Source organism: Janthinobacterium sp. NKUCC08_JDC (assembly GCF_019345575.1).
Taxonomy (GTDB): Bacteria; Pseudomonadota; Gammaproteobacteria; order Burkholderiales; family Burkholderiaceae_D; genus Janthinobacterium; species Janthinobacterium aestuarii.
In genome coordinates, this window is sequence record NZ_JAHKQW010000005.1 from 115,344 (window position 1) to 230,686 (window position 115,343).

97 protein-coding genes and 1 pseudogene (1 of these 98 only partly in view) are annotated in these 115,343 nt (G+C 57.6%); 47 read left to right on the forward strand and 51 right to left on the reverse strand.

What is annotated here, in order from left to right:
• A protein-coding gene (locus tag KO538_RS14900) for an amino acid permease (protein ID WP_219328758.1) crosses the window boundary here: on the forward strand, positions 1–1,289 show its 3' portion. It extends 76 nt beyond the left edge of the window; 1,289 of the gene's 1,365 nt are visible here — the last part of the coding sequence; the start codon falls outside the window, past its left edge; the stop codon is at positions 1,287–1,289.
• 78 nt (positions 1,290–1,367) lie between these two features.
• Here the strand turns inward: KO538_RS14900 and KO538_RS14905 are convergent, their stop codons facing one another.
• The gene (locus KO538_RS14905) at positions 1,368–2,990 is read right to left on the reverse strand and encodes a hypothetical protein (protein ID WP_219328759.1); all 1,623 of its coding nucleotides are present in this window, start codon (positions 2,988–2,990) and stop codon (positions 1,368–1,370) included.
• A gap of 256 nt (positions 2,991–3,246) precedes the next feature.
• On the opposite strand from KO538_RS14905, the gene KO538_RS14910 reads away from it, so the two are divergent.
• The 3 genes from KO538_RS14910 (at position 3,247) to KO538_RS14920 (ending at position 5,536) form a co-directional block, all read left to right on the forward strand.
• The gene (locus tag KO538_RS14910) at positions 3,247–4,590 is read left to right on the forward strand and encodes a bifunctional diguanylate cyclase/phosphodiesterase (protein WP_219328760.1); all 1,344 of its coding nucleotides are present in this window, start codon (positions 3,247–3,249) and stop codon (positions 4,588–4,590) included.
• A gap of 47 nt (positions 4,591–4,637) precedes the next feature.
• Positions 4,638–5,024: a hypothetical protein gene (locus KO538_RS14915; RefSeq protein ID WP_219328761.1), complete on the forward strand. Its 387-nt coding sequence runs from the start codon at positions 4,638–4,640 to the stop codon at positions 5,022–5,024.
• A 68-nt stretch (positions 5,025–5,092) separates the two neighbouring features.
• Entirely contained in the window at positions 5,093–5,536 is a 444-nt protein-coding gene (locus tag KO538_RS14920) for a DUF411 domain-containing protein (RefSeq protein ID WP_034755628.1), read from the forward strand.
• Positions 5,537–5,629: 93 nt separating this feature from the next.
• Here the strand turns inward: KO538_RS14920 and KO538_RS14925 are convergent, their stop codons facing one another.
• On the reverse strand, positions 5,630–7,861 hold the full coding sequence (locus KO538_RS14925) for an NADP-dependent isocitrate dehydrogenase (protein ID WP_034756379.1): 2,232 nt from the start codon (positions 7,859–7,861) through the stop codon (positions 5,630–5,632).
• Between the two features lie 315 nt (positions 7,862–8,176).
• Positions 8,177–8,407 (reverse strand): hypothetical protein, encoded by a 231-nt coding sequence (locus KO538_RS14930; RefSeq protein ID WP_046682912.1) that lies wholly within the window; start codon positions 8,405–8,407, stop codon positions 8,177–8,179.
• A 331-nt stretch (positions 8,408–8,738) separates the two neighbouring features.
• Between KO538_RS14930 and KO538_RS14935 the strand changes: the two genes are divergently transcribed.
• The 9 genes from KO538_RS14935 (at position 8,739) to KO538_RS14975 (ending at position 20,327) form a co-directional block, all read left to right on the forward strand.
• Positions 8,739–10,046: an FAD-dependent oxidoreductase gene (locus KO538_RS14935; protein ID WP_219328762.1), complete on the forward strand. Its 1,308-nt coding sequence runs from the start codon at positions 8,739–8,741 to the stop codon at positions 10,044–10,046.
• Complete coding sequence (gene vioB, locus KO538_RS14940; protein WP_219328763.1) at positions 10,043–13,060, forward strand: iminophenyl-pyruvate dimer synthase VioB; 3,018 nt, start codon at positions 10,043–10,045, stop codon at positions 13,058–13,060. Before KO538_RS14935 ends, vioB begins: the two co-directional genes overlap by 4 nt.
• Position 13,061: 1 nt before the next feature.
• Positions 13,062–14,351, forward strand: coding sequence for an NAD(P)/FAD-dependent oxidoreductase (locus KO538_RS14945; protein ID WP_219328764.1), 1,290 nt, complete (start codon positions 13,062–13,064; stop codon positions 14,349–14,351).
• Complete coding sequence (locus KO538_RS14950) at positions 14,351–15,469, forward strand: tryptophan hydroxylase (RefSeq protein ID WP_257620378.1); 1,119 nt, start codon at positions 14,351–14,353, stop codon at positions 15,467–15,469. The genes KO538_RS14945 and KO538_RS14950 overlap by 1 nt, the downstream gene beginning before the upstream one ends.
• Before the next feature lie 9 nt (positions 15,470–15,478).
• A complete protein-coding gene (gene vioE / locus KO538_RS14955; protein WP_219328765.1) occupies positions 15,479–16,060 on the forward strand; it encodes a violacein biosynthesis enzyme VioE in 582 nt (193 codons plus the stop codon).
• Between the two features lie 92 nt (positions 16,061–16,152).
• A complete protein-coding gene (locus tag KO538_RS14960; RefSeq protein WP_219328766.1) occupies positions 16,153–17,316 on the forward strand; it encodes an MFS transporter in 1,164 nt (387 codons plus the stop codon).
• 129 nt (positions 17,317–17,445) lie between these two features.
• A complete protein-coding gene (locus KO538_RS14965) occupies positions 17,446–18,495 on the forward strand; it encodes a helix-turn-helix domain-containing protein (RefSeq protein WP_219328767.1) in 1,050 nt (349 codons plus the stop codon).
• Positions 18,496–18,615: 120 nt separating this feature from the next.
• Positions 18,616–19,974 (forward strand): Vps62-related protein, encoded by a 1,359-nt coding sequence (locus KO538_RS14970; protein WP_219328768.1) that lies wholly within the window; start codon positions 18,616–18,618, stop codon positions 19,972–19,974.
• A 65-nt stretch (positions 19,975–20,039) separates the two neighbouring features.
• Complete coding sequence (locus tag KO538_RS14975; protein WP_034755607.1) at positions 20,040–20,327, forward strand: hypothetical protein; 288 nt, start codon at positions 20,040–20,042, stop codon at positions 20,325–20,327.
• Between the two features lie 93 nt (positions 20,328–20,420).
• On the opposite strand, the gene yddG is transcribed toward KO538_RS14975, so the two are convergent.
• Positions 20,421–21,326: an aromatic amino acid DMT transporter YddG gene (gene yddG, locus KO538_RS14980; protein ID WP_219328769.1), complete on the reverse strand. Its 906-nt coding sequence runs from the start codon at positions 21,324–21,326 to the stop codon at positions 20,421–20,423.
• 176 nt (positions 21,327–21,502) lie between these two features.
• On the opposite strand from yddG, the gene KO538_RS14985 reads away from it, so the two are divergent.
• Positions 21,503–22,981 (forward strand): hypothetical protein, encoded by a 1,479-nt coding sequence (locus KO538_RS14985; protein WP_219328770.1) that lies wholly within the window; start codon positions 21,503–21,505, stop codon positions 22,979–22,981.
• Here KO538_RS14985 and KO538_RS14990 read toward each other — a convergent pair.
• The 13 genes from KO538_RS14990 to KO538_RS15050 all read right to left on the reverse strand — a co-directional run bounded on the left by KO538_RS14990 (position 22,978) and on the right by KO538_RS15050 (position 37,647).
• Positions 22,978–23,406 carry a hypothetical protein gene (locus tag KO538_RS14990; protein WP_219328771.1) on the reverse strand — a complete coding sequence of 143 codons (429 nt, stop codon included), beginning with the start codon at positions 23,404–23,406 and terminating at the stop codon, positions 22,978–22,980. The two genes, KO538_RS14985 and KO538_RS14990, sit on opposite strands and share 4 nt — an antisense overlap.
• Before the next feature lie 66 nt (positions 23,407–23,472).
• On the reverse strand, positions 23,473–25,071 hold the full coding sequence (locus KO538_RS14995) for a long-chain-fatty-acid--CoA ligase (protein ID WP_257620379.1): 1,599 nt from the start codon (positions 25,069–25,071) through the stop codon (positions 23,473–23,475).
• A 2-nt stretch (positions 25,072–25,073) separates the two neighbouring features.
• Positions 25,074–26,513, reverse strand: a complete 1,440-nt coding sequence (locus tag KO538_RS15000; protein ID WP_219328772.1) for an aldehyde dehydrogenase — start codon at positions 26,511–26,513, stop codon at positions 25,074–25,076.
• Positions 26,514–26,594: 81 nt separating this feature from the next.
• Positions 26,595–27,815 (reverse strand): acyl-CoA dehydrogenase family protein, encoded by a 1,221-nt coding sequence (locus KO538_RS15005; protein ID WP_034755603.1) that lies wholly within the window; start codon positions 27,813–27,815, stop codon positions 26,595–26,597.
• Between the two features lie 48 nt (positions 27,816–27,863).
• Positions 27,864–28,577 (reverse strand): OmpW family protein, encoded by a 714-nt coding sequence (locus KO538_RS15010; protein WP_219328773.1) that lies wholly within the window; start codon positions 28,575–28,577, stop codon positions 27,864–27,866.
• Between the two features lie 180 nt (positions 28,578–28,757).
• Entirely contained in the window at positions 28,758–29,111 is a 354-nt protein-coding gene (locus KO538_RS15015; protein WP_219328774.1) for a hypothetical protein, read from the reverse strand.
• 34 nt (positions 29,112–29,145) lie between these two features.
• Complete coding sequence (locus tag KO538_RS15020) at positions 29,146–30,273, reverse strand: acyl-CoA dehydrogenase family protein (RefSeq protein WP_219328775.1); 1,128 nt, start codon at positions 30,271–30,273, stop codon at positions 29,146–29,148.
• 3 nt (positions 30,274–30,276) lie between these two features.
• Positions 30,277–31,086: an SDR family NAD(P)-dependent oxidoreductase gene (locus KO538_RS15025; protein ID WP_219328776.1), complete on the reverse strand. Its 810-nt coding sequence runs from the start codon at positions 31,084–31,086 to the stop codon at positions 30,277–30,279.
• 45 nt (positions 31,087–31,131) lie between these two features.
• Positions 31,132–31,920, reverse strand: a complete 789-nt coding sequence (locus KO538_RS15030; protein WP_257620380.1) for an enoyl-CoA hydratase/isomerase family protein — start codon at positions 31,918–31,920, stop codon at positions 31,132–31,134.
• Between the two features lie 5 nt (positions 31,921–31,925).
• Positions 31,926–34,067 carry a 3-hydroxyacyl-CoA dehydrogenase NAD-binding domain-containing protein gene (locus tag KO538_RS15035; protein ID WP_219328777.1) on the reverse strand — a complete coding sequence of 714 codons (2,142 nt, stop codon included), beginning with the start codon at positions 34,065–34,067 and terminating at the stop codon, positions 31,926–31,928.
• Between the two features lie 47 nt (positions 34,068–34,114).
• Complete coding sequence (locus tag KO538_RS15040) at positions 34,115–35,323, reverse strand: acetyl-CoA C-acetyltransferase (protein WP_219328778.1); 1,209 nt, start codon at positions 35,321–35,323, stop codon at positions 34,115–34,117.
• Between the two features lie 100 nt (positions 35,324–35,423).
• Positions 35,424–36,491, reverse strand: coding sequence for a 2Fe-2S iron-sulfur cluster binding domain-containing protein (locus tag KO538_RS15045; RefSeq protein WP_051991679.1), 1,068 nt, complete (start codon positions 36,489–36,491; stop codon positions 35,424–35,426).
• Between the two features lie 34 nt (positions 36,492–36,525).
• Positions 36,526–37,647, reverse strand: a complete 1,122-nt coding sequence (locus tag KO538_RS15050; protein ID WP_219328779.1) for a fatty acid desaturase — start codon at positions 37,645–37,647, stop codon at positions 36,526–36,528.
• A 159-nt stretch (positions 37,648–37,806) separates the two neighbouring features.
• Between KO538_RS15050 and KO538_RS15055 the strand changes: the two genes are divergently transcribed.
• Complete coding sequence (locus KO538_RS15055) at positions 37,807–38,778, forward strand: nitronate monooxygenase family protein (RefSeq protein WP_219328780.1); 972 nt, start codon at positions 37,807–37,809, stop codon at positions 38,776–38,778.
• A gap of 29 nt (positions 38,779–38,807) precedes the next feature.
• On the opposite strand, the gene KO538_RS15060 is transcribed toward KO538_RS15055, so the two are convergent.
• Positions 38,808–41,708: a LuxR C-terminal-related transcriptional regulator gene (locus KO538_RS15060; RefSeq protein WP_219328781.1), complete on the reverse strand. Its 2,901-nt coding sequence runs from the start codon at positions 41,706–41,708 to the stop codon at positions 38,808–38,810.
• A 376-nt stretch (positions 41,709–42,084) separates the two neighbouring features.
• A complete protein-coding gene (locus tag KO538_RS15065; RefSeq protein WP_072453404.1) occupies positions 42,085–43,302 on the reverse strand; it encodes an MFS transporter in 1,218 nt (405 codons plus the stop codon).
• A 59-nt stretch (positions 43,303–43,361) separates the two neighbouring features.
• On the opposite strand from KO538_RS15065, the gene KO538_RS15070 reads away from it, so the two are divergent.
• Complete coding sequence (locus KO538_RS15070) at positions 43,362–44,357, forward strand: AraC family transcriptional regulator (protein WP_219328782.1); 996 nt, start codon at positions 43,362–43,364, stop codon at positions 44,355–44,357.
• A 205-nt stretch (positions 44,358–44,562) separates the two neighbouring features.
• Here the strand turns inward: KO538_RS15070 and KO538_RS15075 are convergent, their stop codons facing one another.
• Together KO538_RS15075 and KO538_RS15080 are read right to left on the reverse strand one after the other, a co-directional pair.
• The gene (locus KO538_RS15075; RefSeq protein WP_219328783.1) at positions 44,563–44,817 is read right to left on the reverse strand and encodes a hypothetical protein; all 255 of its coding nucleotides are present in this window, start codon (positions 44,815–44,817) and stop codon (positions 44,563–44,565) included.
• Between the two features lie 388 nt (positions 44,818–45,205).
• A complete protein-coding gene (locus KO538_RS15080; RefSeq protein WP_219328784.1) occupies positions 45,206–45,742 on the reverse strand; it encodes a hypothetical protein in 537 nt (178 codons plus the stop codon).
• 963 nt (positions 45,743–46,705) lie between these two features.
• Here KO538_RS15080 and KO538_RS15085 point away from each other — a divergent pair.
• A complete protein-coding gene (locus KO538_RS15085; protein ID WP_219328785.1) occupies positions 46,706–47,023 on the forward strand; it encodes a hypothetical protein in 318 nt (105 codons plus the stop codon).
• Positions 47,024–47,437: 414 nt separating this feature from the next.
• On the opposite strand, the gene KO538_RS15090 is transcribed toward KO538_RS15085, so the two are convergent.
• On the reverse strand, positions 47,438–47,839 hold the full coding sequence (locus KO538_RS15090) for a hypothetical protein (RefSeq protein WP_219328786.1): 402 nt from the start codon (positions 47,837–47,839) through the stop codon (positions 47,438–47,440).
• Between the two features lie 61 nt (positions 47,840–47,900).
• Between KO538_RS15090 and KO538_RS29400 the strand changes: the two genes are divergently transcribed.
• On the forward strand, positions 47,901–48,647 hold the full coding sequence (locus KO538_RS29400) for a transposase (RefSeq protein ID WP_257620397.1): 747 nt from the start codon (positions 47,901–47,903) through the stop codon (positions 48,645–48,647).
• Positions 48,648–48,909: 262 nt separating this feature from the next.
• On the opposite strand, the gene KO538_RS15100 is transcribed toward KO538_RS29400, so the two are convergent.
• Positions 48,910–49,251 carry a hypothetical protein gene (locus KO538_RS15100; RefSeq protein ID WP_157792511.1) on the reverse strand — a complete coding sequence of 114 codons (342 nt, stop codon included), beginning with the start codon at positions 49,249–49,251 and terminating at the stop codon, positions 48,910–48,912.
• Between the two features lie 99 nt (positions 49,252–49,350).
• On the reverse strand, positions 49,351–49,671 hold the full coding sequence (locus KO538_RS15105) for an H-NS family nucleoid-associated regulatory protein (protein WP_219328787.1): 321 nt from the start codon (positions 49,669–49,671) through the stop codon (positions 49,351–49,353).
• A 221-nt stretch (positions 49,672–49,892) separates the two neighbouring features.
• Here KO538_RS15105 and KO538_RS15110 point away from each other — a divergent pair, with 221 nt between their 5' ends.
• The 4 genes from KO538_RS15110 (at position 49,893) to KO538_RS15125 (ending at position 56,104) form a co-directional block, all read left to right on the forward strand.
• Positions 49,893–50,795 (forward strand): hypothetical protein, encoded by a 903-nt coding sequence (locus KO538_RS15110; protein WP_219328788.1) that lies wholly within the window; start codon positions 49,893–49,895, stop codon positions 50,793–50,795.
• Between the two features lie 141 nt (positions 50,796–50,936).
• The gene (locus KO538_RS15115) at positions 50,937–52,340 is read left to right on the forward strand and encodes a hypothetical protein (protein ID WP_219328789.1); all 1,404 of its coding nucleotides are present in this window, start codon (positions 50,937–50,939) and stop codon (positions 52,338–52,340) included.
• Positions 52,341–52,342: 2 nt separating this feature from the next.
• Complete coding sequence (locus tag KO538_RS15120; protein ID WP_219328790.1) at positions 52,343–53,626, forward strand: metallophosphatase family protein; 1,284 nt, start codon at positions 52,343–52,345, stop codon at positions 53,624–53,626.
• Between the two features lie 60 nt (positions 53,627–53,686).
• Positions 53,687–56,104 carry an AAA family ATPase gene (locus tag KO538_RS15125; protein WP_219328791.1) on the forward strand — a complete coding sequence of 806 codons (2,418 nt, stop codon included), beginning with the start codon at positions 53,687–53,689 and terminating at the stop codon, positions 56,102–56,104.
• Between the two features lie 525 nt (positions 56,105–56,629).
• Here KO538_RS15125 and KO538_RS15130 read toward each other — a convergent pair.
• Complete coding sequence (locus KO538_RS15130; protein WP_219328792.1) at positions 56,630–56,965, reverse strand: hypothetical protein; 336 nt, start codon at positions 56,963–56,965, stop codon at positions 56,630–56,632.
• Positions 56,966–57,281: 316 nt separating this feature from the next.
• On the opposite strand from KO538_RS15130, the gene KO538_RS29405 reads away from it, so the two are divergent.
• Positions 57,282–57,668, forward strand: coding sequence for a hypothetical protein (locus KO538_RS29405; RefSeq protein WP_257620381.1), 387 nt, complete (start codon positions 57,282–57,284; stop codon positions 57,666–57,668).
• A gap of 116 nt (positions 57,669–57,784) precedes the next feature.
• Here KO538_RS29405 and KO538_RS15140 read toward each other — a convergent pair whose 3' ends face one another.
• The 4 genes from KO538_RS15140 to KO538_RS15155 form a co-directional block, all read right to left on the reverse strand.
• Positions 57,785–58,324 carry a hypothetical protein gene (locus KO538_RS15140; RefSeq protein ID WP_219328793.1) on the reverse strand — a complete coding sequence of 180 codons (540 nt, stop codon included), beginning with the start codon at positions 58,322–58,324 and terminating at the stop codon, positions 57,785–57,787.
• A 1,315-nt stretch (positions 58,325–59,639) separates the two neighbouring features.
• On the reverse strand, positions 59,640–59,978 hold the full coding sequence (locus KO538_RS15145; RefSeq protein ID WP_219328794.1) for a hypothetical protein: 339 nt from the start codon (positions 59,976–59,978) through the stop codon (positions 59,640–59,642).
• A complete protein-coding gene (locus KO538_RS15150; RefSeq protein ID WP_219328795.1) occupies positions 59,969–60,676 on the reverse strand; it encodes a restriction endonuclease in 708 nt (235 codons plus the stop codon). Before KO538_RS15150 ends, KO538_RS15145 begins: the two co-directional genes overlap by 10 nt.
• A complete protein-coding gene (locus KO538_RS15155) occupies positions 60,673–61,752 on the reverse strand; it encodes an integrase domain-containing protein (protein WP_219328796.1) in 1,080 nt (359 codons plus the stop codon). Before KO538_RS15155 ends, KO538_RS15150 begins: the two co-directional genes overlap by 4 nt.
• A 975-nt stretch (positions 61,753–62,727) precedes the next feature.
• Here KO538_RS15155 and KO538_RS15160 point away from each other — a divergent pair.
• From KO538_RS15160 to KO538_RS15180, 5 genes are all read left to right on the forward strand, one after another.
• Complete coding sequence (locus KO538_RS15160) at positions 62,728–63,999, forward strand: PRTRC system protein D (protein ID WP_257620382.1); 1,272 nt, start codon at positions 62,728–62,730, stop codon at positions 63,997–63,999.
• A 3-nt stretch (positions 64,000–64,002) separates the two neighbouring features.
• The gene (locus tag KO538_RS15165) at positions 64,003–64,284 is read left to right on the forward strand and encodes a hypothetical protein (protein ID WP_099411672.1); all 282 of its coding nucleotides are present in this window, start codon (positions 64,003–64,005) and stop codon (positions 64,282–64,284) included.
• A gap of 8 nt (positions 64,285–64,292) precedes the next feature.
• Positions 64,293–64,745 (forward strand): hypothetical protein, encoded by a 453-nt coding sequence (locus tag KO538_RS15170; RefSeq protein ID WP_219328797.1) that lies wholly within the window; start codon positions 64,293–64,295, stop codon positions 64,743–64,745.
• Positions 64,742–65,299, forward strand: a complete 558-nt coding sequence (locus KO538_RS15175; protein WP_219328798.1) for a PD-(D/E)XK nuclease family protein — start codon at positions 64,742–64,744, stop codon at positions 65,297–65,299. Before KO538_RS15170 ends, KO538_RS15175 begins: the two co-directional genes overlap by 4 nt.
• Positions 65,300–65,520: 221 nt before the next feature.
• Positions 65,521–65,952, forward strand: coding sequence for a tol-pal system YbgF family protein (locus KO538_RS15180; RefSeq protein WP_219328799.1), 432 nt, complete (start codon positions 65,521–65,523; stop codon positions 65,950–65,952).
• Positions 65,953–66,374: 422 nt separating this feature from the next.
• Here the strand turns inward: KO538_RS15180 and KO538_RS15185 are convergent, their stop codons facing one another.
• From KO538_RS15185 to KO538_RS15200, 4 genes are all read right to left on the reverse strand, one after another.
• Positions 66,375–66,956, reverse strand: a complete 582-nt coding sequence (locus KO538_RS15185; protein WP_219328800.1) for a hypothetical protein — start codon at positions 66,954–66,956, stop codon at positions 66,375–66,377.
• A gap of 100 nt (positions 66,957–67,056) precedes the next feature.
• Positions 67,057–67,299 carry a hypothetical protein gene (locus tag KO538_RS15190; RefSeq protein ID WP_219328801.1) on the reverse strand — a complete coding sequence of 81 codons (243 nt, stop codon included), beginning with the start codon at positions 67,297–67,299 and terminating at the stop codon, positions 67,057–67,059.
• A 10-nt stretch (positions 67,300–67,309) separates the two neighbouring features.
• A complete protein-coding gene (locus KO538_RS15195) occupies positions 67,310–68,353 on the reverse strand; it encodes a hypothetical protein (protein ID WP_219328802.1) in 1,044 nt (347 codons plus the stop codon).
• Complete coding sequence (locus KO538_RS15200; protein WP_219328803.1) at positions 68,346–69,056, reverse strand: PspA/IM30 family protein; 711 nt, start codon at positions 69,054–69,056, stop codon at positions 68,346–68,348. The genes KO538_RS15195 and KO538_RS15200 overlap by 8 nt, the downstream gene beginning before the upstream one ends.
• Positions 69,057–69,955: 899 nt before the next feature.
• Between KO538_RS15200 and KO538_RS15205 the strand changes: the two genes are divergently transcribed.
• Positions 69,956–70,513 carry a hypothetical protein gene (locus KO538_RS15205; protein ID WP_219328804.1) on the forward strand — a complete coding sequence of 186 codons (558 nt, stop codon included), beginning with the start codon at positions 69,956–69,958 and terminating at the stop codon, positions 70,511–70,513.
• Between the two features lie 495 nt (positions 70,514–71,008).
• Positions 71,009–71,641 carry a hypothetical protein gene (locus tag KO538_RS15210; RefSeq protein ID WP_219328805.1) on the forward strand — a complete coding sequence of 211 codons (633 nt, stop codon included), beginning with the start codon at positions 71,009–71,011 and terminating at the stop codon, positions 71,639–71,641.
• Positions 71,642–72,338: 697 nt separating this feature from the next.
• On the opposite strand, the gene KO538_RS15215 is transcribed toward KO538_RS15210, so the two are convergent.
• Positions 72,339–73,766, reverse strand: coding sequence for a hypothetical protein (locus tag KO538_RS15215; RefSeq protein WP_219328806.1), 1,428 nt, complete (start codon positions 73,764–73,766; stop codon positions 72,339–72,341).
• 32 nt (positions 73,767–73,798) lie between these two features.
• On the reverse strand, positions 73,799–75,367 hold the full coding sequence (locus KO538_RS15220) for a serine protease (protein ID WP_219328807.1): 1,569 nt from the start codon (positions 75,365–75,367) through the stop codon (positions 73,799–73,801).
• 420 nt (positions 75,368–75,787) lie between these two features.
• Here KO538_RS15220 and imuA point away from each other — a divergent pair, with 420 nt between their 5' ends.
• From imuA to KO538_RS15235, 3 genes are read left to right on the forward strand one after another with little or no spacing between them, the layout of a single operon-like run.
• Positions 75,788–76,558: a translesion DNA synthesis-associated protein ImuA gene (gene imuA, locus KO538_RS15225; protein WP_257620383.1), complete on the forward strand. Its 771-nt coding sequence runs from the start codon at positions 75,788–75,790 to the stop codon at positions 76,556–76,558.
• Positions 76,559–76,574: 16 nt separating this feature from the next.
• Positions 76,575–77,960: a DNA polymerase Y family protein gene (locus KO538_RS15230; RefSeq protein ID WP_374106854.1), complete on the forward strand. Its 1,386-nt coding sequence runs from the start codon at positions 76,575–76,577 to the stop codon at positions 77,958–77,960.
• Between the two features lie 2 nt (positions 77,961–77,962).
• Positions 77,963–81,112, forward strand: a complete 3,150-nt coding sequence (locus KO538_RS15235) for an error-prone DNA polymerase (RefSeq protein WP_219328809.1) — start codon at positions 77,963–77,965, stop codon at positions 81,110–81,112.
• Between the two features lie 39 nt (positions 81,113–81,151).
• On the opposite strand, the gene KO538_RS15240 is transcribed toward KO538_RS15235, so the two are convergent.
• Positions 81,152–81,481, reverse strand: coding sequence for a YegP family protein (locus tag KO538_RS15240; RefSeq protein ID WP_219328810.1), 330 nt, complete (start codon positions 81,479–81,481; stop codon positions 81,152–81,154).
• Between the two features lie 142 nt (positions 81,482–81,623).
• A complete protein-coding gene (locus tag KO538_RS15245; RefSeq protein ID WP_083411847.1) occupies positions 81,624–81,833 on the reverse strand; it encodes a DUF3892 domain-containing protein in 210 nt (69 codons plus the stop codon).
• 605 nt (positions 81,834–82,438) lie between these two features.
• Between KO538_RS15245 and KO538_RS15250 the strand changes: the two genes are divergently transcribed.
• The 7 genes from KO538_RS15250 to KO538_RS15280 all read left to right on the forward strand — a co-directional run bounded on the left by KO538_RS15250 (position 82,439) and on the right by KO538_RS15280 (position 86,866).
• Positions 82,439–82,789: a DUF2185 domain-containing protein gene (locus KO538_RS15250; RefSeq protein WP_219328811.1), complete on the forward strand. Its 351-nt coding sequence runs from the start codon at positions 82,439–82,441 to the stop codon at positions 82,787–82,789.
• A gap of 113 nt (positions 82,790–82,902) precedes the next feature.
• A complete protein-coding gene (locus KO538_RS15255; protein WP_219328812.1) occupies positions 82,903–83,355 on the forward strand; it encodes an HAD domain-containing protein in 453 nt (150 codons plus the stop codon).
• A 531-nt stretch (positions 83,356–83,886) separates the two neighbouring features.
• Positions 83,887–84,321 carry a hypothetical protein gene (locus tag KO538_RS15260; protein WP_099411951.1) on the forward strand — a complete coding sequence of 145 codons (435 nt, stop codon included), beginning with the start codon at positions 83,887–83,889 and terminating at the stop codon, positions 84,319–84,321.
• 234 nt (positions 84,322–84,555) lie between these two features.
• Complete coding sequence (locus tag KO538_RS15265) at positions 84,556–85,092, forward strand: hypothetical protein (protein ID WP_219328813.1); 537 nt, start codon at positions 84,556–84,558, stop codon at positions 85,090–85,092.
• A gap of 131 nt (positions 85,093–85,223) precedes the next feature.
• Entirely contained in the window at positions 85,224–85,481 is a 258-nt protein-coding gene (locus KO538_RS15270) for a hypothetical protein (RefSeq protein ID WP_219328814.1), read from the forward strand.
• Positions 85,482–85,618: 137 nt separating this feature from the next.
• Entirely contained in the window at positions 85,619–86,008 is a 390-nt protein-coding gene (locus KO538_RS15275) for a hypothetical protein (RefSeq protein ID WP_219328815.1), read from the forward strand.
• 498 nt (positions 86,009–86,506) lie between these two features.
• Positions 86,507–86,866, forward strand: a complete 360-nt coding sequence (locus tag KO538_RS15280; protein WP_219328816.1) for a hypothetical protein — start codon at positions 86,507–86,509, stop codon at positions 86,864–86,866.
• Positions 86,867–87,689: 823 nt separating this feature from the next.
• Here KO538_RS15280 and KO538_RS15285 read toward each other — a convergent pair.
• From KO538_RS15285 to KO538_RS15305, 5 genes are read right to left on the reverse strand one after another with little or no spacing between them, the layout of a single operon-like run.
• Positions 87,690–88,403 carry an immunity 52 family protein gene (locus KO538_RS15285; RefSeq protein ID WP_219328817.1) on the reverse strand — a complete coding sequence of 238 codons (714 nt, stop codon included), beginning with the start codon at positions 88,401–88,403 and terminating at the stop codon, positions 87,690–87,692.
• Complete coding sequence (locus KO538_RS15290) at positions 88,400–88,993, reverse strand: restriction endonuclease fold toxin 5 domain-containing protein (protein ID WP_099419707.1); 594 nt, start codon at positions 88,991–88,993, stop codon at positions 88,400–88,402. The genes KO538_RS15285 and KO538_RS15290 overlap by 4 nt, the downstream gene beginning before the upstream one ends.
• Positions 88,993–89,340, reverse strand: a complete 348-nt coding sequence (locus KO538_RS15295) for a hypothetical protein (protein ID WP_219328818.1) — start codon at positions 89,338–89,340, stop codon at positions 88,993–88,995. The genes KO538_RS15290 and KO538_RS15295 overlap by 1 nt, the downstream gene beginning before the upstream one ends.
• On the reverse strand, positions 89,324–89,791 hold the full coding sequence (locus KO538_RS15300) for a DUF4123 domain-containing protein (protein ID WP_257620384.1): 468 nt from the start codon (positions 89,789–89,791) through the stop codon (positions 89,324–89,326). Before KO538_RS15300 ends, KO538_RS15295 begins: the two co-directional genes overlap by 17 nt.
• A gap of 41 nt (positions 89,792–89,832) precedes the next feature.
• Positions 89,833–90,249, reverse strand: coding sequence for a PAAR domain-containing protein (locus KO538_RS15305; protein ID WP_099419705.1), 417 nt, complete (start codon positions 90,247–90,249; stop codon positions 89,833–89,835).
• A gap of 396 nt (positions 90,250–90,645) precedes the next feature.
• Here KO538_RS15305 and KO538_RS15310 point away from each other — a divergent pair, with 396 nt between their 5' ends.
• On the forward strand, positions 90,646–92,304 hold the full coding sequence (locus KO538_RS15310; RefSeq protein WP_307788896.1) for an alpha-glucosidase: 1,659 nt from the start codon (positions 90,646–90,648) through the stop codon (positions 92,302–92,304).
• A gap of 232 nt (positions 92,305–92,536) precedes the next feature.
• On the opposite strand, the gene KO538_RS15315 is transcribed toward KO538_RS15310, so the two are convergent.
• The 6 genes from KO538_RS15315 to KO538_RS15340 all read right to left on the reverse strand — a co-directional run bounded on the left by KO538_RS15315 (position 92,537) and on the right by KO538_RS15340 (position 100,773).
• Positions 92,537–94,351 carry a hypothetical protein gene (locus KO538_RS15315; RefSeq protein WP_219328819.1) on the reverse strand — a complete coding sequence of 605 codons (1,815 nt, stop codon included), beginning with the start codon at positions 94,349–94,351 and terminating at the stop codon, positions 92,537–92,539.
• A gap of 355 nt (positions 94,352–94,706) precedes the next feature.
• Positions 94,707–94,949, reverse strand: a complete 243-nt coding sequence (gene trbK / locus KO538_RS29760; RefSeq protein WP_219328820.1) for an entry exclusion lipoprotein TrbK — start codon at positions 94,947–94,949, stop codon at positions 94,707–94,709.
• Between the two features lie 203 nt (positions 94,950–95,152).
• Positions 95,153–95,995: an HNH endonuclease signature motif containing protein gene (locus KO538_RS15325; protein WP_219328821.1), complete on the reverse strand. Its 843-nt coding sequence runs from the start codon at positions 95,993–95,995 to the stop codon at positions 95,153–95,155.
• Positions 95,996–95,999: 4 nt separating this feature from the next.
• Positions 96,000–97,622 (reverse strand): AAA family ATPase, encoded by a 1,623-nt coding sequence (locus tag KO538_RS15330; protein ID WP_219328822.1) that lies wholly within the window; start codon positions 97,620–97,622, stop codon positions 96,000–96,002.
• Positions 97,623–97,699: 77 nt separating this feature from the next.
• Entirely contained in the window at positions 97,700–98,959 is a 1,260-nt protein-coding gene (locus KO538_RS15335; RefSeq protein WP_219328823.1) for a YDG/SRA domain-containing protein, read from the reverse strand.
• Between the two features lie 1,232 nt (positions 98,960–100,191).
• On the reverse strand, positions 100,192–100,773 hold the full coding sequence (locus tag KO538_RS15340; protein WP_219328824.1) for a hypothetical protein: 582 nt from the start codon (positions 100,771–100,773) through the stop codon (positions 100,192–100,194).
• Positions 100,774–100,869: 96 nt separating this feature from the next.
• Between KO538_RS15340 and KO538_RS15345 the strand changes: the two genes are divergently transcribed.
• A protein-coding gene (locus KO538_RS15345) for an IS3 family transposase (protein WP_139842406.1) occupies positions 100,870–102,032 on the forward strand; the annotation gives its coding sequence in 2 pieces (ribosomal slippage) (positions 100,870–101,125 and positions 101,125–102,032; 1,164 coding nt in all).
• Between the two features lie 54 nt (positions 102,033–102,086).
• Positions 102,087–103,514, forward strand: a complete 1,428-nt coding sequence (locus KO538_RS15350) for an LA2681 family HEPN domain-containing protein (protein WP_219328825.1) — start codon at positions 102,087–102,089, stop codon at positions 103,512–103,514.
• 408 nt (positions 103,515–103,922) lie between these two features.
• On the opposite strand, the pseudogene KO538_RS15355 reads toward KO538_RS15350, so the two are convergent.
• Positions 103,923–104,069, reverse strand: a pseudogene (locus KO538_RS15355) (IS6 family transposase); the annotation flags it as partial.
• 166 nt (positions 104,070–104,235) lie between these two features.
• A complete protein-coding gene (locus KO538_RS15360) occupies positions 104,236–106,089 on the reverse strand; it encodes an ATP-binding protein (RefSeq protein ID WP_219328826.1) in 1,854 nt (617 codons plus the stop codon).
• Positions 106,090–106,918: 829 nt separating this feature from the next.
• Between KO538_RS15360 and KO538_RS15365 the strand changes: the two genes are divergently transcribed.
• The 4 genes from KO538_RS15365 to KO538_RS15380 all read left to right on the forward strand — a co-directional run bounded on the left by KO538_RS15365 (position 106,919) and on the right by KO538_RS15380 (position 113,224).
• Complete coding sequence (locus KO538_RS15365; protein WP_219328827.1) at positions 106,919–107,296, forward strand: hypothetical protein; 378 nt, start codon at positions 106,919–106,921, stop codon at positions 107,294–107,296.
• Positions 107,297–108,024: 728 nt separating this feature from the next.
• Positions 108,025–110,970, forward strand: a complete 2,946-nt coding sequence (locus tag KO538_RS15370; protein ID WP_374106855.1) for a TrlF family AAA-like ATPase — start codon at positions 108,025–108,027, stop codon at positions 110,968–110,970.
• Positions 110,971–111,130: 160 nt separating this feature from the next.
• Positions 111,131–111,565, forward strand: a complete 435-nt coding sequence (locus tag KO538_RS15375; protein WP_219328829.1) for a lecithin retinol acyltransferase family protein — start codon at positions 111,131–111,133, stop codon at positions 111,563–111,565.
• Between the two features lie 573 nt (positions 111,566–112,138).
• Positions 112,139–113,224 (forward strand): hypothetical protein, encoded by a 1,086-nt coding sequence (locus tag KO538_RS15380; RefSeq protein WP_219328830.1) that lies wholly within the window; start codon positions 112,139–112,141, stop codon positions 113,222–113,224.
• Positions 113,225–113,580: 356 nt separating this feature from the next.
• Here KO538_RS15380 and KO538_RS15385 read toward each other — a convergent pair whose 3' ends face one another.
• Positions 113,581–115,251: a hypothetical protein gene (locus tag KO538_RS15385; protein WP_219328831.1), complete on the reverse strand. Its 1,671-nt coding sequence runs from the start codon at positions 115,249–115,251 to the stop codon at positions 113,581–113,583.
• Positions 115,252–115,343 lie beyond the last annotated feature (92 nt).

Here is a 115,343-nt window from a genome sequence, read left to right on the forward strand (position 1 = left end):
TGGGCGGCGCCATCGGCACCGGCCTGTTTCTGGGCATCGCGCAAACCATCAAGATGGCCGGCCCTTCCGTGCTGCTCGGCTATGGCATCGCCGGCGTCATCGCCTTTTTGATCATGCGCCAGCTGGGCGAGATGGTGGTCGACGAACCCGTCGCCGGCTCCTTCAGCTATTTCGCCGACAAATACTGCGGCCACCTGCCCGGCTTTTTGTCTGGCTGGAATTACTGGGTGCTGTATGTGCTCGTCAGCATGGCCGAACTGACGGCCGTCGGCATCTACGTGCAGTACTGGTGGCCCGGCGTGCCGACCTGGGTTTCGGCCCTCATCTTCTTTTGCGCCATCAACGCCATCAGCCTGCTCAATGTGAAGGCCTTCGGCGAGATGGAATTCTGGTTCGCCATCATCAAGGTGGTCGCCATCATCGGCATGATCGTCTTCGGCGCTTACCTGCTCGCTTCCGGCGACGCGGGCCCGCAGGCGTCGGTAGCCAACTTGTGGCAGCACGGCGGCTTCTTCCCGAATGGCTGGCAGGGACTGGTGATGGCCATGGCCGTCATCATGTTCTCGTTCGGCGGCCTGGAACTGGTCGGCATCACGGCGGCCGAGGCGGATGACCCGAGCACGACGATTCCACGCGCCACCAACCAGGCCATCTACCGCATCCTGATTTTCTATATCGGCGCGCTGGGCATTTTGCTGTCGCTGTACCCATGGCAAAACGTCGTCACCGGCGGCAGCCCCTTCGTGCTGATCTTCCATGCGCTCGACAGCAACCTGGTGGCCACGACCCTGAACGTGGTGGTGCTGACGGCCGCCCTGTCCGTGTACAACAGCGGCGTGTACTGCAACACGCGCATGCTGTTCGGCCTGGCCAAGCAAGGCAATGCGCCGCGCGCGCTGCTGCGCCTGAACCGCCGCGGCGTGCCGCTGGCGGCGCTGGGCGTGTCCGCGCTGGCGACGGGCGCCTGCGTGGTGGTCAATTACTTCATGCCGGGCGAAGCGTTCGAGGTGCTGATGGGCCTCGTGGTCTCCGCGCTGATCATCAACTGGGCCATGATCAGCTGGATCCATTTGCGTTTCCGCGCGCAGAAGAAGGCCGAGGGCAAGACGACCCTGTTCCAGAGCCTGGGCTACCCGTTCACCAACTACCTGTGCCTGGTCTTCCTGGCCGGTATCCTCGTGATCATGTATTTGACGCCGGGCCTGCGCATCTCCGTCTACCTGATCCCCGTGTGGCTCGCCGCGCTGGGTATCGGCTACTGGATCAAGCAAAACAAGGCCAAGGCATAGGCTTGCGCAGTATTTTGCAATCGGCAAACAAAAAGCCCGTCTTCGCAGACGGGCTTTTTGCATCAGGCGCTGCCGTTTTTAAGCGGTGGCGGCCACATTCTCTTCCGGCTGCACATCGGCTCGCCAGAGGCCGATGCTCTGGCCCACATACGATTGCAGCAGCACGTCGTCGCTCAAGGTCAGCATCGCCTGCTGGCGCTGCTCCGCCTTTTTCTCGGGAGTCATGCCCAGTTCGCCCGTCTTGTACGGCCCCAGCACAGGCAGTAAATCGCGCAGCACGGAATAGTTACCTGGCGTTGTCTTGTCCGATTCCAGCTTGCCCAGGAAATACTTCATGACATGCTCGGACTGGTTGCCCTCCTGCCGCAAGCTCGCCTTGACCATCTTGCCATCCTTGTAGGCCACCTGCGCGTCGCTGCTGGCCGTATCTTCGATCTGGTGGTAGGTATAGTTCTGCGATTCCGTATTATCCAGCAAGCGCAGCGGCACGCCGGGGACGAGCGTCTCATGGAAACTGGCGCTCAGCTTCGATTGCTGCTGCTGCCTGACCGAACGCTCATCCTGGCTGGCGCCGGCCTGCAGCGTCTTTTGCGACACGTCATAATTGAAGCCATCCTTTTCCGAACTGCGCATGGGATTGCTGAATTTCACGGCCTGCGACACGGAGGCGCTGAAATCGGCCAGCCCCGTCAGGATGGACCTGTCTTCGGCCGCCAGACGCCACTTGCCCGTCTCGGGACTCTCGGTGGCCACCTGCGGCGCGGCGGTATTGCTGTGCAAGGCCGTAAAGCTATCCTTGAGCATGGCCACCAGGCCCGCGTCGCCATGGCCGCGCGACGCCGCCTGGTCGAACTGCTTCGTGTAGCTGCCCAGCGCCTTCGCCTGCTTTTCCTTGCTGCCCAGGGTATTGAGCTGACTGGCATCGACCTTCAGGTCCAGGCTGCCGGCCTCGCCGCTGAAGCTGACCTTGCGCTGCGCGCCATCGGCCTGGAAGTCCAGGGTTTGAATACTTTCCGGCTCGCCGCGCACCTTGACTTCCGCATGCAGTTTCACCGAGGCCAGCTGCTGCTGGTCAAACTGCATCAAGCCTTCCAGCTTGATTTTCGGCGTACTTTGTCCCATGCCGTCGATGGCTTCCTGGAAGCCCTTCGCCAGCTCGCCCAGGGCGCTCGCCTCAGCGTCGCTGAGGTCGCCACTGGTCGTCATGCTCACGGCCAGGCCGTCGCCCTGGCTGTCGAGCGACAGCTTGACTTCCACGCCGCTCTTGGTCGTGATGCTGAGGGAAACCCGGTCTTCGCCATTGCCATGCAGGCTGCCCGGCGCGATACCGGACGCCGCATAGACATTCGGCGTGGCGCTCGGCGGCGGCTGACGCATCGCCTGCGAGAAATTGTAGTTGCCCAATTTGGCCTGTCCCAGCATGGCAGCGCCCAGGCCGCTGAAGCGGCCGCCAAACGCATACGACGAAAAACTTTTCGTCATCGCCTCGCTGACCTTGTCGCGCGTCGCGCTTTCCCACACCATCGGCGGCTTCACGAGCGCGGCCGGTTTGCTGTCGTTCACGCTCTCCGGACTGAGGGCAACGATGGAAGACGGCGTGGATGGGGACGACGGCGATGCCGCCTGCGTGCGGTTCGGCGTGGCGGAGGAAGCCCCTGACGGGGCGCTATTCCAGTTTGACAGTGGAGAAATGGAGGTCATGGCGCTGTAACCTTGCAAGTGGCGAGTAGGGGCATCATAAAAGTTCGATATGGTTAGTTTTTTTGCAATCACCTGGCGCCAGGCAAGCCTTGTGTCACGTTATCTGACGTGGTGGCAAGTACTGCGTGGCAATACTGCTATAACGGCAAGAAACGGCAAAGCATGAGTGTCGGGGAAATGAAACATTTTCATACGGATGACCCAGCCGCCCCGCAACAAGTTGATTCACCGCCGGGAATGTCTCAAAATGTATCGTATGGAACACAAGATTCTGCGCGCGCCGCTGGCCAGCTTTACCGATTTGTTGCTCGACGCCGTGTGCATGGTCGACGTGGACGGGCGCTTCGTCTTCGTCAGCGCCGCCTGCGAACGCATCTTCGGCTACACGCAGCAGGAAATGGTCGGCAAGCAGATGCTCGACCTGGTCGCTCCCGCCGACCGCGCCCGCACCCTGGCCGCCGCGCGCGCCATCATGGATGGCCATGCGCAGACGCATTTCGAAAACCGCTACCTGCGCAAGGATGGCAGCCTGGCGCACATCATGTGGACGGCCCGCTGGTCTGCCGCCGACCAGCTGCGCGTGGCGGTGGCGCGCGACATCACCTTGCTGAAACAGGCGCAGGCGAAGCAAGCCGCGCTGTACGCTATTTCCGAAGCCATGCAGGCAACGCAAGACTTGCCTGCCTTGCTGCACCGTATCCAGCACATCATCGGCGAACACTTGCCCACGCGTAGCCTGACCTTGCTGCTGCATGACGAACACGGCGCCCAGCCTTTGATGACCTGCCATGCCGGCGACAGCGCACCGCAGCCAACGTCTTCGCTGGCCAGCCTGCTGTGCGATGAAGTGCTGCGCAGCGGCCGCCCCCTGCTGCTGCAGGCGGGACAACTGGCCGGCCTGCCGGCTGCGCTGCAAACGGCGGCCGGCGCCCTGTCCTCGTACTGGCTTGCCGTGCCGCTGTATTGCTCCATCGGCAGCATCGGCGCGCTGGCCTTGCAAGGCGGGCAGGACGCCACCATCGGCACGGAGCAAGACCAGGATTTGCTGCAGTTTGTTGCCAAGCAACTTGCCACCGCCATCGAGCGCCGGCAATTGCAGACGCAAATGCAATTCATGGCCATGCACGATGAACTGACCCGCCTGCCGAACCGCCGCCTGTTCCACGACCGCCTGCACACGGCATTCGCGCGCGCGCACCGCAAGGAAGGCCGGCTGTCGCTGCTATTCCTGGACTTGAACAACTTCAAGCGCGTCAACGACGACCACGGCCATGCCTGTGGCGACCTGCTGCTGCAAACGGTGGCGAACCGCCTGCGCGATTGCATGCGCGAAACCGACACCCTGGCCAGGATGGGCGGCGATGAATTCGTCGTGCTTCTGGAAAGCAATGTCACGCCGGCCGATGTCAGCCTGATCGAGCAAAAGATCCACGCGGCCCTGGCCGCGCCGCTACACCTGGGCAACGGACAGCAATTGCAGATCGCCGTCAGCATCGGCGTGGCCCACTATCCGGAAGACGGCGATACCATGCAGCTGCTGCTGCGCCATGCGGACCGGGCCATGTACGCGTCGAAGGTGCTGGCCGCCGCCTCGCGCTAGCGGATGCCGCTCCTGGCGACAGTGCCCCCATGCTATACTTTCCCGCGATGCTGAGACACTTCAAAACATGGCTGATCCTGCTGTTGATCACGGCGGTGCCGCTGCAAGCGGCCGCTGCGGGCGCCACGCGGCTGTGCGCGCCGCTCGCTGCCTCGCCTGCCGCCGCCATGACGGCGGCCTGCCAGCATCACGATGCGCAATCATCCACCGTCCCGGACAGCGCCAGCGCGCCAGAAGACAGCAAGTTCCCTGCCAAGCACCCCGCGTGCGGCGCCTGTTCCGCCTTTTGCCTGGGCGCGCTGATGCCGCCAGGCGTCACCCTGCCTGCCGCCATGCTCAACAGCGCGGAACACGCCGCCGTAGCCAATGCCACCCTGCTGACGGGATTCATTCCCGACGGCTTGCGCCGGCCTCCTAGACCGCTTTCCGCTTAAATTCCAAGCTCGTCCCAAGCAGGCCACTCAGGTGGCCACGATAGACCTACTTCGTCTGAAAGCAACACATGATCAAACATTTATTAGTGCGCGGCGCTTTCGCCGCCATGCTGGGCCTGCCCACGTTCGCCATGGCGGCCCTGCCCGTCATTGAAGTCTACAAGAGCGCCTCGTGCGGCTGCTGTTCCGCATGGATCAAGCACCTGGAAACGAACGGCTTTACGGTGCGCGCGAAAAATGTCGAGATGCCGGCGCAATACCGCAAGCTGGCCGGCATTCCCGACGCGCTCGGTTCCTGCCACACGGGCCTCGTCAACGGCTACGCCATCGAAGGCCATGTACCGGCCAGCGAGATCAAGCAGTTGCTGCGCGAAAAACCCAAGGCGAAAGGCCTGGCCGTGCCGGCAATGCCGATGGGTTCGCCTGGCATGGAAGGTCCGCGCAAGGATGCGTATGACGTCTTGCTGGTCAAGAGCAATGGCAGCACCGAGGTCTACAAGCACTACAAATAGGCACTGAGGAGAAATGAAAAACGCCGCCGGAATCGCTTCCGGCGGCGTTTTTTATGTCAGGCAGCAAAGAACCTGCCGCCTGTCAGGACTGCATCAGATGCTGTCCAATACCGCATTCAGGCTGGCGCTAGGACGCATGACCGCTTCCGTCTTCGCCGGATCTGGCAGGTAGTAGCCGCCGATATCCGTTTCCTTGCCTTGGACTGCTTTCAGCTCGGCAACGATCTTTTCTTCGTTGTCGGCCAGGGCTTTGGCCACTGGCGCAAAATGCGCTGCCAGTTCCGCGTCGTCCTTCTGCGCTGCTAGAGCTTGCGCCCAGTACATGGCCAGGTAGAAATGGCTGCCGCGGTTGTCCAGCTCGCCAGTACGTGGCGATGGCGACTTGTTGTTGTCCAGCAGCTTGCCCGTGGCTTCATCGAGGGTTTTCGCGAGGATTTTGGCCTTCGCATTACCCGTCTTGATGCCCATGTCTTCCAGCGACACGGCCAGGGCCAGGAACTCGCCCAGCGAATCCCAGCGCAGATGGTTTTCTTCCACCAGCTGCTTGACGTGCTTAGGAGCCGAACCGCCGGCGCCCGTTTCGTACATGCCGCCACCGGCCATCAAAGGCACGATCGACAGCATCTTGGCGGACGTGCCCAGTTCCAGGATCGGGAACAGATCGGTCAGGTAGTCGCGCAGGATGTTGCCGGTCACCGAGATGGTGTCCAGGCCGCGGAAGGCGCGTTCCAGGGTGTAGCGCATGGCGCGCGTTTGCGACATGATCTGGATGTCCAGGCCCTTGGTGTCGTGATCCTTCAGGTAAACCTGTACCTTCTTGATGACTTCGTTCTCGTGCGGACGGTAGGAGTCGAGCCAGAACACGGCAGGCATGCCCGAGTTGCGCGCGCGCGTGACGGCCAGCTTGACCCAGTCGCGGATCGGCGCGTCCTTGACCTGGCACATGCGCCAGATATCGCCCTCTTCCACCGTTTGCGTCAGCAGCACTTCGCCCGTTTCCAGGTCGGTGATGTTGGCGATGCCGCCTTCCGGCACTTCAAACGTCTTGTCGTGCGAACCGTACTCTTCCGCTTGCTGCGCCATCAGGCCCACGTTCGGCACGGTGCCCATGGTCTTCGGATCGAAGTTGCCATGCCATTTGCAGAAGCCAATCATTTCCTGGTAGATGCGCGCAAAAGTCGATTCCGGCATGACTGCCTTGACGTCTTTCGGACGGCCATCGGCGCCCCACATCTTGCCGCCGATACGGATCATGGCTGGCATCGACGCGTCGACGATGATGTCGTTCGGCGAATGGAAGTTGGTGATGCCCTTGGCCGAATCGACCATGGCCAGTTCCGGACGGTGCGCGTGGCAGGCGTGCAGGTCCTTGAGGATTTCATCCTTTTGCGACGCTGGCAGCGTGTCGATCTTGTCGTACAGGTTGCTCATGCCATTGTTGACATTCACGCCCAGTTTGTCGAACAGCTCGGCGTGCTTGGCGAACGCGTCCTTGTAGAAGATGCGCACGCAGTGGCCGAAGACGATCGGGTGCGACACCTTCATCATGGTGGCCTTGACGTGCAGCGAGAACATCACGCCCGTCTTGAACGCGTCGTCGATTTCCTTCTCGTAGAACTCCAGCAGCGCTTTCTTGCTCATGAACATGCTGTCGATGATTTCGCCCGCTTGCAGGGAAACCTTCGGTTTCAGCACGATGGTCTTGCCCGAGGCCGTGACCAGTTCCATCTTGACGTCGCGCGCCTTTTCCAGGGTCAGCGATTTTTCGCCATGGTAGAAGTCGCCATGGTGCATGTGCGAGACGTGGGTTTGCGACGATTGGCTCCATTCGCCCATCGAGTGCGGGTGCTTGCGCGCATACTCTTTGACGGCCTTCGGTGCGCGGCGGTCGGAATTGCCTTCACGCAGGACCGGGTTGACGGAGCTGCCGATGCACTTGCCGTAACGGGCCTTCAAGGCTTTTTCTTCTTCCGTCTTCGCATCTTCCGGGTAGTCCGGCAGCTTGTAGCCACGGCCTTGCAATTCGCGCACGCAAGCGATCAGCTGGCCTTGCGAGGCGCTGATGTTCGGCAGCTTGATGATGTTGGTGTCCGGATTCTGGGTCAATTTGCCCAGTTCAGCCAGGGTGTTCGGGACTTTTTGCGCGTCCGTCAGGAATTCGGGAAATTCGGCCAGTACACGTGCCGCCACCGAAATATCGCTGGACACCACGTCCACGCCGGCCGGCGCGGTGAATTTTTTGATGATTGGCAGCAGGGAATACGTCGCGAGCAGCGGCGCCTCGTCAGTCAGCGTGTAGATGATTTTGGATTTTTGTGTTGCCATGTTCATTCCCTTGTATGCGGTGATGCCTGGTGGTTAACTTTCTTCATTCCAAACACAGGACGGTTAGCCTTGCTTTGGACGGCTAGTGTGCCGGCGGTGACGCCGTGCTTGCCCACCACGTATTTTAGACTGTCCTGCCGCTGTTTGTGTATCCGATGGCGTCGAATCTTATATAAGACAGCAAATATCTGAGACAGACGGGAGAATATGGCGGTTTTCCGCAAGGAAATAGATGCAAGCAGGCCCACAGGCCATGTATGCACCAATGGAAACAAATATGTAAACGGAAATATATTCGAGCAAATCCTGTCCCGCTCACTCGTTTTTGACGATGCCGCGCACGTTCGTCAACGCCAGGCAGACATTCAGGACGATCAGGGCCCAGGCCCCGTCATGCCAGCCCCAGCAGACCCACAGCACATTGCTGAACAGGAAAACCCAGAAGCCGGCAAAGCGCCGCGCTGCCGCGCGCGACCCCACGAGCCATGCCGCCAGCAGCGAAGCGGCCATGGCAGGCCATTGCAACAGTTCGATGAAGTCGGACATGGCGCCTCCCGTTTGCGAGCAGCGTAGCAACATTTCCGCGATATCAGCGCACGCTTGGCAGACGGCAACTACATTGATATTTATCAAATTGACAGCCCGATGCCTGGGCTAATGTCGGTGCCATCTTTGATTTGAAACAGAAACTCTGCTGCCAAGACTCAACCATTCCAGACACAACGCCAGTTTTCGCCAGGCTCTTCATTCCCCAGCTGATAACGCTCGCCAAGTGCCGTAACACGCAGCGTCCCATCCCTTGCGTACACGTGCAGGGGCAACTTTTGCTGGCGATTTTGCAGCCTTTTGATTAATGAACGTTAAAAAGGAATTTCGTATGAGCACGTATTCTGACATTTGCATCGTTGGCGCCGGCATAGGCGGCTTGACTTGCGCCAACCGCCTGATCGGCGCCGCCGCCGACAGGAAGCTGCGCATCCGGGTATTCGACCTGAATGCCACCGTGGGCGGCCGCATCCAGTCGCGGAAGATAGATGGCGAGGAAATCGCCGAACTGGGCGCCGCCCGCTATTCGCCGCAGCTGCATCCGCATTTTCAGCAACTGATGCAGGGCAGCGGTCTGCCGCATGCGGTCTACCCGTTCACCGAGGTCATCTCCCACGATAGCGTGCTCGACGAGCTGAAGGCGACGCTGGATGAGCTGAGTCCGAGGCTGACAGAGCATCCTAACCTCTCCTTCTTCGATTTCGTCAGCCATTACCTGGGCGCCGCCAAGGCCAGCCACATCATCAAGGCGACCGGCTATGACGCCTTGCTGCTGCCGATGGTGTCGGCGGCCATGGCCTACGACATCATCAAGAAACACCCGGAAACGCAGCACTTCACGGAAAACGCCACCAACCAGTGGCACTACGCCACCGACGGCTACCACGCGCTGCTGTGCCAGTTGCAGCACCAGGCCCAGGTCGCCGGCGTGGAATTCCAGCTCGAACATCGCTTGCTGTCCGTTGAAAAATCGGGCGCCGACCATGTGCTCGCCTTCGGCCACCATGGCGACACGCAGATGCACCGCACACGTCATCTGGTGATGGCCATCCCGCCGTCCGCCATGCCGCGCCTGAACCTGGATTTCCCGGCCGCATGGAGCCCGTTCCAGTACGACTCGCTGCCCCTGTTCAAGGGTTTCTTCACGTTCGACACGGCCTGGTGGGACGCGCTGGGGCTGACCGACAAGGTGCTCATGGCGGCAAATCCCCTGCGCAAGATCTACTTCAAGAGCGACAAATATGTGCTGTTCTACACCGACAGCAAAAGCGCCACCTACTGGCGCGACAGCCTGGAACTCGGTGAAGACGTGTACCTGGAGCGTGTCCGCAGCCACCTGGAAGAAGTCCTGCCGCTCGATGGCCAGCCGCTGCCGCGGATCAAGGCGCACTTCCACAAGTTCTGGCCGCATGGCGTCGAGTTTTGCGTGGAACCGGAAGCCGAACATCCGGCCGTGCTGCTGCACCGGGACGGCATCATTTCCTGCTCGGATGCCTATACCGCGCATTGCGGCTGGATGGAAGGCAGCCTGATCAGCGCCCAGCACGCCAGCGGCCTTTTGCTGCAACGGTTAGCTCAACTGGACGAGGTCGCGGCCGCCAACGATACCTTCATCACTTCCTCGACCGAGCGCGCATGAGCCTACTTGACTTCCCCCGCCTGCACTTTCGGGGTTTTGCCCGCGCCAATGTGCCGACGGGGAATCGCAATACGCACGGCAACATCGATATCGCCACGAATGCGGTATCGATGGCGGGCGAGGCCGTCGACCTGAGCCGGCCACCGTCCGAATTCCATGCACACCTGAAACAGCTTGCCCCCCGCTTCAATGCAGAGGGCAAGCCCGATCCGGACGGCATCTTCAGCCAGGCGGCAGGCTACAATTTTTGCGGCAACAACCATTTCTCGTGGGAAAACGCGCGGATCACGGGCGTCCAACTTGGCACTGGCGAGGTCGATACGCAGGACGCGCTGGTGGGCGCCAAGCTGGCCCTGTGGGGGCACTACAACGAGTATCTGCGCACGACGTTCAACCGCGCCAGGTGGATCGACAACAATCCATCGCAGCCGGACACCACGCTGATCTACGCCGGCCAGTTTACCTTGAGCGACAAGCTGGCCACGCCGAACACGCCCACCTTGTTCACAGCCGATATCGCGCAGGCGCACTCCGTACGCTGGCTCGGCAGCGGCCATGTCACGGAACGCAGCGGGCATTTCCTGGACGAGGAATTCGGCCGCGCCAGGCTGTTCCAGTTTTCGGTGGCCAAGCACGATCCGCATTTCCTGTTCAATGGGGATCTGCCGCTGCCGGCCAGCATGCAGGCCTTGCGGCAAGCCCTGGTCGACGACGCGGTGCTGGGTCTGACGGTGCAATATGCGCTGTTCAATATGTCGACGCCGCTCAAACCCGATTCGCCCGTGTTCTACGACCTGGCCGGCAGCATCGGCCTGTGGCGGCGCGACGAGCTGGCAAGCTATCCGGCCGGCCGCCTGCTGCAGCCGCGCCAGGCCAGCCTGGGACCGGTGCTGGTGAAAATGCATGCGGACCGCGTCGCGTTCAACATGCCGACCGCCATTCCCTTCACCACGCGCGACCCGCGCGCCGTCTCGGAACAGCATCCCACGCATGCCCTGGGCGACAAGCAGGCGCTCGGCGACCTGCTGCTGCAGGACGGCGCCGGCACCTTGCTGGCGCGGATACCCGAGCAGTTGTACCGCGACTACTGGCGCCATCACGGCATCTTCGACGTGCCGCTGCAGCACGCTGGCGCGGCCACGGGTTCGCTCAGCCTGGGCAGCGCACAGGCGCAGTGGGACGAAACCGACTGGGTACTGCAATCGGACAGCAACCAGCTGTACCTGGAAGCGCCGAACCGCAACAAGCACGAACAATTTCCGCAGACGATCACCGTGCAAAGCCGCTTCCGCGGCGAACTGGCGGCGCCTGCGTCCCTGCCGGCGCAGGCCGAGGACGGCGCGCTGCTGGCCGTGGAGCAGCAACCGTCGCCGCTCGGACATGGCTACACGGCGCTGACCCTGACGGGACGCCAGCCGGGCGCGACCAGGATCGTGCTGGGGGCAGGCAAGGATAAGCAATACCTCGGCGTGCGCGTACTGCCCGACGACTGGGACCTCGACGACGTACCGGCCGAACAGGTCGACTACGCCTTCCTCTACCGGCATGTGATGAGCTATTACGAGCTCGTGTATCCATTCATGTCGGACAAGGTCTTCAGCCTGGCGGACCAGTGCAAGTGCGAAACCTATTCGCGCCTGATGTGGCAGATGTGCGATCCGCGGAACCGCGACAAGAGCTATTACATGCCCAGCACCCGCGAACTGTCGCTGCCAAAGTCGCGCCTGTTCCTGAAATACCTGACGCAGGTCGAGGCAAAGGCCAAGGCGGCGGTGCCGGAAGCGGCGGTGCCGCCTGTCATCGGCAGCAAGGCCGAGCTGATCGAGGAGCTGAAAAAGGCCATCGACCTGGAACTGTCGCTGATGCTGCAGTACCTGTATGCCGCGTATTCGATTCCCAACTATGCGCAGGGGGCGGCGCTGGTGCAGGCAGGCCGCTGGCTGCCGGCCGAGCTGGAACTGGCCTGCGGCGCCGAAGACCGGCGCCGCAACAGCGGCACGCGCGGCGCGCTGCTGGAGATCGCCCATGAAGAAATGATTCACTATTTATTGGTCAACAATGTGCTGATGGCGCTAGGCGAACCGTTTTATAGCGGCACCCCGGTGATGGGCCAGTTGGCGCGCAAGCGTTTCGGCCTGGACACGGAATTTGCGTTCGAGCCATTTTCCGAACACGTGCTGGCCCGTTTCGTGCGTTTCGAATGGCCCGACTACATCCCCACGCCAGGCAAATCCATCGCCACCTTCTATATCGCGATCCGCCAGGCCGTTGCCGACTTGCCCGGCCTGTTCGAAAGCGGCGGCGGCAAGCGCGGCGGCGAACACCATTTGTTCCTGAAAGAACTGACCAACCGCGCCTATCCCGGCTACCAGCTGGAAGTATCGGACCGCGACAGCGCGCTGTTTGCCATCGACTTCGTCACCGAACAGGGGGAAGGCGTGGCCGTCGATTCGCCGCATTTCGCCTCGTCGCACTTCCAGCGGCTGCGCGCCGTGGCCGGCAAGTTTTCAGCCTGCGGCAAACCGTTCGAGCCGGCGCTGCCGGCGCTGAAGAATCCCGTGCTGGAAGCGCGTGCGGACTGCACCGTGGTGACCGACCGGAAGGCGCGCGCGCTGATGCAGCTGTATCAAGGCTGCTACGAACTGACCTTTTTGATGATGGCGCACCATTTCGCGCAGCGGCCGCTGGGCAGCCTGCGCCGCTCGCGCCTGATGAATGCGTCCATCGACATCATGACCGGCCTGTTGCGTCCCCTGTCGGCCGCCCTGATGAACATGCCGTCCGGCGTGCCCGGCCGCCATGCTGGACCGCCCGCGCCAGAGCCGGTCAGCAGTCTGATCAGCAGCGACTACAGCCTGGGCTGCAACATGCTGGCGCAGAAATGCCAGGCGCTGGCGCAGTACGCGCGCGGCCTTGAGAGCGATGTCATCGGCATGGCGCCGATAGAGATGTTGGAGTTTTTTAATCAGCAACTTACCGATTTATCTCGGGGAAAGATGTCAAGAGAGGCTTGAAATGCATAAAATCATTATCGTCGGCGGAGGCCTGGCAGGTAGCCTCAGCGCCATTTATCTGGCGCAACGGGGGCACGATGTCCACGTTATCGAAAAACGCGGCGATCCGCTGCTGGAGAATGCTGCAAACGCGGACCCGGTCAACTCGCGCGCCATCGGCGTGAGCATGACCGTACGCGGCATCAAGGCCGTCCTGGGAGCTGGCATCAGCAAGCAGGAGCTCGACCAGTGCGGCGAACCCATCGTCGGCATGGCATTTTGCGTGGGCGGCCGGCACCGCATACGCGAGCTGACCCCGCTCGAAGGCCTGTTTCCCCTGTCGCTGGACCGCACCGCCTTCCAGCGCCTGCTGAACCGGCATGCCGCCCTGCACGAAGTGAAGTATTACTTTGAGCATAAATGCCTGGATGTCGACCTGGAAAGAAAAATCGTGCTGATCCAGGGCCCGGACGGCGCCGTGCAGCAGCTGCACGGCGACCTGGTCATCGGCGCCGACGGCGCCCACTCGGCCGTGCGGCGCGCCATGCAAAGCGGCGTGCGCCGTTTCGAGTTCAAACAGAGTTACTTCCGCCACGGCTACAAGACGCTGGTCTTGCCGAACGCGGCGGATCTGGGTTTCCGGAAGGATTTGCTGTATTTCTTCGGCATGGATTCCAAGGGCCTGTTTGCCGGCCGCGCGGCCACCATTCCGGACGGCAGCATCAGCTTCGCCCTGTGCCTGCCCTACACGGGCACGCCCAGCCTGGGCACGCTCAACCGCGAAGCCATGGCCGACTTCTTCAGCCGCTACTTCGGCAACCTGCCGCCGGACCGCCGCAAGGAGATGATCGACCAGTTCATGGCGCTGCCCAGCAACGACCTCATCAATGTCCGTTCCAGCACCTTCCACTACAAGTCCAATATCCTGCTGATCGGCGATGCAGCGCATGCCACCGCCCCCTTCCTAGGACAAGGCATGAACATGGCGCTGGAAGACGTCCACGTCTTCGTTTCCCTGCTGGAAAAGCACGGCAATGCCCTGGGCCCTGCCCTGTCCGAGTTCACGCAGCAGCGCAAGGTGCAGGCGGACGCCATGCAGGACATGGCCATCGCCAACTATGAAGCGCTGAGCAATCCGAATCTGATTTTCTTCCTGCAGACGCGCTACACGCGCTACATGCACAAGAAATTCCCCCGTGTTTATCCGCCAGACATGGCGGAGAAACTGTACTTCACATCGGTTCCTTACGATGAATTGCAGCAAATCCAGAAGAAACAAAACGTTTGGTACAAACTTGGAAGGGTAAATTAATGAACATTCTCGTTATCGGCGCAGGCCCCGCAGGACTGCTCTTCGCCAGTCAGATGAAACAAGCCCAGCCCGGCTGGAATATCAGCATCACGGAAAAAAACACCCCGGAAGAAGTGCTGGGCTGGGGCGTGGTGCTGCCGGGACGCCCGCCGCGCCATCCCGCCAATCCGCTCTCCTATCTGGAGCAGCCGGAACGGCTCAATCCGCAGTTCCTGGAAGAATTCAAGCTCGTGCACCACGACCAGCCCAACCTGATGAGCACCGGCGTGACCCTGTGCGGCGTGGGGCGCCAGGCCCTGGTGCAGGCGCTGCGCGCCAAGTGCGTGGCGGCCGGCATCGCGATCAGCTATGAAACGCCGCCGGCGCCCCGGGCGCAGCTGGAAGCCGAGTACGATCTGGTGGTGGTAGCGAACGGCGTCAATTACAAATCGCTGGAGTTGCCGCCAGCGCTGGTGCCGCACATCGATTTCGGCCGCAACAAATACATCTGGTACGGCACCACCCAGCTGTTCGACCAGATGAACCTGGTGTTCCGCAGCAATGAGCAAGGCATTTTCATCGGCCATGCCTACAAATACTCGGACACGATGAGCACCTTTATCGTCGAATGCAGCGAAGAAACGTACGCCAGGGCCGGGCTGGAAGCGCTGTCCGAGCGCGACGCCGCCGCGTATGTCGCCAAGACGTTCAAAGCCGAGCTCGGCGAACATGGGCTGCAGAGCCAACCGGGCCAGGGCTGGCGCAACTTCATGACCCTCAGCCGCGACCGGGCCTGCGACGGCAAGTTCGTCCTGCTCGGCGATGCGCTGCAATCGGGGCATTTTTCCATCGGCCATGGCACCACCATGGCGGTGGTGGCGGCCCTGCTGCTGGTCAAAATCCTCAATACCGAAGCTGGCACGGCCGCCGCCCTGGACAGCTTCAATGCCCGCGCCGTGTCTCTGATGCAATTGTTCAAGGACCACGCCAACGCCAGCCGCCTGTGGTTTGAAACCGTAGGCGAGCGTATCGGCCTGAGCAATGCAGAGCTGACCGCCAGCTTCGACGCCCGCCGCAAGGACTTGCCATCGCTGCAGGAAGCGCTGATGGCCAGCCTTGGCTACGCGCTGGGCCGCTAGGGAGATACCATGCCGACACACGTCTCCCCGCCGCTGCTGCCGATACAATGGAGCAGCGCCTATGTTTCCTACTGGACGCCGATGCAGGAGGACGACCAGGTCACGTCCGGCTATTGCTGGTTCGACTATGCGCGCAACATCTGCCGCATCGATGGCCTGTTCAACCCCTGGCCGGAAAAGGAACATGGACACCTGCTGTGGATGTCGGAAATCGGCGACGCCAGGCGTGAACAAAGCCGCAAGCAGAAAGTGGCTTATGCACGGCAGGCGCAGGTAACTGGCGAGCTGCTGCAGGAAACGGCGCTGGCCGACGAGGTGACGCCGTTTCAGGCGCTGTTCCTGCCGCAAGCGGTGCTGCTGGACGGCGGCGCCCGTCACGACGGCCGCCACAGCGTGCTGGGCCGGGAGGCGGATGCCTGGGTAGTCGAGCCAGCGGGCAAGCCGCCATCGGTGTTTTACCTGGAGGCCGATGGCAACCGCCTGCTGCGCATGGTCACCGGCAACGACCCGCAGCACCGTTCGGTACGCGACTTTCCCAACCTGTCTGTCGGCGACATTCCGGACAGCATCTTTACGTCTTGCAACACCTGACCAGGGCATGGCGCGCGCCAGGGCCGCATGCGGCCGGCGCGCGCGCCATCCCTGGCTAGTGTTTTTTGTTATTACTCTCGAAGGATATTGCTATGCCGCTGGTTGTTTACATTCTGGGGTTGACGATCTTTTCGTTAACCACCTCCGAATTCATGGTGGCGGGCATGATGCCGTCACTGGCCCTGGCCATGGACGAACCTGTGACACGGATCGGCTATCTGATCTCCCTCTACGCCATGGGCATGGTCATCGGCGGACCGCTGAGCACCATCGTCCTGCTCAAGCTGCGCGTGCCGAACAAGCAGGGGCTGCTGTGGCTGCTGGGCTTTTATGTCCTGGCCCAATCCGTCGCCGCCTCCGCCACCAGCTATGACGTCCTGGCCGTCGCGCGGGTGGTCACGGGCGTGGCCGCCGCCACCTGCTTTGGCCTGTCTCTGGCGATCTGCGCCGACATCGTTGCTCCCAACGCACGCGGACGCGCCGCCGCCGTCGTGATCGGCGGCCTCATGCTCGCTTCGGTGGTGGGCGTGCCGGTCGCCACCCTCATCGACCAGCACCTGGGATGGCGCGCCAGCTTCTGGCTGGTGGTGCTGCTCGCGCTGATGTGCCTGGCGCTCATCACCGTGCTGGTGCCGCGCACCAAGCCATCCGAAGTCGTCAGCCTCGGCAATGAACTGGCAGAGTTCCGCAACCGCCACCTGTGGGCGGCGTATGCCAGCAGCGGCCTCATCATCGGCGCGATTTTCGCGGCATTCAGCTACTTCGCGGCCATCCTGACGGAAATTACGGGTTTTCCGACGTCCGCTATCCCCTGGCTGCTGGGCGTCTACGGCATCGCCAATGTAGTGGGCAATGGCGTGGTCGGCCGTTATGCGGACCGCTACACCACCGTCATCATGGTCTGGGGCATGGTCATCCTCAGTATCAGCCTGGCGCTGTTCGCCGTCTTTGCGCACGACAAGACCATCAGCGTTGCCCTGCTGGTCGTCACGGGCCTGGTCGGCATGTCGATGAATCCCGCCATCATCGCCCGCGTGATGAAGACCGCCCATCCGGGGCCGCTGGTCAACACCGTCCATACCTCGGTCATCAACATCGGCCTGGGCGCCGGCTCATGGCTCGGCGGCCTCGGCATCGCCGCCGGCTACGGCTTGCGCTCGCCGCTGTGGGTCGGTGTCGCGCTGGCCATACTTGGTCTCATCAGCTTGCTGCCTTACCTCGGACATAAGTCGCGCGATTCGGTGCTGTCGCATTAGCGGCTGGCGACGTGTCTTGACGGCCAGGCCCAATCCCGGCAAGATCATGGTGCTGGCTGACAAGCTGCCGGCAACAGCTACCCTCTAGCGCTGGAGCCACCACCATTGAGCCAGGAATATTCCACGGCGATGCGCGACCTACTTGCCGCGCGTGACATCAGGCATGCCCGCACGCCGCCCGTCAGCGGGCTGACGCGGCAGCACTTCAGCGTCGCCAGCGAGCACAAGGAACTGCAGCTACTGGCCTGGCGCGATTATCTGGGCCGGTTCCTTGACCTCCAGGTAAGGCGCCAGCAGCTGGGCAATGGCTTTCACGCAGAACTCGACACGTACTTGCTGCCGGACATGGCATATCTGGATAGCCGCACGGACGCGGTTACCCAGCTGCGCAGCAATGAGCGCATCTCCACCGACAGCATGCGCGATTTCGTCTTTCACATCGCCGTGCAGGGCATTATCGAGACCAGCACGGCGCGCCCCAGCGCAAAAGCGCTGCAATACACGCCAGGCATACTGGCCCTGGACATGAACCAGCCGATGCGCATGGTGCGGCCGACGCGGGCGCATGTACTGGCCTTCTTCCTGCCCCGTGCCGCGGTCAGCGCGCACCTGCCCGACGCCGAAGCCATTCATGGCCGCATCGTCGGCTATACCACGCCACTGACGCGCATGCTGCCGGCTTACCTGAATATCCTATGCCAGCGCCTGCCAGCGCTGCCGGCAGATCAGCAAGAGCAGACGCTACGCACGTGCGCCCGGCTGATCATTGCCGCATTTGCCAAGCAGCAGCGCCTGGAAGAGCATGGGCGCGCTGTCGCCCGCGCCGCGCTGCAGGGACAGATCGAACACTATATCCAGGCGAACCTGCACGAGGAACACCTGACGCCGGACGGCGTGATGCGGGCGTTTCCCGTCGCGCGCTCGACCATCTACCGCCTGTTTGAATCCCAGGGGGGCCTGGCCGCCTACATCCGCCATTGCCGCCTGCGCGACGCGGCACATGAACTGACCAGTATGCGCCATCTTGCCGTGACGCAGATCGGGCTGGGACTGGGCTTCAACAGCGCCTCCGATTTCTCACGCGCGTTCAGCCGCGCGTATGGCATGTCGCCGCGCGATTTTCGTGAACAATTCGGGAACAGTTCAGGAGCAGTCCGGAATGATCTTTCCTCAAAATAATATTTTAAAAAAGTGAAACAGGGTGTCAAGTCGGCATGAACCGGGGATGGAGAATCAAGTTCCCTACCCGCCCGCGACAGCTGCGGGACCGGTTCCTACTCTCGACGGAGTTCTGCACCCATGCGTAACGACAACAACAATGCCACCTTCGCCCCCGCCCTGGCTCCGTACAATGAAAAGGCGAACGCCGCCATCGTCAAGGCGGTGCGCGCCAGGGACTGGACAAAGACGGCGGTGCGCTACGGTGAAATTTGTTTGACTTTGGCCAAGCCGGATGAGTTCACCGAAGTATGGAGCCAACTGGACCTGAGCACGTTCCCCCCCGACCTGAACAACATGCCGTGGATCGGCCTTTACCATTTCACGGGCAGCGGGCAGCGCGATGCGAATTGCCTGCCCGTCGGCGACATCGCGGTGTCCACCAGACTGGCTCCGCCGTATCAGCCGCCCCGGGCATCTCCCATGTTTTACCTGTCACCGTGCCCGGAAGCGCCGCCGTCCGCCCTGGGTCCCGCATTGGCGCATCCGACGGGGTTCCGTTTTCTGGTCAATGACAGAGGCTCCAAAAACCCCCGGGACATCTGCTACTGGCAGCCCATTGCGCCCGATGGCTATTACGCGCTTGGCATCTGCTTTAACGCCAGGGAACCAGACAGAAGCAAGTACTGGTGCGTGAGAAAAGACCTGTGCATTTCCGTCGACAAGATCCGCGTATGGCAAGAACACGGATGGCAAGGCAGCGGCAGCGTGGAAGCGCCGAAGGCGCGGCCGGACAAATGGAAGGATGTTCAGGACGGATATGTCCTTTTGTCGCCGCTGGCGTATACCTATGGCAGCTTGCCGGCATTTTACTTGCGCCTGCCCATGGCCTGCCTCGACGTGGAGCCATTTGATTTTCCAGGCCCGCCACGGCCGGAGCTGGACCCGGCAATTGTGGTCAACCACAAGCTGAAGGCCGGCTTGAGCCCAGTCGTGATCGTCCCGTTTACCGCCATCCCCGGTGACGCCAGCAACGTACCCGACCAGCCATATACGTCACCCTTCTATTTCATCGCCGCCCAGCCGTATTACTTTTGCTACAACGTGTTATCGCCGACCGGGGGCGGCACCACGACGACAACCTACCGCGTCGGCGTGACCAAAGAAGAATCCACGACCTTCGAACGGTCGACGTCGATCACCACGAATGTCGAGGTCGGTGCCGTGTTCGAAGGTCCCACCGCCTCGGCATCCCTTTCCATGACCAACACATTTTCATTAACGCAGCTAAGCGGCCGCACGGAAGAGACCAGCGTCGAATATTCGGAACAGCTGATCTTCAAGGAAACGGCGCGTGTATGGCAATGGCAATTGCTGACCGACCTGGTGGTGACGCGCTCGGATGGGACGCAGATCAGGCCCATCGCCTACCGGAATCAGGACCGCACCAACATTCCCCCGCCGGACAAGGCGAGCCCGCCAGAAGCTATGGAAAATTGAATCGCCGTTCTTTCCCAGCAGTACAACAGTGTGTTTGACATTTCTCATCCAACCAGGAGGTTTATATGAAACTGCAACGTCTGTTTTGCCTTGTCGCCTTGATCTCGGCGGTTTCCATGGCGGGTGCCGCCAAGCAGGAGAAGGAAACACCCAAGGAAAATGCGGCGGCCAGCCCGGCTACCACCAAGGCAGAGAAGGATGCCGCCGCGGACCAGCAAGGCCACGCCCCTTGCTGGTCCGCGCGGCAATGCAGCGGCAAATCCAGGCCCAATCTCACGCTTGAAGCGTGCAAGCGGGGCAGCTTCGGCAAGTCGTGGGGACTCGCTCCCGGTCCGGGCTGCAGGACTTTCTGATGGCGATACCTTGATCCTGCCCGCATGGCGCGGGCGTCAATAGCCCCGCCCGCACCGCCTGGCCGGTTGCGCGGCGGCGTGTTTCGGCTAGTGCTAGCTGATGACCGGCCTGGCACGTCCCGCCCGCGTCGCCAGCCAGCACAGGATGGCACCGCCGCACACCATGGCCGCGCCTTGCCAGAAGGCCAGTGACAGCGGCGTGCGCAGCAGCAGCGACGACAGCGCGGCGGACAGCACGGGAATGAAATACGAGGCGCCAGCCAGGATAGTGACGTTACCGTGAAGAATACCCACGTTCCACGCGGCGTAGCCAAAGCCCATGGCGCCGGCGGCCAGGACCAGATAGATGATGGCCTCGGCGGTGAATGCCATCTGGCCGCCCCCTTGCAGCAGGTACTTGGTCCACAAGCTGATGGAAACGAGGATGAAGAACAGGGTCACGCCATTCTTGCCCTGCGCAAGGCGCGCCGTCACGGTGCAGTACGCGGCCCAGATCAGTGCGCCCGCGAAGGCCAGGCCATAGCTGAGCGGGCTGCTCCGCACATTGGCCACGGTGCCGGCCAGGTCAAAGCCCTGCTCGCCGCCCAGCACCCAGCAGATGCCGGCGACGGACAGCAGGAAACCTGGCACGATGAGGAAATTGCTCTTTTGCCCGTTGAACACGATGGCCGCAACAATGGTGAAGGTCGGCCACAGGTAATTCACCATGCCCACCTCGATGGCCTGGCGCGCCGTGCCCGCATAGCCTATCGATAGCGCCAGGCACAGCTCATAGGTAACGAACAGCACGCTGCCCCAGACCAGGTAGCGCCGCGGAAATTCGCTCAGCCTCGGATAACCCACGGACAGCAGCAGGAACACTGACGCCACGCTGTACATCATCGCCGCCCCGCCCGTGGGCCCCAGCAGGTCCGTGACACTGCGGATCAGCCCGATAATCGAGCTCCACAGCAGAATGGCGCCCAGTCCGGTCAGGGTGGCCTTGTTGGTATTTTTCATGTGTATGTCATTCAGGTGAGGCAATCAAACGCCCGGCGGCACCAGCCAGGCGCCGGGCTTGCGAGACCATACACGGTGTCGTTCGCCAGGGCAATCAGCGGTGACAATTATTGAGATTTCATCAATTATTTGCGGATACTATGTCTTTCAATAACTCAACTTAAACAGGTGCACTCATGTCCGCTCCCAAGTCAGTGTCCGCCAGCCTCGCCGTCTTGTTCTGCGCCACCGCAGCCGCCGGCACGCCCGGCTACCAGCCCTTCCCCAAAGGCTATGGCTATCTGGAACCGGCAGAAACCCGCGCGCTGCAGATGGCGGTAAAGACAGGCGACAACGCCGTCGTGCGCGCGCACGGCTGGCGTTTGTGGGCCGGCATCATGCAGCCGGCCGCCGGCCTGGACTGGCCAGTCTGGTACACCTGGCCCAACGGCACCGACGCGTTCGCCGACACGGCGGCGTTGAGCGGCGATGCGGCAGCCGCCACGGCGGAGGTGAAGCCAGCCAAGCGCCGCATGGGCCGCCTGGGGGCGAGCACTTTGACTCCCGTCAACGTGCAAAACACACCGTTTTACCGCATCCCGGAACAGGTCATCGCCGCATATCCTGGCGCCATAGTCCGCACGACGGAAGGGGGAAAAGTCAAAATCAGCATCCGCGACGGCATCCACTTCGCCTTCAACGGCGATATCATGATCGCGACGGAATCGCTGAGCAAGGAGGCGCTCGATTTCATCCGCGATCCCAAGCAGCCCGTCTACAAGCAAAGCACGCTCGATGCCTTGTACAGCAAGGACGATCCAGCCAAGCGCGTGCACAATCTGAATGCGCCAGCCAGCTATGTCGTGACCAAGCACATGTATTGGCCCGTCAAAGCCAGGGGATTGACCGCATTGCCCGTGTGGCACGACGACTTCAGCGCCAAATATACCGGTTATGCGGGCTACGAAAAGTGGCGTACGGCCATTGCCATCGACCCGGACGGCAAGCAGGTCGGCCAGATGGCCAAGGTCAGCTATCTGCACGGCCTGTACCAGCACGATACCACCACGCCATGGCCCGTCATCACCAAAGCCGCCAAGGTATACGGTTTGCAGGACTTCTACCACCACAAGGTGAGTGCGGCCGACTGGGCCAGCTTCGACGAAGCCGACAAGGCCATCATCAACGCCGCCAGCTACTGGCTGAACGGCCAGCCCTTCGGCGCCGGCGACTACCTGGTCACGGTCGCCATGCACATCAATACCAAGGAAATCCCAAGCTGGGGCTTGCAAAGCGTGTGGTGGTCGGACCGCCCCGACAGCATGCCGTATGCCGCCAACCGCCCGGCCGACATCCAGGCCACGGGACCATGGAAACACTATCTGCTGACGGAAGCCTACGGCATCCCGGAAAAAGGCAACCCGGACCTGCTCCCCGTCGCCACCAACCCGTACATCGAACTGGTGACGCACCCGGTCGGCACCAGCTGCTACACCTGCCACGCCAACGCAGGCTGGCCCAGCAGCTTTAAAGCCATGACACCGGGCGTGGCCAGCTATCAAAATCCGCAATGCCCGAACCTGCGCGCCTCGCTCAACCCCAAGAGTTCGTGCCTGGCACCCTTCACTCTCACGGATTTCCAGTGGATCATCCCGGATCGGGCCGTGGGTAATTAACATACGCCGGGCAATTGCCGCAGCCCGGCTTGACGCCGGGAGGAGCAACTGGAACACTTCGTGCCGCTTGCAAAACATGCGGCCACAACTTCACCTCCGATCATTACCCGGACGCACATCGACCAGCTGGTGCTGCACACGGCGAGGCATAGCCGCTGCAAACAACGCGATATCGCCCTTTTCCTCATGCTTGTCCATACTGGCGCACGTCCAAATGAGATCGCCAGGATGGCCATTGCTGATGACATCGATGCGTCGGGCCAGCACAGCGTCAAATGTCTTGCAGCCTGCAGTCCCGCCGCCAGTTCGCCATTCGGGCACCAGACCGGCACGATGCCCAGCTCGGCCGCCGCTTCCAGCGCCACCTGCTGGCAATCGCTGTCGAAAAACAGCACCCGGACGCCCGCATTGCGCAAGATATACATGACCTCGCGCGCCGCACAACGGTGTTCAGATGCTATATCGATGGCTTCCTTCTGCTATCGTTCGATTCAATTGACATTGCGTCCTCGTCCCTCCCAGAAAGCCTTGCGCAATTCCGTCTTGAGCAGCTTGCCCGCGCCGGACATCGGCAGCGATGGCACCAGCGCCAGGCTACGCGGACACTTGTAGCTGGCGATCAGCCCACGGCAATGCCCATCGAGATCCGCCAAGGTCAGCGTCTGCTCAGGCCGCAGCACGACGACGGCGTGGACGGACTCGCCCCACTGTTCGCTGGGAATGCCGATGACGGCGCAGGACAACACCGCGGGATGGCTGGCAATGGCGTTCTCCACCTCGTTGCTGTACACGTTCTCTCCGCCCGACAATATCATGTCCTTCAGGCGGTCGACGATGAAGACATAGCCCTCGTCATCCATGTAGCCCAGGTCGCCCGTATGCATCCAGCCGCCGCGCAGGGTCGCGGCAGTCGCGGCTTCCTGGTTCAAGTAGCCCTGCATGATGTTCGGACCGCGCAGAACGATCTCGCCAATGCCGCCGGTGGCCGCCTCCCCGCCTTCCGGGTCGATGATACGCACCTCGGTATGGCAAAAGCTGCGCCCGGCCGAACGCAGCCGGCCCGCCTTGCGGCGCTGCGGGTCGTGCTGCTCCGGGGGCAGGATGGTGACCGTGCCCGCCGTCTCCGTCATGCCATACACCTGGTAAAACGCGGCGCCGGGAAATGCCTTGAGCGCCCGTTCTATCAGCGCCTCCGTGGCGGACGACGCGCCGTACACCACATTGCGCACCGAACTGACATCGGTGGCGGCGAAATGCGGGTGGTCGACCAGGGACTGCAGCATCGCCGGCACCAGCAGCAGGTCGCTGATTGCGTGCTCCTGGATCAGCGGCAGCACCGCCTCGGGCCGGTAATGCGCCAGGAAGACATGCGTGCCGCCGCACAGGGTCTGCGCGGCGGTATTGGTCAGGTCGGCCAGGTGGAACATGGGCGCCGCGTGCAGCGACACGGCATGGCCCCGGTACAGCCCTTCGAGCATGGGTCCCATCGCGGCATTGAGCACATTCGCGTGCGACAGCATCACGCCCTTGGCCTGGCCCGTGGTGCCGCCCGTGTAGAACACGCCAAAGATGTCGTCGCCGCCGCGCCCCGCATCGCCGGCTGGCGCATGCGCGGCGATGAGCGCCTCCATGGCGACGCAGTTGGCGGGGCAGCCTCCCTCGCCGCAGAAAATGGCCAGGCGCAAGGCCGGGCAAGCGTCGCGCAAGGCCGTCACGTGGGCGGCGAAACTGGCATCGACGAAGACGATCTCCGAGGCTGAGTCCTTGAGCGCATGCACGATCTCGGCCAGCGACCAGCGGAAGTTGACGGGATTGACCACGCCGCCCGCCCACGGCACGGCCAGGTAATACTCCAGGTAGCGGTCGGAATTGAGGCCCAGCATGGCGATACGCGTCCCGCGCCGGGCACCGTGCGCCTGCAGGCCGGCGGCCAGCCGGGCCACGCGCGCGGCGAGCTGGCGGTACGATTGCAAACGACCGTTGCACACCGTCGCCGTGCGCCCGGGATAGACTTGCGCAGCCCGGTGCAGCCCTTGCGTAAAACGCAGCGCGAAGCCGCCACGGTCGCTGTTTTCTAGTACGTCAGCCATGTTCATCCGATCCGCGCAATCACGCTCTTGGTTTCCAGGTAGTGGTCAAACACGTCCTCGCCGTTCTCGCGGCCCCAGCCCGACTGTTTGAAGCCGCCGAATGGCATCGCCGGATCCGGCGCCAGCTGCGTATTGATCCAGACCGTGCCGGCCTGCAGCTTGCGCGCCAGCTGGTGGGCTGTGGCGAGGTCGCGCGTATGCACGTGGGCCGCCAGGCCGTAGTCGCTGTCGTTGGCCATGGCCACCACTTGCTCCAGGTCGTCGTATGGCGTGGCCACCAGCACGGGGCCAAAAAACTCTTCGCGAAAACCGGGGTTGGCGCGGTCCTCGGTAACGAGGATGGTGGGTTCGACGTAGTAACCGGCGCGCGGCACCTGTCGCCCGCCGCAAAACAGCGTGGCGCCCGCCTTGACGCTGGCGTCGATCCTGGCCAGCACGGAATCCAGCTGCGCCTGGCTGATCAAGGGCCCCAGCAAGGTGGCGGGATCGAGGGGATCGCCGACACCAAACGTGGCCGCCACGCCGGCGATGCCGTCCAGCACTTGCTGGAACTGCTTGCGCGGCGCAAACAGGCGCGTACCGGCAAAGCAGATTTGCCCCGCATGCACGAACACCGACTGCGCCGCGCCGGGAATCGCGCTGTGCATATCCGCGTCGGGCAAGATGATGGTGGGCGACTTGCCGCCCAGCTCCAAGGTAACGCGCTTGAGATCGCTGGCCACGCTGGCGAGAATCTGCTTGCCCACGCGCGTCGATCCCGTAAACGACAGCTTGGCCACGCCGGGATGCTCGACCAGGGCCTGTCCCGTGCCGCCATCGCCGAGCACGACATTGAAGACGCCGGGCGGAAAACCGGCCTCGCGCGCCAGGTGCGCCAGGCGCAGAGCGGAATACGGGGTATTTTGCGCCGGCTTCAGCACCACCGTGCAGCCGGCCGCCAGCGCCGGCGCCAGTTTCCAGACGGCCAGTATCAGAGGGTAATTCCACGGCACGATCAGCCCGACGACGCCAACGGGTTCGCGCAAGGTGTACGCATGGAAGCTGGGACCATGGATGGCGGGCGCTTGCGCCTTGCCGGCCAGCTTGGTCGGCCAGCCCGCGTAATAGCGCAGCCACGCCACCGCATAGGGCACGTCAATGGTGCTGGTGAACGCGATGGGCTTGCCGCTGTCGAGGCTTTCCAGCCTGGCCATGCCTTGCGCGTCCGCTTCGAGCAGGTCGGCGAAGCGGTGCAGCAGGCGCTCGCGCGCGGCTGGCGCCATGTCACGCCAGGCCGGCTCGTCGAAGGCGGCCCGCGCCGCCTGCACGGCGCTATCGACTTCGCCCTTGCCGCTGCGCGGGATGTCGCCGATCACTTCGCCCGTGGCGGGATTGAGCACGTCGATGCGCGGCGCGTGCGTGGCGGCGATGACGCCGCCGATGTAATTGTGTGCAGGCGGCAATGTTACCCCTGCAACAGTTTGAGCATGCTGATCCACGAATGTTCCTTTTCCAATGTTGATGCGGTAAGCCGTCTTGCGCGCCTAGCCCGTGATATCGCGACCGAAGATGCGCCGCGCGACCACCCAGCGCTGCACTTCGTTGGCGCCTTCGTAGATTTCGCCGATCTTCGCGTCGCGATAGATCGATTCGAGCGGGAAATTGCCTCCGGTGCCACGCAGCGTGCGCACGTAGCCATACGCGCCGCAGGCCTGGATGGCGTCGCGCGCCACATCCACCGCCAGTTCCGAGCCGGCCAGCTTGGCCATGGCGGCCTCGGTTTCCGCCTGTCCATGGCGGTCGTAGAGCAGCGCCGCCTTCTGGTACAGGCTGCGCGCGCTTTCCAGGCCCATGGCGTGGTCGGCAAAGCGGAACTGCCAGTGCTGGAAGGCGCCGATCGGCTGGCCGAACACCTTGCGGTGGCTCATGTAGTCGGTGGCAAAGTCGAATGCCGCCTGCGCCATGGCCACGCCGATGGCGCCGATGCCCATGCGGCCCAGCATCAGCGCGCCCAGGGCCGAGCGCAAGCCATCGTCGACCTTGCCGATGACGTGGTCGTCCGGCACGAAGACGGCGTCGAAGCTGACGTCGGCCGTCAGCTGCGCATGGTTGCCCATCTTCAGGTCAGGTTCGCCCACCGTGACGCCGTCGGCATGCATGTCGGCGAACAGAAAGGTTTGCCGTTCGCCGGTGCGGCACAGCACGGCAATATGGTCCGCCGCCACCGAATTGGTGATCCAGCGCTTGCGGCCATCGATGCGCCAGCCGCCGTCGACGCGCGTGGCCAGCGTCTGCATGTTGGCGGGAGACAAGTCGGTGCTGGCCTCGGGCTCGCTGGTGGCAAAGCTGCCGACGAACTGGCCGCGCACCAGTTGCGGCAGATAGCGCTGGCGCAGCGCACCGCCGGCCCGGTCCAGGGTCTGGCCGACGAGGATGGCTTGCCCGTCATACAGGGCCGATGCCAGGCCCGGCGAGTAGTAACCCAGCTCCTCCAGCACCGTGACGGTGGCCAGCGTGGGGAACTCCAGGCCGCGTCCACCCACGTCGGCGGCGAAGGGGATAGCGTACAGCCCTGCCCGCGCCATCGCGTCGAACAGCGCGCGCGGAAAGCCGTCGCGCGCTTCCGGCGTGGTATTGAGCTGATGCGCCTGCGGCCTGAGCACATCATCGGCGAATTGCCGCACTTCGCGGCGAATGGCCCGGGTTTCGTCGGGCAGCAACACATCATGGAACAGCGTATCGGCACAGCGGGAGGGGTGACTCATGGTGCATCCTATGCAGCCTTGCGGCAAGGTCAGTGGTACAAGAAGGGATCAGAAACGGTATTCGAAGCCCGTATGCACGATCAGCGGGTCGAGACCGATGGACACCGCCGCCGGTGGATTGCCCAGCGCGGGCAGCGTACCGCGCGCCTTGGTGTCGACGAACAGCTTGCGCATATCGAAAAAGAACGACCAGCGTTCGGCCAGGGGAATCGCGAAGCCGGCCTGCAGCGCGCCGCCCCAGGCATGGTCGACGTCGAAATCGCGCACGTCGCCATCCTGCGAACTGAAAACGCGCACATACGTCACGCCGGCGCCGATGTAGGGAACGATGCGGCCACGCACGTTGAATTTGTAGATGACGCTCAGCACGGCGGGGCCGTAGCGCACCTCACCAAGATTGCCCGACAGCGGCGGCACCATGGCATTCAGCGTGCCGGCCGTGCTGAGTTTTGCCTTGGGGGGAATGCCGAAGGCAAAGCGGCCCGTCCAGTGCTCATCCAGGTCGTAGCCCAGGTCCAGGCCCAGAGAATAATTCGTCTCCACGTCAATTTGCGCGCCGGGCACGGTGGTGCCCGCCACCTTGACCTGCGTCGATTCATCCCAGTAGACGCCGACAGGACCGCCACGCAAGGTCCAGCGGCTGTCCTGCGCTGCGGCCTGGCCGGCCAGCGCCAGCAGGATGAACAGGCCAAGACCGTGCCTGGCCGGCCGGCGGCCATGGCGCTTGCTTGTAGTTGAAAGGCAAGACAATTGCTCGTACATAAAAGACCCTCTTTCTTTTCTGTTGGATCGGGTGTGCTGAAAAACGCGCGGCCGCCCTGCCTGAACAGGCCGGCCGCCGTGTCGCCAGTGACATCATCGCAACGCCAGCGGCGCCGGGCCCCATGCCTTAGTCGGGTATCGGCTATTGCGCTGCAGCAGCGCGTAGCGCATCGGCCAGGCTCACCCGCCAAAGGCGGCGCGGTACAGCAGATAAATGCCAGCCAGAGCCAGGCTGCCGTGCAGCACGGCCAGCGGCAGCGGCGCGCGCCCGCGAAACAGGAAGCGGAACAGGATCAAACCGCCAGACAAGGCGGCCAAGAGGACGCCCAGCGCCCACCAGGCCAGCGCCGGGGTGGTAGCGGCACCGCACAGGTTGGCGCAGAACACGGCCGCCAGCGCCGCCAACCCCAGCAAGCCGTGCGCCGTGTCGAACCACGGCGGATGGCGCAGGCGCAGCGCCAGCATGAGGGTGAGGGAAATACCGCCGCCAGCGACAGCGGCAAACAGCACGAATACCCATTGCAACAACGTCATATCGTCTCCTTTTTTAGGCTTGATGGACGTGCCATCAGCGTTGCAGTTCGCGTGCGAGTATCAGCTTCTGGATATCGGAAGTGCCTTCGTAGATCTGGCAGACGCGCGCGTCGCGCCAGATCCGCTCGACGGGAAAGTCCTCCACGTAGCCATAGCCGCCAAAGGTTTGCAGGGCCACCGAGCACACCTGCTCCGCCGTTTCAGATGCCACCAGCTTGGCCATGCAAGCTTGCTGCAGCGCGGGCAAGCCCGCATCCTTGAGCCGCGCAGCGGACAGCACCAGTTGCCGCGCCGCTTCCAGCCGCGCGCGCGCATCGGCCAGGCGGAAAGCCACAGCCTGGTGTTCCAGCAGCGTCTTGCCAAAACTGCTGCGCTCGGCGGCATAGGCGATCGCGGCGGACAGCGCGGCCTGCGCCATGCCGACACTTTGCGCGGCGATGCCGATGCGCCCGGCCTCCAGACTGGACAAGGCGATCCGGTAGCCCTCGCCCTCCCCGCCGATCAGGGCATCCTGGGGCAGGCGCAAGCCGTCGAAGCGCAGGCTGCACGTGTCGCTGGCCTTTTGCCCCGTCTTTTGCTCGACCTTGTTGACGTGGTAGCCCGGCGCCGCCGTCGGCACCAGGAAGGCGCTGATGCCCTGCTTTCCCTGCGCCGCGTCGGTGACGGCAAAGACGATCGCGTAGCGGGCGATCTTGCCGCTCGTGATGAACTGCTTTTCACCATCGATGACGTAGCCATCGCCGCTGCGGCGGGCGCGCGTGCGGATGGCCGCCGCGTCCGAGCCGGCATGGCTTTCCGTGAGCGCGAAGGCGCCGATGAACTCGCCGCGAGCGGCTGGCCGCAGCACGCCGTCCTTTTGCGCGGCCGAGCCGTAGCGCTCGAGGACCGCGCAAAACGGCGCGTTGTGGACGCTCATCATGGTCGACACGGCCCCGTCACCCTCGGCCACCGCCATCAATGCCAGCGCATATGCCACATAGTCGGCACCGGCGCCGTCATACTCGGGCGCGACGGTCATGCCCAGCAGACCCAGCGCGGCCAGGCCCTCGATCACCTCCGGCTCGATCGCCTGCGCGCGCTCGCGGCGGGCGGCGCCGGGCGCCAGCACTTCCCGCGCATAGCGTCGCGCCATGGCGTCGATCATTGCATGCTGTTCATCCATGCTTCAGACCGCCGTATAGCCGCCATCGACGTCGAACTCGGCGCCGGTGATATTGCGCGACAAGCCAGAGAGCAGGAACAGCACGGTACCAGCCACATCGTCCGGCTCTGTCAGGCGGCCGTTCGGGATCAGGCCGCGCACGAACGCCAGCGCGTCTTCCGGCGAGCCGACCAGGCCTTCCTGCTGCAATTGCTGCAAGCCCTGGTACAGCAGCGGCGTATTGCCCGGGCCGGGGTGCACGGAATTGACGCGCACATCCGTGCCGGCGCGGGCAAACTCGGCGGCGACCGACTTGCTCAACACCGTGATCGCCCCCTTGCTTGCCGAATAAGCGGCCTGCGCAACGGCCGCCACCTGGCCGAAGACGGAGGAAATATTCACCACCGAAGCGCCGCCGCCCGCCTGCGCCGCCGCCAGCAGCAACGGATAGGCCGTCTGCGTGCCGATCCACACGCTTTCCACGTTAATCGCGTGCAGCGTGCGCAACTCGGCCACGCTGGTGCGCAGGAAAGGCTTGGTCAGCATGCGCCCCGCGTTGTTGACCAGGCCGTCCAGACGGCCATCGGCCAGCTCGCCCACCTGCGCGATGACGCGCTGCCAGTCCGCCTCCGACGTGACGTCGTGGGCAAAGCCCCAGGCCTGGCCGCCAAACGCCGTGCACAGGCGCGCCGTTTCGGCGGCACCGTCTCCATCAAGATCGGTGGCGACGACGCGCGCGCCGGCCTGTGCCAGCCATTCGCTGGTGCGACGGCCAAAGCCGCCCGCCGCGCCCGTCACGAGCACGGTCTTGCCCTGCAAATTCAAGAAATCCATGATGTCCTTGCCTTTATAAAGTGTGATGCATGAAAATAATGACGATTAGCTGCCGTGGAACACGGGGGTGCGCCGTTCGAGGAAGGCCGTGACGCCCTCACGGAAGTCGGCGCTGGCGGTGGCCTGCTTGAAGGCAGCACGCTCGGCTTCCAGGTGCGCGCGCAAAGGCGTGCGCGCGGCCTGCGCCACCAATTGCTTGTAGGCACCCAGGGCGGCGGTTGGCCGCTGCGCCAGGCGCGCCGCCCAGGCCTGCGTTTGCGCCGCCAACTGCTGCGCCGGCACCACCTGGTTGACCAGGCCCGCCTGCAATGCCTGCTGGGCGTCCCAGGTTTCGCCCAACAGCATCAATTCGGCCGCCCGGTGCTGTCCCACCTTGCGCGGCAAGAACCAGGTACCGCCGCAATCGGGCGCGGCGCCGACCCGGTCATACGCCATCAGGAAGCGGCTGTCGTCGGCAGCGATAGCCAGGTCGCAGGCCGCCAGCAGGCTCAGGCCGGCCCCGGCGACGGCGCCGCGCACGCTGCCGAGCACGGGCGCCGCGTGGCCGGCCAGGGTTTCGATGGCCGGATGCAGGGCGTCGAGCAACTGGTCGACCACCGCTGCGGCGTTATCAAAATCGTCGGCGAAGCGCGCCACATCGCCGCCGGCAACAAAGGCCTTGCCGGCGCCCGTCAGGACGATGCAGCGCACGTCATCGCGCGCTCCCAGCGTCAGCACGGCATCGCGGAATGCCTGCGCCGTAGCAACATCAATCGCGTTGAGCACGGCGGGACGGTTGAAAGTGAGCGTGGCGATGCCCAGCGAGGTATCCAGTGTCAAGTCGACCAAGGCCATGGCGTTCACCCGTGAAAGTGGAAATTGTCGGCGGCGGCCGCCACCAGCCGGCCTGGCGGCGTGAAGCGCGGGCCGTGTGCGGCGGCAAGCTGCTGCAGACGCGCCACGAAGCGCGCCGGACCGATCGCGTCGATGGCCGACGCCGGCCCGCCCAGGTAGCTGGGGAAGGCCCAGCCAAGGATGGCGCCAAGGTCGATCTCCCCTGCATCCTGCGCCACCCCATCGGCCCAGCAGCGCGCCGCCTCCAGCAATTGCGCATACAGCAGGCGTTCGCGGATCGCGTCTGGCGACGGCTGGCCGGCTTCACCGAGGCGGTCGGCCAATGCGGCAAGCGTGGCGAGGTCGAGGTGCTTGGGTTCGCTGGCGGGATAGGCATAGAAGCCGGCGCCCTTCTTGCGCCCGTAGCGCTGCGCCAGGGTTTGCGCATCGATGATGGCGTTGACGCGCTGGTGACGGTCATCGGCCCAGTCGCCGTCTTCGCGGCTGCGGAAGAAATGCGCGATGTGGTGCAGCACGTCCAGGCCCACTTCATCGGCCAGGGCCAGCGGACCCACGGGCATGCCCAACGCCACGCCCGCGTTTTCGATGCGCACGGGATCGACGCCGTCGGCCAGCAGGCGGATGCCTTCACGGATGTAGGCGTCGACGCAACGGGTGGTATAAAAACCGTAGCCGTCGTTGACGACGATCGGCGTCTTGCGGATCTGGCGGATGTAGTCCAGCGCGCGCGCCAGCGTTTCATCGGACGTGTCCTTGCCGACGATGACTTCCACCAGGGCCATCTTCGGCACCGGGGAAAAATAGTGCAAGCCGATGAAGTTGCGCGGCCGCACGCTGAAGCGGGCCAGGTCGTCGATCGGCAAGGCCGAAGTATTGCTGGCGAAGATGGCGTGCTCGCCCATCGCCGCCTCGGCGGCGCGGATCACCTGCTCCTTGACCTGCTCGTCTTCGATCACGGCTTCGATCACTAGGTCGCAATCGGCAAACGCCGCATAGTCGGCCGTCGCAACGATGCGCTGCATGGCCAGCCCCCGGGCGTCGGCCGACAAACGGCCCTTGGCGACGTCGTCCTGCAGGGCGCTGGCAATGCCGTCGCGGCTGGCCTGCGCAATCTCCAGGCTGCGGTCGAGCAGCACCACCTTGATGCCCGACAGCGCCGACACCTGAGCGATGCCAGCCCCCATGAAGCCAGAACCGAGGATGCCCAGTTGCGTGACCTTGCTCGCCGGCACCTGTGCCGAGCGGCGCGCCAGCTTGTCGGCCGATTGCTTGGCGAAAAACATGGTGCGGATCAGGTTTTGCGCCGGCAAACCGCGCACCAGGGTCACGAACAGTTTCTGCTCCAGGCGCAATGCCTTGGCCATGGGCAGCTTGCTGCCTTCATACACGGCGCGCAAGATGGCCAGCGGCGCCGGATAGTTGCCACGGGTACTCGCTTGCACGCCGGCATTGGCGCCGGCAAAAGCTGCCGCATTCGCCGGCGTATAGGCATCGCCGCCCGGCAAGCGGAAGCCCTTCTTGTCCCACGGCGCCACAGGATCGACCTTGCCCGCCGCGAGCGCCGCGCGCGCCGCCGCCAGCAACTGCCCGTCCGCCACGACCTCATGCACGAGGCCCGCCTTGCACGCCGCCTGGCCATCCAGTTCGCGCCCCTGCGTCAGCAAGGGCAGGCTGGCCACCAAGCCGATCAGGCGCGGCAGGCGCTGCGTACCGCCGGCGCCAGGCAGCAGTCCCAGCTTGACTTCCGGCAAGGCAAAGCGCGCCGCCGGCGTGGCCACGCGGTAATGGGTCGCCAGCAGCAGCTCCATGCCGGCGCCGAAGGCCACGCCGGCCACCGCGCTCACCACTGGCTTGCCGGCAGTCTCGATGTGGCGGAACAGGTCGCCATACACGGCGATGCCATCGAGCACGGCCAGTTCATCGACGTCCGGCACGGCGAAGCCGGCCATCTGCGCCAGGTCCGCCCCCGCCATGAAACTGCTCTTGCCGCTGGCAATGATGATGGCGTCCACAGCCTCATCAGCGATGGCGGCATCGAAGGCCAGACGCAGTTGTTGGGCAAAGGCCGCATTGAACACATTCATGGTGCGGCCGGGCATGTCGATGGTCAGGATGGCGATCCGCTCGGAAATAGTTGTGTTGATCATGTCAGGAGTCTGTAAAGGTGGAGGAAAGGTAGCGGCAAGCATGCCGCTTACACGCGTTCGATGATGGTGGCCACGCCCATGCCGGCGCCGATGCACAGGCTCACCAGGGCCGTGCCGCCACCCGTGCGTTCCAGTTCATCGAGGGCCGTGCCGAGGATCATGGCGCCGGTGGCGCCCAGCGGATGGCCCATGGCGATCGCGCCGCCATTGACATTGACTTTCGCCGTATCGATGCCCAGCGCATCGATAAAGCGCAAAGGGACGGCGGCGAAGGCTTCGTTGATTTCATACAGGTCGATGTCGCCAGGCCGCATGCCGGCCCGCTTGAGGGCCTTTTCCGCCGCGAACGACGGGCCCGTCAGCATGATCGTCGGTTCGGAACCGATCACGGAAAACGTGCGGATGCGCGCGCGTGGCGTGAGACCGGCCGCCTTGCCCGCCTCGCGGCTGCCCAGCAGCACGGCGCACGCGCCATCGACGATGGCCGACGAATTGCCCGCGTGGTGGCGGTGCTCGATGCGCTCGACTTCCTGGTAGCGCGCGATGGCCAGCGCGTCGAAGCCGCCCCTGGCGCCAAGCTCGGCGAACGAGGGCTTCAGGCCCGCCAGCGAGGCGATGCTGCTGTCGGGCCGGATGGCTTCATCGCGCGCCAGCAGGAGCTGGCCCAGCACGTCATGCACGGGCACCACGGAACGGTCGAAACGCCCCTCCTCCCAGGCGCGGGCGGCCAGCTGGTGGCTGCGCACGGCGTAGGCGTCGAGCTGCTCGCGGGTATAGCCCCACTTGCTGGCCATCAGGTCGGCGCTGATCCCCTGCGGAATGTAATGCGTGAGCGCGGCGACCAGCGGATCGACGCTCCAGGCGCCGCCATCGGACAGGATGGCCACGCGCGACATGGATTCGCAGCCGCCGGCGATGATGAAGTCGGCCGCGCCGGCGGCGATCTTGCCGCTGGCCAGGTTGACCGCTTCCAGGCCGGAGCCGCAGAAGCGGTTGATCTGCACGCCAGCCGTTTGCTCCGAGTAACCGGCCGCCAGGGCCGCCACCCGTGGCAGGCACTGGCCCTGCTCACCCACCGGGCTGACCACGCCGAACACCACGTCGTCCACCAGGGCCGTGTCGAGTGCATTGCGATCGCGCAAATGCGTCAGCACGCTTTGCGCCAGGTGGATGGCGCTCGCCTCGTGCAAGGCGCCATCGGGCTTGCCGCGGCCGCGCGGCGTGCGCACATGGTCATAGATATAAGCTGTTGTCATCGGTATTCCATCTTTCATTGAGAGGAAGGGAGGTCGCCTGGCGGCGACCCTGCATTACTGAAAAAAGTGCCGTCGTTGCCTGGACAGCCAGCACGGCGGTTCAACTGCCGGAAGCCTCGAACTTGTCTGCGTGTATCAGGCCGGCAGGTACGCCCAGCGCCAGCAGCCGCTTCTCCACCGCCACCACCATCGGCAAAGCGCCGCAGACAAAGGTGCTGAGCTGGTGGTAGTCCGACGCCAGCGATTCGTCGAGCACGTCCGTCACCAGGCCGCGCCGGCCCTGCCACGCGCTGCCGCGCGGTTCGTGCGACAGCACGGGAATGACGCGCAAGCGCCCGGCGCCGGCGAGTTGGCGCAGGCGCTCCAGCTTGTCCAGCGCAAACAGGTCGCTGGCACCGCGCACGCCAAAGACGATGGTCACGCGCTGCTGCGGGTAGCGCTGCAGGCGCTGTTCCGCGATCGACAGGATGGGCGCGATGCCGGTGCCGCCGGCAATGCACAACGCATCGCGCGGCGTGTCGTCCAGGCCCATCTGGCCGAACGGCGCTTCCACCCAGATGCGCACGCCGCGTCGGTCCTGCGCCGCCAGCCACTCGGAAAACCGGCCGCCCGGCAAGCGTTTGATGAGGAAACCCACTTGCGTGCTGCCCTGCGCCCCTGGCGGTGCGTCATAGAACGAGAACGAACGGCGCACGAAGGAACCGGATACGGCCAGCGCCGCGTACTGCCCCGCCTCGAAGACCAGCGGGCGCTCCAGCGTGATGCGCAGGTCGATCACGTCGCCGGGCAATTGCTGCCAATGGCTGACCGTGCCCGGCACCGATTGCGGCAGCACCACCTGGTGGTCGATCAGCTCCACTTCGACGCAAAGGTCGCTGCGCACCTTGGCCTGACACGCGAGGATGTAGCCGTCGCGCAGCTCTTCATTGGTCAGCGGCGACAGGGCGAAGTCCACCAACGGGCTGATCTGTCCGGATACCAGGCGCGTCTTGCAGCGCCCGCACGTTCCCACCCGGCAGCTATGCGGATAATTGATGCCCTGCTCCAGCGCCGCCAGCAGCAGCAAGTCGCCACGCCCGGCGGCGAAACCCTCCTGGCCGCCGCCCAGCGTGATCTGGCAGCGGCGCGCGCCGCCGCCCGTGGCGGGCGCCACAGTGTTGTTTGTCATGCAAAGTCTCCTGAATAGTGGAAGGCGGCGCGTTTCAGGCGGCTGCCGCGTGGCGGCGCTGGGCCGGCTCCGGCTCGTCGTTGAGGTCGGCCCAGCCGGCGCGGATGTTTTCCGCTGCGGCGATCTCGCGCTCCTGCGGGCTGGCATAACGGCGGTCCCAGTCGCGCAGCAGTGGCCGTATCATCATGAACCACAGGGGCGGCACGCAAGCGAGCAGCACGCAAACGAGGAATTGCGGCTGTTTCGGGCCGTCGCGGTCCGGCACCAGCTCATAAAAAGGCTTGTAGCCGTCTTGATGGTGGCCCGCGTGGTTGGTGATTTCCAGCGCCAGGATGCGCACGAACGGCGTCAGGTGGTTCCACGTCTGGTGATTCTCGAAGCGGCCCGGCTTGCCCGTCACCAGCCCGTAATGCTGGCAATAATTAAAGATTTCCAAAAAGGTGCGCGGCCCAAGCAGGCAGACCGCCACGCCGGCAACGGCGCCGGACCAGCCTCCGATCAGATGCAGCAGGACCACGAAGCCCAGCAGCAAGCCTGCCCGCCACACCCACGCATTGCGTGGATGCCACCATGGGCGGCCGCGCTTGGTCCACAGGCGCTTTTCCAGCTGGTACGATTCAATGATCTGCTCGCGGAACGTGTGCAGCAGATGGCGGTACAGGTTCTCGCCACGGCGGGCGTAGTCTGGATCGGTGGGCGTCACCGTGTGCACGTGATGCGTCACCACATGGGTGATCTCGCGCCACGGATCGAAGATCATCACCATGCCCAGCCGGCCGAACCAGCGCAGGAAGGTGTTTTCGCGATGAAACATTTCATGCAGCGCCGGCGTGGCCAGCACGAACTGCGTGATCAGCATGGTGATGAAGGCCCCGGTTTGCTGTGCAACGGTGGTGAAATGGCCGCTGCCGATCAGCCAGGCATACAGCAGTATCAGGCCGAAGGCCAGCGTCAGCTGGATGCAGACAATGCTGTCGTACAGCCAGGGGTAGCGGCTATCGCGCAGCGAGTGGTCGGGCGCAAGAAAAGCGTCGAAGAGCAGGATGCCGAGCAGCACGCCGCCGCCCAGCCAGACATGGTTGCCCCCGCTCCAGAGTCCGTAGGCCGACACGAGCAACAACAGCGGGCTTAAAGTGTATTTCAGATAATCGAGCATGGCAGTCTCCAGTGGATGAACCAGTCGTCGCTGGCTTGGAAACCATCATGTCCGCTTTACGCAGACGGCAGCCCAACCAATAGTCTGGGTCGCGCCATGCTGCACAGCACTACAGTCTGCATGCACGATCAACCTTGCCCATCAGACTGGAGACCGCTTATGCCGCTCGATCTTACCGAATTACGCCTGCCCCTCATCGTTTCCCCCATGTTCCTCGTCTCCGGCCCCGACCTGGTGCTGGCCGCTTCGCGCAGCGGCGTGATCGGGTCCTTCCCCGCCTTGAACGCCCGCAGTTCCGAGGAATACGCCACATGGCTGCAGCGCATCAGCGATGGCTTGCGCGAAGGCCCCTTGCCCGGCTGCGAACGGGCCGCGCCATTCGCCGTCAATCTTATCGTGCATGGCAGCAACCGGCGCCTGGAGGCGGACTTGGCGCTGACGCTGCGCCACCAGGTACCCGTGGTCATTACCTCGCTGGGTGCCGTACGCGACGTGGTGCTGAAGATCCAGGACCAGGGCGGCATCGTGCTGCACGACGTGACCAGCGTGCGCCACGCGGAAAAAGCACTGGAGGCTGGCGTCGACGGCTTGATCGCCGTCGCCGGCGGCGCGGGTGGCCATGCCGGCACGCTCAATCCATTCGCGCTGGTGGCGGAACTGCGCCAGTTGACCGGCAAGCTGATCGTGCTGGCAGGATCCATCGGCAACGGCGGCCAGATCGCGGCCGCCATCGCCGCGGGCGCCGACCTGGCGGGCGCCGGCACGCGCTTCATCGCCACGCAGGAAAGCCTGGCCAGCGCGGCCTACAAGCAGATGCTGCTGGCGGCCAGCGCCAGGGATGTGATCTACACGCCGAAAATCTCGGGTATCCCGGCAAACTTCCTGCAGCCCAGCCTGGAAGCCAACGGCATCGATCTGGCCACGCTGGCAGCGCACGGCGCGATCGACCTGGCCAGCGAACTCGATCACAAGAGCAAGGCATGGAAAGATATCTGGTCGGCCGGGCATGGCGTCGGTACGATCACGGACCTCCCGCCCGTTGCGGAACTGCTGTCGCGCATGGATGCCGAATTCGAGGCCGCCATGGCACGCCTGCGGCAACGCACGCGCCGCGCCGCTGGGCAGGCGTAGGCGGATTTACGCGCTAGCCCGGGCGGCTGTCACCATTGCAGCAGGTTCAGCGAGCGCGCCCGCGCCAGCGCGGAAGCGCGGTTCTTCACGCCCAGCTTGGCGTACAGGTTATACAAATGCCACTTGACGGTGGCAACCGACAAGCTCAGGCGATCCGCGATCTCCTGGTTCGACAGGCCCGCCTCGATCAGGCCCAGCAATTCAAGTTCTCGCGTGGTGGGCGTCTCGCCCAAGGTATGGGCGCCATCGAGTTCCTGGATTTGCTCAAGGATGGGATTGCCTACTTTGAGGCCCGAGCAAATTTCCACAAAAAAACGGCGCTCCTCTTCCGACACGAACGGCCAGTCCTTCAGACGCGTATCGTTGACCAGGCCGGCGATCAGGTCGCCCCGATCGCGGAAGGGCCGCAAATGCCTGCGCCGTGCAGCCAGGGAAATGGCGCGCGTCAGGTAGCGCGCGGCAGGCACGGCGTTGTGCGTCATGCACTGGCTAAGAAAAGCTTCGTCCAGCGCCAGCTCCACCAGCCGCTCGATGCGCCCTGCGCTACGGGCGCGGGCCGCCTCATCGCTCACCTCCTTGCTCGCCGCCTTGAGCTTGCCCGAGGCGATCAGCAGCTCCAGTTGCGTCGCTTGCACCAGGTCGCGCAGGGCCGAGCCATACTCGGCCTGTATCCGCCCTCCCAGGGCGCCATCCAGATCGTCACCGATGCCCAGCGCGGCAGCTTCCCTGCGCGCCTCGTCCAGCTGGCCCAGCTGGATATGCCGGCGCGCGATAAAGCACGACAGCATCAGGCTCAGACGGGGCGGATAGGCGGCGGCGTAGCGGCGCAGCACGGGCAGGGACAGCGCGCCAGCATCGGCGCCGGACCACAGCTTGACGGCCGCATCGAGGCCATGGGCTGCCGTATCGAGGATGCCATGGGTGGTCATCTGGTGCAGTCCGCAATCGAGCAGCTTGCGTGCTTCGTCCGGCACATCCATTTCCACGGCGGCTTTGCTGGCCAGCAGCGCCATGGTGCCAACGATGCCAGCTTGCTGTCCCAGCTCCTGGCGCGCCCGAGCCATGGCGTCGACCAGGCCGTTGTATGCACTGACATAGTCACCTTCGCGCAGCAGCACCAGCGCGTTGACGACGGCAACCCAGCCCTCTCCATAAGCACTGTCCGCTTGATCAATGCTGGCCGAGGCAGCGCGCACCATGCGCCGTGCATCCATCGGGCGACAGTCGCTGGCACTCACGATAGCCGCCGCGCTGGCGACGGTGGCGACATCGAATGGCGCGTCGATGCACGGGCCGCCTTCCAGGTCGCTCATCGCCAACCATCGCCCGGCCTGTTGCCTGGCCTCTTCCAGGCGGTCCGTATACACGGCAAGGGTGATGCGCAGGATCTCGATGCGCCGCGCGACTTGGGCAAGTCGCCGGCCACTCCCCCGTTCCCCCTCCCCGGCTTGTTCCAGGCGCTCGCCCAGGCGCGCCACCTCTTCACGTGCCTGACCGTAGCGGCGCCGGAACACCAGCGCCCAGACGTACCAGTAATCCGCCTCCCAGCCGCCGTATTCACCTGTCGCGCGCAATTGGCCTATCCATGCCAGGTAGCGGCGCAGGTAGCCAAGGTCGCGCACGAAGACCGCCGACGTGCGTTCCAGTATCTGCGCGGCATGCGCATTGGCCCCAGCCGCCAGCGCATAATCGATCGCGTCCGCGCACCGCACTTCTTTCTCGCAGTGCTGTGCTGCCCGTTCCAGCACCGCGAGGCGCTGCGCTTCCGGCATTTCCAGCGCGGCCTTGGCGCGCAAGAATTCACGGAAAAGATTGTGCATGCGATAGCGCTGCTCGCCTTCGACGGGTATCAGGAAGACGTTGTGCGCCCACAGGTAGCGCAAATACCCGTCCGCATGCGCGTCGCCGGTGGCGGCTCTGGCCAGATGGGCATCGAAGTCGCGCAACTGCGACAGCGACAGCAGAAAACCGCGCAGCGGCGGGGCAAACTCATTGAGCACTTCGGTGGTGAGGAGCGTAGCGATGTCCTGGTCCACGCCGGAAAAGGCAGCCAATGATTTTTCCGCATCGGGCGAAGACGACAGCAGGATCTGCATCAGCCGCACCGCTGCCGGCCAGCCTTCCGTCTGCTGCAGGATGGCCCGGGCGGATTCCGGCCGCAGGCGGGTGCACAGGTCCGCGCCCAGCATTTGCTGTACGCCATCGAGATCAAAGCTCAGCTCCGCCGTGCCGTACTGCGCCAGCAAGCCATGCAATTTACAGCGGACCATGTCGAAAGGCAATGCCACGGTACTCGAGCAGACGAGGCGGATCCAAGGTGGCGTATTGAACACGAGTTGCTCCAACAACTCGTTAACGGCGGGATCGTGGCAATAATTGAGATTATCGATCAGTAGCAGGAGCGGCGATTGCCAGCACCGCAGACATGCCATGAGCCGACCGATGCGCTCGCTTTCCGGCTCGCCGCCCTGATGCACGGCCATCGCGGGATCCGGCGCCAGCGTCTCGCCAGGCGGCATACCCAGCCTGGCTTCCAGTGCGCCGAGCAGCCGCTCCACGCTCGGATCGCGGTCATCGAGGCAAAACCACCAGGCGGGCTGTTGCCAGTGCAGGCAATTCTGGTAGATGGTGCTGAGCAGCACAGTCTTGCCGTAACCGATCGGCGCTACCACGGCACTGAGCTTACACAGGGGCGACGCTCCCCCTTGCAGCATGCGCGATGCCGCCGTGGCGACGATGGGAAAGGAAAATAACGGTGGGCAGGACTCCAGGACTTGCCTGTATCCGCCACCGGCCATCGGCATATCGGCGCCCTGCGGCTCGTATCCTGCCCCTATTGCGGCAATATGGCATGCCGAAGCGCCGCCGGGCGTGTCCGCGTGCCACCCCGCCGCCACCGCTGGGCTGGCATGTTGCAATTGCAATTTCATTATGATTGTCTCCTCGTGCAGCGCTGCGCTGTCATCTGTCGAAAGCAAAGTATCACTGTGCCGTGACATCATCCACCCTTCAAGGAGCATTAAACCTCAAACTCCGTTTCCTACCCCATACTTTAGTTAGGTTTCCGCACCATGCTGGCGGGAACTCCTCCGCGGCAGTTCAGAGTGCGCGGCGGAGCCCCTGCTTTGAGCGCTATATCGGCACAGTTGGCTACGACAGCCTAGCCATCATCTGCTTTGAACGCTCGGTGAGACCGAGAATATCGTACGCTGGCGGTGAAATGGTCATCACGAAACTTCCAACCCGCTCAATTGCGAAAAGCAATATTTTGATCGCCTGAAGAGCGTCTAGCGCACTTGTGGCGGTTCACTGCGGCAATTCGACCCGAACTCTTAAAGCGATAACGAGAGCAGCGAGCAGCATCACAACGCCAGCAATAATGAAAACGCCTGTCACTCCACCAAACCCGAACATCATGCCACCCAATGCAGCGCCGGCAGCTATTGAAGATTGCACCGCAGCGACGACCATGCCACCAGCTGTCTCCGCTTGATCAGGGACGGCACGGGCTACCCAGTTGGACCAGGCGACAGGTACGCCGCCGAACGCCAGGCCCCACAAAGCGACCAAAAGCATCAGGCCTGTTCCTTGGACTGGCAGTAAAATCATGGCGAATGCCGCCAAGCCCACCAGCGCAGGCATGAGCACTAAAGTAGCACGCAGGCTACGCTCCATTAGCCAGCCGGCCAGCAGCGTGCCAACGAAGTTGGCGATACCAAAACCCAGGAGCATCAGAGACAAACCGTTTACATCTATTTGGACAACGCTTTCAAGAGCGGGGCGAATATAGGTGAACAATGCATATTGCCCGGTATGGGCAAGTACGCAGCCCAGCATCCCGATCCCAATCCCCGGGCGACGGAGCAATCCCAGTACCGATGTCGTGCGCATCATCGTGCGCGGCGCCATACGGGGCAGCGTGAACAATTGAAACAAAAGTGTTAGCCCTCCGACAGCCGCGGCTGCTATAAATGCACTGCGCCAGCCATATAGCCCCCCCAAGTAGCTGCCCAACGGTACGGAAACGACCGTCCCGATGGCGATGCCGCTAAATATTATGGAGAGCGCTCGCGGCACCAACTTTGCCGGCACCAGCCGCATAGCCACGGCTGCCGCCATGCTCCAAAAGCCACCTAACGCGACGCCCAGAAGAATGCGCATCACCAACAATACTGTCAAGCTTGAGGACAACGCCACCAGCAGGTTGGAGGCGATCATCAGCACCGTGAAAGCCAACAAGACGACACGCCGGTCAAAATGACGCGTGAGACCTGGCACCAACAGCCCGGCGAACATGGCCACGACGGCCGTCACCGTCACTGCCTGACCAGCTAGTGCCTCCGATACGCCAAGGTCGAAGGCCATCGGGGTCAATAGACTGGCTGGCAGGTACTCCGCCGTCAGTAAACCGAAAACCCCCATTGCCAGTGAAAACACTGCCATCCATGCTGCTGCCGCTGGCTCTAAAACAGACGCATCGTTCGCGTTGGGCGTTTGCCCGGTAGCAAAAACATCGTTGTTCATCTCTACAATCCCTAAAACAATCAGAGTCGAAAGTCTAGAGGTAAAATCCAGGATGATCTATGATGGTAAATCCTGATGTTTTGATCGAAACACCTAAAATGAGCAAGCAAAGTCAAATTTCTCCATCATCTAATCTCGTCAGTGAACTATTGACAGGCATGCGCCTGCGTGGAGTCCAGTACCGCCGCATTCAGACCGGTCCAGCTTTCGGCATAGGCTTTGAAGACAAGCCAGGCCACGCCTACTTCCACTTCCTGGCCGTTGGCACTGCCTTCATATGTACGGATGATGGTGAGTTGCATCAGCTGTCCGCCGGTAGCGCGGCGTTCATGCCTCACGGCAGGAGACATCAGCTTCTATCGGATGCGGGTATTGCATTTCAGGACATCGCAAAGTTCGATGCCGCGCCCCTTGGTGAATCCGTTAGCGGAGTAGACACATGTCCCAGTACGCACTCCGTGCCCAGTGCGGTTATTTTTTACGGCTGCATGGAATTCGATCTCGGCGGGATGCAAGGGATCGGCAAGCTGATGCCAACCGTCATGGTGGCTGACACGCAAGCGCAAGGCTATCCGGGGTTACTGCCTGTTCTTGATTCAATGAAGCGTGAAATCTGCGCCGGCCGTATTGGCTTTGCAGGCATTCTGGCTCGCCTGGCGGAGGTCGCGGCAGCAATGATCGTGCGCGGCTGGATTGAATCCGGTTGTGAAAACGCTTCTGGTCTCCTCGCCGCCTTGCGTGATCCGCGCCTTGCTCGTGCCATATTGGCGCTGCACCGCCAGCCTGGTCGTGAGTGGACAGTCGCACAGTTGGCTGCGGAGTGTCATATCTCCCGCTCTGTCTTCGCGCGACGCTTTGAAACCACCATCGGAGTGCCGCCCCTGCGCTATGCCACGGAATTGAGAATGCGTCTTGCCACACAATTGCTCACTCACGAAAGAGTGTCCATCGACGTCGTCGCCCGACGCCTTGGCTATACATCTCAAGCCGCGTTCAGTCGTGCTTTCAAGCGCGTCATCGGCAAGCCGCCGGGTGCCTGTCGGCAAATGTTTTGAGGAGAATCGCTGAGGGAAGCGCGGATCAATCCATTTTTCAGCGACCTCTCGCCAGAAACGCAGCAGGCCGTCGCGACCGCGCGCGCCGCTGGCCAGTTGATCGCCTCGACGTCGGGCGGCCTTGTCTTCATGAACGATAGTGCCGAGCCGAGCAGCGGCGAACTGGGCTGCCCTACCTGCGGAAGCAGCGGGCATGCCAGTGATGTTAAGCCGGCATGCGAACCTGCGGTTGCTCAACGCCGATCACCGACGCTTGACGCGCGCCGTTCAGCGGCGGCCGATCCTGACACGCCTGCAGGAATACCGCAGCAATCATGCCGCAACCTGCCGCCAGTTGCATGATCGGCATACGGAGGCAATGTCCCAGCGTGCTGTAGCCCGGCAAAAGATCGATGGGTTCAACCGGGAAATCGGTGAGACGGTATGTCAGATCCGAACACTGCACCAGCCTCTCACTCACCTCCCTCGTTCCCTGCGCGGGGACCGCGCTCCAGGGAGAGGGGCAATGCCAGCTACTCGAACACGCCCGCTCAGCCCTTTCCATCATTCCCCAGCACAAACAATCGCTGCGCCGCCTGGAACACGCCCAGCGCCAGCAAACCGAGGGACTGTCACAGCTGAACGCGCAAATCACGGCGCTGTTTGACGCCCTGCAACACTTGACCGAAGACGATCCGTACTTCCTGAGCCGGAATCGGGACGATCGCACGGTAGCCGGATTGATTATTTTTCCGCCCAAGGAAAGGATCAAGAGCGCTATCGCATCAGCAGATAACATCCCCGATAGCTGGAAAGCGTACTTGTCCTCAGTTGGAACGGGACACCACTGATGCACATCAACGATATTTTCAAAAAATTAATATTATTACATTTGAATAGTTTTTCTTCAGTAGAAACATATAGGATTTGTATTTCTTACATCCTGGAGCTACTCGCCAGACCTCAATTTGAGATAGCAGACTCAACCATTCAATCAAGTCGAAAGGAACAAGATGAAATCCCAGATACGTCATGCCGCAATGATCGTTTCGCTGTTGTCCGCCTCCTCCTGTGCTTTGGCGCAGGTTCCCAATCGATGCCCATCGCTGGCGTTTTATGGCAATGCCGCCACCAGCGGCCTCTGCAAAAGCCTCAGCCCTGCTACGCAAAACCTGCAAGTGTGTGAATTGACGGCCGCGCAACCCGACGTTCACTTGACCTTTGGCCTCCAGCCAAATGGCGTGAACCCGCCCGTCCCTCTCCACCTGACAGTGCGCACTCAGGCCAACAACTGCGAACAAGCGACCAATATCGTCCAGAACGCTGCCGGAGCGTTTGTCGCGCAAAGCAACGCCCTGCTCTGTGGCGTCGACCCCGTCACCTATGTTCAACGCATGAACGCTCAAACGATTGTCCCGGGGAGCAACGGTCAAAGCGCTTGTCGCACAGCATTCATAAACGCACAGACGGGCGGCAAATTGACGCCCGCAGTGGCGCAAGGCTACCTCAACGCTTGCAACACCGGAGGCCTAGCGAATGCCGCATGTCCATGATGTGAAGCGGCAAGCAACAAAGGCGACAAGAAATGAGCTGCATTCCGAATGCGAGCGAAGGCATTTTGAAAGGCTAGCGGGTGTCTAGCAGACTCGTGGCGATTCACAGTGATCCGCAAAGGAGATAAAAATGAGCAAAGGTAGCGGTAATAACGGGGGCCGTAGTGGTGGTTCCCAGGGCGGTGGCAGTAAAGGTGGCGGAGCATCTGGCGGTGGCCGTGGGCAAGGAAATGGCGGAGGGTGGCCAAGTGCAACGGGCAAGCCATCTGGCGGAGGGCGCAGCAATGCACCCGCTGGCGCTGGCAACAAATAGGTCTGGCGCTAATTTAGCTTAACAATTCCGTCGCAAGGAAGCGCCCGCAAGCTAAGCTTGTGTACTCGCTTGACGTGAAAACGGCCGCAGGAAGCGGCCGTATCGTTTTGGGCTGGACAGCGGGTTAACAACCCATTACCCCAGATTTGCCCCAAGTTCCTATTCAGACAAGATATGAAATCCCAAGTCTTTGAATACAAACTAAAATTTTGGTGGGAAGTGCAAGTTTCGAATTAGAAACAAAGTAACCATAGATCACAATAGCCTACGACAGCGACGGGCAATAATAGGTAACTTCCGGTATCTTTTGCGCTAAAGTGATCTGACGTCATCTTCCATTGCCCCAAGTTTGCCCCAAGTTTTACCGAAAGTATCACAACCATATGCAGGTGAAAGCAATAAAACAACAGAGGTATTTTAACAATTTTTCAGCATTTATATTTCAGACACGGAGTGCTCATGTTTCTCACCAGAATTAGTGCGGCTCAGAAAGCCTCACGGACTTGAACATCGGTGAAAATTTAACAGAGCTTGATCTAAATAATTCCCACTCAATTGTCAACGAGCTGGCTAAGCGCCTGATTTTTCGGTACTTTCCAAACCATTCAGTTACCGATACCCTCAAAAATACCCTCAGCGGTCCTATCTGTCATTGCCGGTTCGTCGCGGAGGGAACGGAAGAGGAAAATCCGCTTGTTCAAACCGGTCACCAGATTTTCCTGGCCGATGACGCTTTCGTTTCGGCACATCAGCAATCGCAGCGCTCCGATAAATTTAAGGATACCCCGATCTTCAGCACCCCGCTGTCATCCTGTCATTGACGCAATATCAGATCCGCTATAGCGACAGAGACGAAACAATGGGACGCGCTTATCTGCCTACCGCTTTTACCCTGTCCCACACTACCGCCGCTTTTCACGTCTCGAGCAGGACAGTCAGTCGAGCCATAGCGGCAGTTAGCAAAGTGCAACTTGCTGTAGATCGAGACAGCAAATGTTGAGACCGTGGACGAAAGGCGGACCTACCCCGCACCGCCCCGTACCACTACCGGCAGCGGCGCAAATTGCTGTGGCCGGAACTACGCCCAAGGCCTGTTTGACGGGATCAGGCAGGTCGACACTGTCGATCATGCATCAATTTTTGGCGTGGCATAGGTGCTGGTACCGACACCTAATGCGCCCCCTGTTCGACAAACGATCACTGGTACACGCCCCCATCCGAAAATAATATATAAATTAAAAAATTTTTAAAGCCTTTAGATCATACTTAAAATCTCTCAATTCAACCTCATCATCAATCATTAAGAATAGATCCTCCAATTTATTCAGGCTTAAAATTTCATTAATATTGCCACGATGAAAATCGAAAAATCGTTCCGAACCTCTACCAGAATCAATAATAAGAGATACAACCTGAATCATTAAATACTCAAGAGGCTGCTCAATACCATAATTAAATTGTTCATAGGCATAAGCATACTCAGATTCATTATCAGCCCAAAAATCCCCTGCCGAATTCATGCGATCAATACGATTTCGACAATACCTATAGGCATACTTAAAAAACCACCATTTTATTATTTTGTAATTCACTCGCATATCATCAGGAAGGTAGTCCTCAAGAAATTCATAGCTCATTTTTTCATCCCATTAGCACAATCCCTAAATAAAGCCATAACAACCGTCTTTTTACCCAATCCTGGTATGCGAGCGGCACCATTTTGTCGTGCATAGCTTTTGCCAAATGGGCAATCATTATCATCTGCTCGTTGAAATGGTCGAGGCAAATCTGTCACAGGGCATGCGTCAACTGAACGGCTTATATACCCAGCATTTCAATCGGCGCCACAAGCTTGTCGGGCACGTATTGCAAGGCCGCTACAAAGCCATCTTGGTGCAGCAAGAAAAGTATCTGTTGGAATCGGCCCCCTACATCGTATTGAATCCAGTCCGGGCGCACATGGTGGCATCCCCCGATGACTGGTACTGGAGCAGCCAATACTACGTTTTGGACGATGCATTACCTCCATGCTGGTTGACACATGACTGGCTCTTGAGCCAGTTTGGCGCTACGCGCGACGAGGCAGTCCCTGCTTATCGCCGGTTTATCGCCGCCGGGATGGGCGAGGCGAGTCCGCTCGCGCGCACCTGCCACCAGATTCTTCTAGGCGATGAAGCCTTCGTTTCAGCACATCAGCAATCGCAGCGTTCCGCAGCATTCAAAGATACGCCAAGGCAGCAACGACGCGCTGTCGCACTATCACTCGCGCAATATCAAGCCCTCTATAACAACAGAGACGAGGCAATGGCACGCGCTTATCTGTCTACCGCTTTTACCATGTCCCATATCGCCGCCGCTTTTCACGTCTCGAGCAGGACAGTCAGTCGAGCCGTATCGGCATTTAATAAGGCGCAACTTGCCCAAAAAAGAGATGGCCAAAGCTGAGATCGTGTACAAATGGCAGACCTGACCCCGATCCTCCGATCCTGTGTGAAAGGCGGATCTGACCCCGCCCCGCTGCTGGCCAAGAGCACGAATGCGCGGGAAACCTTGGGCCGCCTGGCCAGCTTGGGGCAGACGGCCTGAGTACGGCGGCTTGAGGTGCCCCGGTGTTGCGGTACCCAGGATCAGTAACAATTTTACGGACGGAATGAGGCTTCGCCATTTCGACGAAACCTCACCATGTCGATGAAATTTCACCTATCGATTATCGCAACGAACCTTCTTTAAATAAATCCCCCTCATAACCCAGATCCATAGAGAATTTACCGGCATCAACATTTACCGTAAATTCGCAACGTGTCCATGCAGGCTGATTATTACTGACCATGAATTGCTGATGTTCACCAACTAAATCAAGAAGTTTCTGAGTCTCCAAATCACTGATGGAGAAATTGCTTTCGGCGACTCCGTTATTTGAATAAAACTCAAATCGACCAACATCACCTTCAGGAGAAAGGACTGCAATCATCAAAATTATTGATGCATCTTCCGGAGCGATATTATACAAATATTTTCCGACCTCATTAGATATTTCAATATCTTTCATCTTTCGATTCAACTTTCTATCTTTAAGTGAGATACCCGACCTCTCTGATCGGTCGTTATTACCTACTCCGGAGGCTGAATAGTCGCCGTTATCACAACATCAAATACGAATTCCATCGAGGGTTTGGTGGGTCTCGATCCACGCTTTTACCCACAACGGCTGGCGCCCGCGACCACTCCATTTTTGATCGTGATTGTCAGGGTTGCGATACAGAGCAGCCACAACCTTTTTCTCTCCCTTCGCTGCATTTTTTGGTACGCCAGCGATCAACTGTGTCAGCGGCACGCCGACCCGCTGTGCAATCGCCAGCATTTCAGCACGCGCTTTCTCCAGCTCGCCTTTTTGTCGCGTCTTAATCTCTTGAATTGCTTGCGCTTCGAGCTTTTTTAACTCTGCCAGTGATAATGATGAGATATCCATACGAACTCCTTGAAAGTAGTACAAATTTTGGATGACGCCTTGATGTAACTTGAGCACGCATGCCAAGTCAACGCCATTCTAAGACAATTCATACATGCTTTTGCAGTCTTCTTTCTCCTTGTACCATCGAAACACCTTGCTTAAAGGGGCAATTTTGACTGGAGCCATGCAGCTGGCCCGGCAACAATCGTGAAAAACACCGTTGCCACGCAGGCCCAAATATGGAACCACGATCCCCTTCTTTCGCATCGACCTGGCTTCTGGCCATGCTTCAAGGGCAGACCTATGACCAGATCGCAGCGCGGTTTCGTGTCACGAAGTCGACGGTGTCCAAATCCGTCAGCGATTTGGCACGGGATCTACAGTCAGTCGTTGGCGTGGTCGGCATCGACGAGGACAGTGCTCCCAGCGCCCACGTGATACGAGCGCATGGAAAAGATTATCTGGAGGCGCTGGAACACTTCGTGCCGCTGGCGAAACAGGCCGCCACAACCTCACCGCCGATCATTACCCAGGCACACATTGACCAGCTGGTGCTGCACACGGCACGGCATAGCCGCTACAAACAGCGCGATATCGCCCTTCTCCTCGTGCTTATCCATACCGGCGCACGTCCGAATGAGATCGCCAGATTGAGCGTTGCCGATTACGTCGATGCGGCGGGCCAGCACCGCTCTCCGCCATGGCTGCCAGCAGGTGCCGCTTCGAATGGCATAGCACGCCCGCTTCTGCTTCGCGACGCAACAGTCCTGTACTGGCTCGACGCTTATTTGGCGTGGCGCCTGGCCGCTGGATTCGGTGTCGGCGATCAAAGCGAATATCGGGGACTCCAGGGCCAAAGTAGCCTGTTTCTCAGCCGAACCGGTGCGTCGTTTAGTTCGTCATCAACGAAAGCTACCGCTGAAAAGGGCTTGCACGATGTCCTGCAGCGCATCTTCCGCTATGCCAATCTGCCTGGTCTTGGTGTGCTGGGCGCGCGCCGCTCCGTCGCGCATCGCCTGCACGCCGACGGCTGCACACCCGAGGAGATCGCGTTTTATCTTGGGACACGCACCGGTGCCGTGCGACGCCTGCTGGCGACAGGTCCCCGCAAGCCACCGCATCCAGGCGCCTTCCGCGCCTGAATTCGATCCATCCTGCCATCCCTTCACTACCTACGTTCGCTCGCCCCGTAGGAGAGCGTCTGGGCAAGGATCACGGGGTTGACTCGCTACCGGCCAATGAGAGGATGGTTCATCGCTTATTTTTATGTAAAGGAGACCATCATGGATAAGGAAATCGTCAATCGCGCGCTTGCGCAAGGCGCTCCGCCAACGGTCCTTGGCGAACGGCCGGCCCGCATTCCCACTGGCGGCACGATTCGGGCCGGCATCAAAGTGCTGACCAAGGCGGCCGCGAGCAATCCGCAAGCGAAGGCAATCTACGAGCAAGGGCTGGCCTCAAACTGTTCGTTTGAAGAGATCGGACAAAAGATTGCCGAGGCATTCCCGGACATCAAGACACCGCTGGTACCCAAAAATGTGGCCTGGTTCACCGTACGTCCGAATGACTTTCCCAATCCGGCCCTGGCAGCGCAAATTCTGGCGGCGTTTGGCGAGGATCGCGGCGACGGCGTCATCCGGCTGTATCGTTTTCCGGTTATTTTCCCGGCCGACACCTGGCAATTGGTCATGCCACATGAACTGGCCGCCTGGGCACGCAATGACAAGCGCTACTGGAGCGAATATGCGTCAGATGGCCATACGCGCTACTGCAAAATGTATGCACCCGTTCGTTTCGATGAGCGCAGCCAACGCGTGGTGCGTACCTTCGGCGGGCGCCCAGTGCAACTACGACCAGAAAACAATGGCGTCTGCGATCCAGAGAACTGCCCGGAATTTCAGAACCGGCAATGCAACCTGACTGGTAAATTCATTTTCTATATTCCCGGCATTGCCTCGATCGATGCTTTCGTCCTGCACACCAACAGTTTTTATGCCATGAGCCGCGCCATCGAGCGCTTTGAAACCATCTCGTTCATGCGCGGTGGCCGCCTGGCCGGTTTCCTCGATCAGCACCGCACGCCCTTCTATTTCAGTAAAAAGCTGCGCGATGTCTCGCATATCGATCCCAAAACCGGGCAATCCGTGCGCAGCGCACACTGGATCATCGAACTGGAAGCACCAATCGATGTCTCTTCCCTCCTGATCCAGCATGACGATGAAAGCGCTCTGCACCTGGCGGATCAGGCCGCCCATATCCTGCAGGGCAAAAACGAACAACAAGACGCGGCCTTAGCGTGTAGCGGTCCCGATGATGGATATGTCGTAACGCCGGAACAGGCTGCGGAGACCGGAGCATCTATACAGGAGCAGCCGGCCCCTGAATCCATGCAGTCTGCGTTACCTGCGCAGGACGCCCCATCTACCGAAGATGAAGCGATCAGCACCCTGTTTGACCTGGCAGCGGCCTATGGCGTAGACCGGGATCGGTTTGGCCTCTTTGCTGACCGCCAGTGGGGATCAGGCTGGAGGCGCAATGTAAATGGCCGCCAACGCGTGCTGGCGGAACTGGAACGCTATCAGAATGATCCGGAAGGCTTTTGTGACAAGGTCAACGCCCGCCTGCGCGCGTCGGACACGCCGTCATCCCGGCAGCGCGCGCCAACAGCGCCAGCCAAGGGAGAATAGTCATGCGCATCGCTCATTTCTCCGATTTGCACTATGCCGTATCGACCTTGCCCGAGGTCGATACGTGCTTCACCTATGCCGTGGACCAGGCGATCGCAAGACAGGTAGAAGTCGCCGTCATTACCGGCGATACCACCGATCATGCCCTGGATGCCCATTCGCCGGCGTTGATGGCGCTCGCGCGCCAGATCCGGCGCTTGGCCGATCATTGCCCGGTACTGATGCTGCAAGGGACGTTTTCACACGAACCACCCGGTACGCTGGATCTGTTTTCCCTGCTAGGGGGCCGTTATCCCATACACGTGGCCAATCGCCTGCAGCAGGTCATCCTCAACAGCCGGCGTGAATGGATCGCCTCCACACACTCGCGCTTCGATGCCAATGACTGGCGCGACACGGGCTGCGCCCTCCTCTGCTCCTGCGTTCCGACCATGAACAAGGCGAACTTGGCCGCCAGTGTCGGTGCGGAACAAGCCGGACAGGCCATGGGGCACTATCTGGCTGACCTTCTGTCCGGCTACGCGCCAGGTAATCTGCGGGCGCGCCAACGGGGCATTCCCACGATCGCGCTCTCCCACGGTACCGTCATCGGCTGCATGACAGAACATGGGGTACCGATGGCGGGACTCGACCATGAATTTACCGCAGGCGCGCTGTTTCAGGCACAGGCCAATGCGTTCATGCTGGGGCATATTCACCTGCATCAGGCGTGGGACCACAACGGACAGGTGATCGCCTACCCCGGCTCCATTGGACGCTTGCATTACGGCGAACAAGGCAATAAGGGTTTCCTGATGTGGGAAGTCACCGCGGACAGCGCTAGCTGCGAACTCGTCGCAACGCCGGCTCGCCGCACACTGGAGCTGGCGTTTGCCGGGCCACCGGAGATGGATGCACTGCACCAATACGTCTCTAACCACCCCATCGAAGGCGCCTGGGTGCGTATCCGCTGGCAGTGCCTTGAGGAGGAACGCGCCACCATCGACCGAGAAGCGATCACGGCACTGTTTCGTGGCGCGGCAGGCATCAAGCTCGAAGGCCGAGTGCTCCCGATCACGCGTGCCAGAGCGGAGGGAATGGCTCGCTGCCATCAACTTGAAAAGCAAATCGATGCCTGGGCACGCCAGGTCGACACGCCAGCAGCACCTCTAATGGCTTGTTTGGCCCAGTTAGCTACTCACTCACCCGCCGACATTGCGATGGCTGCGCTGTCAAGAGAGGCAGTGGCAGGCGACGTTTGCACAAGCCGAGGCAACGCTGCGCGAAACGGGTCTGTGGAGCCTTGAGGCGCGCGTGCGCCGCTTCATACTAAAGACCGGAAGACACTTTGACCAGGAGAGATCATCATGCGCCCTCTTTCCCTCACCTTGACGGGTTTCATCGGCATTCGCGATGGGATGAACAAAGAAACATTGACGCTCGATTTCGAGCGCCTCACGGCCGGCGCCCAGCTAGTGGCCATCGTCGGCCCTAACGGACGTGGCAAAACCACCGTGCTAGACAATATGACGCCCTATGCAACCATGCCGTCCAAGGCAGGTGCTGACGGCCTTGGCAGCTTTTCCTACTATGACGAGGTATATTTACCGGTCAACCGCAAGGAACTGCTGTGGGAAATGGGCGGGCAGAGATACCGTACACAGATCATCATCCGACTCAACGGAAAACGCCGGAGCGAGGCCTACCTGCATCAGTTCCGCGCTGGCGCATGGCAGCCCGTGCAACTGCCGGACGGCACCGTGTCCGATGGCCGGATGGAATCGTACCAACGCTGTATCGAGGATATCGTCGGACCAGCCGCCACTTTTTTTACCACGGCATTTTCAGCGCAGAACAGGCGCCAACTGGCTCACTACCGCAACGCGGAAATCAAAATACTATTGAGTGACCTGCTTGGCCTAGAGCGCGTGCGGACAAAGGGTCTACAGGCTGCGGAGACGGCGAAACTGCTGCGCAGCGGGCTTTCCGGCCTGCTGCAGGAGCGGCGCCTACTACAGCAACAGATCGATGATATTCACGCGCTTTCACGCCAATTGGCCATGCCCGACGGTACGCTGGATACCCTACAATGCCGTAGGAAGGCAGCACTGGCAGCGCTGGATGAAGCCAAAAACTTCCTGGCAACACTCAAGGCCGAACAAGCCGTCGCTGCGACCTACGTGAACCAGCGCCAGCAGCTTAATCAAACACTTCAGTATCTGAGCGATCGCTTGCTGGCAGCCAATCAGCAGATGGACGAGCGCGAACACGACCTCATCGCGGCATGCCAGTCCATGAACCAGCAAATCTTGCAACGGCGGCAAACCCATGCACAGGAGCATCAGGCGGCAACACGCAGGCATGCGAAGCTGCTGTTGCTCACCGCCGATCTCCGGCGCGTGACCCACGCCGTTCGGCGGCTGCCGATCCTGACCCGCCTCGTGGAATACCGCAGCAATCATGCCGCAACCTGCCGCCAGTTCCATGATCGGTATATGCAGGCAACGTCACAGCGTACGCTGGCCCTGCAAAAGATCGATGCGCTCAACCGGGAAATCGATGAGGCGGTGTGTCAAACCCGAGCATTGCACCAGCGCCTCTCTCTCACCTCGCTCGTTCCCTGCGCGGGAACCGCGCTACAGGGACAATGCCAGCTACTCGAACATGCCCGCTCAGCCCGTCCCATCATTCCCCAGCACGAACAATCGCTGCGCCGCCTGGAACACGCCCAGCGCCATCAAACCGAGGTGCTGTCGCAGCTGGACGCGCAAATCGCAGCAATGCCGGACACGGCAGAGCGCTTGGCGCGCGCACTACACCGCCTGGATCGTACTCGGGAAAGACGCTCAGCCAATCAGCAAGTCGCTGCGCGCGCCAGCGAGATCGAGCAGGCACGAGACAGTATCGACGATGTGATCCGCCGGATTCACCTGCTCGCGCAGGCCGTCGACCATGAAACGGATGTCGAAAAACAGGAAAAAGCACGCGTCGACAAGGATCTGGCAGCCATTGCTACTGAGCGCGCTCAGATCGCACATGGTATTCGCATAGAACGTGAGCATATTGAACAGCAACTCTCCGCTCTGCCTTTGCCGTTCGATCCGATTCGACTCGCGCAGACCGATCAGGAAATCGTTCACTGCGCGGGCAGGCTGGCAGAGTGCGAAACACAACTGCACGAAGCGATCGGGCGCCAGCACCGCCTGACTGAGATTCAACGCCAGTTACTGGCTCACCGGCAAACGCTGGCATTGCTGGATGCCCGCATCGCTCATATTGAAGAACAAACTGCGACCTGGTCTTTGTTCGCCACATGCCTGGGGAACGACGGGGTCATCGCCCTGGCCATCGACGACGCGGGGCCCGCCCTGTCGATGCTCACGAACGATTTATTGATGGCGTGCTATGGGCCACGCTTTACGGTATCCATCCGCACGCTGCTTGAATTGGGCAAAGGGCAATCCAGGGAAGGATTTGACGTCATCGTACACGACGCCAATACCGGCTTCGCCAAGAGCGCTTCCAAGATGAGCGGAGGCGAACGCGTCTGGATCAACGAATGCCTCACGCGCGCCATGGCCTTATATCTGGCCGAGTCTAACTGCCGGCGCAGCGAAACACTCTTCTCGGACGAAGCCGATGGGGCCTTTGACGCCGAGCATAAACGCATGTTCCTTGCGATGAAGCGCCAAGTCATACAACTGGGTGACTATCAACAAGAGTTTTTTATTTCACATACGCCGGAATTATGTGAGTTGGCTGACGTCACCCTCAACCTCGGCTAAAGTAATAAAGATTAGCGTAAATGCCCGCGTCAAGGAGCACCAGCGCTAGGCCATGCTCAACGATTCACATGTCACAATATGACTTGCTAGTGATCGACTCGCAAAAAAAGCGCCTCTGGTAGAGGCGCCAACTATTTCTATGCCAGTATTTAAACACTGTCTTCAGCAAATGCGGCAAAAAGGGCAGCCCTGCTCTGCCTCTCGCTCATGATGAACTGCCGTAGCCCATTTCTCCAACAGACTCCGTCAGGCCTTTGAGCACATGTACATCTCCAGCCACCGTGAGCACGACATAAGCGCATTTCTGCTGCACTCCTGGCAATCTGGTGTCCCTCCAGCCACACCTGTTGCAATGACTCGTTGAACAGGAAAGTCATCGGCATTACTTCACGTCCTGCGAAGTAATCTTCGTAACCCAAGTGCAGTGCGGCCTGAAATGCTTCCAGGTACACCAACTCATCACTGTCCGGACGCCATCTCTCGGATGCCTCCATGTATTGCAGGACGACAGCAAGACCATGAACCTCATTCGCATCGTCCATCATCGCCTCCGTGAGGTTCTACCGCTTCGGCAGGATCCTGCTGACGCTTCCTTTGCAGCTCCCGCAACTGCTCCACACTGTCGCTGATCGCGGCCTGCGCAAAACCCATCAGCCAGGCGTCCCGCAATCCGACCTCATGGTGAAACAAGCGCGGCACCTGCTCATTGCCCCGCTTGTAGTCGTCATATCCCATCTCCTCGGCGCGATACAACATCACGCTCATCAAGTCGTGTCGCCGCCGTTCGTCGTCACGGATGTCAAGCGCACGGCGGTACTCGTGATAAATCAAACCAATGGTTATGTTGATGACTTCGTTCATGACAATACTCCTCAGTGCAAATGCCCTGCTTCACCGCCCGTGGAACCTCCATGTACATAGCAAAGATCCTTTGCTGAACACAGATGCCCTGTCGTCAGGTCGCAAAAGCAAATGCACGTCCTGTTTGTTCGAATAAACTGCGCGCCGTCCCGGGTCACAACCCGCGTACCGGGAGGCAGCGCCTCTAACTGCTCGATGAGCGGGTCGACTTGTCCAGCTGCGCTGGCGCAGGGTGTCCCACTCCTCTTCCAAGGTGAAAATTGATGTTTCATGATGACCTCCATGCTTGAGGGGATTGAAACGCCCTGGGCAATCGATGCCAGCACATGGCACGAGCCTGGACGAGGCCAGCCTTGTACATGCTGGCAACTTGAAATCTGCTCGATGGCTGACTATCCTGAGCAACACATATACGGAAAACGATCTGTGCTGGATGACGGATCTGATGAGGGCTGCAATCGGAGAAAATATGTTGCAACTTGGCGTACATATCCGCCTGACGTCGAGAGACGTCGAGCGTCTGCGCTACATCACCGGCTTCGAACCTGTCGGTATCAGAAGGCTCGCCGATCTCGACGCCTACGTCGAGCAATGCAAACAGCATTTACAGGGACGGGCTGACGAGACGCGGCTACTGCATAAGCTTATCGACGAGACGGTGGCATCGTGCCGCATGTCGGCCTGCTCAATACTTCACCGATAGCTGGCTTGCTGGTAGTGCGCCCAGGCATCAGGCGGCTCCCAGAACTCAAATCATCAGCAACAATACTTATCCCTGAAGGGCGACCTCATCGCCGCTCTTCCAAATGCGATCGTGAATTAACGCTCCCTTCCCCCAGCGCGCTTTGCCGAACGTTGAGATGCGCCGATATTGGCCTGGTGCCCAGCGTCAGCTGCTACGTTGTCACGCAAGGGGTGAGCAATTTCTGACGAAGATACCCCCTGGCCGGAATCCACCGGATTGGCATCCCCAGTGGTCAACCTGCTTAGCTGAGCGCCAGCCCTGTCCTCGCGTTCCGGCAAGCAGGCCAGGAAGATCGTTCCTATCGACCTGAACACGCTTGTAGCAAAGCCAAGGGGAGCACCGATCGCCATATGGATTGCCCAACGGATTCCAGCTCCCATCCTTCGAAGGCGCACCTGGCGCGCTTTTTCCCTTCGCAAGACATGTTTGCAGCGCAGGTACAGGCCACTATGCTGAAATCGCAATTCACTGCTCTTTTCCAGATGCGCCACCAGCTCGGCGGCAATCATCGGGTCGGCCGCGCGCCGATACAGGCTCGCCCAAACCCGTTCTTCTTCAACCTCGACCAAGGAGCGCCGCCGCTTTCCGGTCCTCATCTCTCCATCGTTTTGCATGATGTCCTCCACGAAAAACAAAAGGGAACGCCGGCATCCCGTCGGATGCTGGTGCTCCCTCATCACCCCACGCCTCGCTCCGTCAACAAGCAAGCGAGACAATCTATTTAGCACTCCCCCTCGTCGGGTAACGAATAACCGCATGCGGGGCACTCAATGCTCCAGTGCTGATTGATCGTGCCAGACTCGGCGCTTTCCCAGCTGTGGTACCTGGCACGTTCATGCGAACATGCCGGGCACTCCGCCTCAAAGTGCTCATTGTCGAGTTCCATTCCGCCAGGCTCGACGCCCCTTCCAAATACCCTGGTTCCCATATTGGCCTCCTCAGCAAGCGCCTTGTCTGGAATGTGAATCACTCCGGGCAAGGCGCCGCATCAGTTGGGTTCGCCGCAACCAAAGCTTGGTCGCGATGTGAACAACACAGGTAAACAACGATCCTATGCCTGACCTCAGGTACGGGAACACACTGCCAGGATGACACTGATATGGCATCTGCACGCGTGCCGAAGCGTGCGATATCCGAAGGTCGCCTGAGCTTGACCGGAGCAGTGCACACGCGACATGCACCTCCCCGCTCACCTCACGTAACCCGGTGCCGCCGAGCAAAATGCAAAGCGGGTATGGCTGATCCTGTAGAAATTGTCGTTGGGACATGATTGCTCTCCAAAAAAAGAAGGCACCATGGCCCCGCACGGGGACCGCGATGCCCCGCACACGAGAAGATATGCCTGGCTATCGTTAAAAACCGATAGACAAGCGAAAGAAGGCCCACCATTCCTAAGAACAGGGGCCTAACCTGAGAAGTATCCAGTGAACTGTACTTCCTTAACGCAAACGATCCTCTGCTTGCGCAAATCAGCCTGGCAAGTGACCAGGCAAAGATCGGTTGCCGAAGCAACGTGTCGAAATCCTACTCGACGACTGAATGACGGGTGACGACCGCAACGCTCACCACGTGAGTGGCGAGATCCTGCCAGGAATCCGCGATGGATGGGGCAGGAGCAATGTGAGAGCGATTCTCACAGAAAGCATTCTTATTTTTGCAGTAGTTATTGACGAATTCAAGGTGCCACAGGGCGAAAGTTCACCGAAAAACGATAGTTCAAGGTTGTTCGATGCGTTCCCAGGCTGATCACCGATAGCGATCCGGACACAGTCATCGGCTGCAGTCATCCTTCGGCAACCGGATGCCTGTCAACCCGTTACTGCTGCGAAGAAGTTTGGAACGGTCGACTCACCTGCTGAAATACATCCGGGAGCAAAAAAATTATCTGCTTATAACAACCCGCTGCTTTGACGGGCACGTCGTTCATTCTCAAATCTGGCTTGTTTGCAGCAGTCTAAAGCGCTCATGCACCAATTGATTAAAACAGCGCATAAACTCCCCGCCATCGTCACAAGTCGCAATCACATGCTTTTCTAGGCGACCACATCGCGAGACGCGCCGCGTGTCAGCAATCACGCACGATGTGTGACTAAAATTACATAGAACAAACGGCCGTCCCTCGACCGGCGCATCATAATAAGCTTGCGCCGCGAGGCGGGCATCAGCAACCTCAATACCCTTGCTCCCGCTTTTCTCGATCACCGTGTAGGTGCATCCGGCCGTCCGGCATGCTCGTAACAACTGGCGGCTCTCCGCATTCAGTTCCATGCCACCTCCCCCGCGCGCCTCCCCAATACCAGTTGCACGAGACTCGCGCCGCTGACCAGCACCACGTTACTTCTGGCCAGATGAGGATACACGGCAGCACCGCTGCGCCCGGTATGCAGAAATAGTCCGGCCCCAACACCATGATGGCAAATGGCCTCGCCAAAGGCCGCCACGTGATGATGGTTCACATGGCCGCCATAGCGCTTCGACTGCACCGCACACCAACCATGCCCAGGCAACCACACCTTGCCGTCAATCCCGCCATCCCCGGAATACCTCGGGTTACGCAAGACAAATAGCCCGGCGTCTTCCAAGGCCGAAAGCACCACCTCTTCAAACACCAGCGGATCCACTTTGCGCAGATAAGCCAGGCACCGTGCCGCGTATCCCTCCCCTGTGAACTGCCGCACAGCCTGCAACACCGCGCGCGATTGACAAATACGCCGGCGATGGTCAGGCAGCCGGCGCAGACGCACAGCATTGAACAACTGCGACGCACATCGAAACAGCATGCCGCTCACGCCGCGTGAACGGGCCAGAACGGCTTCATAGCGCTCGCGCGGCGCACGCGGCGCTCGAGAGCCGCCAGGTTTTCCATCCTCGATTCGCTCTTCTCTACCATCACCAGCCACGGCGCGCTTGACCCACCGCGCACGCGGATTTCCTGACGACCAACGCTGCCAATGTCCCCGTTTCATGATGCCGCTCCCATTAAATCCACTTCACCACTGCGCCGGCCCACCGGCGACCCCAGATACGCGTTGCTGATCTGCTTCCGACAATGCCCCAGCTGTTCGGCCACCTGCCGATAAGCGTCCGCCATGACCTCACGATCGATAAACAGCTCACCGCCCCGCACAGGCGGCTGCACCTGCGTGATATCAAAGTACAGATCACCGGCAAATTGATGCCGCAAGCCGTGTGGCGTGACGCCCAGGTCATTCTTGGTCAATCCCACTGAACGCACCACATTCGAAAACAGGTCCAGCGACTGTTTCAAGGACAGTCCAGGATGGCCGATATGCCCCCAGTCCTGCCGGGCGAGACAGCGTGCACGCGCCAGCGCTTGCCTCTGCTGGGCTGTGCGCACTGCCGCATAGCGCAGCCGGCCACCCTTCGTCCCACGCTTGATGCGCAAAAAACTAATATAGTGATCGGATCGAGGATGCTGAGCCGGCAAGGCATACGCCGGTACTTCGGCTGCGCGCGGGCAAAACATCACGGCTTCCTTGCGGCGCAGGCCAAAAGCGATCATCATCGCCAGCTGCCCTCCCACGTGGCTGTCCACCGCATCGACGGCGGCAATGACCTCATCGACGGCAAGACCATGGCTCTCCCACCCCTTGTCGATCAGCGCCCCATAGGAGCGGCGTACCAGCGCCGGATCGCTCACATAGCTCTCGGCACTGCGCACCAGGCCCGGCTTGCCAATCCAGCTGGCGAAGACCCGGATAAAGCTCATTTGCTGCTGAATGTAGGCTGCGCTGCAGGGATACGCCCGGCGCGGTATGCTCATCGGCATGTCGAGCAACACATCTGCCGGTAACGGCTGCGCCGTCCAATACGCCATCAACGCGCGCACGTGCCGTTCCGCCAGGTTTTCCGGTATGGGCTTGAAGCCCAATGTGCGCAGCAAAGCGAAAATCCGGTACAAACCCTGGCTGCGCGCCTGTCTGGTGCTATGCGAAATCCCCTTCCCTGCGCTGGCATGCTTTTCATTAAACGCGTCCAGCACCGCATCCAGCTGCCCCCTCCATTGTGTGTTGTGGGTCATGACTTCTCCCTCCCGATACTCAGGATTGTCGATTTGGCATGCTGCACTGTCCGGCGCGCATGCCACCGGTGTGGCCTTCAATTGGCATCGACGCCCGGCCTGCTGCGCCAACGAGGGAGATGTACTCTAGACGTTCCAACGCGCTGTCCCTATCTCAGCGTCGATGGCGGATTTTCTGTTTGCCCGAAGGCGCGGTGTCTTAAAAATGCTCATGCGAATAACCAGCGAATTTCTCCTTCTGTGTTAGTCCCCGCGTCTTGCGCGAGCAGTGCGGCGCTGACGCCACAAAGACATTTAGGTGCCCCGGCCACTCTCAATTGAACCAGGACCTTGCCCCTCTTCCCTCACGGTCATCCCATCAGCCCTACCACCAGGCCGCTTCGTGATTGCGCACTAACCAGGTTGATCGAAGCTTCTCCGGCAACGTCACAACAAGGCACCGCGATAGGCTCTTCGTACAGCAGGAAGATTGAATAGGTGATAAATCACTCTCCTGCGGTTCGCGGCCGCAGGCGATACATCGACACTACCAGGATCGTAAATTAGCGACGGAGCGCCGCAAGGCCCTCTCCGATTTGACAAGCGTCTCTTGACGAGAAATCACGCGCGAGCAGTTACCCCCGGCAGGGGCAGCCCGACCTACTTCTTCACTGACATACCACTCAACTCGACCGCAGGGCGCGGCCGATCAACTTCGCTTCGATAGACAGGTTACGACTGCAACGGCATACCACGCTTGCCAGCGCCACATTCGGAACGCGATGTTCCTGGAAGTGGGTCCAGACAGTCGTCACAGAATATGAGCAGTTTTTTCGAATGTCAAGCCGATTTTCGGCGCTGAAAATTTGTGATTGAGGTCGAATTTATTTGGTAAGTGCATCTGGCGAGGATTTCTCCCTATGAAGAACGCCGCGTCGTCATTCCTCTGATTGTAAATGGTATTGAACATCGGAACGGACTGAACCAGGCGCACAGATGAACAACCAACGTACGTCTGCGGTGCGGCACGATTCCAGCGCAGATGCGATGCATTCTCACGCCAGTATAGCTGCGCCGCAGCGCGACTCCAGTCGTTCCCCAGCGCGTCTGGAGCCGTACTCACTACAAGTTCTGCCAAAAAAGCCGGGCTTTTCCCATGGAGTACGTACCACCCCACTATTACTGTTGATCACTTGCAGCAATCAGGAGGACGAAGTGGAACCCATCGTGCGGGCCGTGGACGTTGGCCGGGGAAACACCAAATTCATTGCAGCGGTCAGCCCTGGCGATGTGCGCTGCGCGATGTTCCCGTCACAGGCTCACCCATGTGAAACGGCCTATGAGCAAGAAACCTGGGGCACTAAACGCCGTACCATCTGCGTCCCGGTTGACGATTTGAACTACGAGGTCGGGCCAGACGCGCATCTCGCTTCCGACATCTTCAATGCCAATGTGCTGCAGCACGACAGCTACAGTGCAACGCCCGAATATCTGGCTTTGCTACTGGGTGCACTGCATTACATGCGTGTCGACCGGATCGATCTACTGGTACTTGGTCTGCCCGTGGCCACGTATAAGCTCAAGAAGCAAGTAGCAGCGCTGGAACGCCGCGTCACCGGTGAACACGTCCTGGCCGAAGGCAAAAAGATCACGGTAGCGCGCGTCAAGGCAATTGCACAGCCGTCCGGGGCCTTGATGTACTGCGGACTGACCCATGGACGCCTTGCTCAGATGCGCAAGGAACGGAATCTGATCATCGATCCGGGGCGGCGGACGTTTGACTGGCTGGTGACGCAAGGCATGCAGCAAATTGACAAGCGAAGCCATTCGGTACCGCGCGGCATGTTTGACGTGCTCCACTCGATCACCGAAGGCATCAGCCGAACCACAGGCTCTCACTACCGGGAATACGACGCGATCGATGTGGCGCTGCGAACGGGAAAAAAGCCGGTCATCTTTCAAAAGGAATACGACATTGCCCAGCACCTGCCGCTCGCGCAGAAGATCCCGGAGCAGGCTGTCGCCGAGATGCTGCACTACGTGGGCGACGCTGCCGACATCAACAATATTATTCTGGTTGGCGGTGGCGCCTTCTTCTATCGCAAAGCACTGAAAACCGCCTTCCCGCATCACGAGCTGCAGGAACTCAAGGATCCGATCTTTGCCAACGTCAAGGGTTTTCAGTTTGCCGGCACGGAGCTGGCCAAGCAGGCCGACGCGTCATCGGCTCGGACAGGTGGCACGGCGCCGCTAAACATGGCGACTTAAACGATGGATACGCCTGGCACGATACGTTTGAGTGTAGAGCTGGAACGCGCGGACAACCCGCCCCTGTATGACGATCTCATCAAGTTTCCAAAGGGGCCGCGCCGCGTGAACCGTCTGCGCACCCTGGCCTATGCCGGACTGGTGATACAGCAATGCGGACAAACCACGTCGACCTCGGAGGCGCTGCGGCTCGGCAAGCCTATGACTGAACCGAACACGCCAAGTCAGGATACCGTCGTCGCCCTAGCATCGATGGAGCTTTTTGGCCCATCAAGAAGCGAATAGGATTGGAAATGAAAAACGAAGAGCTACCTCGACTCAGTGCTAGCCAACTGGCTGAAATGGGGTATTGTGAACGCAAGATCGTCCTGGCCGACAGATTTGGCCCGCGCTGCTCGTCCGAGCGCGAGCAGGCACGAGCCTATGGAGAGCTTCAACACGCGAAGTTCTTCATCGAAACGTTGAATTTGGACGCCGCTTCACTAGCGCTCCCAAGCCTGCCGGAACGGGCGTTCATCAGGCCCAAGCAATTGGCTACACGCACTACCAGACTCCACAGGCGGCTGTACCAAATCATGCCGGCATGGCTATCGGCCGCGCGCAAGATGCGCTTTCACATGGGGAGATCCGTTCGGACGGTGTTTTTGCGTCTACGCGAACAACTGTGCTGGCCGCGACATCGGCAAGAGCAAAAGAAGCGCCAGCCGCGCCTTCGCCTTGTCGCACGCACTCACGAAAAAAAATGAGCACTTCCACTGTTCTATCGATCCTCTTGCATGTGGGTTGGGTGCTTCTGTTGCTCTGTATTGTACGTGGAGTGAGACGGCATGCCAGGTGTCGAACGCGCCCCAACTGGTTCCCGGACGAATTGCGTTACGCCAGCCTGGCTTACGCAGAGCAAACTTTCTCACTCGATCACCCCATCAAACTCATCGCGCGTGTTGATCGGGCCTATCGCCACAAAGGAAGACTCACGTTAATGGAGTACAAAACCCGACGTGTGGAACGCGTGTTCATGTCGGACGTGATCGAACTCTCTGTCCAAAAGATGATTCTGGAATTGGTAAGCGGAGCCAAGGTGAACAATTATGGCTTTGTCGTTGTTCAGCACCCTGAGATACCTGAGCGTAGAGCCATGAAGATTTTCTTACTCAACCACAAACAAATCACCGCGCTTTATCACCGCAGAATGGCTTTATTGAATCAAACGATTTCAGCCCACCACGCGGAATCATCATCGCAGTGTCGCGGATGTGAATTCATGAGAGAGTGCAAAACGCATCCTGAAAGTACGCCGTAGCCCATATAGTGCTCAGAGAATACCCTCTGTGAATGCCTCACGTGATGATGCTTTCACTGGACGATCAGAGTTTCTTGCGAGCGATAATAAATGGGATGAACTGCGATTTACTGATATGGCGCATAAAGAAGATGCCTCAGCCTGACTTTCCCCAAGGGGTTCCGTATTATGAACTCGATGACATGAACCGGGCGTTTGAACAGCAGCAAAAGGGAAACTGAATGGACTTACCTTCCAATGTAAGCAAGCAGATAGATTTGCTATCAGAAATGGGCAATGACCTGGCCGATCAAGGCAAATTCTCCCAAGCAGCGGAGAGATGGAAGCAGGCCCATGATCTGCTCCCGCCGCCGCAGGCTGACTGGGAAGCGTATACCTGGCTGAAGGCGTCGATTGGCGATGCGCTCTATCAACTTGCGGACTTTTCTGCTGCGCGCGAGGCATTGTTCGACGCGCTCAATGGTCCTGACGGCCAGGAGAACCCGTTTGTGCATTATCGCCTTGGACAGACGGAACTGGCTTTGAAAAACGAAGAGGCAGGCATTTCAGAGTTGCTCAAGGCGTACATGCTCGACGGTGAGGAAATCTTTACCGAAGAAGAGGATGGGCACGTCTTTTTGCAAAAACTTCGGGATGCCGGGCTGGCCAGCTAACAAACATGGTGGACTGTATCGAGGTGCCAAATGCGTAAAATTCTCATGATCGTCGTCATCATCCTACTCGCGAGTATCGCGGGATTGTTGGCGATGGACCGCTACGACAAGCATGTGGAAAAACAAAGACAAAAGGCGTTCAACGAGAAGTTTTTAAAATAACAAATCGGCGCGATCTGGGATGTAGCCATGATCGGTGAACTTCCGCCAGATCAATTCCATGTTGTGGTTGAGAATGACATGGATCGGGCGCGCCTGATGTGGCTCGTCAACCGTATTGGCGAGGCCACGTTACGTAAGAGCGTTGCCAAGTGCCATGCTCGTTGCCCCGAATGCAAGCCCTTCGTCTCAATCCTCTCATCAAGGCATGGACATCGCTCAACCGGCGCCAGAAAACTGACAACACTCACTATGACTAGCTGTTACTTGCCGTCAAGGCGGTGCGTCTCGCGGAAAGCCATTTCGATCGCGGCCTTCAGTTCGGGGCTATGGCCGGGCAAATACGATGGCCAGGGCACGAAAGGCGTCGAGGACATGACGCCAAGCGAAATCGAAACGGGGCAGCGGTAGTCCGCTCCAGTGCTGGTCAGGCGCACCAGCACCATCTGCTCACACTGAACGTCTTTCACACCGAGCGCGTCGGCGGCAGCCTTTCCGGAGCTGTTAGGATCGCTGAAAAATGTCATGTGGTCAACCGCTGTGCCGGCCATGTATCCCCCCAAGACCACAAACACCAGACTCAAGCAGGAGCTCCATCCTGATTTTGTTTTATCGCCGCCACTGCGATAAATCGAGTAAAACTGCCATCCGAAGGCGAACATGCTGAGAAGGCCGAATACAAGCGCGGCCATCGGTACCCAGTTACGCGCATCACCTGGCACGCCTCGGCTGTTAAACGGAGAAAGGTAGGCTGCGTCCAGAAAGGCCAGCATAAAACTGAAGAGGGCGAGCACATGGAGGACGGGCTGGCGGCCGCTCATGGGCGTTCGGAACATCGCGATCATGTGGGCCCATCCAAGTAACGTAAGGGCGAATAGAAATGGCATGGTAGATTGATTGAGTATTGTGTCAAATCGCCGAGGGCAGTTGCGACTACGCCCCCTCTCATGCTTTGGACCGTTTTTCCTTACGGAGGCGCTGCAACGCCGATTTGAAGCCCGTCATCGACAAGTCGAAACCCTGGTCATTCAGGGTCAGCAACACTTTTTCCAGAGTGACGCCTGATTGCAGCGTGGCCTCAACCACAGGGAGAATTTCACGCAGGCGCGCAGTATTCGACTTACCTTGATTCGTTCTGCTCAATTCGGTTAATGCATCCACAATGTTTTGCGGTTGTGTAGGGTCCATCCAATTTCTCCTACTGATAGTTGCTATCAGGCTCGTTACCGCCGCAGCCTAAGCCGTCCCTTCCGGATACCGTGCCGCTGTCATCGCTCACGCGGCATCCAGCGTGGCCGTGGGTGAAATCGGCCTGTCGCACAGTTGCTGCGGCGGGGACAAGGCCGACCGGAGCGAGGATAAGTCCACCGGCAACATGTTCACCGCACTGAGTGTATGGTCGTGAAACACAGTCGATACCATGCCGTCCAGTCCGGTTCGGCCGATCCTGACTGAGGGTGGCTCCCAACTTAGCGCCATCGCGCCCCTCACTGCTACTGTTAACTACCTCGGCGCCAGGTGGCCATACAACTCGTGTGTCGGCGCCGTCGATGGCCATCTTCTCCACGTCGTTTTTGAAGCGCTTGAATTTTTTCAGCATCTCGTCGCCCAGCGGCACGCCGTTATGGGTATGCTCCAGCAGTTCCAACAGTTGATCCCTCGTAGCATCGAGGGTCTCGATGCGACTTGAGCGGAGACGTTTCGCGACTTCGTGCACTGGACACGTGCCGACCCAGTACATGCGGTAGTGCTCGACAATGTCAAGGGCGTTGAGCACTTCACGCACCTGGCGGCGAGCCTTACGCGACAACGTACGTCGGTCGTGCGCCCGGTAAGCCATGTACGCAACGCCGGCAGCCGCTGCGATACTACAGGCCCCAAGGGCCAGGCCGCTCCGGTGGTTGCCCACCCACTCGATCAGCTGCGAGAACGGGCTGGGGCGAATGTCCTCTTGTTGAGCCAGTCGACCAAATATCAATCCGATAACCCCCCTCCCGAATACTGTTGACAACACTATCGGTACCGCGGCAAATAAGTTTTCGTCGCTCGAACGGCCGGTCATAACGCGAAAAAACATGACACACATGTGCCCCAGGCCGACCAAGCATATGACGATGCTCAAGACGTCCAATATCTGCCACACCGCCGAACCAAACCCACCCATAGCGGATGCAGCTAGCGGCTGGGCGATCACGGGATCCGTCACCAGCAGGAGCAATGACAGGTATGAACGCCTACTCATGTTTATCTCCGACAATCTGCCCTGAGGAAGCCGGCTCTATCGTCAACAGGCCCAACTTGGCGGCCTTGGCGGCGACGGAATCGCGGCGGCGAATATCTGCAAGATGCCGTTCAGGATTGACGGCCGCGCGCGCACTCGCCATGTCGCTCAGGGCAGCAGCTGTCGCCTCCTGACGATCGACCTTGCGATCGAGCGCCTCGAAATCTACGCCGGGGTTCTGGCCGACATTGCCGATGGTGCGCGCCGCATTGGTTTTGGCCTTGGCAACCTTGCTGCGCGCTTCAAGCAGGGTGGCGGCCGTATCGCGCTGTTGCTTCTGCATGCGCAGCTCTGCAAGCTGCTGGTTCAGCACGGTGAGCGACGGTGCCAGGTCGTTGGCGTTCTTCTCATACGCCTGCGCGCGCTCCTCCGCCAACACCTGGTTATTGATCGCACCCAGAGCCTCCTCGCGGCGGCCGTCGTTGGCCGCCGTGCGGGCAACTTCGTCCCACTTGTTTGCGTCCTTCAAGGCGGTTTGATGGTCCTTTCTCATCAGGCGCAATTCGGCATCGACGGCAGCTATGCTGTCCTCCGCCTTGCCGATCTGTTGCTCCAGTTCGCGCACGCCCTGACGCGCCATGCGTCCAACATCACTATTGTTATCGACGACATCATGCAGCGCGCCGGTCAGTTGTATCCAGATTTTTTTCAGCAATCCAAACATGGCGACTCCCCCTAATAACGAGTATCTGTACTTCGCTATAGTTGCAGCCAATGTGCATCCAATGTGCATCCATAGCGAATCCATCGTGCATCCCACTACCTGCAAAGTCAATCGTCCATCCTGTAAAAACAATGCTCTTTGCGATGGATCAAGGCTCACTTTCGCGTGAGAAATCTAAGGAGGTGAAACCGTAGCGGAAGGGAGATAAAAATGAGGGCGGAGCTTGCTGAGCAGGCGTGGCACGGACGCAAACGTCCAACCAGATAGAGCATGGGCCAGGCATAGAAAGATAGGGCCTTTCAAAAGTAGTCTTATTGAGTAACTTTATCAAACTGGACACTGATTTCGGAACATATCTGCGGCAAATTCTCCGATCGGGCCAACAGCGAGGAGGTTGGCCTTGGCGATACCTACCGACTTAAGGAACGCTCAGAATATCTGAGCGCTCATCTTGGGCTCAAACCCAGTTCTGCTATCCGTCCAGAACGATTTTCGTTGGTATTAACCGGCTGGCTTGCACCCTGCCCTGCAGCTGGTAGAAGCGAAGATCGATCTCTTTCTTAGTGGTACCAACTTTTTGCTATCCGCTCAAACAGTTCCTGCAAAGTCATACCGTTGTACGCTCTTCTCCATTGATATTTAGCAAACACTGCTGGACGATTGAAGCCCATGCTAGGGATAATCATGGTGTCACCGCTATTAGATAATAGCGAGTTCAGGGAAGATTTTACAGAAGTGGCGATCTAGCGCAATTTCCTGCAATTAAGAATGGCGGGGGGCCAGAAAATGTATGCGAGGAAAATCCAATTTTTCGGAATTATAAATATTTAGACCATCGAGCCAAGAATATCGCTCACCTTGGAAGTGAGAAATATTACTACCCCGAATAGGGAGATACTGTGAAATTCATGAATATTGCAGGGATTGCATTCATCGCAATGAATATCTCTGCTTGCACCGGCTTTGATCCATCACTCAATGGTTTATTAAAGATCGACACCAATATAGCTATGCCTTCCCAAGTGCGCCCAGGCAATTTACATCCCGATAAAATTTCAGCCACTACCTACTCCAAGGAGTCGGGATGCACGGTACTGCCGATTAATAAAAGTAGCGTCGACGTTGATACAATTTATGGACGCGCAATGGCCCGTTTCGGCTTTAAGTCACTCGAACAGATCACGTTTTATCGCAAAATGGTTGATCGAACTTACCTGGTTGATCAGGGATACAAGCATGAAAAGCAAAGTGGCGCTTTTTACCATTTAGCTCAAACTGTCTCGTCGGGTACATCTGGAAAATCAGGGGCAATGTGGCTCGAGCTGACATTTTCTAAAAATGGTTCTGGCAGTGATGTTACTGCCGAATTTTGCATCGATCCAGCTGATCCAGTAATGTCCAGCAACAATATCCGCCAACAAATAAGCGCTCGAATCCAAGAGATCTTCGGCACCTGACAAGGTGGCAGCAGCGCGGCCCTCGCACACACGCCCGTTCCAGGCCTAGGTACATCACTCGATTATGGTAGTGGGCACGCGCATCCGCATTTGCTACTTGAGTTTTGTTAGCGGCCAGAAGTAAATAGAAGCATTATCGTTGCATCATCCGCCACTCTTATACAGCCAGTACTCATGTTCTCCCGCAAAGTTACTTGTCTTGTCGGGAGTTAGGATGAGGCCAATCGTCTCCTGAAAGTGGAAAATGAGAAGGCTGTGCTTGCAGGCGTTTGTCTTCATAACATCAGGATGTGCGGCCAGCGGGGATCGTGCGCCGGATAATTTGATTGGTCAGAATAGCTTCGCCGTCGCCGCCCGCTACGGCACGCCCGGCAGCTATCGACATGAGGATGATCTTTTACAACTCAACTATGGAAGCGAGGCTGCCGGTTGCAGGATCATGGTGTTGGTGAATCAGGTGCAGCGGGTCGTGGGCTGGGCCAGCACTGGCGCTAGGTGCGCAAAGCTATCGAACAAGCCGACCACACCTTGATTTATCCTGTTTCATGGCCGTTATTGCTGGAAGATCTTAATCCAGTTGTGTTACCTAAGTGTTTTCAACACCATTGGCTAATGGAAGACCTCCAGATGTCCCTCGCCCCATCCAAGATGTCTCTTGAGTCGATGCTAAAAATCCTCACGATGATTGGCACAATCCTTGCGTTTTGCTGGGGAGCATACCAGTTTATCGTCACACAGCGGGGCCAGGCTGAAACGCGACGGATCGAGGCCACCAGGCCATTTCTCGACAGGCAATTGAAGCTCTACACTGATGCCACTCAGGCTACGGCCACGATGGCAACGTCAACATCGCAGGACGAGATCGCAGCTGCACGGAGCAAATTTTTTCTACTCTTCTGGGGCGAACTGGTAATGGTGGAGGATCGTAACGTTGAATCCGCTATGGTAGAGTTTAGGAACGCGCTTAACGCAGGTAAAGAAGGGCCAGAACTCGAGCAATTATCACTCACACTTGCTCGATCATGCCGCAATTCACTGGCGCAATCCTGGGGTGTAAAGCAATGGCAGGACCCGCACTCATCCATAGAACAACAAAGCAGCAATTCCCCTAGTACGATACATCCATGAGAAATTGAAGCACTAAGTCGGTGGCAAATGCTATTTCCTCCCAATCCGGTTATGGTCGGTGAAATCGGATTGTCCCACGTGAGCGTTCTAATAGCTAAAAGTGCTGCGATCACCTTACTTGGGTTTGACTGAGAATCGTCATTGACTTGGCACATCGCCGTTCTACCGGCTTAGGTTTCATCGCCACTCCCGTCATAGGAGATAAGCGTCAATCAGCAATATTGACGCGCTGTCCTCACTTATTGCATCATATGGTCCAGGAACCCACATTCCGAAGCAACTGGCGGCGAGCGGGCAAACGCAATGTTGAGCACCACTTACGTAGACGCAGCGATATAGATCGGGTTCGGAGTCTGATCCCAAAACCGCGCAGGCACTGGTCGCATTTACGAAAACCGAGACGGGAGCAGTGGCCGGATTCCTCTCGAACGCAGTGCGTATTAGCAGGAGGTCGTTCGCCCTCCCATGGAACCCAAGCAGGTCAACAGGCAGATGCTTAGCTTCAATTGTTCTTCTGCGCCGGCTCACGCGCACTGGCATCCAATGTGCGTACATCATCCGTAAAAAGGCAAGTTCATGAACATCGTGCACCGCCTGTGGCGGCAAGGTGATTCTTGGCGAGCTGGGGCATTCAATATCCTGCTTTGCCGCTTATCTCCTTAACCTGCTCTGATCTTTTTTGCGGAGTGTAGGTTGTTCAATGTACCAACTCCGGGTAAGGTAAGGGTAAGACCGAGGCACTCCGTGCCGCTTTGTTTGCAGTGATTTTCGCTTTGATCAGCTCTGCTCTGGCACGTGCCAAGTCAATCGCCGAGGCTTGTGTACCGAGAGTCGATACACCTGCTGCCGCTTCCTCTACAGCCAGTTGTGCTTCGACATAGGCAATGTACAAATCATCGTCAGCATTGTCCGTCTTGATTTTTGCATCTGCAGCCGCAGCCTCAATACTACGACGCTCGCTGGGAATGAAGTGTGCAGCGACCGCTTTTTTCAGATCGGCGTTTTGGCTGTCATACGCGGAGGCGATGGCGGCCCAAAAGGCAGAGCCAGTGCGCGTCTCATCCACTTTGACGGTCGCGTTCACCAAACCTATTCTTTTCTCGCTCTCAAACGACGGTAATTCTTCCTGCTCTACCGACATCAATTTTGCATTGAGAAACCGTTCTCTGAGATATGCCCGATGCGATGCCGAGACATAACTACTTGGAGGACACATATCTGCCGGCTGAGCTGCCCCTCCGGACGAGAAACCGGCGCAGTATTCCGACACTGCCTTGAACAGAGCCGGACTAAATTCTGGCTCAGGCTTAGCATCGGCGGTCTCAGCTAACGCCGCACGCTTTTTCGCCTCCTCCTCATACGCTGTTCGCGCGGCCACCATGGACTTGGCAGCAGCCAAATCGATCTCCTCTGCCTGCGAAAATGTCGGCCCCAACATCAGACCTGATGTACTGCGAAACAGCGGATTTTTTTCGCGCGAAAAAAATTTTCCGATATCGATATCTGCGAATCGGAATAATGCTGAAGCAAATGGTTTGTCCGGCGCCGAAGGCAAACTAAATCTTATGCTCAATGCCAAGCTGCGCTGCTGGTTACTCCAGCTTGAAATATTTGAACGGCCAAGGTACAGACTGGTCATCTTTAAGGCAAACATATCTTGGCGGCCCGGTATAGAAATTATGTCGAAATCCGCGTAGAAATCGGGGACGGTAAGTTGATCATCTGCTATTTCTAGAACCTCATGCATGCGCCGCATCACTTGGGCGGCGTCCGGTGTATTGGCCTGCGTCTTTCCGCGGCCCGGTAAGACTACGGACAGGCACAACGGGCTACGCCGAACCTGACCGTCCATCATGATTTTATAAAACTCCCCTCCCCCTGTTCCAAAGCCGATTTCGAAAGACTTATCTTCTCCTTGAGCTTTCGCCATCGCGCCCACCCAATCAATAACACCGCCGACAGCCATCTTGCCAAGCACTGTTGCTATTCCCGCGAGACTTTCCGGCGACTTCGCACCTTCGCACGCTTCGTGAAATGTGACCACCAAACTATCGGATGCAACCGCAGGCGATGTCAGTGATGACATTGACAATAGGAACAAGCAAACCAATTGGCGGAGTTTCATATCAATCCCCTTCCTATTCGTGGAACTTGCAATTAAGGAGCAAGTTGTAATCCGATATTTCCGGCGAACCGCAGCTTGCTGCTCTTGTAAAGATCATGGATACGGAATAAATCACGGTCGCAGCTTTCCTTACCCATATATTCTTCTTGAGAATCGGCGGGCGCAACATGCAGTCCAACAATACGGAGTGCACCTTCAGCGTCGGCCTGTATCAACGATGCCCCACTGGTGCCGCTACTGGACTGGCAGGTATGCACCATACAAACGTTCTTGACAGTCGCAATGGTGCAGGTACCAGCTCGCGACAGGTGCAGTGGAAAAGATGTCTTCACCGATCCAGTGGAAGTGAGGCTCTGTCGGTAGGCATTGGCTATACCCGCAAAGAGATTCCACCCAACCAGCATTACTGAGCTTCCCGGCATGACTCCTTTGGAACTGACGGCGATGTTCGGCAGCTCCAGATCGTCGCCATCACGAACGCGTAGTAAAACGAAATCCGCACCAAATCCTGCATTGTGCTGACCGGCCGGCCCGTAGCGCCGGCAAGAGGGGTCGCTGGCGTGGTCTACCACACACTCTATACTGACGACTGGCAGCTCTCGCGCCAGCATTGGCAGAGTAAATTTATAACGCCCATTTTTTACGTCCACCAATGTCTGATTAGCAATTGCCACTTCTCCTGCTTCCAAGTTGTAAAAGCAATGCTTGGCCGTCAGGACAAGATTGGGGGCTATGCGCGTAGCCGAGCAAATCGTCCCCCATGCGCTGTCCTCCCGATCCTTGCTATTGTTCACCAATAACACCCCCATTGTCAGCGACAAACTTTTCCTCAACGGACTGTCCTGTTTGAGTTGAGCGACTTCGCTGAGGCATTTTCGACTGTACTCATTCATCAGATTGAGCACATTGCTTTCGCCCCCCTTAATCAGTTCTTTCAGCACCCCTTTGGAAAGGGTGTTGGTCCGATTGAAGGTCCGCCCCCACTGCTCGATGTTGTATTTGTTTTTGTCAATCACCGAACCGAGCGCAATCTGCGATTGGTCGCATTCAGCTGCCGTTGCCGTCGGAACCAGGATAGTGGTGCTGAGCGGACTCGCTATCTTGATTTTCAGCGCCTCCAGCGTTGCATTGGCATGAGCTTCCGCGACACCGTGTTCCAGGCTTGGATTATGGCCCACAGGATTTTTTGGCTTGGGCTGTCCGGGCGGTACGCTTCCATGAACATCAAAGGGCTTCGGCTTGTAGACATCAACTTTTGGCCCCCAAGGCTTGACAATCTCATCCAGACGGGGCTTGGGCTGATTGTTCGGCTCAGGTTTAACAAGCTCATCAAGCTTGATGGCGAGCCGCTTGTGTGACTTAGTTTTTGCAAACTCATCAGGGAGGACGATGGATTGCTCGTCAAGCGTAGGGTTGACAAGGTCCTGCTTAATGGCGATGGGCGGCCTACTTCGCATGGATAACGGTGGGCTCTTACCATCTAGGATAAGCGCTGTTTTTGGCAGACCACCCCGCGCTCCAACACCTGAGCCCTGCTGTGCAAAGCCAGTTGGACAACAAAGTACGCCCAAACATAGATACAGCAACCCGCGATGCAGCATAGCAACATCTCCTCAATAGACGCCTCAAGCAGAAACGTCTAATTAGTATTAACGGATTTTTACAGCGTGATTTATTTCAGCGCAAAGTTGTCTTGACATTCCGCTTGGCACGATATGGCCAGGTTGCCAACATGCAGTGCACCCAAGTGCCGCAACTGGCGGATTCACAGTCGTCTGCCACACGGTGCTTCGCCTGCGATACAAGTTCCCAAAGTCATGACGGTGGCTGGGAAAGACCTGGCGAGAGCGAATGGTGTGAGCCTTCAATAAGACGTACGCACAAAAATGTGACCTAAATGGTGCTTCCCTATTTACTCTCTTGCACCATCACAACTATTAGTTTCCATTCAAGAAATTCATGGGCCTTGCAGTTTTTGACGTCCTCAGCATATACTGTATTTATATACAGTAGTTTTGAGAATGATCAACATCCTCTCGCCAGACACTATGCTTTCACCTTCCCTTCAACGTAGCAGCCCTACCACACTGGCCAATAGCGCCCTGTTGCGTGACGTCTGGCGGGCGAGTGAACTGAGCCGAGGAACAACCAGTACCGTCACTACCGGTCACAGCATCTTGGATCGTGAGCTTCCGGGCAACGGTTGGCCGCAATCGACCTTCACGGAGTTGCTAGTTCAGCAAGCTGGTATCGGGGAAATGCACTTGTTGCGGCCAGTGCTGGCACAACTGTCGCAACATCGCCGGATCGCCCTGGTGCAGCCGCCGTACTTGCCCAACTCCGCCGCCTGCAAATTCATGGACCTGAGCTGCCCAAACCTGCTCTGGATACGTGCCCCCAGCACCGCCGATGCGCTCTGGTCCACCGAGCAGATCCTGCGCAATGGCAGTTGCGGTGCGGTATTGCTGTGGCAGACGAATATCCGCGACGAAGCACTGCGGCGCCTCAATCTGGCGGCGCAGACCACCGAGACGTTCTTCTGGCTGGTCCGGCCGATGAGCGCAGCGGCAGATGCGTCACCAGCGCCGTTGCGCCTGGCATTGCGCCCTGCCGCCGGTGGCATTTCCACTCACATTATTAAACGGCGTGGCCCACATCACGAGGCGCCACTCTTTATCCCGCTGGCTGACATGCCGGCCCGTCAACGATTTTTGGACGATCAAAATGCGGTTCTGGTTCAGCGTACACCTCCCACTGTTGCCTCTCGAATGCCTCAGGCCGCGCTGGTGTGAGCCGGGGCCCTATGCGGTGGTCGACAAGGGCCGCATTATCACGGTCTCGCAACAAGCCTATGCCGAAGGCGTGCGTATCGGCATGCGCCCTGGCGGCGTGGCGGCCGTCTCGCCGGATACCGTCATCCTGGAGCGCAGCCTTGAGCGCGAACTGATCATGAGCAATGCTGTCGCGCTCGCCCTCCTCCAGTTCACCCCGGAAGTGGCGCACGCCGGCGACTTCAGCCTGCTGCTGGACGTGACCGCCAGCTTGCGCCTGTTTAACGGACGCGCCGCCATCAGCAGGCGCATTCGCGCTGCCCTGCAAGCACTGGGCGTGACCGCGCAGCTCGGCACGGCGCCGACGGCCATGGGGGCCTGGCTGCTGTCGCGCTGGCAGCCAGCCAAACGCCAGGTCATTTTACGGCGCACGGTACATATGCGCTCACTGGAGCGCCAGCTCGACCGCATGCCCTGCGCCTATCTGCCCAGCGCGGCGAACCACTTGGAGTGGCTCACCGACATTGGCGCAGATCATCTGGCAGCACTACGGCGCCTGCCCCGCCCCGGCATCCAGCGCAGGATGAACAAACTCGTGCTCGATGAGCTCGACCGTGCCTATGGGCTCGCTCCTGAACTGTTTGAATGGATCGCCATCCCCGAGACCTTCTCTGCGCGCATCGAAACCTTTGACCGGATCGAGCACGCCGATGCCCTGCTGGACGGCGCCACTGGCCTGCTGCAGCAATTTGTCGGCTGGCTGGTCGCGCGCCAGCAGGCGGTGAGCGTTTTTGTTCTGCTGCTGGAGCATGAGCGCGGCAAGACTGCGATCCCGCCCACGCCGATCGAGATCGGATTGGCGGAGCCGACCTGGCGCGATGAACACCTGATACGGCTGCTGAAGGAGCGCCTGGCGCGCACGGAACTGGTTGCCCCAGTCATCGCCCTGCGCCTGGAAGCGCGCCTGCTCACCGCGATGGCGCCACCGACACAAGACCTGTTTCCCGAGCCGGGCGGCAACCCCGCCGACTATAAGCGCCTACTGGAATTACTCAGTGCCCGTCTTGGCAGCGACAACGTCCTCTCGCCTGTCGAGCATCATGACCATCGGCCGGAGGAAAGCAATGCCTGGGCTGCCGCCACCGAAAAGCGCAAGGCAGTCAACGCCGAGGATGAGGCGTTTGAGCGCCCGTTCTGGCTGCTACCTAAACCTATCCCGCTGCTGCTGCGCGGCGAACGTCCCTTCTATGGTTCCCCACTAAAAATGCTCAAGGGGCCGGAACGCATTGAGGCTGGCTGGTGGAACGATCAAATCGCGGCCCGCGACTATTACATCGCGCAAGGAAGCGATGCCACCTGCTACTGGATCTACCTCGAGCGTGTCGTTGACGGCCGCTGGTACCTGCACGGCATGTTCGGCTGATCATGGACAAACTGCCAATTTCCACGCTGCCCGACTATGCCGAGCTGCAATGCATGAGCCATTACTCCTTCCTGCACGGCGCCTCTCCGCCCGATCAATTGGTGGCGCGCGCGGCCCAGCTGGGATACCAGGCCATCGCCATGGCCGACGAGTGTTCACTGGCCGGTGTGGTCAAGGCACATGTGGCTGCGAGGGAGTGGAACATCCACCTCATCATTGGCAGCCAGATGAGGGTGACACCGGAGGACGGCACCCCAACGTTCACTGTGCTGATCCTGGCCATGGACCGCGATGGCTATGGCAACCTGAGCGAACTCATTACCGCTGCGCGCACACGCGCCGACAAGGGGAGTTACCTGGTGTGGCCGCGCGACATCGCCAACCCCAACGGGTCTCTCGCTCACTTAAAAGGGCTGCCTGGCTGCCAGCTTATTCTGTGCCCCAAATATAACGCCCCCTATGAAGAGATCGAGCGGCAAGCCGAGTGGCTGGTGCGCAGCGCACCGGGCCGCGCGCGCGTCGCTTTGACGTTGCATCACCGCGCGCAGGATGACCGGCACCGCGCCATGGTCGAAGCCATCGGCGCCGAGTTCAGCCTTCCTGTGGTGGCCACGGGCGACGTCGTCATGCACCTGCGCTCGATGAAAATCATCCAGGACACCATGACCGCGATTCGACTGAATACGCCGGTGGCGCAATGCGGCTATCAGCTGGCCTCGAATGCCGAAGCGCATCTACGCTCGCGCCTACGGCTGGGTAACCTGTATCCGCGCGACGCCCTCGATGAAACCCTGCGCGTGGCTCAGCGCTGCACCTTCTCGCTTGATGAACTGCGCTATGAATATCCAGGCGAGATCGTGCCCGAGGGACAGACCCCGGCCAGCTACCTGCGCGAGCAAGCCTATATTGGGGCGCACTGGCGCTACCCGCACGCCATTCCAGACAACGTGCAGGCGCAGCTCGAGTATGAGCTGGAACTGATCGGCGACATGCAGTACGAGCCCTATTTTTTGACGGTATTTGACATCGTGCGCTTTGCCCGCTCGCAAAAAATCCTCTGCCAGGGGCGCGGATCGGCGGCGAATTCGGCCGTGTGCTACTGCCTCGGCATCACCGAAGTCGATCCTTCGCGCGGCACCCTGCTCTTCGAGCGCTTTATCTCACGCGAACGCGATGAGCCGCCCGACATCGACGTGGATTTCGAACACCAGCGGCGCGAGGAGGTGATTCAATACATCTATCGCAAGTACGGCCGCATGCGGGCCGCCCTGACCGCCGTCGTGATTTCCTACCGCCCGCGCAGTGTCCTGCGCGATGTGGGGCGCGCGCTGGGCGTGGATCTATCGGTGGTCGACAAGGTGGCCAAAGCCTCGCATAGCTGGGGCGGACGGGCCGACCTGCAGCAGCGTCTTACCACCTGCGGGCTCGATCCGCACTCCCCGATCGCCGAAAAATGGGCAGCAATTGCCGAGCGCCTGATGCGTTTTCCGCGGCATCTTTCCCAGCATCCCGGCGGTTTTGTCATTTCTCGCGGTCTGCTCTCCCGCCTGGTGCCTATTGAAAACGCCGCCATGCCAGAGCGCACCGTCATTCAATGGGATAAGGATGACATCGATGAGCTGGGTCTCCTGAAAATCGACATCCTGGCGCTGGGTATGCTGTCGTGTATCGCCCGCACCCTGGCTTTGATCTCGGAGCAGCGTGGCGAGCGTTTTGAACTGGGCGATATTCCCCATGAGGATACTGCCACGTACCAGATGATCTCTAAAGCGGACACCGTCGGCGTGTTTCAGATCGAATCGCGGGCGCAGATGTCGATGCTGCCACGCATGCAGCCGCGCGAATTCTATGATCTGGTCATTGAGGTGGCCATCATCCGGCCTGGCCCCATCCAGGGCGGCATGATCAATCCGTACCTGCGCCGGCGCCAGGGTCTGGAAGCAGTGACCTATCCGAGCCCGGAGATCGAGGCGGTGCTGCGGCGCACGCTCGGGGTGCCGATCTTCCAGGAGCAGGTCATGTCGATCGCCATGACGGCGGCGGGATTTACGGCAGGTGAAGCCGACCGCCTGCGCCGCGCCATGGCCGCCTGGAAAAGAAAGGGTGGCCTGGAACAGTTCGAAGATCAGCTCATGAGCGGCATGGCCGAGCGAGGCTACAGCATCGAGTTTGCCTCGTCGATTGTTGGCCAGATACGCGGCTTTGCCGAATATGGTTTTCCGGAATCCCATGCACACAGCTTTGCTTTGCTGGCCTACGCCAGCAGCTGGCTGAAATGCCATCATCCCGCCGAGTTCCTGGCCGCCCTGCTCAACAGCCAGCCCATGGGGTTTTATAGCCGCTCCTCTCTGGTGCAGGACGCGCGCCGGCATGACGTCGAGGTAAGACCCGTCGATGTCTGCGCGAGCGGGTGGGAAGCATCCCTGGAGCCGATGGCGGACGGCAGACTGGCGGTACGCCTTGGTTTCAATAATATCAACGGAATGGAACGGGAGGCCGCATGGCGCATTGAGGAAGCCCGCGCTGCAGCCCCCTTCAAAAACACACGCGATGTTGCCATGCGCGCGCAACTCGATGCGGGGGATATGAAGGCGCTGGCGTCGGCCAACGCCCTGGTAGCGCTGACGGGCAACCGGCGCATGGCCATGTGGGATGCCGCGGCGAGCGTGCCGGAGCGGGATTTGATGCGCGCGACGACCATTGCCGAACCCGTACTGGAGCTGGCGCCGCCCACGGAGGCCGATGACATCGTGGCGGACTACAGACATATCGGTCTGACACTGGGCCGTCATCCACTCGCTCTCCTGCGCGAGCGCCTCAATAAAATGCGCTTTGTGCCGTCGGATATCCTGAACACTTTCAGCGATGGCCAGCTGGCAAGGGGGTGTGGCATTGTTACGGTGCGGCAGCGGCCGGAAACGGCCAAGGGGGTGATCTTCCTCACCCTGGAAGATGAATGTGGCACCATCAACATCATCGTCTGGCCGACATTGGTGGAAAAGCAGCGCGCCGAACTGATGAATGCCTCACTCTTGGGGGTGTACGGAATCTGGCAATCGAAGAGTGGCGTGCGCAACCTGATCGCAAAGCGACTGGTGGATTGCTCTCATCTGCTCGGTCAGCTTGACACGAAGAGCCGGAATTTTCATTAGAGAAGCATCCGGCCCACTTCCAACATTAACTTGATACGATCAGGCTTCGTCAACTATTTTAGATGTGGGGCCATTGGTTTTGCAGGAGGCAATGCCATTGTCTCGACCCGCAGACGATGCATACATTTGGCTGTTGCCAATGATCTCGCCGTTGCCAGCTTTAAGAACGAAGTATGGTTGATCCGCTTTCGACGTCAGACGAACATACCGGTCATCGCTAGGGCTGTTGCGTTGGCAGGACGCTATGCCATTCTGCGCCGCTTGCTTGGTGGTATAGGACTCGCTAGTGAGTATTATCTCGTGATTGTCCGCTTTCAGATTGAAGTGATAGTTCCCTGCGTTCTTCTTCAAATGATAATAACCTGGCATGCGATACTCCTTTGAATTGGCTGGAGATTTCAATTTATCGTATAAAACTCGGATATTTTCTGACGATTCTAAATTTCAATAGCAGAATCGGATTGTTAGCGAGAACGGTGCAGTATTACTCATTTGAAGCATCGCACCCGATTCACTTTCGATTGACGTTATCCTTGACCGAACTATCCGGATTGTCCCTGACGTATTCCTGGCCGTTCACCTTTACGACATGCGCATCGGGATGCTTGCCGGCCTTGACTTCCTTGACGGCGACAGGACGTGGTACTTCTTTCCGGGAACCAATCTGATAGGACTCATTGCGCCCGCCAGGTCCATCGTTGTTCCCTTTTATTTTCGTCATTCTGCTTCCTTCCAAAAGTTGGAAAAATCCGCTCTCTTTGTTCTGTCTTTTTGAGAAAAATAGTTGAGCGGCGGGATAAGGATACACCCAATTTTCAAAAAATAAATCGACTATGAGGTATTTTCCTAGATGTTTCCGGCTCTACGAGCATTTGAGAGTGAATCGCCACCAGTAGCTTAGCCTCTCCTGATCCATGGTTCTTGAAAGATGAAAATCCAATGGATCGTGGTAGGGGCCTGGGCGCCCTGCCAGGCGCCTGGTGTGCGATCTCGCGGCTGCCTGATCCACCGGCGAGGTCGGGTCTGGCCAGTCTATCTCCCCTGCAGAGACAAACACCGCGCTAGCAAAAGCTGCTTGAGCTTCGGTGGACTCATGCATTAACGTTCCTATGGCAAACTGCCTTGCGACGGCAACCTCGGGTTCCGCGGGGCGCGGGCAACCGATTCGAGTTATCTTTCACATCATTTCCACTCCGCAACGATGCATTTAAGTTAAAGTGTTGCGTTGATCGATTGAGTCCGCAGCCACTAGAGGTCATTGCGAATCAGAATGTTACCGCCAACGGCCGTTTGGCCGCAGTTGAACTTGGATGTTAGACGTTAGGTATGACGAAAATTTACTTCTTGCCGAAAGATCAGATTCAACCGCTCGTCTCTGGCTATGGTGCAGGCCTAGCAAGCGACATGATCACTGTCGATGGTCTTCCGGTATGTTTCATGTATCGAGAAAGTCCTAGACACGACCACGATAGTGGATGGTGCTTCATGTCAGGGCAAGAAACTGATGAGTACGCAAACGACATCGAAAATCTCGCGTATTACAATATGAATACGATCGTCAATTATGATCGTTCCATTATTCCTTTGCTAGACGCTCCGATCGGCTCGGCATTCGAACGAAATTCCGGTGATGAGGATTTCGTGGAAATCTTAGACTGGAATTCTACCGAAGACTGAGCGTATTCGGCGCAGAGCGCCTTGCTGCGTAAAGCAATGTCGGATTTCCATCCTCTGGACTTCAGCTAGCGGCCAGGAGCAGACAGTCTTCCTTCCAACTTAGCGATCACAGAATGATACTTTTCTTAGACTTTGATGGTGTACTCCATCCGTTTCCGATGACGTCGGCCAGCAGTCATTTTTCAGCGACTCCGGCACTATGGACAATCCTGGAAAAAAATCCTGACATTTCTGTCGTCATCACATCAACCTGGCGTGAGCAATTTTCTTTGGCACAATTGGTGGAACTACTGAAAGGTCATGGAGGTGAGCACTTTTCTCATCGTTTCATAGGCGTTACGCCAACCTTGGAAAGTACGACTGACCATGTACCCGGTATCCGCCAGCGAGAGATTGAGTCGTGGTTGCTTGAGAACGAAATTACCGATGAACCTTACATAATTTTGGACGACATAGAAGAATATTTCGATTCAAGCTGTCCAAATTTGTATCTTGTCGATGGCGTCAGCGGACTTACTGAGCATGACACTGCAATGATCCCAATCTGGTTGGGTATTCTAAGCTGAATTTCAATCGATCCAATTTCAATCGATGCATGTGAGACACCGTCCGCTTCGGGGCGGGACCTGGCAACGACGTCAACCGGCCAGAAGCGGCGATTCGAACCAGCGTGACAATGTGTGAAATTTTCTGATTGGCAATCCGCTATGCTCTGGTGCCGCTACCGGCCAGGAGCGGCCATTCGATAATTTCCAAGGAGCGCGATGACCGAAGATCTGTGTCTCAGGATTGCTGAGAAATATTTGTCGTCAAATGCCATTGAGTACATCCTTCCTGGCCGGATTGGCAGCAAAGAGCCGAGCAGGTGGGAGGCGATTTACGTCGTTCCAGCAGTAACGGACCCCACGGTGGCAGTTGTCGATCCTCCAGATGTACGAGTTTGGGTCACACTTCTTGACGGTCAAGTGGAATGGATACACCAAATGTGAACGGCTGCCTTGGGGCGGCATCCGCCAACGACGGCAACCGGCCAACAGCAGACATTTGGATTGCGCAGGAAACACTCATTACCCGGAAGCCACCTGACTATAAAAACGATGAACCAAGAACTAGAACTTGACGACCAAATGCATCAGATGATTAAAGCCCATTGTGCTCGCGGGGACAGTTTGGCCGAGGCACGGAATTTCGAAGATGCCATTGCGGCGTACAACGATGCATGGCGCTTAATTCCTGCCCCAAAGAACGATTGGGAGGCTGCTACTTGGGTTCTAGCAGCGATCGCAGATTCCGCCTACTTGGGTGGCTACACAACGACTGCAAGAGAAGCCATTGAGTACGGCATGACCTGCCCTGGCGCACTCGGCAACCCATTCATGCATCTACGTTTCGGGCAAATACTGTTGGATAGCAATGAGAAAGATCGTGCAGCTGATGAGTTGATGCGCGCATATATGGGAGCTGGCCCGGAGATTTTTACACACGAAAACTCCAAGTATCTTTCTTTCCTTAAGTCTCGGGCAATACTGTAATCAAGGCCCGCTTTGAGGCGGAACATGCCGAAGTCTGCAACCGGCCTATTGTGTTGAACAAGTCGAGCGGCAAGATTTTCTGGAGGTCTCAGATCTCCAAGCAGTTGGTGATCATTCAATAGCGGCGGTTCTGGCCAGTCTAGGCTGGCAGAATTTCTATCTAAATGTCAACGTACCTGCGTTTTTCAACACAATAGGCCAGAAGCGGTCACTCGACGTATCCCTTGGAAATAAATGCAGATGGAAGTTAAATTTCTTAGTCTTGGCGAGCAAAGTGAACATGGTCGGGTCCTTGTTGCTCGCGGCCCAACCTCAGAATCCAACATCGTTGCCAGTGTCTTGATCGCTCACCATAGTGCGCCGGTGACTCGCGTAAACATTCTTGCCAGCGCAGGGTACTCATGCTTTCAGAGCACACGTTTCGCTGAGAGCATCGTTTACATCGGCTTTGGGCAGTTCGTGTTCGTCGTTGATCTTTACCTTGGCGAAGTTCGTCGCCATCAGCTGGACGGTTACTTTGGCCAATTGTACGATTCGCGCGACCTTGAGAACCTAAATAGCCGCATCGCAGTGCTTGTAACTTCTGCATCTGAAGTTCTTGCTTTTGACCATACAGGAGGTCTGATCTGGGAGCAGTCGCCGCTTGGGATCGACGGTGTAGTCCTTTACGATGCGAGCGCGGGTCAGATTCGTGGTGATGGTGAATGGGATCCACCAGGCGGCTGGCGTCCATTTAGCCTAGTTTCAGAGTCAGGAGCAATACTTCAATGACCGGTATGGGGCGAATCTAGCCTGACGATACAGCCACTAGATTTTCACCCTGACAACCTGCCATGTTGCCCCGAACGGCCGGGTTCGGCCAGTAACGGACATTCGCCGCCCGTGGCGAACTAGGGGAAATAATGAGTGATGCGCGCAGCATAGCAGGTCGGCAATACGAACTGCTATTCGGCAGTGATGTGATTCGGGACGGGGTGTTTCTCGAACTGTCAGAACTTGCCGATGGCGTGAGAGACATAATGGCTGAGGCATTCTTTTACGATGAGCTTGGTTACGTCGTCTTTAACGCGTATCGTTTAGAAATACCATACCCACTAATCATGTGGTTGTACGATGCTGTACTCAAAGAGGGCTGGCCACTCGATGAATATAAGTCTTGAGTGCATTTAAGACGTGCTTATTCGCGAACTTCGGCACTCGGCCAGAAACGGCCGCTGCCCATGCGTGTCCGCACCGGCCGAGCTGCCATAAATCGTTTTGCAGCCATGCTCAACAAACTTTCTAAGACACAAAATACATGCCAATTACAGCGAAACCCTTTGGCTGCCAGGAGCAATTCGACTGGGGAGCAGACATCCACTCGGTTGCCTACGATGGTGGTTTGTCGATACGTGTCCTTCGAAACCGCAACACGGATGATGGGGTCGAGGTCACATTTACCCATGTTGACGGATTCAGGCTTCTTGATGAAGTCCCACTAGCAGAGTACTGGATCGGTGAAGGCTTTCCTTCGGGTTATCCAGTCCTTGAGGTGTTCGATGGTGGTTGGGCGAAGGAAGAAGACGAGCGGCTCGGCTATACTCAGTCGCTACGCGAGTGGCTGATTGTGACAGCTGGTGCTTGCGTAAGCGTTTTCTCGAAGCACGAACCAGAGATTCATGACGCCATCTGGCCTGCCAAGATTTAGCCACACTGACACGAGGTGGCCACCTTCAATCGTCAAGGCTGCGGTCACCCATTCGTATGTCTGCTATGGGGCGGAAGCGGACGGTACCGTTGAATCGCCGCCAGTAGCTTAGACTTTCCTGATCCATGGTTCTTGAAGGATGAAAAACCGATGAATCGTGTTGAGGCTTAGGTGTCCTGCGAAGCACCGGGTGCGCGACCTCGTAGCTGCCTGATCCAACGACGAGAGCGGGTCTGGGTCTATCTCCCCCTGCCCTGCAGAGACTCATGCCGCGCACTAGTAAAAGCTACTTGAGCTTCGGCGGGCTCCGGCAAGATATCTTCCGTGGCTAACCCCCTTGCAACGTTAATCTCGGGTTTCGCGGGGCGCGGAGAAATCGTTACGAGTTCTTTTTCTCATCATTCCATTCTGCAATGATGCATTTAAGTTAAAGTGTTGCGTTGAAAGATTGAGTCCACAGCCTGAAGCGGACATTGCACGACCAGTATCTATAACCCTATGACAAACGACGAACCGCTCAGCAATTCGGATCTCATTGCGTATCACAAGGCGACCGGCTGCCCCGTCATGACGGCAAAGACAGCATTATTATCAATGGATTCCTTGTTGCGGTCGAGAGTACTTAAGGCTGCACTAAACCAATCTGGAAAGAGCAAGTTGTACGACCCAATCGAAGATGAACCAGCGCTGTGGGAGAAAATTCGCGCTGCGAAGGAGGAAGCGGAAATCGTTGCTGGACCAGTAGCCAATCGTGGTCATTGTCACCGAATATGGGTTGAGCAAGAACGTATCTTGACTGCACAGGGAATAGTCTGGTTCTCTCCAGCCGTAATGAATCCCTGGATGGTCTTTGATTAAAGCCGTGGTTCGCTCGGGTATGACTGCTTTGGGGGCGGAAGCTGGCGGTGCTATTGGGGTAAATCGCCGCAGGTACCTACGACATTCCTGGCCCATCTATCTTGACTGATGAAAAGCCGATGGAACGTGTTGGGCATGGGCGTCCTGCCAAGCACCTGATGCGTAATCTCGTAGCTGCCTGATCCAACGACGAGATCGGGTATGACCTGCCTATCTCCCCTGCCCTGCACAGGCTCCTACCGCGCGCTAGCAAAATGGCCTTCCCTAGCCATAACTGCCGGCGAAGGATGGCATAGCTGACCGAAGCAGCAGAGCGTCTGCTTTTGCGGGCTATGACGGCACAGTTGGCTACGATAAACTAGCCCGTCTTCTGCTTCGTGCGCTCGGCCAGATCGGGGACTTTGCGCGCTGGCGGTGGAGTTGGCGTCACGTGCGTCCCAGCATTACATCTGGCGGCATCACGTCAAAATAACGGCTTGCCCGGGCCGCTTAATGAATCGCCACCAGTAGCTTAGACTCAACGGTGATAATACGGATTATCACGGAAGGACAGGCACATCCGATGCGCTACTGCGCGCGTTATTGCGGCTTGCCGAGCGTCTGGCCGGTATCGAGTCCCCGACTGGTGCTCGTTCAGCCCCTTAGTGCCGCCCCCCCTTCCCTGTTGCTGACCGACAGACGAGGCCTCACCGCCGCCAGATACACTGGCCAGCACCGAACGGCTCTGCGCGGCGACCAGCGGCGTGCTCGCCGCAGTGATGGGTCATCTCGCGTAGGTAGTTCTGGTCCGCCTATGACAATCTGGCCCAAAGGTCGACGTCGTTCAAAGGTCTTCGTATCGAGGCAACAAGTCCTGATCGACCAATCTGATTTCAATGGCATTGGCTATTTTGACATGCTCCAGATTCTCCTCAGAGAACGGTGCGTCGATGACACTGACGATGATCGTGCCAATCTGCTGGTTGTCGGCCCCCAGCACCGGCACCAGTGCGCGAGCCTCGGGTACTTGCTGAACGTTGAGTACCCTTGGCAGATACAGCATCCAGCCGATTCCTGGACGGTCTTTGAAAACCTTTTTGTCAAAGTAGCCTGCCGATTCAACCGTCACGACGGTGGGACGCCAGACTGCTACGGACTTAAGAACGAGCTCTTTGACGAGTTGCCAATCTTTCGCGAACGCGCCAGGCTTTGCACGCAGCACCATCATGCTTGTTTCCGGCATCAGGCGTCCAACGTATTGAACCGACGCGCCTTCGCTGCCGTCGCGACCATTCCACATGCTCACGATGCGCGGATCCACATCGTGCTTCAACGACTCGGTCAACGCCGCAATGGCGGCTGTGGTGGGGCCATCTTGGTCAAAGACTTCGTAAAGAAGTGCTTCCGCTTTTTTGTTCCCTTTGAGAAACCACCCATTTAATATTGGTGAACATGCTAGCAGCTCAGGAACAAGTCCTTGCAGTTCACCCAGCATCGTCTTGACGTCAAGCGCGCCGGCGTGACGGAATATTGCGGTAAATTCGTAGGGACGTTTCATGGATTGAATACCGTTTCGATTGGAAGGCGCATTACCACGAGCGCTTTTGAGAAAAACCGATAGCTCTTAGATTGCATGAAGTACCAGCGGAGTTGAACTGGTGGCATCGGCTTCGCGACGCCAGATTGTCTGGATGCCTCAGCCAACAGCGCCCCGTCACCGTTCCACCACTCCTGCGGATCGCCGTCATCGTCAAAAAATTGATCATACTTCGCTTTGGCTTCCTTGAGGAGACACTGACTAGAATCAAAACCGTCGAATGTCACGCCGTTGAACATCCATTCGGTAATAAAGCCCGGTCCGACCGGCAAACCGGCGATGCGTTGCTGATAAGCAATTGCCGTTTTAGACCATCCCGCCGTGGGTCGGTTGAAAGGCGTGCCCGTATCCGGAGGACATTTCTTGCATTTTTCCTTGGTCGTGTTAGTTCGTGCATCTGTACGCGCGATCGGCGTGATCCTAGCCTTATCAGCTTCTTTTTGGCGCTCGAGCGCCTGCTCGCCAGCAGCACCGGCCACTGCGCCGACACCCAGCACGACGAGAACGCGGGCCGCCACTGCCTCAATTGCCGTTATGGCCAGAGCTGCCATCAGTACGTCCTTTCGAGTTTCTTGTTCAATACCGCAAGCATGTCGTCGAGCCGTTGTTCCGGTCTGGCGCCGGGCTTGCGCAGGTGAGAATCGAACAGCTGGTCGTCACATATGCCGGGTGCATCCGCCGCCAGGTACATCAGGCGTACAATGTGCGGCGCGGACGTGAAGCCGATACGAAACGCGTAGTCATGCGCTGCCTGCATGCGGTCTTGCACTGCAGCGTGACTAAGCCGGTCCTGCATGTCTGGACGGTTGCCTATGAACTGGGCGCACACTGCGATCACGAACTGGCGTGTGTCGCGCGCTTCGAGTTCTTCCCACTGGGCTTCACTGAGCTTGAGCATGCCGCCTACCGATCCATGTCCGTTGGCCCCGGTGTAGCAGATGCCATTCATGAATGTAACCAAAGAATTTTTCACGCTGTCCAGGCTCCAGCACTTCGGCCAAGCTGACCAACACACGCGGATCCCAGAAGCGCAGCAGCGCGGTGCGCCCGTCTGGCAATACCGTGTCGAGGTTCAACTGCAACAGCTGCGCCAGACCGGCGATGTTTTGCGGTGCGATCAGCCAGGTGACGGCGGGGAGCGCTTGCTCCAATGACGCCAATGCTTCAAGCAAAGCGTCACCGGCTTGTTCTGCGTCGACCAACCATGGCCCGGCATGGGCCAAGGCCGCATCCGGAGTACCCGTGAACAGGGAGTGGCAACCCTCGCGCGTCGTCAAGGACGTGCCGAGTTGCGCGCGATACTGCGCGCCATCGACTAAGGCATAAAGCCTCAACGCAGGCGTGGTCAAGTGTAGCTGCACCAGGCGCGTTACCACATCGATAGGCGCCGTCACTCGCGCACCACGGTCGCACTGCCGACAGTCGCCGCCTTGAGCAAGCAATCAAGACATATACCCGACGTCGTGCTCGATGCGATCAGGGCTGTGTTGCTTAAGGCCTCGGCCTTGTCGTCGGCAGCAGGATCTCCGATTGACGATTCGTTCGCCCAAGTCGTCGTGATTTGACCTGACAGCAACTTTGCACCGCACGCGGTCGAATCCATGTGACGCGCATAACCGTTGCCACCGCCGTCTACCAGGTCGCTCGGCCCGGACGCGATGGGGAACGTGCCCTTACACTTGGGGCATACAGTCATGTCGCCGAAGCGCGCTACGTTCTTGCCATTGATGTCGACCGTGAGATCGGCGCTGATAACCGTGCCACCATGACTGGTCTTGTCGCCCATGACAATGAGAGGTCTGCTCAAATGATGCTCCTGAATGGGTGCTGCAACGCGATAAGTTGCATTTATAGCATATTTCCCATATATGTTAGATACGCACGATTCAAAATGAATAATAATGCGGTTGGATCGGAGCGCAATGAGCTTTTCTTTGTTCTAAATACGAATTGGGACTGTGATGCCGATGTAAAAGGTAGACTGAATCGCCACCAGTACCTTAGATTCTCCTGATCCATGGTTCTCGGACGATGAAAACCCATGGATCGTGTTTGGAGCCTGGGTGTCCTGCCAGGCCCCTGGCTTGCGATCTCGTAGCTGCCTGATACAACGACGAGATCGGGTCTGCCCTCCCCCTGGCGATCCCTTGGCACGTTGCAAGACAGTGCCCCCAATCCATAAGCGAGAAAGAAAATCAAAATCATGTTGGATAAAAAATGGTGGCATAACGTCGTCGTGTATCAGATCTACCCACGTAGTTTTCAAGACAGCAATCACGATGGGGTCGGTGATCTGGCCGGCATCATCGGCAGACTGGACTACCTGCAACATCTGGGAATCAACCTGATCTGGCTGTCGCCGGTGTACCGGTCGCCGATGGACGATAACGGCTATGACATCTCCGACTATCAGGATATCGCCGCTGAATTCGGCACATTGGCCGAGATGGAGCAGTTGATCGCAGAGGCGGCCAAGCGCGACATCCGTATCCTGATGGATCTTGTGGTCAACCACACCTCTGACGAGCATGCTTGGTTCGTCGAGGCGAAGAAGTCCAAGGATAGCCCCTACCGTGACTACTACATCTGGCGCAATGCAGGCGCCGATGGCTCCCCGCCCGACCAGCAACGTTCGTATTTTGGCGGGAGCGCATGGGAATACGATGCCGCCAGCGGTGAATATTACTTCCATCTGTTCTCGAAACGACAACCGGACCTGAACTGGGAAAATCCCCGAGTACAGGAAGAGGTGCATCGCATGATGAACTGGTGGCTGGACAAGGGCATCGGCGGCTTCCGCATGGATGTGATCGATCTCATCGGCAAACAGGTCGACCAGCAGATTATCGCCAACGGCGCACAACTGCACCCGCTGCTGCAGCAAATGCACCAGGCGACCTTGGCGGCACGCGATGTAGTGACGGTGGGCGAGACGTGGAGCGCCACCCCGGAGATCGCCAAGCTGTATTCAGACCCGGCGCGTCAGGAGCTGTCGATGGTCTTCCAGTTTGAGCACATCACCATGACCCACGATGCCAAGGAGGGAAAATGGAAGCCGCGGCCGTTCGATCTGATCGAATTCAAGCAGATCATCAGTAAGTGGCAGACCGAGCTGGCCGATGCCGGGTGGAATTCACTGTTCTGGAATAACCACGACCTGCCGCGCGCCGTATCCAAATACGGCGATCCCGGCCGCTATCGGGTCGAGTCGGCCAAGATGCTGGCCACCGCGCTACATTTTCTCAAGGGCACCCCTTACGTCTATCAAGGCGAGGAAATAGGCATGACCAATGTCCGTTTCGATTCCATCGACGACTATCGCGACATCGAATCGCTCAACCTCTACCACGAACGCACGGCCGCCGGCGTGTCACCGGAAACGATGATGGCCGGCATCCACGCCAACGGACGGGACAATGCACGCACCCCCATGCAGTGGGACAGCACACACAACGCCGGCTTCAGTAATGGCACGCCATGGCTAAAGCTGAATCCAAACTACCGCGAGATCAACGTCGCGGCCGCGCTGGAACAACCCGATTCGGTCTTCTTCCACTACCAGAAGCTGATCGAACTGCGTAAGGACTGGGACGTCATGGTTTACGGAAAATACCTGCCGTTGCTGGAGCAGCACCCGCAGGTGTTCGCCTATCGGCGCAGCTTGGGAAGCCAACAGCTGGTTGTCGTCAACAACTTCTCCGGCGAACACGTCGAACTGGATCTGCCTGCAACGCTGCACGGCATTGCCGGGCAAGGCTTAATCAGCAACTATGCCCAGCGTGACAGTTGGACCGACCACCTCAGCCTGCAGCCATACGAATCGTTTGCTATCGCTTATATGTGTGAGGCGGGGTGCGGGTAAAGCATTGTTGTCCAATCACCCGGTCAACCTCGTCAGCCACTTCCCTCCCTGGAGCTGCGCCGCACAGCCTGCGTCGGCTTGAAACCACGCCACTTCGCAGCGGTGTGATGCAATCGTCAACCAAATCGGCGCCAGGCTCAAGACAGATTACCCTTACGCTTATCGAAAAATCAGCAGACCTCACAATGCTCCGTGCTCGAATTCTGAGCGCTTTGTTTGTGTGATGATTCTCCTAGTCAAGCAAATCACCCGAAGAGAATTGACCATTCTTGACACGAAGCAGCACACGCTGATCCTCCGAAAGCAACTTATGCAATTTCTTGGCATGGGTCGGAGCGCTTCGCATAACGTCATCCAGCGCCGCCAACTGTGCGGCGAACCCATTCATCTGATCAGCGCTAGTCGAAAACAGCCGCGAGTTAGTCAACTCCAACTGAGCACTATATATTTGCCGGAACTTTTCTGCATCGACAGCTAGCGGTTCCAGACTGTCCAAAACCTTCATTGCCTCGGCACGGTAGCGCGTCAACGGTACGCCCATATGAAGTAACGCATAACTGACAATACGTAACTGGGCCACCTGCACTAAGCTTTGTGCCCAAACCTCCATCTTGGCAAGGCTTTCCAATAACGCCGTTCTGGAGGCGCCTGGGCTAAACAGGTTTCCCGTTTCCACCTGATTGGCTTTGATCGCCTCATCCTTCATCTTGTCCTGAAAATATTGCTCTAACTCGACCATATCAACTTGCCGGTCTTCCAAATGAGCAAGTGCATTCGCACTAATTCCCTCCTGGGGAAAATGATCCAACAGACTCTGCACATACTTCACTAAGGCGGTAAGTTTGTGCCGTTTCGAGTTTTCCATGTCAGCTTGGATATCATCCAATTGTCGTTTGATGGCTGTCAGCTTCTCACTGATATCGTGCAGGTGTTTCTGTCCCACGGCGGAAGATACAATATTCCACACCGCACCACTGACCATGACGTTCTGCAGTTTCTCAGGCTCTGACAAAAAAGCGTGTTCTTTTATGCGCCCCGCCTCAGTAACCCAAGCCCGCGCTGTGCCTTCGTTCTTGCCCGCCGTCAGCGCCTCAAAGGGTATGCTGCAAAGCACGTAGGTGCCATTTTGCTGCTCAGCCAAAGCTGCGAGGCCAGGAATATTCGCAAGCAATGGATTGAGTTTGCTTACCTGCTCTGAGGGCATTGCCCTTCCCGCCGACAGCGGTGCGCCTTCGAACACGCTAATTTTCATTAGGCTGCGGCCGTTTTCGTCGGTCATTACCAGATCCCGCAAAGCGGCAGCTTGGTAGGCTGGCGTGTCTTGCTGGGAAGTCAGCTCGGACGGTGTAAGCAAGTCCGCCTCCTGACGTAACCTTATCCACCCAATTTGTGCGATGAAAGGTACCGTGACGCGGTATGCCTCCGAAACGGCGCTATGAATTCCGATGCCCGCCGTCGCGAGTATACCAACCGGGTTCAATCGCGAGCCGATGCTCAACGCGGAAATTATAGCGGCACTATTTACTGCCGACAATCCTACAGATGCACCTTTAGCATCCGTCCCTAGTGCGTTACTTATCGAGAACACACCAGCCAATACCGTCACGCTGGTACTTCTTTCGTAGCGTTCTTTCGCAGGCAGATCACGCCAGTTGGCACCGAACAAAGCCAAGGCTAGCTCGCGCTCCTTTTGCTCCACTGACTTCGTTTCCGGAGACTTGCCGTTGAGCTTTTTGTATACATCATCCACCACTTCACTGTAAGGGACCGCAGCTTTTCCACGGTAACGCCGCATCAGATTCATAGCAGAGTTTCCGCCAAATTGCTGTAATTCCGCACCCAGCAATTTAAGCAGCTTCGAATGATATCGATCAGGTAAAGGAGAGTGCTTGGCAAAAACCAGCTCTTTTTTTAGTTCTGTATCGAGACCGGCTCGCCCCCTTCCGAAGTCCGTCACCACATCCACAAGTAGATCTACTTCCTCGGCTTTCGCAGTTCGCAAAGTGGCCATCAACGTTTCATCGAACACTAATTTATCTTCTGACATTATTTTCTTCCAATTTGGTGAGGTACAGCCGCTTCTGGAATCGACCGTATGACTAGCCCCGTTTCGACCAACATGGGCAAATGTCCTGTTTCATTGTTTCGCATGAAGGTTGCAAGCGCCGGATTGCAGGCAAGCCGGGTAACAGAGCCTCAAGCAGCGTGCCAAAAGCTAGCTCATAGCCATTGAAGCACGCACAGAGCGTGGCAATTTGCATCCGGCCTGTAAAGTTGTGTGCGCTGCCGAATCCCTCTGTGTTGACGCGAACCACGTTCGTGCGGCACATCTCAGTGCTCACCTCAGCACAAATCGGATTTGTTCCTTCTTTGGCGCGGTTTTTAGTCCGTACGGATTTCCGTCAATAAGATCGTTGTCCACTCGGCTCAAATTTTTGCCATGGGGCGCGTGCGCAGGTACTACCAGCGTGTTGACGTTTGGCCTCGTCAGCGATAGCCTTGATACGTGTCACGCTATCTGGTGCTTCGCAGAACACCCGCCACTCATCGTCAGTTGCTGGCTCTTTATATGAATCGCACGCCGCTAAGCAGGTGAGCATAACTACAGCTGTAACCTTCCATCCCATTTTTCTCATCACTATCATTGTTTTCCTTTCTCTAAACCATACGAAGGTAAAGCGGAACCGGTTGATTTGTCGGCTTTTCCGACAACGCGGCTTGTTGGTGAATACCTCGAAAAGAAAATTTTGGTTATTTCTTCACTCATGAGAGCCGATTTTTGGATTCCGCTTGACAATTTTTAGCGTAATCACAAATAGTAAAATTTTCCTTTAACCATAAGGATAAGTTAGTCGATAAGACCAAGAGCGGTTTTGAAACCGCCACTGCAGAACTCCTCACAAGCAGATAAGCCCCGCATCACAGCGACTCTCCAGTCGTTGATGCCGAATCGTTTACCGAGAGCCACAGCGTTTGATTCACAGAAGCGGCTTAGTCCGGCGCTGCCGCTCAGTTCAAAAGTGGAAACAATTGGAAATTGAAGTTCACCCAGAAAGATGTTGACTTGCTTTTCATATCGAGTTTGCAAGTCAAATTCCACTAAGTGGTGAGCTAATCGTGAATAGATATCATCAGACATTCCATCACACTGTGCAATTGAGAAAAGGATCCGAAGTCCACCATTATCGGGACGCATTTGCACCTCTGCACGTAAGAAATCCAGTTTTGTTAGGTCTTCCAGATAAACATGGATCTGCTGCTTTTTGGCATCTTCCACAGGTTTTTTGGGTTTTCCACGATTGCATGTGGCACAGCAGGGTACAAGATTCAACGGGAAAATAGAAAAAAGTCTGAAGTGCGCACGTTGCAGAAGATGGTCAAGATCTTCGACCGGGCCAAACCCACAATAGGGGCAGGTCTCTGCTAATAGTTTCAGGCTTGACCTTGTATGTGCGAGTCTACGCCCATCCTGCATCATGCTGTACGCGTCATGCATACGGATGTGCAGCGCCTGATCAACGTCAGTTCCAAGTAGCACAGGATACGGTCGGCCACCGAGTTGCTTATACGCGAGGTACTTCGCTAATACAATAGCCCGGTCAGCGGTCGGAAGGCTTCCCTCGGCTATTGGAAACGCTGCATCAAGAAGCTCACCATGATCTTCAATCGGTAGGGCTGATAAGTTCCACATCGCTTTAGCTCTCCGAATCTCTTGGCATGCGCGATAATACATAAGCGCGGCCCTGCTGACTCATGATGCCGTCTTTAAAGAGGTTCTCAATTTTCTCCATATCTTTGAACTTCGTAATCAGGAGGTCAAGAGCTCGGTGAAAGTCTGTAGCGTTGCTCTCCATACCAAATACTTGCGAAGTAATAAGGCCGATGCTTTCGCCAAATGTCTCGATGGATACGGGTGATATAGTAGTCAAATCTCCTTCTCGCCGAACAACATGAACGTGGCGAGCGAGAGATTCTTGTACGACTACTGGAGAGTGGGTCGCAACAAGAGCGGTTGACCCAAAGTGCTCTAAAATAGAGCGCAATGCATGCATCATTGCAGATAGAAGTGGAGGGTGAAGGTGGGTTTCTGGTTCGTCAAAAAGTACAAGAGAGTTGGGCTCCATGTTTGCTACCAAACCGAAAACAACTAGTAGAGTGATTTTATGGCCAGTGCTGCAATTATGAAACCACTTCATTACTTCAGCCTCAGATAAGCCTGTTGCTGACTGAGCCCAATCTTCTCTGAATAGTCCTACTTCAAGGCGAGATAATGCAGCCTTCAATACACTGTCGCGCCTCCTTTTTAAAATTTTCTCCCTAAACCGTGCGAACTCTTGGCTAAGCTGAGAAATTGACTTCAGGCGAGTTTGATCGACGCGATCATCAAGCTGGCTGAACTGGCGGACAGGCGATTGATCGGTGGATGGATCGAATTGTTCGACTTCGGCAGAAAAATCACGTAAGCCAATGAACACAAAACGTCCATTCCCCATCTCCATATCTTTTGCAATTTGAAAGCGATTTCTATCGTCTGAGCCGGGTAATTTGAAACAATCAAAAGGTGAAAAAGCAACCGTCACGATACGTGGATACCCTATTCCCTTCGGCTCTAAATTTCCAAGATCGGAAAGTGGTGTGTTTTCACGTTCGCTTGGTGAGCCAAACGCGACGCGTGCAAGTCGCGCAAGTAAGGTGCTCTTACCTGACCCATTACGCCCAACTACAACATTTATTCGCTCTGGCAGCGCCTTCCCGAGGTACGAAAACGGTTCGTCGGATGCAGTACTTACATTGAGTGCCGCGTTCCATCCTGACATTCGAAACGTAAATGATTGCTGGTCTTCCGGAACTTTTGAATAATGTCCACTTACCAGTCCATGGGCAAGAAGCCTGAATCGTTCCCCTTGGTCCACTTGGTCGCGAAAGAGTGATATCGTCCAGCCGGGTTCGGTAGAAAATTCGGCGCGCAGTTGAGGTAGTTCAACTACGTCACGTAGAGCTTGCAGTGCTCTAGTCCCAATTTCTCCAAGTTGTCTTAAGCGCTCGTAATAATCCAGGCTGTTTCCGACGGAGCAAAAATCATTACTCAGCTCTTCAAAATTTAATGAAATCTGCAACCCGTCATTCTTGGTTTGTCCTCGCTTTAGAATTTTTACTGAGCCAATATGAATTGTATTCTTTTCTTCATTTTGATATGACAAAATATATTGTGTCATAAAATGATGATCGTTCCAATTGTCCTGCTCCAATACGAATCCTGGTCCAGCAATAGAAATTTTGGTTCGCGCTGGCGTAACATTAAAAAAAATAGGTTGCATGATTTTTCTTTTTTTGGAAATGACTTTTTTGGCTAGAGGCAACTTTAATGATTAATTAAAAATCCGAGGCAGTCTATTTATTCTTCCTTAGTATAGCTAGAATATTTTTCGCGATGAAATGCCAGATGCTTGATGTCGATACGATGGCCGGGCCGGATTGAAAGACTGCCCTCAATGCCAATTAGTGAGCGGTCGTCTTCGATTGAAAAAGCGCCAAAGTCAAACATGACATGATGGTTCGGACATAAGCAAAGAATGTTGTCCGAAGTATCAGGCCCATTGTGCGGTGCTCCTAGCGGACGAATGTGTGCTGCTTCGGCGTAAGGTCCCGTGGCGGTCATTATTCGTGTGCCGCACACCTGACAAGCATGCCCGTAATGCATTTTTACATTTTTTGCTTGTTTAGTATCTCTCACAATACGCTGCACGGTCTGAGATTTACGAACAGGATTCGAATTCTCGCCAGTCGGCAACCCTTCGGTGCCAACACCTGAGATTTCTGACGGTACAGCTTCAGCCTGCAATTTCACTAGCCGATATCGCCAAATTTTAAATCCTGCTTTGCCGATTTCATGCCAATGACTATCGACACGAAACAACCCATCATAGCGATACCCACTGGGTGGAGAAAAAGAATTATTCTTATCTGGTCCTCGAACGACGCGTACTGGAAATCCCTCCATCTCACTGACGACGAGGGCAAGGTTCCCGACCAGCATTTCTTGATCCTTGACCTGCTTCCCATTCAGCTGCCCTCCATGGCCGGTATATACGACTTCGTCGCCGAGGTCTTGATCATCTTCATAGCCGCCGGAGATAACGATGGAGTCAGCGCCCTCCTTGGCTGCACCGGAGATCCCAGCCTGAGTCGGTCGATGCACCTTTGCGGAACTGAGTGCGATTCGACTGTCAAAGGTTGAGCCAACTGGCATCCCTGGAATCTCTCCAAAAAAACGCTCGCCAATCATATTGGATCGGGCAGGATCAACATGTACTGAGGCGCGCTTAAAATTCCCCTTCTTATCAAAAAGAACACCGTAATCTATATCGATCGCAGCTTCAGCTTTAGAAAGTAGGTGCGAATCTAACAGGTCACCGAAAAGAACCTGCACTTGCTTGTCAGCTCCATCCTTCTGAAGGCCAAAGCGTCGAAATATATAACGAGAGAAACGAACCAGTTTGTCTTGGGGAGTGGCAACCACACAAATATCACCCGCAACTATTTTTGTTAACGCTTTGGCTTGGTTTCCCGTGGTGTCGAGGTCATAGAATGCCTCAGCCCCGAAAAGCTCGTTGTGCAGCCGGTTTTCAGAATTGTTGAAGTAGTGGGTGGTCATGCTCTTCCGATTAGTTTGAAAATTTGAACACTATTTCATTGCACAATATCAGAAAAGTCGGATCTTATTATCGGAATTTTGTTCATGGTATTAGAGGCAATAGGATAGTGAGCACATTACGGTTTCCGTCCGTCGCCTCAGTTTCATCGCACTAATCACCCTCGAGTCAGCATCTTTTGGGCAATGATGCCGAAAACTAGAGCAATCGACATGAGGCGCGAGATTCCCAGCGAACGTTGCGGTGATCTGTAGCCACCGGTACGCAGCCTATGGGCTGAGCTACCGTCGATCTTGGGGATCCACGAGTAGATGCTCGCTGATAGTGTCAATGCTCATGTGCTGACGCAAAGCCAACGGTCATGTCACGGATTAGGATGGGAGTGATCAGGTACCGAAAGTGAAAAATGAGGCCCCTATGCTCGCTAGCATTTGTCATCATTAGTTCAGGATGCGAGGTCAGCGAAGGTTGGGTACGGGATAATTTGATTGGACGAGATAGTTTCGCCGTCACCGCCCGCTACGGCTCCCCCGTCAGCTATCGACATGAAGATGACCTTCTGCAGCTCAACTATGGGAGCGAAACGTCCGACTGCAAGATCATTATGCTGGTGGACGAGGCGCAGCGGGTCGTGGGCTGGTTCAGCACTGGCGCTAGATGCGCTGAGCTATCGGGAAAAACGGGCCCTCGGTAATTCTGACTGCTGAGGAGCCGTGCCCCCTTCCTTCTGGCGCATAGAGGGGGCTTATGGAGCCTATGTGACCGCCAAAGATAGAAAACTATAGGCGCCTTACGTTATACATACTTACACTTTGCTAGACATCGATAGATTCTCTTCCCTAGATGTCAGGAAGATAGCGGCGGGCTTTGTTGAGCCGTTGGGCGTCCTACCAGGCCCTTGGTGGTGACGATATTGTTGCCAGATCCAACGACGAGAGCATCGATGGGTTGCCTCCTGCCCTTCTCTGCAACGGTTAGTATCTCGCCGTCACGCCTGTTCCGGGGCGGGAGCCTCGATCAGTACTAACGACCGGCCGTTTTGGTTACACTCTATCCTATCGCCGCCAGGGCATTCATGCTGGCGCGGTGAGATCGGCTTGGGGAGCCGATCTTGGGACGAGATATCTTCATGTACGAGATCAACGATTGTGACAAGGGGCAACTCGAAAACAAAATCGATGTTTGCTACGCTCTGAGCGCTTCACTCGATCCATCGAATGGATCGTTGAATCACCTAAAGGACTACGCTCGTAAGAGGAGCTTTGTGAAAAATCTGATTTACTATTCGATTTACGTCCAAGACCATACTTGCACCAAGGTTGTCCATGATGCCGTTGCCATGCGCCAAGGCATTTCTATATTGAGGGAAAACTTTACCCAAGACTTCGACATACTGTTCTACCGCGGTTAAATCAATGTATGTAAACCCTGTCTCTGGATTGAATACTTGCTGTTGCAGGCGTGAATGGCCGAGTGTTTCGTCGTCTGTGATCCACTTCTTGTCAATCGCGCGTTGCATAGCATCGTGTAACCCTCGAACTCTGCCCGTAATGCATTCGGCCTCGCTGCGCAGTCTCACAGCCAGTTCTATAGCCGAAAATGCTGTCTGTGCTGCAACCATGTTGAATGGGTAGTGAAAGCAGGAATAGATAACAAGGTTTTTCGCGGTCATCAAGAGGCGCTGCACTCTTTCGGGCACAGCCACAGCGATTTCAACTGACGACATGAGCGCATGTCGCTCATGTACATCCCAGCCAAACATAAGGGCTCGAATATCCAATTCGACTAAATTGTCAGGGTTGACTAGTTCTTCCATTATCTTTCCCAGTAAATAATTGAACAACAGCTTGTAGTGGTTTAATGTACCCGGACACTGATTTAGGCGAGAATGCTCGCCACAGAGAGGTGTTTGATGAGCAAGCAAAGACGTACGTTTTCCCCTGAATTCAAACAGCAGGCAGCATGCTTGGTGCTGGATCAAGGATACAGCCACGTGGAGGCAAGCCGGTCGGTCGGCATCGGCGAATCAGTGCTGCGCCGCTGGGTGCAGCAGCTTCAGTTAGAGCGGCATGGCATCACGCCACAGAGTAAGGCAATGACGCCTGATCAGCAGCGAATACAGGAACTCGAAGCACGCATTGAGCGTCTCGAGCGGGAGAAGTCTATTTTAAAAAAGGCTACCGCGCTCTTGATGTCGGAAGGGATAGAACGTACGAGGTAATCGATCAGATTTGTGGTGACGAATCAATCGAGTTGATCTGCGCGGTGTTCGACGTAGCGCGGTCATGCCTGTATGCATATCGGGAGCGCGCCCGGCACATTGATGTTGAGCGCATGGCATTGCGTAGCCGCGTGCACGAGCTGTTCGTCGAGAGTCGCAGTTCGGCGGGAAGCCGCAGTATCATGGGCATGATGCGCGAGGAAGGCACGGCAATTGGCCGCTTCAAAGTCAGTCGTTTGATGGAAGAGTTGGGGCTGGTCTGCAAACAACCTGGCAGCCATGCCTATAAGCAGGCTACGGTGGAGCGGGTCGATATTCCAAACCACCTCAATCGTGAATTCACAGTGGCGGCGCCAAATCAGGTCTGGTGCGGGGACATCACCTATGTCTGGGCGCAAGGCCGATGGTATTACTTGGCAGTGGTGTTGGATTTGTTCGCTCGCCGAGCGGTGGGCTGGGCATTCTCGCTACGACCCGACGCTGACCTTGTTGTGCAAGCGCTGGAAATGGCTTACGAGCAGCGAGGTCGACCACAGGGCCTACTGTTGCATTCGGATCAAGGTAGCCAGTACGCCAGTCGAAAATTCCGTCAGCGCTTATGGCGCTATCGGATACGACAGAGCATGAGCCGGCGGGGAAATTGCTGGGATAACTCCCCGATGGAACGGCTGTTCCGCAGCTTCAAAACGGAATGGCTGCCGTCAACTGGTTACATGACGGCACAGGAAGCACAACGGGACATTAGCCATTACCTGATGCACCGGTATAACTGGATACGGCCACATCAGTTCAACCAGGGACTGGCACCGGCCGTCGCCGAAGAAAAACTTAACGTAGTGTCCGGGATGGGTTGACCACTACAAAAACAGGCCCGCCAGATCAATCTCGATACGGTCGGGCGTTCGAATATGATGGTTCTGCGAGCAGCAATTTTAGTGGATGGTGGGGCGATTTCTCAACAGCAGGATGCAATTGAGGAGGGCATAGTACTGCTTCGTGAACTTCATAGCCAGTTCCCTAATCCGGATATTACATACAATCTAGCAAATGGCCTAGTCGCCTTGGCCGGTTTTCCGCCTGGCGACGCTGGTTGGTTAGATCATCAGGAGTGCACGAGCGCGCTGCGTGCAGAGGCCCGGCGTTGTTTTTGGTCTGTAGCGCAGGATGCGAAAGCCGAGACATCACTGCGAACGCAAGCATGGACTAACCTCGGTAACCAGTTCAGCAATAGTTATCGGCTTGGAGAAGCCCAAGATGCTTGGCGTGCCGCGTTAGAACTCGATCCAGAGAACGGCGTGGCGGCAAGCGCTGCAGCTAGGAATTTACTATGGTTTTATGAGCAAGGTGGCTGTTCAGAGCTTACGCTTATTGAAGCCGCCATGTTGGCTAAAATTGCAGACAAGTCTAAGAATCGAGTTCGAGAATATGCTGGTGAGCACGCCACAGAGTGGATCGCTGCATTCGCTAATTCGTTTGACGATCCCCCGGCACGATCGCAGAACACCGATCCATTCATCAGTTGGGTTGAGCGAGAGCGCTTAACGCTCGCCCCTGTCGTAGAATTGGTCGATCCTGCTTTAGGGAAGCTGGACTGGCTGATGCTTCCTGGAATATTTGAGCGTGAAGCGAACATGCTCGGAATGCCACCGCCCGTATTTGCCATGTTCAATGTCCTGAAGAGCGATTTTATTCTTGCGAGGGACCTAGCATGGCGATCGATCGGCGACACTGTATGGCCGACAACGGGACGATTTGGCGATACCCTTGATTATGCTACCTATGGTCCGGATGCATCTGCGCTTGTCTTGGCCCATCGTACCGCGCTTGATCTACTTGATAAGGTCGCTGTTACAGCGAATCATTACTTCGATCTGGGCCGTGCGCCAGATAAGGTCTATTTTGGCAAGTTATGGAGGGGCAACTCCGATAAATCGACTGGCTTGCGTCCGCTTACCGGGCAGGTTGACAAAACGATTCGCGGAAACGTTGGTGCCCTTTACGGCCTTGTGGAGCTTGCCGATGACTATGACGGGAGCACTGGCATCCTTCGTTCTCAGAAGGACCTGCGAAATGCCGGCACGCACCGCTTTGTGGTACTGCATGACCTCGGCGATCCGGCGAAAAGCAGGCAGGCCCCGGAAGTTGAACATCACGGGCGGGAACATTTCACTCGCGAGGTGCTACGCGCTTTACGTGTCGCCCGGTCGGCAATTCAAATGCTTGCTCTCTCGATTTCGCAGCACGAACTTGGGCTGGCTCAACGGAAACCAGGCATTATCGGACAACTAATTGTCCCTGATTACGACTGGATTCGAAGAGGTGATGCGGAAAAATAATGTCACCCAGCGGCGATTTAAGTAAATCGCCACATTGGTATCCACCGGTAGCTAGTATTCTTGTTCAATAAGTATTGGCAGAGACGACCTTGATGGGCCGTGTTGAGAGCTTAGGCATCCTGCCAAACACCTGTCGGACGGTAATCTTGTTACCTGGTCCACCGACGAGATCGGGTCTAGGTCGATCTCCCCTGCCCTGTACAGGCTCCTACCGCGCACTAGCAAAACCTGCTTGAGCTTCGACGGGTTGCACTAAACACTTTGCGACGTTGTAGCAGAGGTTTTGCGGGGCGCCGACTTTGACTTGGTACGTCGCCGCGCCGGTGGTTTGTGGTTCGCCGCCACGGCCGAAACAGACGTGCAATTAAGAGCCATTTTTTCGATGAACGGCAGCAAACGGACTGCTCATCGGTTGATCGACGAATGGTCGAGCGATACGCCGCGCTCCTCCATCATTTCCTCGATATGGACGTAGCTCAGCGGGTAGGCCGTATACCAGCGGATGCAGACCACGATGACTTCGGTCGAGAAAAGCATTCCTTTGATGTCGAGCATAGTGGGTCAGTGTTCGGCGTTGCACCCTACCTGATCGTTCTCCGGCGGTTTGTTATTGCGACAGAACCCGTTTCTTTCGGTTCCACATGATATCGCTAATATCCAGTTCGGACTGCAACAACTCACGGAATATTTAAGTAAAAGAGGGGCACCTTCAACTTCCGTTTTATTCAGCTTTATCTGGAAACGCCGGCTCGATCGATTGAGACGTAGACTGGCCGTTCGCATGTGTCACGGGCGCAGCCAAAAGACGCTGCAGAGTTTCACGAACCTCAACTGCTAAAAACTTTGGATAATCAATGATGACGGACAGCATTTCTTTCTTGAGCGCGTCATCACCTTGGCCTTTTCTCAGCGCCATTAGTTGCGGGAAGACTTCCATGAGCTTCGTCTCATACTGGTGCCCCTGATGGTACAGAAATGCGTTAGGATAGTTGATCGCATACCCGTTAATAAGGCGAACCTGAGTGATCTCCCCCCCAGTCAGGCTTAGTTTACCGAGCACATGGTCAACGATGGCTTGCACGTCCGATTCCATCAGCGATATACCTCGAAGATACGACCTTGCCCCCTGGATGCCGAAATCTGCAAACTGCATCTTATTAATTTTGATTAACGCAAGGGCAACGAAGATCGGATCAAGCACGTAATTATCGATTGCGTATCGTTTGCCGCTCCCGAACACCTCGATGAACTTGACCTCGCCTGATTTGTTGACCATGTCGAAATCGATGATGCCGTATACTGGTTCGGCTCCCGCTTTTTCCAGTTTCTTGACGATATCGATGACATCGCTACAGTTCGACGTGCCCGAATGAGGGGCCAAGAAACATGGCGCGTAGAAAAAATCGGTCGAGTCGCGTAACGCCGCGACCAGTCCTTCGTAGTAAGAAACGTCGTATCTGCTCTCTACAAATATCGGACGGCGTTCCTCGTATCGAACACTCAACGCTGGGACACCGCCCAGTAAGATCTCTAGCGCTCGCTCGCGGCTGACCTGCATTGGAGTCCCCCCGGACTCGCGGTCCATAATGTGAACTGAAGTTTCCGGCACCAAAGCTACCGTGATCGGCGAATGCGTCGTCATGATGACCCGTGCACCGGTCTTGTCGACTAAAACGTCCTTCAAAATTGTGACATATTTCTTCACAAATGACGGATGAAGGTGTGAGTCGGGCTCATCGAGCAGAAGCAACTTGTATTTGCTGTTCCCGTGGTCCGAGGTATAGTGCAGAAACACCATCGCGACAATGACTTTTTCGCCTGCCGAGAGGTCGTTTGGGGAAATTTTCAATTGCTTAGATGTATCGTACAAGCACAACTTATAGTCGATGGTCATGCTAAAAACGGACGGAGACGGCGCCTCAGGCTCTTCTGCACGAAACGGAAGACCTGCTACCTCGAACACCTGGTTGAGCAAGTCCCAAGGAGCAACTCCGAATTGATCGACAATCAGCTCGTCCGACATCTTCCGATAACGCGCCTCGGCCTGGAACACTGCGTACGACAAAAACAGCAGGGCCAAATTCGGGTTCTGTCCAGCGAGGTGTCCATTGGAAACGATGGAGGGAGTCAGCCGTTCCCGGAACTCCGCCATAGGCGGTGCCTCGTATTTAATTTCATTGTATATTCCTCTCGTCTCACGGAATCCTCTATACAACGTTTGCGATGACCTCCACGCTCCTCTCGGTTCAATCGTCGGTCGATTATAGAGCGAGTCAATCTGTTCTTCTAGGTCGCGCAAGCTCGCTGATACCTTAAATTCTATATTTTTGGCGGCCGCGACATACAATACATCACCTGACGCAAGCGGAAATCCACTGATCTCGGCTGGCCTCGTGCCGCTCCGGTCAGTGTCTTGTTCAATGTTGTATCCCAGTGAGGCGGCAATTAGCTCTAGAAGATGGGTCTTGCCCGAGCCATTCACGCCGGTAATCACCGCGAATGCTGGGATGTTCTGCCAATGGACATCCTTCAATGACTTGAAATTACGAAGAGAGCGAATAGAAATCGAAGACATATTGGCAATGCAAGGAAGTGGATTGGCACCTCTTGCGCTTGAGCACAAGCAGGACGGAAATGTACACGCCCGTAGCGGCGAACAAAAATAGACCCGACAATGCTACAGTAGGTTGGAGTTTTCTCACGGAAATTTCTTTAACCAGCTTCGTCGGTCGCCTTGTCGGGCCGCTTAATCCGCCAACCTCATCATCTGTACGCGCAGGCCACAGTGTCCTGCCAGGCACCAGGCGTGCGATCTCGTAGCGGCCTGATCCAACGACCAGATGGGGTCTGGCCTGCCTATCCCCTGCCCTCCACAGTCTCGTGCCGCACTCGAGCTCAAGCTGTCCTTCCCTCGCCATAGCGGACGGCGAAAGATGGTTTACCCGATCGAGGCAGCAGCAGAGCGCCTGCTTTTGCGCGCGATAGCGGCACAGTTGGCTACGATAAACTAGCCCGTCTTCTCCTTCGGGCGCTCGGCCAGATCGGGGACTTTGCGCGCTGGAGGTGGAGTTGCGCTCACGGCTGACGCGACATGGCACTTGGCGGCAGCACGCCAAAACAGAAGCTTGCCGTGGTCGCTTAACCTCTACTTTTAGCGCGCTCTAAAAATGGGGGGATTACCGGTGGGCTCATGCATTAACGTTCCTATGGCAAAATGCCTTGCGACGGCAATCTCGGGTTCTGCGGGGCGCGGGCTACCGACTCTAGTTATCTTTCGCATAATTTCTGATCTGCAACGATGCATTTAAGTTAAAGTGTTGCGTTGACCGATTGAATCCGCAACAGCAACCGGCCATACGCGGTCTTCTATCCCATCCTGAAAAAACACAAGGTACTCTGAAAAAATGGATAAGCTCACTGTAGTTTTGGTCGATCCACCAGATGAAGAAGCCGCGTCAGTTACTCTGCGCAGCGAGCAAGGTGAGCTCGTCGTGTTTTGTCATCCTTGCAGCTTAAAGGCCGGCGACGTTATCGAAAATCGCCTATCGGTACTGGATGCCGATGTCCACGCCACGTACCTGACTGACTGGCCAGAAAGCGAAAAAGAGGCAATGTCTACGGAGTGGATTGAACATACCGGACATTACGCGTACCGGGGGCGTGGGCGGGTGATCGAACAAGGAGAGGGACTGATCGAGGTGCGGGGCTTCATTATCGACATGGGTGCAGTATGCGTCGGGCACGTCGATTTCGAAATCAGTCGCCTTGATTTAAGTATCTAAATATCTTTGGCGGCGAGCTTTGATCTATTACATTGAAAGATTATGCTTTTGCGCGGAATGAATCGCCACGACCATTGTAGACTCTCCTGATCCATAATTCCTGAGAAAGAAGAACCGATAATCATGCTGAGGCCTGGGTTTCCTGCCAGGCTGCTGGCACGCGATCCCGTAGCTGCTTGATCCACCGACGAGATCGAGTCTGGGTCTATCTCCCCTGCCCTGTACGGGCTCCTACCGCGCGCTAGCAAAAGCTGGCCGTCCCTAGCCATAACTGCCGGCGAAGGATGGCATAGCTGGCCGAGGCAACAGCAAAGTGCCGGCTTCTGAACGCTGTAAGGGCATAGTTGCTTGCGTCGAACTCATGCACGGGATGCGCAAGGGCTAGCTTGCAATTGATCACACAGTGATGACACCGTTCACCGACCAATTTTATGCGCTGGTACGACAGGTCCGTCCAATTTGAGGACATAAGTGCCATTCTGGAAAAATTTCGCCCTCTGACCAACAACGCGACAGAACCACCGTCAGTATTCCTGTGGTTATGAAAAAGTTGGCCCGGCTGATCGTGCATATCTATTGCGGCGGCCACAGCCATGCCCTATGCATTGTGCTGACCAGGGAGTCGCTGGCTATCTGCGGAACATTCTTCCGCAAAAGAAAATGCTTGCCAAACACGCAATAACCGGCAATATTACCGGCTGTCAATCCTTACTCGCGAGCGCAGCCGAATGGAGAACTTCAAGGATTCAAACTACCCCCGAGGATCGGAATGGCGACGGTGGGATCTGCACATCCATACGCCAGAAAGTAAGTTGGGTACATCGTTTCCTAGCATTGACTGGGAAGAATACGTGACGGCGCTCGAAGAGGCGGCTCTCGCAAACGGCATTGCAGTGGTCGGGATTACGGACTACATGTCTATAGACGGTTACGAGAAAGCATTGGAATCGAAGGCTCATCCCACCAATCCACGCCTCGGAGCCATTGCCCTGCTCATTCCAAACATCGAACTGCGCGTCCTTCCCGCAACGAAGGATAGCAAGGCACTCAACGTTCATGTCCTCGTCGACCCGACGGCTCCCGATCACGTGGACAGGATCAAGCGGGCCATGCGGCAGCTTCGAGTCAAGTACAACGGGGAAACTTACGGTTGCTGCAGGGACGAGCTCATCGAGTTCGCCAGAAAGCAGCAAGCCAATCTGGAAGATGAAGAAGTGGCCTATAAGTTCGGCATTGAGCAATTCAAGCCGTCGTACGAGGCCATTGCGGAATGGATCGCCAGTGAGAAATGGCTCAGGGAGAACTGCTTGATTGGCGTGGCCAACGGCAAAGACGGGATTAGCGGATTGCCCGCCGACGGCTTTTCCGCGACGAGGGACGAGCTCCTGAAATTGGCTCATTTCGTATTTTCGGGGAACCCGAAGGATCGCGAATACTACTTAGGGAAAAAATCCGGCGTGCCGGTCGGAGAAATCGTGCGTCAATATGGCTCCCTAAAGCCATGCCTTCACGGCTCAGACGCGCACTCAGTCGCCACGCTTTTCAAGCCCGATGAGAACAGGTATTGTTGGATTAAGGGTGACCCGACCTTCGAAGGGTTGCGCCAAGTATTGTGGGAGCCAGAGGCGCGCGTTGCGGTCGGTGCCTCTAAGCCTGAGCAGTCGGACAGGAGCCGCGTAATATCCGAACTCCGCATCCCGTCGAAAAACTCGTGGTTTGCCCAATCCGCCATCCAACTTAACCCTGGGCTGGTGGCCATAATCGGGGAGAAAGGGTCCGGTAAGACCGCCGTCGCCGACCTGATCGCTTTCGCGGCCGGTGCCTACAACGCGAAGGAGTCCCAGTCTTCCTTTATCGCGAAAGGCCGTTTGCACCTTAACGGCATCGAGACGTGTTTGGCATGGGAAGCGGGAGATCCGACCAGTGCGACCCTAACTGGAAGTCCTTACCGAGCGCAGCGCCCCCTTGTCCGCTATCTGTCGCAGGACTTTGTCGAACAGCTCTGCAGCAACGACCATGATGGCCACGAGCTTCAGCAGGCGATAGAAGAAGTCGTCTTTGCGCATCTGGACGAAGGTAGCAAAGAGGGGTTCTCCTCGTTCGCTGAATTGCGCGCGTCGAGGGAATTCGCATCCCAATCCCAGAGAGACACGATCCGGGGAGAGCTTGCCGCGACCCATCGCGAAATCGAGCGGATCATGCAGTCAATCGCACAGATACCTGCCAAGGCCGCCCTTAAGGAACAGGCCGAGAGGCGCGTCGAAGAACTTAAGAAACAGTTGCCAGAAGTCGAGGCGCTTGCAGACCAGACCATCCTCGAAAAGCTCGAAAAGGAAAAAGCCGAGGCCCTGTCTCTCGAGAAGCTGATAGCCGAGAAATCCCGGCAGAGACGGGCGATTGATGACATGGCGAAAGCTTACGCGCTCATCAAGGAACGCACAGGGAAACTGATCGACGAGTTGGCAGAGTCAGCCAAGGGTATCCCTCAATTGGCCCCAATGCTTGAAGCCGGACTCCATCCCGTATGGAACGATAGTATAGAGCTTAGCCTTGCGGGCGTGGCCGAAGCGCTGGAAGCGGAAATAAGTGCGTTAAAAGGGCCGGCCGAAGGAGCTCTTCCGGAAGGCGTGTCTCTCGCGTCCAGAGCAGCGCGAATCAAGGGGCTGCAAGACTCCCTTTCCAAGGACGAGCAGAACCGTAAGCGCCTTTTGGACTTGCAGAAGCAAGTAGCTGACCAGGATGCAGCTATCGTGCGCATAACGAAGGAGATATCTGAGCTAGAAGGCAAATCAAAGAAGCAACTCCTCGCCAAGCAAGTCGAACGGAACGAACTGTACGAGAGCTACTTCGCGGCCTTAGAGGAGGATGGAAAAGGACTGAGGGAACTCTACGCGCCGATGAAAAGCCAACTAGGTTCACTCGGCTCGAAAATGCAGTTCGAACTATCTGCCGGCTATCGCGTGGACACCAAGGGATGGCTCGAAAAGGCTTCGAGATTTTACGATGGCAGAAAGTCCACGGCTTCTATCCTCAAGGATGTCGTGGAGAAATTCTCCCTCGATACCCTGGCCCCAGCTTGGAAAACCGGTGAAAAGGCAAAAATCGCGGCGGCGTTCACCCAGTTCCACGACCTCATAGCGCCCGACTCGTTCATAGCCTTGCAAGCGACACCGAGCCTCAAACTTCTGGACCTGTTCGATTGGATGTACTCAACCGACCACGTGGACATCAGCTACAAGATCCTTTATGGGGGCACTGAACTCGAATACCTGTCCCCAGGCACGCGCGGAATCGCGCTCCTCGTGCTGTACCTCCTAATGGATGAAGACGACCGGCGTCCGCTGATCATCGATCAGCCGGAAGGCAATCTTGACAACTCGTCCATCTACGCGCAGCTCGTGCCGTACATCAGGGCAGCAAAGGAGAAGCGACAGATCATCCTTGTCACCCACAACCCAAACCTCGTCGTGGCCACCGACGCAGAACAGGTCATCGTGGCGACAGCGGAAAGGCCGACGACCCAGCCTTACCCAAGGATCACCTATCGCAGCGGCTCGTTAGAGCACGCGTACAGCGACGAGTCGTCGGGAATACGACAGGCAGTCTGTACGCTTTTGGAAGGCGGTAAGCGGGCCTTCAAGGAACGAGAGGGCCGGTACTCAATCAAGGCCTGAGAGGAGATTCGCGCATAATGTCATCTATGAATTAAGCCTTTCGAAATGCGGATAGATTATCTATTAAATGGGTTTTTACATGAATGACCTGCACCGTATCAGATTAGCTAAACTCATTTTTTCAATTAGTTGTAATTTACACTAAACCACAGTCCGAAATATGCACCTTGATAAAATTGATGTAACAGGATGCCGCCTCATCGCTGCTATTACAAAAGAACTAGGAATGGATGGACCAAAACATCATGCACTGGTGCTGGGAAAAGGTGCTTTTGATAATGAAATTTACCTAGCGGAACTGATGAATACAGGATATCAAATTGCGACCTTCAAAGATTTTAAAAAACGATACGCGGCGAATGGAGATATACGCCTCGAATTCAATAATGGACCGAACAGCAATGAGGAAGTCGTGCTACGCGCCATTGCGGAGCTGAAGCAAGGCGGGGCAGCCTACGATATAGTGCTTAACAACTGCGAAAGCTACGTAAATCGTGCAATGCACGGTGAGTCCAGCAGCTCGCAAGTAATTAACACTGCTTTGGGTGTCGCTGCGTTGATCGGAATGGTTTTTGTTTTAAAAAATCTAAAGTGAAAGCATTCTCAGGTCCATTTATTCCCTTACTGTCGCAGGTGATGTAAGCGGTGAATCGCCACCAATAGCTAAGCCTCTGCTGATCCATTGTTCTTGAAAGATGAAGAGCCGATGATCGTGTTCGGGTCTGGGGTCTTGCCAGGCCCCGGTGTGCAATCTCGTAGCTGGCTGCTCCAACGACGAGATCTGGGCAGATATGTCTCTCCCCTACCCTCCAGAGACTCCTGGCACGCTCAAGCAGAAGGTCGACTTCCCTAGCCATAACTGCCGGCGAAGGATGGCTTAACTGACCGAAATAACAGCAGAGCGCCTGCTTCTGAGCGCTGTAAGGGCATAGTTGCTTGCGTCGAACTCATACACATGATCCGCAATTGCCAGTTCGCAATGGATCGCATAGTGACCATGCCGGTTGCCGACCAATTTTACACAATGGCCGAACAGATCCGTCCAGTTTGAGGGCAATTGTGCCACTCCAATTTCGCACTCTGATCGACAACGAGACAGAACCCTGAAGAGTCTCTAGCTAACTCGTGGCGATTCAGTATGTAGTGCATATCAGCAAAGGGAACACTAATGCAAGCGATCCATACCCTCAACGCTCGTGGCCATCTGATGCTAGGGACTATCCGGGACTACCTCAACGTCGGAGCAACGGACATGCGGAGGGAAATTCTTCACATGCACCAGAACACCGTCAAAATTCTCGCGTCAAAGGGCATTGACTATACATCACTCCGATCCGCGCTGGTACCGAAGGCTAACAAGCACGAAGCTGCCTTCGTCTTCGACTCTACAGAAATTGACTCTGGGGCCTACGGTCCGGAAGTTCTATCCCATCTCCTTCCGCTTCTGGATATGCGCGTCACGCAGAGCGTACTTTGCGGGGACATTCTCTGCAAAGACCAGGAACTGGCATTCGAAGTGTTGCAAGAGTCAATGGTTCTATCTCGCTCTTTTGAATTCACTCATTCCACTCTCCTGTATGCCGTCTACATCAACAACTTATCAGATTCCGCCTTATCCCAGCTTCACACGAAACTCGAAGGGTATCCAGCATACTTGGGATATATTCCAACTTCCACTGGAAGCCGTGCGAAAACTGTCCTCTCTTTCAGCATGGTCAACCTGTTTCTAAAGCACCGCAATACGATTATCATCGGCCATGAGGATGACCGCCCCAACAGCGAAAACATTAACATTACAATGTATCCGTTAGAGAAATTCGGGTACAAGATAGTAAGTCTGCAGTCGAACTACTTCGGCATCTACCTCTCCTATAAAATCGAAAGGCCAGTGCTTTCTAGCTTCAAAGAGGATTCAGAAATGGCGATAAATGCGATTTCCGACAATGTTATGCAACTCCGTGATTTCACCGTTGTTCTTGACGAGGCTAAGCTCGGCTACCTAAAAAATGAAAAGCAAGGAAAGCTCGACTCAGCTGGGCTAGCAAACGCCGACAGAAATGAGATAGCAGCGTTAATCCAGTCAAAGATCAATTTCAGCTATATCTATAACCTCGAACATCTTCAAGAGCACGGGGTAATGAAGTTCAATCTCATGATTGAGTTAAAAAGACCGGGTAGTCCACCCGCTCGACGATTAGTTGGTCTGGAATATAAGCCGGCTGAAAAAGAACTCCGCGTACTAACGTTTTTCTGAGTTTTATTGATTCTGACTCTATGTAACATTGGGGGCCATGACATCTGGGGGAATTGATGGTTAGCACAAGCGAACGATTCCAGCGGCACAGGCTCCGTGGCCTCCCCTCGCCATAACGGACGGAGAAGGATGGCACATCCGGCCGAGTCTGCAGATGAGCGCCTGCTCTTGCGCGCGATAGCGGCACAGTTGGCTACGATAGACTAGCCCGTCATTAGCTTCGTGCGCTCGGCCAGATCGGGGACTTTGCGCGCCGGCGGTGGAGTTGCCGTCACGGCGGCTGGATATGGCACCTGACGGCATCACGCCAAAACAGAAGCTTGTCTTGGCCGCTTAACCTCCACTTTTAGAACGCTCTAAAAATGTGGTGGGGGGGGATTACCCCTTAACGGTATCGTAAATTTCCAATGTTTGCGCTCGTAAGATAGACCAGTGATTAATTGCCGCAGCCCAAGATTTTTGGCCTGTGCCCCCAAAGCCTCATCCAGCATGCGACGCACGTGGTCTGATGATGGCGTCGTGTCGGCGAGAAGCTCCAAACCACTGACATGACGCAATTCCGCCGCTAAAGTCATATTCAGTCCCACGCTCACAGGCTCATGCTGGACCCAGCCTAACGGCGTTTCAAGAGTGGCGCAAAATAATTCGAGGCTACAAGTACGCACGTCTCCATGCAGTTGATAGCTGAAAAATTGGGAGTCGAAGTAGATATGGCGCGGATCGATGGACAAGCGCGCATATTGATTGTCCAGTATCTGCACGAGTCTCAAATTACTCGTTTCCAGTTTCGCTCGAAGACTCTGTACGGCAGACATATCGTCGATTCGGACCCAGCCAAGCGGAAGCAATAACTTACTTCCTAGGCCGGCAGTAAATGGCAGCGATTTCGCATGCCAGGCCAGCGCCCACAACCACCCATGCTCCGTTTCTGTCAATTGCGCTGCATAGACTTTCAAGGGCTTGCCGCTACGACCGCTCGTCAGATTACCGTCAAGCGTAAGTGGGATATCCACCCCAACGTGGGGAGTGGAAAATAGATAAGGTTCATCGATCGCGAGCGGCAAAGCTGCCATTGCTTCCATTCCGGTACCAAAATGTTCAACTAACGCCGTAACAAAAGCGCGCTGCCCATCGAGATTACGCTCTACACCTAATTCGTCCGCAGTAAACCAAGCGAACAATTCTGGATAAAGCTGTAGCCTCTCAAAAAGTTTAACGACGCCGAGGGTATTTAGTCGCAGCGGGAAAAGACGAATTCGATATTCGGTATACGCGTGATGATTCCTAGCGCCTTCAACTCGGCAATAAGGCGGGACGTCGAGAGCTTCGCCGCACGTGTAATGATCTTGCTCCGACAGGCCCAGCTCTTCATGCAACTCACGAAACAGTGAGCGCTGAAGATATTGCATTGGCCAGTGAGTGGTCCCATAGGCGAAATCGTATTCCGCTTGCTGCGGCCGCGCTGCCAACGGGACATCGCTCAACTTGAAGCGACCACCCGGCAAGCCAAAGTATCCTTGCGCATCGGCACGTTTTTTATCTTCCCGTGCGTACAACAGAAACTTATCACCCACGCGAAGCACACCCCATGCGACATAGACGAAACGGATTGGTCTGGATTCCTGTGTTGGGTGATAGCGCAAGCGGCCAGTTTCAAGCCGGCGTAATAAGGCGCGTTGCTCATCAATATCGCTGTCACTGGCCTGCGTCCCCCAATAGCCAGGATCGACAATAGTATGCAGGTCAGTTGCCATAGTCTCAAGCAGGGAACGCGCTACTAACCATGCAGCGTAGGACTGGAATCGCCAAGTCCCTCTGGCAGCACTATCAAGATCAAGCATGGCAAGGGCACAGAACAACCGCTCGACAGTGGCTAAGGTGGCCTCTATCTCCCCCTGCGTAGCAATATCACCCAATCGGGCAGCCAAAGTGTTTCGATCCAAGTCCTGTCTTACATCATCTTCGGCCAACATCGGTGGCAATAAGTAGCCTATGCGCTTGAATAAGTTTCCGAGGTAAGCAGCCATGCCAACATTGCTCTAAATCAATAAAGCTCCGATATTACTCCTATAACAAATTTTTCGAAAGAACTACAGTTGCCTTCATCAGCTTCTACGGT

Excerpts from the sequence above, each read along its gene's own strand:
- KO538_RS14905 (WP_219328759.1), bottom strand. The coding sequence starts at position 2,990 with ATGACCTCCATTTCTCCACTGTCAAACTGGAATAGCGCCCCGTCAGGG.
- KO538_RS14910 (WP_219328760.1), top strand. The coding sequence starts at position 3,247 with ATGGAACACAAGATTCTGCGCGCGCCGCTGGCCAGCTTTACCGATTTG.
- KO538_RS14915 (WP_219328761.1), top strand. The coding sequence starts at position 4,638 with ATGCTGAGACACTTCAAAACATGGCTGATCCTGCTGTTGATCACGGCG.
- KO538_RS14920 (WP_034755628.1), top strand. The coding sequence starts at position 5,093 with ATGATCAAACATTTATTAGTGCGCGGCGCTTTCGCCGCCATGCTGGGC.
- KO538_RS14925 (WP_034756379.1), bottom strand. The coding sequence starts at position 7,861 with ATGGCAACACAAAAATCCAAAATCATCTACACGCTGACTGACGAGGCG.
- KO538_RS14930 (WP_046682912.1), bottom strand. The coding sequence starts at position 8,407 with ATGTCCGACTTCATCGAACTGTTGCAATGGCCTGCCATGGCCGCTTCG.
- KO538_RS14935 (WP_219328762.1), top strand. The coding sequence starts at position 8,739 with ATGAGCACGTATTCTGACATTTGCATCGTTGGCGCCGGCATAGGCGGC.
- vioB (WP_219328763.1), top strand. The coding sequence starts at position 10,043 with ATGAGCCTACTTGACTTCCCCCGCCTGCACTTTCGGGGTTTTGCCCGC.
- KO538_RS14945 (WP_219328764.1), top strand. The coding sequence starts at position 13,062 with ATGCATAAAATCATTATCGTCGGCGGAGGCCTGGCAGGTAGCCTCAGC.
- KO538_RS14950 (WP_257620378.1), top strand. The coding sequence starts at position 14,351 with ATGAACATTCTCGTTATCGGCGCAGGCCCCGCAGGACTGCTCTTCGCC.
- vioE (WP_219328765.1), top strand. The coding sequence starts at position 15,479 with ATGCCGACACACGTCTCCCCGCCGCTGCTGCCGATACAATGGAGCAGC.
- KO538_RS14960 (WP_219328766.1), top strand. The coding sequence starts at position 16,153 with ATGCCGCTGGTTGTTTACATTCTGGGGTTGACGATCTTTTCGTTAACC.
- KO538_RS14965 (WP_219328767.1), top strand. The coding sequence starts at position 17,446 with ATGCGCGACCTACTTGCCGCGCGTGACATCAGGCATGCCCGCACGCCG.
- KO538_RS14970 (WP_219328768.1), top strand. The coding sequence starts at position 18,616 with ATGCGTAACGACAACAACAATGCCACCTTCGCCCCCGCCCTGGCTCCG.
- KO538_RS14975 (WP_034755607.1), top strand. The coding sequence starts at position 20,040 with ATGAAACTGCAACGTCTGTTTTGCCTTGTCGCCTTGATCTCGGCGGTT.
- yddG (WP_219328769.1), bottom strand. The coding sequence starts at position 21,326 with ATGAAAAATACCAACAAGGCCACCCTGACCGGACTGGGCGCCATTCTG.
- KO538_RS14985 (WP_219328770.1), top strand. The coding sequence starts at position 21,503 with ATGTCCGCTCCCAAGTCAGTGTCCGCCAGCCTCGCCGTCTTGTTCTGC.
- KO538_RS14990 (WP_219328771.1), bottom strand. The coding sequence starts at position 23,406 with ATGTATATCTTGCGCAATGCGGGCGTCCGGGTGCTGTTTTTCGACAGC.
- KO538_RS14995 (WP_257620379.1), bottom strand. The coding sequence starts at position 25,071 with ATGGCTGACGTACTAGAAAACAGCGACCGTGGCGGCTTCGCGCTGCGT.
- KO538_RS15005 (WP_034755603.1), bottom strand. The coding sequence starts at position 27,815 with ATGAGTCACCCCTCCCGCTGTGCCGATACGCTGTTCCATGATGTGTTG.
- KO538_RS15010 (WP_219328773.1), bottom strand. The coding sequence starts at position 28,577 with ATGTACGAGCAATTGTCTTGCCTTTCAACTACAAGCAAGCGCCATGGC.
- KO538_RS15015 (WP_219328774.1), bottom strand. The coding sequence starts at position 29,111 with ATGACGTTGTTGCAATGGGTATTCGTGCTGTTTGCCGCTGTCGCTGGC.
- KO538_RS15020 (WP_219328775.1), bottom strand. The coding sequence starts at position 30,273 with ATGGATGAACAGCATGCAATGATCGACGCCATGGCGCGACGCTATGCG.
- KO538_RS15025 (WP_219328776.1), bottom strand. The coding sequence starts at position 31,086 with ATGGATTTCTTGAATTTGCAGGGCAAGACCGTGCTCGTGACGGGCGCG.
- KO538_RS15030 (WP_257620380.1), bottom strand. The coding sequence starts at position 31,920 with ATGGCCTTGGTCGACTTGACACTGGATACCTCGCTGGGCATCGCCACG.
- KO538_RS15035 (WP_219328777.1), bottom strand. The coding sequence starts at position 34,067 with ATGATCAACACAACTATTTCCGAGCGGATCGCCATCCTGACCATCGAC.
- KO538_RS15040 (WP_219328778.1), bottom strand. The coding sequence starts at position 35,323 with ATGACAACAGCTTATATCTATGACCATGTGCGCACGCCGCGCGGCCGC.
- KO538_RS15045 (WP_051991679.1), bottom strand. The coding sequence starts at position 36,491 with ATGACAAACAACACTGTGGCGCCCGCCACGGGCGGCGGCGCGCGCCGC.
- KO538_RS15050 (WP_219328779.1), bottom strand. The coding sequence starts at position 37,647 with ATGCTCGATTATCTGAAATACACTTTAAGCCCGCTGTTGTTGCTCGTG.
- KO538_RS15055 (WP_219328780.1), top strand. The coding sequence starts at position 37,807 with ATGCCGCTCGATCTTACCGAATTACGCCTGCCCCTCATCGTTTCCCCC.
- KO538_RS15060 (WP_219328781.1), bottom strand. The coding sequence starts at position 41,708 with ATGAAATTGCAATTGCAACATGCCAGCCCAGCGGTGGCGGCGGGGTGG.
- KO538_RS15065 (WP_072453404.1), bottom strand. The coding sequence starts at position 43,302 with ATGAACAACGATGTTTTTGCTACCGGGCAAACGCCCAACGCGAACGAT.
- KO538_RS15070 (WP_219328782.1), top strand. The coding sequence starts at position 43,362 with ATGATGGTAAATCCTGATGTTTTGATCGAAACACCTAAAATGAGCAAG.
- KO538_RS15090 (WP_219328786.1), bottom strand. The coding sequence starts at position 47,839 with ATGAGCTATGAATTTCTTGAGGACTACCTTCCTGATGATATGCGAGTG.
- KO538_RS15100 (WP_157792511.1), bottom strand. The coding sequence starts at position 49,251 with ATGAAAGATATTGAAATATCTAATGAGGTCGGAAAATATTTGTATAAT.
- KO538_RS15105 (WP_219328787.1), bottom strand. The coding sequence starts at position 49,671 with ATGGATATCTCATCATTATCACTGGCAGAGTTAAAAAAGCTCGAAGCG.
- KO538_RS15110 (WP_219328788.1), top strand. The coding sequence starts at position 49,893 with ATGGAACCACGATCCCCTTCTTTCGCATCGACCTGGCTTCTGGCCATG.
- KO538_RS15115 (WP_219328789.1), top strand. The coding sequence starts at position 50,937 with ATGGATAAGGAAATCGTCAATCGCGCGCTTGCGCAAGGCGCTCCGCCA.
- KO538_RS15120 (WP_219328790.1), top strand. The coding sequence starts at position 52,343 with ATGCGCATCGCTCATTTCTCCGATTTGCACTATGCCGTATCGACCTTG.
- KO538_RS15125 (WP_219328791.1), top strand. The coding sequence starts at position 53,687 with ATGCGCCCTCTTTCCCTCACCTTGACGGGTTTCATCGGCATTCGCGAT.
- KO538_RS15130 (WP_219328792.1), bottom strand. The coding sequence starts at position 56,965 with ATGAACGAAGTCATCAACATAACCATTGGTTTGATTTATCACGAGTAC.
- KO538_RS29405 (WP_257620381.1), top strand. The coding sequence starts at position 57,282 with ATGCCAGCACATGGCACGAGCCTGGACGAGGCCAGCCTTGTACATGCT.
- KO538_RS15140 (WP_219328793.1), bottom strand. The coding sequence starts at position 58,324 with ATGCAAAACGATGGAGAGATGAGGACCGGAAAGCGGCGGCGCTCCTTG.
- KO538_RS15145 (WP_219328794.1), bottom strand. The coding sequence starts at position 59,978 with ATGGAACTGAATGCGGAGAGCCGCCAGTTGTTACGAGCATGCCGGACG.
- KO538_RS15150 (WP_219328795.1), bottom strand. The coding sequence starts at position 60,676 with ATGAAACGGGGACATTGGCAGCGTTGGTCGTCAGGAAATCCGCGTGCG.
- KO538_RS15155 (WP_219328796.1), bottom strand. The coding sequence starts at position 61,752 with ATGACCCACAACACACAATGGAGGGGGCAGCTGGATGCGGTGCTGGAC.
- KO538_RS15160 (WP_257620382.1), top strand. The coding sequence starts at position 62,728 with ATGAACAACCAACGTACGTCTGCGGTGCGGCACGATTCCAGCGCAGAT.
- KO538_RS15165 (WP_099411672.1), top strand. The coding sequence starts at position 64,003 with ATGGATACGCCTGGCACGATACGTTTGAGTGTAGAGCTGGAACGCGCG.
- KO538_RS15170 (WP_219328797.1), top strand. The coding sequence starts at position 64,293 with ATGAAAAACGAAGAGCTACCTCGACTCAGTGCTAGCCAACTGGCTGAA.
- KO538_RS15175 (WP_219328798.1), top strand. The coding sequence starts at position 64,742 with ATGAGCACTTCCACTGTTCTATCGATCCTCTTGCATGTGGGTTGGGTG.
- KO538_RS15180 (WP_219328799.1), top strand. The coding sequence starts at position 65,521 with ATGGACTTACCTTCCAATGTAAGCAAGCAGATAGATTTGCTATCAGAA.
- KO538_RS15185 (WP_219328800.1), bottom strand. The coding sequence starts at position 66,956 with ATGATCGCGATGTTCCGAACGCCCATGAGCGGCCGCCAGCCCGTCCTC.
- KO538_RS15190 (WP_219328801.1), bottom strand. The coding sequence starts at position 67,299 with ATGGACCCTACACAACCGCAAAACATTGTGGATGCATTAACCGAATTG.
- KO538_RS15195 (WP_219328802.1), bottom strand. The coding sequence starts at position 68,353 with ATGAGTAGGCGTTCATACCTGTCATTGCTCCTGCTGGTGACGGATCCC.
- KO538_RS15200 (WP_219328803.1), bottom strand. The coding sequence starts at position 69,056 with ATGTTTGGATTGCTGAAAAAAATCTGGATACAACTGACCGGCGCGCTG.
- KO538_RS15215 (WP_219328806.1), bottom strand. The coding sequence starts at position 73,766 with ATGAAACTCCGCCAATTGGTTTGCTTGTTCCTATTGTCAATGTCATCA.
- KO538_RS15220 (WP_219328807.1), bottom strand. The coding sequence starts at position 75,367 with ATGCTGCATCGCGGGTTGCTGTATCTATGTTTGGGCGTACTTTGTTGT.
- imuA (WP_257620383.1), top strand. The coding sequence starts at position 75,788 with ATGATCAACATCCTCTCGCCAGACACTATGCTTTCACCTTCCCTTCAA.
- KO538_RS15235 (WP_219328809.1), top strand. The coding sequence starts at position 77,963 with ATGGACAAACTGCCAATTTCCACGCTGCCCGACTATGCCGAGCTGCAA.
- KO538_RS15240 (WP_219328810.1), bottom strand. The coding sequence starts at position 81,481 with ATGCCAGGTTATTATCATTTGAAGAAGAACGCAGGGAACTATCACTTC.
- KO538_RS15245 (WP_083411847.1), bottom strand. The coding sequence starts at position 81,833 with ATGACGAAAATAAAAGGGAACAACGATGGACCTGGCGGGCGCAATGAG.
- KO538_RS15250 (WP_219328811.1), top strand. The coding sequence starts at position 82,439 with ATGACGAAAATTTACTTCTTGCCGAAAGATCAGATTCAACCGCTCGTC.
- KO538_RS15255 (WP_219328812.1), top strand. The coding sequence starts at position 82,903 with ATGATACTTTTCTTAGACTTTGATGGTGTACTCCATCCGTTTCCGATG.
- KO538_RS15260 (WP_099411951.1), top strand. The coding sequence starts at position 83,887 with ATGAACCAAGAACTAGAACTTGACGACCAAATGCATCAGATGATTAAA.
- KO538_RS15265 (WP_219328813.1), top strand. The coding sequence starts at position 84,556 with ATGCAGATGGAAGTTAAATTTCTTAGTCTTGGCGAGCAAAGTGAACAT.
- KO538_RS15270 (WP_219328814.1), top strand. The coding sequence starts at position 85,224 with ATGAGTGATGCGCGCAGCATAGCAGGTCGGCAATACGAACTGCTATTC.
- KO538_RS15275 (WP_219328815.1), top strand. The coding sequence starts at position 85,619 with ATGCCAATTACAGCGAAACCCTTTGGCTGCCAGGAGCAATTCGACTGG.
- KO538_RS15280 (WP_219328816.1), top strand. The coding sequence starts at position 86,507 with ATGACAAACGACGAACCGCTCAGCAATTCGGATCTCATTGCGTATCAC.
- KO538_RS15285 (WP_219328817.1), bottom strand. The coding sequence starts at position 88,403 with ATGAAACGTCCCTACGAATTTACCGCAATATTCCGTCACGCCGGCGCG.
- KO538_RS15290 (WP_099419707.1), bottom strand. The coding sequence starts at position 88,993 with ATGGCAGCTCTGGCCATAACGGCAATTGAGGCAGTGGCGGCCCGCGTT.
- KO538_RS15295 (WP_219328818.1), bottom strand. The coding sequence starts at position 89,340 with ATGCTCAAGCTCAGTGAAGCCCAGTGGGAAGAACTCGAAGCGCGCGAC.
- KO538_RS15310 (WP_307788896.1), top strand. The coding sequence starts at position 90,646 with ATGTTGGATAAAAAATGGTGGCATAACGTCGTCGTGTATCAGATCTAC.
- KO538_RS15315 (WP_219328819.1), bottom strand. The coding sequence starts at position 94,351 with ATGTCAGAAGATAAATTAGTGTTCGATGAAACGTTGATGGCCACTTTG.
- trbK (WP_219328820.1), bottom strand. The coding sequence starts at position 94,949 with ATGATAGTGATGAGAAAAATGGGATGGAAGGTTACAGCTGTAGTTATG.
- KO538_RS15325 (WP_219328821.1), bottom strand. The coding sequence starts at position 95,995 with ATGTGGAACTTATCAGCCCTACCGATTGAAGATCATGGTGAGCTTCTT.
- KO538_RS15330 (WP_219328822.1), bottom strand. The coding sequence starts at position 97,622 with ATGCAACCTATTTTTTTTAATGTTACGCCAGCGCGAACCAAAATTTCT.
- KO538_RS15335 (WP_219328823.1), bottom strand. The coding sequence starts at position 98,959 with ATGACCACCCACTACTTCAACAATTCTGAAAACCGGCTGCACAACGAG.
- KO538_RS15340 (WP_219328824.1), bottom strand. The coding sequence starts at position 100,773 with ATGGAAGAACTAGTCAACCCTGACAATTTAGTCGAATTGGATATTCGA.
- KO538_RS15350 (WP_219328825.1), top strand. The coding sequence starts at position 102,087 with ATGATGGTTCTGCGAGCAGCAATTTTAGTGGATGGTGGGGCGATTTCT.
- KO538_RS15360 (WP_219328826.1), bottom strand. The coding sequence starts at position 106,089 with ATGTCTTCGATTTCTATTCGCTCTCTTCGTAATTTCAAGTCATTGAAG.
- KO538_RS15365 (WP_219328827.1), top strand. The coding sequence starts at position 106,919 with ATGGATAAGCTCACTGTAGTTTTGGTCGATCCACCAGATGAAGAAGCC.
- KO538_RS15370 (WP_374106855.1), top strand. The coding sequence starts at position 108,025 with ATGGAGAACTTCAAGGATTCAAACTACCCCCGAGGATCGGAATGGCGA.
- KO538_RS15375 (WP_219328829.1), top strand. The coding sequence starts at position 111,131 with ATGCACCTTGATAAAATTGATGTAACAGGATGCCGCCTCATCGCTGCT.
- KO538_RS15380 (WP_219328830.1), top strand. The coding sequence starts at position 112,139 with ATGCAAGCGATCCATACCCTCAACGCTCGTGGCCATCTGATGCTAGGG.
- KO538_RS15385 (WP_219328831.1), bottom strand. The coding sequence starts at position 115,251 with ATGGCTGCTTACCTCGGAAACTTATTCAAGCGCATAGGCTACTTATTG.